Source organism: Bradyrhizobium sp. RP6 (genome assembly GCF_003837805.1).
Taxonomy (GTDB): domain Bacteria; phylum Pseudomonadota; class Alphaproteobacteria; order Rhizobiales; family Xanthobacteraceae; genus Bradyrhizobium.
In genome coordinates this window covers 342,901-453,883 of the sequence record NZ_RQIT01000002.1, presented here as the reverse complement: position 1 = coordinate 453,883, position 110,983 = coordinate 342,901, and the positions used below count along the sequence as shown (strand labels likewise).

At 64.6% G+C, this 110,983-nt stretch carries 109 protein-coding genes and 1 pseudogene (2 of these 110 running past the window's edge); 39 read left to right on the top strand and 71 right to left on the bottom strand.

Annotated features, from left to right (window positions below; all coding sequences use genetic code 11):
* Positions 1–2,632, top strand: partial view of an efflux RND transporter permease subunit gene (locus tag EHH60_RS06955; protein WP_124158717.1) — the 3' portion only. 557 nt of this gene lie to the left of the window's left edge; 2,632 of the gene's 3,189 nt are visible here — the last part of the coding sequence; its start codon lies beyond the left edge, outside the window; the stop codon is at positions 2,630–2,632.
* A gap of 52 nt (positions 2,633–2,684) precedes the next feature.
* Here the strand turns inward: EHH60_RS06955 and EHH60_RS06950 are convergent, their stop codons facing one another.
* The 6 genes from EHH60_RS06950 to EHH60_RS06925 all read right to left on the bottom strand — a co-directional run bounded on the left by EHH60_RS06950 (position 2,685) and on the right by EHH60_RS06925 (position 7,702).
* Entirely contained in the window at positions 2,685–3,176 is a 492-nt protein-coding gene (locus tag EHH60_RS06950) for a hypothetical protein (RefSeq protein ID WP_124158716.1), read from the bottom strand.
* 86 nt (positions 3,177–3,262) lie between these two features.
* Complete coding sequence (locus EHH60_RS06945) at positions 3,263–3,709, bottom strand: MaoC family dehydratase (protein ID WP_124158715.1); 447 nt, start codon at positions 3,707–3,709, stop codon at positions 3,263–3,265.
* A 402-nt stretch (positions 3,710–4,111) separates the two neighbouring features.
* On the bottom strand, positions 4,112–4,534 hold the full coding sequence (locus EHH60_RS06940) for a hypothetical protein (protein ID WP_124158714.1): 423 nt from the start codon (positions 4,532–4,534) through the stop codon (positions 4,112–4,114).
* 12 nt (positions 4,535–4,546) lie between these two features.
* Positions 4,547–4,768, bottom strand: a complete 222-nt coding sequence (locus EHH60_RS06935) for a hypothetical protein (RefSeq protein WP_007592399.1) — start codon at positions 4,766–4,768, stop codon at positions 4,547–4,549.
* 221 nt (positions 4,769–4,989) lie between these two features.
* Positions 4,990–5,808: a lytic murein transglycosylase gene (locus tag EHH60_RS06930; RefSeq protein ID WP_124158713.1), complete on the bottom strand. Its 819-nt coding sequence runs from the start codon at positions 5,806–5,808 to the stop codon at positions 4,990–4,992.
* Positions 5,809–5,848: 40 nt separating this feature from the next.
* A complete protein-coding gene (locus EHH60_RS06925) occupies positions 5,849–7,702 on the bottom strand; it encodes a flavin-containing monooxygenase (RefSeq protein ID WP_124158712.1) in 1,854 nt (617 codons plus the stop codon).
* Between the two features lie 179 nt (positions 7,703–7,881).
* On the opposite strand from EHH60_RS06925, the gene EHH60_RS06920 reads away from it, so the two are divergent.
* The gene (locus EHH60_RS06920) at positions 7,882–9,507 is read left to right on the top strand and encodes a long-chain fatty acid--CoA ligase (RefSeq protein ID WP_124158711.1); all 1,626 of its coding nucleotides are present in this window, start codon (positions 7,882–7,884) and stop codon (positions 9,505–9,507) included.
* Between the two features lie 55 nt (positions 9,508–9,562).
* On the top strand, positions 9,563–10,774 hold the full coding sequence (locus EHH60_RS06915; protein ID WP_124158710.1) for an acyl-CoA dehydrogenase family protein: 1,212 nt from the start codon (positions 9,563–9,565) through the stop codon (positions 10,772–10,774).
* A 21-nt stretch (positions 10,775–10,795) separates the two neighbouring features.
* Here EHH60_RS06915 and EHH60_RS06910 read toward each other — a convergent pair whose 3' ends face one another.
* The 5 genes from EHH60_RS06910 to EHH60_RS06890 all read right to left on the bottom strand — a co-directional run bounded on the left by EHH60_RS06910 (position 10,796) and on the right by EHH60_RS06890 (position 15,978).
* Entirely contained in the window at positions 10,796–11,704 is a 909-nt protein-coding gene (locus tag EHH60_RS06910) for an amino acid ABC transporter substrate-binding protein (RefSeq protein ID WP_124158709.1), read from the bottom strand.
* Between the two features lie 139 nt (positions 11,705–11,843).
* On the bottom strand, positions 11,844–13,277 hold the full coding sequence (locus EHH60_RS06905) for an amidohydrolase family protein (RefSeq protein ID WP_124158708.1): 1,434 nt from the start codon (positions 13,275–13,277) through the stop codon (positions 11,844–11,846).
* 14 nt (positions 13,278–13,291) lie between these two features.
* On the bottom strand, positions 13,292–14,317 hold the full coding sequence (locus EHH60_RS06900) for an ABC transporter substrate-binding protein (RefSeq protein ID WP_124158707.1): 1,026 nt from the start codon (positions 14,315–14,317) through the stop codon (positions 13,292–13,294).
* Between the two features lie 39 nt (positions 14,318–14,356).
* Positions 14,357–15,121: an ABC transporter permease gene (locus tag EHH60_RS06895; protein ID WP_124158706.1), complete on the bottom strand. Its 765-nt coding sequence runs from the start codon at positions 15,119–15,121 to the stop codon at positions 14,357–14,359.
* Entirely contained in the window at positions 15,121–15,978 is an 858-nt protein-coding gene (locus tag EHH60_RS06890) for an ABC transporter ATP-binding protein (protein WP_245454425.1), read from the bottom strand. The genes EHH60_RS06895 and EHH60_RS06890 overlap by 1 nt, the downstream gene beginning before the upstream one ends.
* A 196-nt stretch (positions 15,979–16,174) precedes the next feature.
* On the opposite strand from EHH60_RS06890, the gene EHH60_RS06885 reads away from it, so the two are divergent.
* Complete coding sequence (locus EHH60_RS06885; protein ID WP_124158704.1) at positions 16,175–16,933, top strand: GntR family transcriptional regulator; 759 nt, start codon at positions 16,175–16,177, stop codon at positions 16,931–16,933.
* On the opposite strand, the gene EHH60_RS06880 is transcribed toward EHH60_RS06885, so the two are convergent.
* On the bottom strand, positions 16,930–17,346 hold the full coding sequence (locus tag EHH60_RS06880) for a nuclear transport factor 2-like protein (RefSeq protein ID WP_124158703.1): 417 nt from the start codon (positions 17,344–17,346) through the stop codon (positions 16,930–16,932). The two genes, EHH60_RS06885 and EHH60_RS06880, sit on opposite strands and share 4 nt — an antisense overlap.
* A gap of 148 nt (positions 17,347–17,494) precedes the next feature.
* On the opposite strand from EHH60_RS06880, the gene EHH60_RS06875 reads away from it, so the two are divergent.
* Positions 17,495–18,745, top strand: a complete 1,251-nt coding sequence (locus tag EHH60_RS06875; protein ID WP_124158702.1) for an amidohydrolase family protein — start codon at positions 17,495–17,497, stop codon at positions 18,743–18,745.
* Positions 18,746–19,040: 295 nt separating this feature from the next.
* The gene (locus tag EHH60_RS06870) at positions 19,041–19,361 is read left to right on the top strand and encodes a hypothetical protein (RefSeq protein ID WP_124158701.1); all 321 of its coding nucleotides are present in this window, start codon (positions 19,041–19,043) and stop codon (positions 19,359–19,361) included.
* Here the strand turns inward: EHH60_RS06870 and EHH60_RS06865 are convergent, their stop codons facing one another.
* From EHH60_RS06865 to EHH60_RS06840, 6 genes are all read right to left on the bottom strand, one after another.
* A complete protein-coding gene (locus tag EHH60_RS06865; RefSeq protein WP_124158700.1) occupies positions 19,362–20,285 on the bottom strand; it encodes an NAD(P)-dependent oxidoreductase in 924 nt (307 codons plus the stop codon).
* On the bottom strand, positions 20,285–21,154 hold the full coding sequence (locus EHH60_RS06860; protein ID WP_124158699.1) for a substrate-binding domain-containing protein: 870 nt from the start codon (positions 21,152–21,154) through the stop codon (positions 20,285–20,287). Before EHH60_RS06860 ends, EHH60_RS06865 begins: the two co-directional genes overlap by 1 nt.
* A gap of 21 nt (positions 21,155–21,175) precedes the next feature.
* Positions 21,176–21,859 carry a 4-carboxy-4-hydroxy-2-oxoadipate aldolase/oxaloacetate decarboxylase gene (locus EHH60_RS06855; RefSeq protein ID WP_124158698.1) on the bottom strand — a complete coding sequence of 228 codons (684 nt, stop codon included), beginning with the start codon at positions 21,857–21,859 and terminating at the stop codon, positions 21,176–21,178.
* Complete coding sequence (locus EHH60_RS06850) at positions 21,856–22,569, bottom strand: PIG-L deacetylase family protein (protein ID WP_124158697.1); 714 nt, start codon at positions 22,567–22,569, stop codon at positions 21,856–21,858. The genes EHH60_RS06855 and EHH60_RS06850 overlap by 4 nt, the downstream gene beginning before the upstream one ends.
* A gap of 84 nt (positions 22,570–22,653) precedes the next feature.
* A complete protein-coding gene (locus EHH60_RS06845; RefSeq protein ID WP_124158696.1) occupies positions 22,654–23,538 on the bottom strand; it encodes an amidohydrolase family protein in 885 nt (294 codons plus the stop codon).
* Between the two features lie 31 nt (positions 23,539–23,569).
* Entirely contained in the window at positions 23,570–24,280 is a 711-nt protein-coding gene (locus EHH60_RS06840) for a TetR/AcrR family transcriptional regulator (protein ID WP_124158695.1), read from the bottom strand.
* Positions 24,281–24,406: 126 nt separating this feature from the next.
* On the opposite strand from EHH60_RS06840, the gene EHH60_RS06835 reads away from it, so the two are divergent.
* Together EHH60_RS06835 and EHH60_RS06830 are read left to right on the top strand one after the other, a co-directional pair.
* On the top strand, positions 24,407–25,384 hold the full coding sequence (locus EHH60_RS06835) for a tripartite tricarboxylate transporter substrate binding protein (RefSeq protein ID WP_124158694.1): 978 nt from the start codon (positions 24,407–24,409) through the stop codon (positions 25,382–25,384).
* Positions 25,385–25,693: 309 nt separating this feature from the next.
* Positions 25,694–26,617, top strand: a complete 924-nt coding sequence (locus tag EHH60_RS06830; RefSeq protein WP_124158693.1) for a PepSY domain-containing protein — start codon at positions 25,694–25,696, stop codon at positions 26,615–26,617.
* 8 nt (positions 26,618–26,625) lie between these two features.
* Here the strand turns inward: EHH60_RS06830 and EHH60_RS06825 are convergent, their stop codons facing one another.
* Positions 26,626–27,765, bottom strand: coding sequence for a mechanosensitive ion channel family protein (locus EHH60_RS06825; protein WP_124159065.1), 1,140 nt, complete (start codon positions 27,763–27,765; stop codon positions 26,626–26,628).
* Positions 27,766–27,893: 128 nt separating this feature from the next.
* On the opposite strand from EHH60_RS06825, the gene EHH60_RS06820 reads away from it, so the two are divergent.
* Positions 27,894–29,144: a DUF763 domain-containing protein gene (locus EHH60_RS06820; protein ID WP_124158692.1), complete on the top strand. Its 1,251-nt coding sequence runs from the start codon at positions 27,894–27,896 to the stop codon at positions 29,142–29,144.
* 36 nt (positions 29,145–29,180) lie between these two features.
* Here EHH60_RS06820 and EHH60_RS06815 read toward each other — a convergent pair whose 3' ends face one another.
* The 7 genes from EHH60_RS06815 to EHH60_RS06785 form a co-directional block, all read right to left on the bottom strand.
* Positions 29,181–29,423 (bottom strand): hypothetical protein, encoded by a 243-nt coding sequence (locus tag EHH60_RS06815; RefSeq protein ID WP_036001316.1) that lies wholly within the window; start codon positions 29,421–29,423, stop codon positions 29,181–29,183.
* Positions 29,424–29,469: 46 nt separating this feature from the next.
* Positions 29,470–29,733 carry a hypothetical protein gene (locus tag EHH60_RS06810; protein WP_124158691.1) on the bottom strand — a complete coding sequence of 88 codons (264 nt, stop codon included), beginning with the start codon at positions 29,731–29,733 and terminating at the stop codon, positions 29,470–29,472.
* Between the two features lie 15 nt (positions 29,734–29,748).
* Complete coding sequence (locus tag EHH60_RS06805) at positions 29,749–29,949, bottom strand: hypothetical protein (RefSeq protein WP_124158690.1); 201 nt, start codon at positions 29,947–29,949, stop codon at positions 29,749–29,751.
* Positions 29,950–29,963: 14 nt separating this feature from the next.
* Positions 29,964–30,149 (bottom strand): hypothetical protein, encoded by a 186-nt coding sequence (locus EHH60_RS06800; RefSeq protein WP_124159064.1) that lies wholly within the window; start codon positions 30,147–30,149, stop codon positions 29,964–29,966.
* 142 nt (positions 30,150–30,291) lie between these two features.
* Positions 30,292–31,563 (bottom strand): cytochrome P450, encoded by a 1,272-nt coding sequence (locus EHH60_RS06795; protein WP_245454424.1) that lies wholly within the window; start codon positions 31,561–31,563, stop codon positions 30,292–30,294.
* A gap of 104 nt (positions 31,564–31,667) precedes the next feature.
* Entirely contained in the window at positions 31,668–31,988 is a 321-nt protein-coding gene (locus EHH60_RS06790) for a hypothetical protein (protein ID WP_124158689.1), read from the bottom strand.
* Positions 31,989–32,094: 106 nt separating this feature from the next.
* Positions 32,095–32,868 (bottom strand): ferredoxin--NADP reductase, encoded by a 774-nt coding sequence (locus EHH60_RS06785; RefSeq protein WP_124158688.1) that lies wholly within the window; start codon positions 32,866–32,868, stop codon positions 32,095–32,097.
* Between the two features lie 156 nt (positions 32,869–33,024).
* On the opposite strand from EHH60_RS06785, the gene EHH60_RS06780 reads away from it, so the two are divergent.
* A complete protein-coding gene (locus EHH60_RS06780) occupies positions 33,025–34,221 on the top strand; it encodes an amidohydrolase family protein (protein WP_061877676.1) in 1,197 nt (398 codons plus the stop codon).
* Positions 34,222–34,284: 63 nt separating this feature from the next.
* On the opposite strand, the gene EHH60_RS06775 is transcribed toward EHH60_RS06780, so the two are convergent.
* The 8 genes from EHH60_RS06775 to EHH60_RS06740 form a co-directional block, all read right to left on the bottom strand.
* The gene (locus tag EHH60_RS06775) at positions 34,285–34,752 is read right to left on the bottom strand and encodes a MarR family winged helix-turn-helix transcriptional regulator (RefSeq protein WP_124158687.1); all 468 of its coding nucleotides are present in this window, start codon (positions 34,750–34,752) and stop codon (positions 34,285–34,287) included.
* Between the two features lie 24 nt (positions 34,753–34,776).
* Positions 34,777–35,481 carry an ABC transporter ATP-binding protein gene (locus EHH60_RS06770; protein WP_124158686.1) on the bottom strand — a complete coding sequence of 235 codons (705 nt, stop codon included), beginning with the start codon at positions 35,479–35,481 and terminating at the stop codon, positions 34,777–34,779.
* Positions 35,478–36,269, bottom strand: coding sequence for an ABC transporter ATP-binding protein (locus EHH60_RS06765; protein ID WP_124158685.1), 792 nt, complete (start codon positions 36,267–36,269; stop codon positions 35,478–35,480). The genes EHH60_RS06770 and EHH60_RS06765 overlap by 4 nt, the downstream gene beginning before the upstream one ends.
* Positions 36,266–38,155, bottom strand: coding sequence for an ABC transporter permease (locus EHH60_RS06760; RefSeq protein WP_124158684.1), 1,890 nt, complete (start codon positions 38,153–38,155; stop codon positions 36,266–36,268). The genes EHH60_RS06765 and EHH60_RS06760 overlap by 4 nt, the downstream gene beginning before the upstream one ends.
* A 151-nt stretch (positions 38,156–38,306) precedes the next feature.
* The gene (locus EHH60_RS06755) at positions 38,307–39,509 is read right to left on the bottom strand and encodes an ABC transporter substrate-binding protein (RefSeq protein WP_124158683.1); all 1,203 of its coding nucleotides are present in this window, start codon (positions 39,507–39,509) and stop codon (positions 38,307–38,309) included.
* A gap of 78 nt (positions 39,510–39,587) precedes the next feature.
* Positions 39,588–40,172 (bottom strand): amino acid synthesis family protein, encoded by a 585-nt coding sequence (locus EHH60_RS06750; protein ID WP_024338309.1) that lies wholly within the window; start codon positions 40,170–40,172, stop codon positions 39,588–39,590.
* Between the two features lie 26 nt (positions 40,173–40,198).
* A complete protein-coding gene (locus EHH60_RS06745; RefSeq protein ID WP_124158682.1) occupies positions 40,199–41,095 on the bottom strand; it encodes a UPF0280 family protein in 897 nt (298 codons plus the stop codon).
* The gene (locus tag EHH60_RS06740; protein ID WP_199751359.1) at positions 41,092–42,549 is read right to left on the bottom strand and encodes a 6-hydroxynicotinate reductase; all 1,458 of its coding nucleotides are present in this window, start codon (positions 42,547–42,549) and stop codon (positions 41,092–41,094) included. The genes EHH60_RS06745 and EHH60_RS06740 overlap by 4 nt, the downstream gene beginning before the upstream one ends.
* A 262-nt stretch (positions 42,550–42,811) precedes the next feature.
* Between EHH60_RS06740 and EHH60_RS06735 the strand changes: the two genes are divergently transcribed.
* Together EHH60_RS06735 and EHH60_RS06730 are read left to right on the top strand one after the other, a co-directional pair.
* Positions 42,812–43,294, top strand: coding sequence for a (2Fe-2S)-binding protein (locus EHH60_RS06735; RefSeq protein WP_124158680.1), 483 nt, complete (start codon positions 42,812–42,814; stop codon positions 43,292–43,294).
* Positions 43,294–46,824, top strand: a complete 3,531-nt coding sequence (locus EHH60_RS06730; protein ID WP_124158679.1) for a molybdopterin cofactor-binding domain-containing protein — start codon at positions 43,294–43,296, stop codon at positions 46,822–46,824. The genes EHH60_RS06735 and EHH60_RS06730 overlap by 1 nt, the downstream gene beginning before the upstream one ends.
* A 149-nt stretch (positions 46,825–46,973) precedes the next feature.
* Here EHH60_RS06730 and EHH60_RS06725 read toward each other — a convergent pair whose 3' ends face one another.
* Together EHH60_RS06725 and EHH60_RS37965 are read right to left on the bottom strand one after the other, a co-directional pair.
* The gene (locus EHH60_RS06725; protein ID WP_124158678.1) at positions 46,974–47,939 is read right to left on the bottom strand and encodes a catechol 2,3-dioxygenase; all 966 of its coding nucleotides are present in this window, start codon (positions 47,937–47,939) and stop codon (positions 46,974–46,976) included.
* A 404-nt stretch (positions 47,940–48,343) separates the two neighbouring features.
* Positions 48,344–48,523, bottom strand: a complete 180-nt coding sequence (locus EHH60_RS37965; protein WP_245454423.1) for a hypothetical protein — start codon at positions 48,521–48,523, stop codon at positions 48,344–48,346.
* Here EHH60_RS37965 and EHH60_RS06720 point away from each other — a divergent pair.
* The 3 genes from EHH60_RS06720 to EHH60_RS06710 all read left to right on the top strand — a co-directional run bounded on the left by EHH60_RS06720 (position 48,516) and on the right by EHH60_RS06710 (position 51,423).
* Complete coding sequence (locus EHH60_RS06720; RefSeq protein WP_245454422.1) at positions 48,516–50,108, top strand: ATP-binding protein; 1,593 nt, start codon at positions 48,516–48,518, stop codon at positions 50,106–50,108. The genes EHH60_RS37965 and EHH60_RS06720 overlap by 8 nt on opposite strands.
* Positions 50,109–50,327: 219 nt before the next feature.
* The gene (locus tag EHH60_RS06715) at positions 50,328–50,909 is read left to right on the top strand and encodes a peroxidase-related enzyme (protein ID WP_124158676.1); all 582 of its coding nucleotides are present in this window, start codon (positions 50,328–50,330) and stop codon (positions 50,907–50,909) included.
* 10 nt (positions 50,910–50,919) lie between these two features.
* Positions 50,920–51,423, top strand: coding sequence for an MgtC/SapB family protein (locus EHH60_RS06710; RefSeq protein WP_124158675.1), 504 nt, complete (start codon positions 50,920–50,922; stop codon positions 51,421–51,423).
* Here EHH60_RS06710 and EHH60_RS06705 read toward each other — a convergent pair.
* From EHH60_RS06705 to EHH60_RS06700, 4 genes are all read right to left on the bottom strand, one after another.
* Positions 51,420–53,984, bottom strand: a complete 2,565-nt coding sequence (locus tag EHH60_RS06705) for a cation-translocating P-type ATPase (protein WP_124158674.1) — start codon at positions 53,982–53,984, stop codon at positions 51,420–51,422. The two genes, EHH60_RS06710 and EHH60_RS06705, sit on opposite strands and share 4 nt — an antisense overlap.
* Positions 53,981–54,148, bottom strand: a complete 168-nt coding sequence (locus EHH60_RS37445) for a hypothetical protein (protein ID WP_199751331.1) — start codon at positions 54,146–54,148, stop codon at positions 53,981–53,983. Before EHH60_RS37445 ends, EHH60_RS06705 begins: the two co-directional genes overlap by 4 nt.
* A 149-nt stretch (positions 54,149–54,297) precedes the next feature.
* Positions 54,298–54,441, bottom strand: a complete 144-nt coding sequence (locus EHH60_RS37440; RefSeq protein ID WP_199751330.1) for a hypothetical protein — start codon at positions 54,439–54,441, stop codon at positions 54,298–54,300.
* A 139-nt stretch (positions 54,442–54,580) separates the two neighbouring features.
* Positions 54,581–55,204 carry a ParB-like protein gene (locus EHH60_RS06700; protein ID WP_124158673.1) on the bottom strand — a complete coding sequence of 208 codons (624 nt, stop codon included), beginning with the start codon at positions 55,202–55,204 and terminating at the stop codon, positions 54,581–54,583.
* A 319-nt stretch (positions 55,205–55,523) separates the two neighbouring features.
* Here EHH60_RS06700 and EHH60_RS06695 point away from each other — a divergent pair, with 319 nt between their 5' ends.
* The 6 genes from EHH60_RS06695 (at position 55,524) to EHH60_RS06670 (ending at position 60,311) form a co-directional block, all read left to right on the top strand.
* Positions 55,524–55,865 carry a hypothetical protein gene (locus EHH60_RS06695; protein ID WP_124158672.1) on the top strand — a complete coding sequence of 114 codons (342 nt, stop codon included), beginning with the start codon at positions 55,524–55,526 and terminating at the stop codon, positions 55,863–55,865.
* A gap of 234 nt (positions 55,866–56,099) precedes the next feature.
* Positions 56,100–56,387 (top strand): acyl carrier protein, encoded by a 288-nt coding sequence (locus tag EHH60_RS06690; protein ID WP_007592476.1) that lies wholly within the window; start codon positions 56,100–56,102, stop codon positions 56,385–56,387.
* Positions 56,388–56,397: 10 nt separating this feature from the next.
* Positions 56,398–56,868: a 3-hydroxyacyl-ACP dehydratase FabZ family protein gene (locus EHH60_RS06685; RefSeq protein WP_124158671.1), complete on the top strand. Its 471-nt coding sequence runs from the start codon at positions 56,398–56,400 to the stop codon at positions 56,866–56,868.
* A complete protein-coding gene (locus tag EHH60_RS06680) occupies positions 56,865–58,070 on the top strand; it encodes a beta-ketoacyl-ACP synthase (RefSeq protein WP_124158670.1) in 1,206 nt (401 codons plus the stop codon). Before EHH60_RS06685 ends, EHH60_RS06680 begins: the two co-directional genes overlap by 4 nt.
* A 22-nt stretch (positions 58,071–58,092) precedes the next feature.
* Positions 58,093–59,370: a beta-ketoacyl-ACP synthase gene (locus EHH60_RS06675; RefSeq protein ID WP_124158669.1), complete on the top strand. Its 1,278-nt coding sequence runs from the start codon at positions 58,093–58,095 to the stop codon at positions 59,368–59,370.
* A gap of 8 nt (positions 59,371–59,378) precedes the next feature.
* Entirely contained in the window at positions 59,379–60,311 is a 933-nt protein-coding gene (locus EHH60_RS06670; protein WP_124158668.1) for a lipid A biosynthesis lauroyl acyltransferase, read from the top strand.
* 24 nt (positions 60,312–60,335) lie between these two features.
* Here the strand turns inward: EHH60_RS06670 and EHH60_RS06665 are convergent, their stop codons facing one another.
* The 7 genes from EHH60_RS06665 to EHH60_RS06635 form a co-directional block, all read right to left on the bottom strand.
* Complete coding sequence (locus EHH60_RS06665) at positions 60,336–61,442, bottom strand: polyamine ABC transporter substrate-binding protein (RefSeq protein WP_124158667.1); 1,107 nt, start codon at positions 61,440–61,442, stop codon at positions 60,336–60,338.
* A gap of 7 nt (positions 61,443–61,449) precedes the next feature.
* The gene (locus EHH60_RS06660; RefSeq protein WP_124158666.1) at positions 61,450–62,631 is read right to left on the bottom strand and encodes an aminotransferase; all 1,182 of its coding nucleotides are present in this window, start codon (positions 62,629–62,631) and stop codon (positions 61,450–61,452) included.
* Between the two features lie 7 nt (positions 62,632–62,638).
* On the bottom strand, positions 62,639–62,965 hold the full coding sequence (locus tag EHH60_RS06655; protein WP_162500327.1) for a rhodanese-like domain-containing protein: 327 nt from the start codon (positions 62,963–62,965) through the stop codon (positions 62,639–62,641).
* A gap of 157 nt (positions 62,966–63,122) precedes the next feature.
* Complete coding sequence (locus tag EHH60_RS06650; protein WP_124158664.1) at positions 63,123–65,051, bottom strand: potassium transporter Kup; 1,929 nt, start codon at positions 65,049–65,051, stop codon at positions 63,123–63,125.
* A 140-nt stretch (positions 65,052–65,191) separates the two neighbouring features.
* A complete protein-coding gene (locus EHH60_RS06645) occupies positions 65,192–67,093 on the bottom strand; it encodes a potassium transporter Kup (RefSeq protein ID WP_124158663.1) in 1,902 nt (633 codons plus the stop codon).
* 174 nt (positions 67,094–67,267) lie between these two features.
* The gene (locus EHH60_RS06640) at positions 67,268–68,098 is read right to left on the bottom strand and encodes an OmpA/MotB family protein (RefSeq protein ID WP_124158662.1); all 831 of its coding nucleotides are present in this window, start codon (positions 68,096–68,098) and stop codon (positions 67,268–67,270) included.
* Positions 68,099–68,120: 22 nt separating this feature from the next.
* A complete protein-coding gene (locus EHH60_RS06635) occupies positions 68,121–68,894 on the bottom strand; it encodes a motility protein A (protein WP_018645542.1) in 774 nt (257 codons plus the stop codon).
* A 289-nt stretch (positions 68,895–69,183) separates the two neighbouring features.
* Here EHH60_RS06635 and EHH60_RS06630 point away from each other — a divergent pair, with 289 nt between their 5' ends.
* Positions 69,184–69,477 (top strand): hypothetical protein, encoded by a 294-nt coding sequence (locus tag EHH60_RS06630; protein ID WP_124158661.1) that lies wholly within the window; start codon positions 69,184–69,186, stop codon positions 69,475–69,477.
* 18 nt (positions 69,478–69,495) lie between these two features.
* Here EHH60_RS06630 and EHH60_RS06625 read toward each other — a convergent pair whose 3' ends face one another.
* From EHH60_RS06625 to EHH60_RS06610, 4 genes are all read right to left on the bottom strand, one after another.
* Entirely contained in the window at positions 69,496–70,215 is a 720-nt protein-coding gene (locus EHH60_RS06625; RefSeq protein ID WP_199751329.1) for an RraA family protein, read from the bottom strand.
* A 120-nt stretch (positions 70,216–70,335) separates the two neighbouring features.
* A complete protein-coding gene (locus tag EHH60_RS06620) occupies positions 70,336–71,214 on the bottom strand; it encodes a CDP-alcohol phosphatidyltransferase family protein (protein ID WP_124158659.1) in 879 nt (292 codons plus the stop codon).
* A gap of 84 nt (positions 71,215–71,298) precedes the next feature.
* Positions 71,299–72,003, bottom strand: a complete 705-nt coding sequence (locus tag EHH60_RS06615) for a phosphatidylserine decarboxylase (protein ID WP_283811808.1) — start codon at positions 72,001–72,003, stop codon at positions 71,299–71,301.
* A gap of 71 nt (positions 72,004–72,074) precedes the next feature.
* Positions 72,075–74,030, bottom strand: a complete 1,956-nt coding sequence (locus EHH60_RS06610) for an ABCB family ABC transporter ATP-binding protein/permease (protein ID WP_124158657.1) — start codon at positions 74,028–74,030, stop codon at positions 72,075–72,077.
* 201 nt (positions 74,031–74,231) lie between these two features.
* Here EHH60_RS06610 and EHH60_RS06605 point away from each other — a divergent pair, with 201 nt between their 5' ends.
* On the top strand, positions 74,232–74,837 hold the full coding sequence (locus tag EHH60_RS06605) for an LOG family protein (RefSeq protein ID WP_199751328.1): 606 nt from the start codon (positions 74,232–74,234) through the stop codon (positions 74,835–74,837).
* Between the two features lie 3 nt (positions 74,838–74,840).
* Here EHH60_RS06605 and EHH60_RS06600 read toward each other — a convergent pair whose 3' ends face one another.
* The 4 genes from EHH60_RS06600 to cysS all read right to left on the bottom strand — a co-directional run bounded on the left by EHH60_RS06600 (position 74,841) and on the right by cysS (position 78,929).
* Positions 74,841–75,218 (bottom strand): VOC family protein, encoded by a 378-nt coding sequence (locus tag EHH60_RS06600; protein WP_124158655.1) that lies wholly within the window; start codon positions 75,216–75,218, stop codon positions 74,841–74,843.
* Positions 75,219–75,347: 129 nt separating this feature from the next.
* Complete coding sequence (cimA, locus tag EHH60_RS06595; RefSeq protein ID WP_124158654.1) at positions 75,348–76,946, bottom strand: citramalate synthase; 1,599 nt, start codon at positions 76,944–76,946, stop codon at positions 75,348–75,350.
* Positions 76,943–77,434 (bottom strand): GNAT family N-acetyltransferase, encoded by a 492-nt coding sequence (locus tag EHH60_RS06590; RefSeq protein ID WP_199751327.1) that lies wholly within the window; start codon positions 77,432–77,434, stop codon positions 76,943–76,945. Before EHH60_RS06590 ends, cimA begins: the two co-directional genes overlap by 4 nt.
* A gap of 115 nt (positions 77,435–77,549) precedes the next feature.
* Positions 77,550–78,929, bottom strand: a complete 1,380-nt coding sequence (gene cysS, locus EHH60_RS06585) for a cysteine--tRNA ligase (protein WP_124158652.1) — start codon at positions 78,927–78,929, stop codon at positions 77,550–77,552.
* 290 nt (positions 78,930–79,219) lie between these two features.
* Here cysS and EHH60_RS06580 point away from each other — a divergent pair, with 290 nt between their 5' ends.
* Both EHH60_RS06580 and EHH60_RS06575 read left to right on the top strand, forming a co-directional pair.
* Positions 79,220–79,501 carry a hypothetical protein gene (locus EHH60_RS06580; RefSeq protein ID WP_124158651.1) on the top strand — a complete coding sequence of 94 codons (282 nt, stop codon included), beginning with the start codon at positions 79,220–79,222 and terminating at the stop codon, positions 79,499–79,501.
* Between the two features lie 142 nt (positions 79,502–79,643).
* Complete coding sequence (locus EHH60_RS06575; RefSeq protein WP_124158650.1) at positions 79,644–80,834, top strand: DUF2865 domain-containing protein; 1,191 nt, start codon at positions 79,644–79,646, stop codon at positions 80,832–80,834.
* 219 nt (positions 80,835–81,053) lie between these two features.
* Here EHH60_RS06575 and EHH60_RS06570 read toward each other — a convergent pair whose 3' ends face one another.
* From EHH60_RS06570 to EHH60_RS06560, 3 genes are read right to left on the bottom strand one after another with little or no spacing between them, the layout of a single operon-like run.
* The gene (locus tag EHH60_RS06570; protein ID WP_124158649.1) at positions 81,054–82,811 is read right to left on the bottom strand and encodes an NAD+ synthase; all 1,758 of its coding nucleotides are present in this window, start codon (positions 82,809–82,811) and stop codon (positions 81,054–81,056) included.
* A 22-nt stretch (positions 82,812–82,833) separates the two neighbouring features.
* On the bottom strand, positions 82,834–83,187 hold the full coding sequence (locus EHH60_RS06565; RefSeq protein ID WP_124158648.1) for a diacylglycerol kinase: 354 nt from the start codon (positions 83,185–83,187) through the stop codon (positions 82,834–82,836).
* 4 nt (positions 83,188–83,191) lie between these two features.
* On the bottom strand, positions 83,192–84,580 hold the full coding sequence (locus tag EHH60_RS06560) for a class II 3-deoxy-7-phosphoheptulonate synthase (protein WP_124158647.1): 1,389 nt from the start codon (positions 84,578–84,580) through the stop codon (positions 83,192–83,194).
* A 181-nt stretch (positions 84,581–84,761) separates the two neighbouring features.
* Between EHH60_RS06560 and EHH60_RS06555 the strand changes: the two genes are divergently transcribed.
* Positions 84,762–85,658 (top strand): alpha/beta hydrolase family protein, encoded by an 897-nt coding sequence (locus tag EHH60_RS06555; protein ID WP_124158646.1) that lies wholly within the window; start codon positions 84,762–84,764, stop codon positions 85,656–85,658.
* 7 nt (positions 85,659–85,665) lie between these two features.
* Here EHH60_RS06555 and EHH60_RS06550 read toward each other — a convergent pair whose 3' ends face one another.
* Both EHH60_RS06550 and EHH60_RS06545 read right to left on the bottom strand, forming a co-directional pair.
* A complete protein-coding gene (locus EHH60_RS06550; protein ID WP_124158645.1) occupies positions 85,666–85,929 on the bottom strand; it encodes a hypothetical protein in 264 nt (87 codons plus the stop codon).
* Positions 85,930–86,084: 155 nt separating this feature from the next.
* The gene (locus tag EHH60_RS06545; RefSeq protein WP_124158644.1) at positions 86,085–86,858 is read right to left on the bottom strand and encodes a LuxR C-terminal-related transcriptional regulator; all 774 of its coding nucleotides are present in this window, start codon (positions 86,856–86,858) and stop codon (positions 86,085–86,087) included.
* Positions 86,859–87,245: 387 nt separating this feature from the next.
* Between EHH60_RS06545 and EHH60_RS37960 the strand changes: the two are divergent.
* The 6 genes and pseudogenes from EHH60_RS37960 to EHH60_RS06520 form a co-directional block, all read left to right on the top strand.
* Positions 87,246–87,452 (top strand): annotated as a pseudogene (locus EHH60_RS37960) (acyl-CoA dehydrogenase family protein); the annotation flags it as partial.
* A gap of 83 nt (positions 87,453–87,535) precedes the next feature.
* Positions 87,536–88,474 carry an acyl-CoA dehydrogenase family protein gene (locus EHH60_RS06540; protein WP_245454421.1) on the top strand — a complete coding sequence of 313 codons (939 nt, stop codon included), beginning with the start codon at positions 87,536–87,538 and terminating at the stop codon, positions 88,472–88,474.
* 17 nt (positions 88,475–88,491) lie between these two features.
* Positions 88,492–89,040 (top strand): NAD(P)H-dependent oxidoreductase, encoded by a 549-nt coding sequence (locus EHH60_RS06535; RefSeq protein WP_245454420.1) that lies wholly within the window; start codon positions 88,492–88,494, stop codon positions 89,038–89,040.
* 54 nt (positions 89,041–89,094) lie between these two features.
* Entirely contained in the window at positions 89,095–89,895 is an 801-nt protein-coding gene (locus EHH60_RS06530; protein ID WP_124158643.1) for an alpha/beta fold hydrolase, read from the top strand.
* A 21-nt stretch (positions 89,896–89,916) separates the two neighbouring features.
* Positions 89,917–90,360 (top strand): cupin domain-containing protein, encoded by a 444-nt coding sequence (locus EHH60_RS06525; RefSeq protein ID WP_035701455.1) that lies wholly within the window; start codon positions 89,917–89,919, stop codon positions 90,358–90,360.
* A gap of 41 nt (positions 90,361–90,401) precedes the next feature.
* Positions 90,402–91,679, top strand: a complete 1,278-nt coding sequence (locus EHH60_RS06520; RefSeq protein WP_245454419.1) for an MFS transporter — start codon at positions 90,402–90,404, stop codon at positions 91,677–91,679.
* A gap of 231 nt (positions 91,680–91,910) precedes the next feature.
* Here the strand turns inward: EHH60_RS06520 and EHH60_RS06515 are convergent, their stop codons facing one another.
* Genes EHH60_RS06515 through EHH60_RS06500 form a run of 4 tightly spaced genes read right to left on the bottom strand, consistent with a single transcriptional unit; the run spans position 91,911 to position 93,995 of the window.
* Positions 91,911–92,495, bottom strand: a complete 585-nt coding sequence (locus tag EHH60_RS06515) for a TIGR00645 family protein (RefSeq protein ID WP_124158642.1) — start codon at positions 92,493–92,495, stop codon at positions 91,911–91,913.
* A 32-nt stretch (positions 92,496–92,527) separates the two neighbouring features.
* The gene (locus EHH60_RS06510) at positions 92,528–93,166 is read right to left on the bottom strand and encodes a TerC family protein (RefSeq protein WP_124158641.1); all 639 of its coding nucleotides are present in this window, start codon (positions 93,164–93,166) and stop codon (positions 92,528–92,530) included.
* Positions 93,163–93,525 carry a hypothetical protein gene (locus tag EHH60_RS06505; RefSeq protein ID WP_124158640.1) on the bottom strand — a complete coding sequence of 121 codons (363 nt, stop codon included), beginning with the start codon at positions 93,523–93,525 and terminating at the stop codon, positions 93,163–93,165. The genes EHH60_RS06510 and EHH60_RS06505 overlap by 4 nt, the downstream gene beginning before the upstream one ends.
* The gene (locus tag EHH60_RS06500) at positions 93,522–93,995 is read right to left on the bottom strand and encodes a TerB family tellurite resistance protein (RefSeq protein ID WP_124158639.1); all 474 of its coding nucleotides are present in this window, start codon (positions 93,993–93,995) and stop codon (positions 93,522–93,524) included. Before EHH60_RS06500 ends, EHH60_RS06505 begins: the two co-directional genes overlap by 4 nt.
* A 487-nt stretch (positions 93,996–94,482) precedes the next feature.
* On the opposite strand from EHH60_RS06500, the gene EHH60_RS06495 reads away from it, so the two are divergent.
* Positions 94,483–94,668, top strand: a complete 186-nt coding sequence (locus EHH60_RS06495) for a hypothetical protein (protein WP_124158638.1) — start codon at positions 94,483–94,485, stop codon at positions 94,666–94,668.
* A 327-nt stretch (positions 94,669–94,995) separates the two neighbouring features.
* Positions 94,996–96,135, top strand: a complete 1,140-nt coding sequence (locus EHH60_RS06490) for a hypothetical protein (protein ID WP_124158637.1) — start codon at positions 94,996–94,998, stop codon at positions 96,133–96,135.
* A 160-nt stretch (positions 96,136–96,295) separates the two neighbouring features.
* Here the strand turns inward: EHH60_RS06490 and gor are convergent, their stop codons facing one another.
* The 3 genes from gor to rpiA are packed head-to-tail and all read right to left on the bottom strand — an operon-like array spanning position 96,296 to position 98,993.
* Entirely contained in the window at positions 96,296–97,684 is a 1,389-nt protein-coding gene (gene gor / locus EHH60_RS06485; RefSeq protein WP_124158636.1) for a glutathione-disulfide reductase, read from the bottom strand.
* A gap of 47 nt (positions 97,685–97,731) precedes the next feature.
* Entirely contained in the window at positions 97,732–98,277 is a 546-nt protein-coding gene (locus EHH60_RS06480; RefSeq protein WP_124158635.1) for a DUF2059 domain-containing protein, read from the bottom strand.
* Positions 98,274–98,993: a ribose-5-phosphate isomerase RpiA gene (gene rpiA, locus EHH60_RS06475; RefSeq protein ID WP_124159061.1), complete on the bottom strand. Its 720-nt coding sequence runs from the start codon at positions 98,991–98,993 to the stop codon at positions 98,274–98,276. The genes EHH60_RS06480 and rpiA overlap by 4 nt, the downstream gene beginning before the upstream one ends.
* Before the next feature lie 154 nt (positions 98,994–99,147).
* Between rpiA and EHH60_RS06470 the strand changes: the two genes are divergently transcribed.
* The 5 genes from EHH60_RS06470 to EHH60_RS06450 all read left to right on the top strand — a co-directional run bounded on the left by EHH60_RS06470 (position 99,148) and on the right by EHH60_RS06450 (position 104,038).
* Positions 99,148–99,855, top strand: coding sequence for an HAD family hydrolase (locus EHH60_RS06470; RefSeq protein ID WP_124158634.1), 708 nt, complete (start codon positions 99,148–99,150; stop codon positions 99,853–99,855).
* A gap of 139 nt (positions 99,856–99,994) precedes the next feature.
* Complete coding sequence (locus EHH60_RS06465) at positions 99,995–100,462, top strand: hypothetical protein (RefSeq protein ID WP_199751326.1); 468 nt, start codon at positions 99,995–99,997, stop codon at positions 100,460–100,462.
* Positions 100,463–100,570: 108 nt separating this feature from the next.
* Positions 100,571–101,605, top strand: coding sequence for a GTP 3',8-cyclase MoaA (moaA, locus tag EHH60_RS06460; protein WP_124158632.1), 1,035 nt, complete (start codon positions 100,571–100,573; stop codon positions 101,603–101,605).
* A 169-nt stretch (positions 101,606–101,774) separates the two neighbouring features.
* The gene (locus tag EHH60_RS06455) at positions 101,775–102,356 is read left to right on the top strand and encodes a TRAP transporter small permease subunit (RefSeq protein WP_124158631.1); all 582 of its coding nucleotides are present in this window, start codon (positions 101,775–101,777) and stop codon (positions 102,354–102,356) included.
* Between the two features lie 26 nt (positions 102,357–102,382).
* Entirely contained in the window at positions 102,383–104,038 is a 1,656-nt protein-coding gene (locus EHH60_RS06450) for a TRAP transporter large permease (protein WP_124158630.1), read from the top strand.
* A 26-nt stretch (positions 104,039–104,064) separates the two neighbouring features.
* On the opposite strand, the gene EHH60_RS06445 is transcribed toward EHH60_RS06450, so the two are convergent.
* From EHH60_RS06445 to EHH60_RS06430, 4 genes are all read right to left on the bottom strand, one after another.
* On the bottom strand, positions 104,065–105,441 hold the full coding sequence (locus tag EHH60_RS06445) for a sensor histidine kinase (protein WP_124158629.1): 1,377 nt from the start codon (positions 105,439–105,441) through the stop codon (positions 104,065–104,067).
* 1 nt (position 105,442) lies between these two features.
* Positions 105,443–106,117: a response regulator gene (locus tag EHH60_RS06440; RefSeq protein ID WP_124158628.1), complete on the bottom strand. Its 675-nt coding sequence runs from the start codon at positions 106,115–106,117 to the stop codon at positions 105,443–105,445.
* 203 nt (positions 106,118–106,320) lie between these two features.
* Positions 106,321–109,662 carry a DUF7379 domain-containing protein gene (locus EHH60_RS06435; RefSeq protein ID WP_124158627.1) on the bottom strand — a complete coding sequence of 1,114 codons (3,342 nt, stop codon included), beginning with the start codon at positions 109,660–109,662 and terminating at the stop codon, positions 106,321–106,323.
* Positions 109,663–109,748: 86 nt separating this feature from the next.
* Positions 109,749–110,983, bottom strand: the 3' portion of a protein-coding gene (locus EHH60_RS06430; protein WP_124158626.1) for a hypothetical protein. It continues 112 nt past the right edge of the window; the window shows 1,235 of its 1,347 coding nt (coding positions 113–1,347); its start codon lies off the right edge, out of view; it ends in the stop codon at positions 109,749–109,751.

Here is a 110,983-nt window from a genome sequence, read left to right as displayed (position 1 = left end):
GATGCGGGTCTGGGTCGATCCGCAGAAGGCGGCCGAGCATAGCCTGACCGCGAGCGACATCGTGCGGGCGATCCAGGCGCAGAACGTCGAGGCCGCCGCCGGCGTGGTCGGCTCCTCCCCGAACGTCAGGGGTATCGATCTCCAGCTCTCCGTCAACGCGGAAGGCCGGCTCGCGAACGAGGAGCAATTCGGCGATATCGTGGTCAAGACCGGCGCCCGCGGCGAGGTGGTACGCTTGCGCGACGTCGCGCGCATCGAGCTTGGTGCCTCCGAATACGGCCTGCGCTCGCTGCTCGACAACAAGCAGGCAGTGGCGATCCCGATCTTCCAGGCGCCCGGCTCAAACGCGCTGCAGATTTCCGACAACGTTCGCGCCACCATGGCCGAGATCAAGAAGAACATGCCCGAGGGCGTGTCCTACCAGATCGTCTACGACCCCACCCAGTTCGTGCGCTCCTCGATCGAAGCCGTCATCCACACGCTGCTGGAAGCCATCGCCCTCGTCGTGCTGGTGGTGATCCTGTTCCTGCAGACCTGGCGCGCCTCGATCATCCCGCTCCTCGCCGTGCCGGTGTCGATCGTCGGCACGTTCGCGGTCATGCACGTGTTCGGCTTCTCCATCAACGCGCTCAGCCTGTTCGGCCTCGTGCTCGCGATCGGCATCGTCGTCGACGATGCCATCGTCGTGGTCGAGAACGTCGAGCGCAACATCGAGGGCGGTCTGTCGCCGCGGGATGCAACGTACCAGGCGATGCGCGAGGTGTCGGGTCCGATCATCGCGATCGCCATGGTGCTGATCGCGGTGTTCGTGCCGCTCGCCTTCATCTCCGGCCTCACCGGGCAGTTCTACAAGCAGTTCGCGCTGACGATCGCGATCTCGACCGTGATCTCCGCAATCAACTCGCTGACGCTGTCGCCGGCGTTGTCGGCGCTGCTGCTCAAGGGCCATAACGAGCCGAAGGACAAGCTGACGCTGGTCATGGAAAAGAGCCTCGGCTGGTTCTTCCGCGGCTTCAACAAGGCCTTCACGCGCTCCTCCGAGAACTACAGCGGCAGCGTTGGCAAGGTGATCTCGGGCAAGGCTGCGGTGATGGGCCTCTACGTGGTCCTCGTCGGCATCACTGCCCTGTTGTTCCAGCAGGTGCCGAGCGGCTTCGTGCCGGGACAGGACAAGCAGTACCTCGTCGGCTTCGCTCGCCTGCCCGATGGCGCGACGCTCGACAGGACGGAAGAAGTCATCCGCAAGATGAGCGACATCGCGCTGACCCAGCCCGGCGTCGAGAGCTCGGTGGCTTTCCCTGGCCTGTCGATCTCAGGCTTCACCAACTCGTCCAACGCCGGCATCGTGTTCTCGACGCTGAAGCCGTTCGACGAGCGCAAGGATCCCTCGCTCAGCGGCCCCGCCATCGCGGCCGAGCTGAACAAGAAGTACGCAGGCATCCAGGAAGCCTTCATCGCCATGTTCCCGCCGCCGCCGGTCAACGGCCTCGGCACCATCGGCGGCTTCAAGCTGCAGATCGAGGACCGCGCCGGTCTCGGCTATGACGCCCTGAACGAAGCGACGAACGCATTCATGGCCGCGATGCAGAAGGCGCCGGAGATCGCCGGCGTGTTCTCGAGCTTCCAGGTCAACGTGCCCCAGCTGTTCGCCGACATCGACCGTACCAAGGCGCTCCAGCTCGGCGTGCCCGTGACGGAAGTGTTCAACACGCTCCAGATCTACCTGGGCTCCTACTACGTCAACGACTTCAACAAGTTCGGCCGCACCTATTCCGTCCGGGTTCAGGCCGACGCGCCGTTCCGCGCGCGCGCCGACGACATCAGGCAGTTGAAGGTGCGCTCGTCCTCCGGCGACATGGTGCCGTTGTCTGCGCTGCTCACGATCCGCCAGAGCGCGGGGCCGGAGCGCGCGATCCGCTACAACGGCTTCCTGTCCTCGGACATCAACGCGGCCGCTGCGCCGGGTTTCTCGTCGGGCCAGGCGCAGGAGGTGGCGACGCGAATCGCCGCTGAGGTGCTGCCGCCGGGCTTTGCCTTCGAATGGACCGACCTGACCTACCAGGAGTTCATCGCCGGCAATTCCGGCGTCTGGGTGTTCCCGCTGGCGATCCTCCTGGTGTTCCTGGTGCTGGCCGCGCTCTATGAGAGCCTGACCCTGCCGCTCTCGATCATCATGATCGTGCCGATGGGCCTCCTGGCAGCAATGTTCGGCGTCTGGATCTCCAAGGGCGACAACAACGTCTTCACCCAGATCGGCTTGATCGTGCTGGTCGGCCTCTCCGCCAAGAACGCGATCCTGATCGTCGAATTCGCGCGGGAGCTCGAATTCGCCGGCCGCACGCCGATCCGGGCCGCGATCGAAGCCAGTCGCTTGCGGCTGCGCCCGATCCTGATGACGTCGATGGCATTCATCATGGGCGTGCTGCCGCTGGTGCTCTCGACCGGCGCCGGCTCGGAAATGCGGCGAGCCATGGGCGTTGCCGTGTTCTCCGGCATGATCGGCGTCACCGTGTTCGGCCTGTTCCTGACGCCGGTGTTCTATGTGCTGCTGCGGACCGTCACGGGCATGAAGCCGTTGATCCATCACGGCAGCGACATCAGCGCGGCGCCGGTCCAGGGGCCGGCCGAGTGAACCGCGTCCCGCCGCGGCACGCCCCCCGGCGGGACCAACGAGATCGGATCGATTATTTCCGGTTCTCCTCGCAGAATTTCAGCGCTGCCAGCGCCTCGCCGGCACGCGGGATCTGCATCTCGATGCTGTCGTCATCGTCGTCCTCGAAATCGAGCGTGAGGTGCTTGGCCTTCGCGAGGCGATCCATGATCGATTGGTCGTATGCGAAGATACCGCGCAAGGTGGTCTTGTCCATGACCTCCCATTTGGCCTTCTTCATGATGTCGGCGTCATCGGTGCCGAGGTCGGCCCGGAGGACCTCGCCGAACTTGTCCCATTCCCAACCATCGTAGATCATCACGATCGCCTGCTCGGAATAAGTGATCACGACGACGTAGTCGCGGTTTTCGTCATCCTTGTCCTTGTAGCCGCGGCTCGCATTGCAGTGCGTGTCTTGCGCGCGCCTCTCGATGGTCCAGTCGCCGACTTTGGATTGTTGAGCAAGCGCGGGCCAGGTGCTCAAGAGGCCCGCAAACAATGCAGCGCCGAGACTGAATCGATTCATGCCGGCCTCCAGCGTTGTTCTGGGCCGAGATGACCACCTCTGCCGGTGGCTCGCAAGGAGCCGCCCGCACGGAACGCGCCTGGGCCCTACCCCCGCCACGGCACGATCGCGATCGGAGTAAAGGTATAAACCTCCTCGCCGTTCTGGTTGAACATGGTCCATTTCACCAGCGCGATACCCTGCGGCTTCGATTTGGACGGCGTCAGGCTCATGACCTCGCCGACCAGATGCAGACGGTCGTCGGGGCGCACAGGCATCGTCCAGCGCAGGCCGTCGACACTGGCGCCGATCAGCGGATGCGGACCGAACGGGCGGGTCTGGATTGCGAGGTTCATGGCGATCGCGGCAGTGTGCCATCCTGAGGCGGCGAGCCCCTTGAACAGGGTCGTCTTGGCGGCCTCGTGGTCGAGATGCATCGGCTGCGGATCGAACTCGGCGGTGAAGCGCTTGATATCGGCCTCGGTGACCAGAACTTCGGGCGACTTGAACCGCATTCCGACGATGAGATCGTCGAACCACTCGACCTGCGCCATGATTTTACCTCGCAGTGTGATGCGCCGCTCCGACGAGGCGGCCAAAAAGGCTTGGGCAACAACGGGATATAGCGTGCCCGCAGCGCGTCAACCAGCGCAGGGTTCCACGCGAAACCCCTTTCCCGATGCGACGAAACACGCCTGAAACAGATGGCCGGTTAAATGGTTGTCAAAATAAATACAGGGACGGCCACCATGCAATTCATCCTCGACCTGATCTACGACTATTCCTGCTGCCAGAATCTCGTCGCCCAGCCGCCACGGGAGGACGAGCTATGATCGAGATGATCTCAGCCCTGCTCGCCCTTTGCAGCATCGGCGTCTTCGCGGCGCATGCGCTGGACGCCTACCGCTCCTCACACTCCTGACGGCCCCGCCCTTACCGCCTCGCCATTTCCTACGTTAGAAAGGCCGCCGGTAAAAGTGTTCCGAATGCGTGGCCGGCGGAAACCGGTTGGCGAGCGCCAATGCTCCCTTCTCGTCCGTCTCCAGCGCGATCTTCTGCGCCAGCATCACGTCGCCCGGCACCAGGAAGCCGGACGGGACGAAGCACCACCCCATCGTCGCGCGCCCTTCGCCGTCGATCTCGTGCACATTTGCCGCCGTGCCGTAGTGGATACGATAGGTTCTGCCGGTGTCGCAGCCGACGACGTCGAAATACCGGTGCTGTTCGAACTGCGCTCGCTGCGCCGGCGACAGCCAATCGGCCAGAAGCCGGCGGCCGCGGGCGTCCGGCGTGTTCTCGCCGAAGAAGCGGCGATAGAGTTCACGCAGCGCATGCAGACGCGCACGCGCCGGCGCGCGGAGCCAAACTGCCGCGATCATGGGCAGCTCAGATCAACCGCCGACCAGGCGGGGATAGAACAACGTTTCCTGCGCGGTCGGATCGAACGATCGGATCCGGGTGACTTCGCCGGGCCCGGTTCGAAGAGCGGCGGTGAAGCCGGCTCCGGTCAGCTCCCGAAAGCGCCGTTCGGCTCGCGCCAGCGCTTCGGCATTGCCAGGATCAAACTCGTGGCGCGTATCGCCAGTCTGGTCCATCACGATCTGGGTAGCCATGTTGAGTCTCCTCATGCCCAGCCCTGAACTTGATCAAAGCAAACGTCGTGCCGTCGGTTCCAGTTGGCAACAACTTTCTCGTGTCGGCGCATCACGCCTTGCTGAGCAGCCTAAAGCGAGACGAGATCGACATCGCGCTTTAGGCTATTGTTTAAGCATGATCTTTTCGGAGAACCGCTGCACACTTTTCGCGAATGCGGCCCTTCGGTCCGGATCATGCTCTAGCGCGAAGCCGCCGCGCCCCCGCCCTCGTCGATCTGCCGACCCATCAGCGCGATTGCCTTCTGATAGACGCCGGCGGCATTCCAAGCCTCGATCGCGGCGAAATTCGGTTCGCCGGGCTGGTACCCGGCTCCCGCGCGCCAACCATGGGCTTTGAGGAAATTCGCGGTCGAGTTCAGCGCATTGGCAGCAACTTCGAGGTTGCCGGTGCCGTAGGCCAGAATGTTCTTGGGCATGAACTGGGTCTGGCCGACCTCGCCATGCATGGAGCCGCGAGTTGATCCCGACAGCGTACCCCGATCGATCAGCTTCAAGGCTGCATAGAGCTGGTCGGTGAAGAATTCGGGCCGACGGCAGTCATAAGCAAGGGTCGCGATCGACGACAGCATGTTCTGATTGCCGCGCTGGCTGCCGAAGCCGGTTTCCATGCCCCAGATCGCGATCAAGGGCCCGGGCGGGACGCCATAGCGCTGCTGGATCGAAGCGAACAAGGCAGCGTGCGTCTGCTTGAGCTGCCGTCCCTTGGCAACGATGGTGGTGGCGCCGCGCTTGGCCAGGAACTGGTCGAGCGTCAGCGAAAAGCTGCGCTGGCCGCGGTCGGCCGCGATGGTGGCGCTGGCGTAATTGGTCTGCATCAGCGCCGACAGTGCGGTGGGCCCGATGCCTTTGCCCTGCGCCTCCGCGCTGAATTCGCGCTTCCAGGCCTCGAAACCCGCCGGCGAGCTGCCGCATTGCGCGGCCTCGGCGGAAGATGCCAGGCAACCGAGCAGCGTCATTGCGCTAAAAACTGCTCCCGCAACAGCCCTGCCCCTGATCATACCCTAGCTCTCCTGTCCTGTACCGTTCGGCAGCGCGATCTTACCCGGTGGAGCGTGCCGACTCCATGGCCTGATCATAGGACAATTCGAGGCCTTCCAGATTGCCCTCCTTGCGCCATTTGTCGAGCAGCCGCAGGAATGCCATCGGCCCGCGCCAATATTGGCTGTTTCTTGCCGCGATCGGATCGAACACGCCTTCGTTATTGTAATAGCCCGGCGTGCATTCGGCGAGATAGGTCTGCCGGCCGAGTGCGGCCCTGACGACCTCGTCGACCCAGGCGTTCTCGGCGGAAAGCGTCGGCTCGAGGGTGCGCGCGTTGCGCGCGCGGGCCTCCTTGATGACATAGGCGATGTGCTGCGATTGCTCGTCGATGATGTGCGGAAAATTGGCGCTCTGTCCGGCCTGCACCGTGACGATCAGGAAGCAGTTCGGGAAGCCGCGGCTGTAGAAGCCGTGCAGGGTCTTGACGCCGTCGCGCCACCGCTGGGACAGGCTCATGCCGGCGCGGCCGTAGACCTCGAAGCCCATGCGACGGGCGTAATCGGTGCCGACCTCAAAGCCGCTGGCATAGATCAGGCAGTCGAGCTCATAAGCCTTGCCGTCGACGACGACGGCATTCTCCGTGATGCGCTCAACGCCCTGCCCTTCGGTGTCAACGAGATGCACGTTGGCGCGATTGAAGGTATCAAGATATTCGTCGTGGAAGCACGGTCGCTTGCAGAATGCCTTGTACCAGGGCTTGAGCGCAGCCGCGGTCGTCTCGTCCTCGACCACTGCGTCGACGCGGGCGCGGATCTCCTCCATCTTGCGGTAGTCGGCCTGCTCGATCACCCTCAGCGCCTCGTCCATCGAGGTCACCGGCTGGGGCTGACGACGCGGCGCCAGCAGGATCTCGCCGAGCAGGCCGGTCCAGCCGTCCTGCACCAGATCCTGTTCGAACGGCTCGCCCGAAATCACGGCTGTAAAATTGTCCATGCGTTCGCGCTGCCAACCTGGCTTGAGGCCCTGCGCCCAGGCCTGATCCGTCGGGCGGTCGTCGCGAACGCCGATCGCGGACGGCGTACGCTGGAACACATAGAGTTGCTTCGCCGAACGGCCGAGATGCGGCACACATTGCACGACGGTGGCGCCGGTGCCGATGATGCCGACGCGCTTGTCGGCAAGTCCCGTCAGGCCACCGTCCGCATCGCCGCCGGTGTAGCCGTAATCCCAGCGGCTGGTATGAAAGCTATGGCCCTTGAACGTCTCGATGCCGGGAATGCCCGGCAGCTTCGGACGGCTCAGCGGACCGCCGGCCAGAATGACGAAGCGCGCGCGGATGCGATCGCCGCGATCGGTCTCGACCAGCCAGCGTGCCTCCTGCTCCTGCCATGTCATCCGCGAGATGACGGTCTGAAACAGCGCGCGCTCGTAGAGCCCGAAATGACGGCCGATGCGGCGCGAATGCTCATAGATCTCGGGCGCCCGCGCGTATTTGCGCACCGGCATGTAGCCGGTCTCTTCCAGGAGCGGCAGATAGATGTAGCTCTCGGTATCGCAGGCGGCGCCAGGATAACGATTCCAGTACCAGGTGCCGCCGAAGTCGGCGGCCTTTTCCACGATACGAAAATCCTCGATGCCGGCATCGCGCAACCGCGCACCACACAACAGACCGCCGAAGCCTCCACCGACGATGAGCACTTCGGTCGCTTCGCTGACGGCGGCGCGCGCAAATCCGGAATCCGCCCAGGGGTCGTCGAGATAGCGGCCGAATTCGCCCGTGACTTCGACATACTGCGCCTTGCCCTCGGCGCGCAGACGACGGTCGCGCTCGTCGCGGTAGCGAGCACGGAGCGCGGAAACATCGACCGTAGATGCGCCGGTTGTGCCGGTCTTGTGTCTTTCCGCTGACATTCATCTCCTCCACCGCGAACGCTGCTTCGCCGGCAGCTCACCTCACGTTAGCTCTGAAAAAGTGCCGCATGCAATCATGCTCGCTGCTTTTTGCGTGAACGCCGCGTGGCGTTCCGCTAACCTCGCGCGCAAAATCACAAGCCTGCGCCATGCAATGACGCGGCGATCTGGAGGAGACCATGCAGGGATTGATGATGGACGTGCCGCTTCTGATCAGCGGCCTGATCCAGTATGCAGCCGACTATCACGGCGAAGCGGAGATCGTCGCGCGCGAGATCGAGGGCGACATCCATCGCTACACCTATGCCGACGCCCATCCCCGCATCAAGCGCATGGCACTGGCGCTCAAGAGGCTCGGCATGAATCCCGGCGACCGCGTCGGCACACTGGCCTGGAACACCCATCGCCATTTCGAGATGTTCTACGCGGCGCCGGGCATGGGCTACGTGTTGCATACAGTGAATCCACGGCTGTTTCCCGAACAGCTGGTCTACATCATCAATCATGCCGAAGACCGTCTGCTGTTCATCGACCGCGCCACATTGCCGCTCGTCGAGGCGATCGCGCCGCAGCTCAAGACGATCGAGGCCTATGTCGTGATGTCCTCGCGCGAGCGCATGCCCGAGACGAAGCTTGCGAACGTCCATTGTTACGAAGAGCTTCTGGGACGCGAGAACGAGGCCGGCTTCGCCTGGCCGGAGTTCGACGAGAAGTCCGCCTCGACCATCTGCTACACGTCGGGCACGACAGGCAATCCCAAGGGCGTGATCTACTCGCACCGCGCCGCGATCCTGCAGACCATGACCTGCTGCAGTTTCGACTTCCTGCCGGGCCATGTCGAGGGCGTGCGCGAGGTGATGATGCCGATGGCGCCCCTCTTCCACGGCAATGCCTGGAACATGCCGTTCACAGCTCCCTATACCGGCTCGAAACTGGTGCTGCCAGGCCGCAACTACGAGCCCGACAAGCTCTATGAACTGCTCGAAGGCGAGAAGGTGACGCTCTCGGCGGGCGTGCCGAGCTTCTGGCTGATCCTGCTCGACTGGCTCGGCCGCACCGGCAACAAATTCTCCACGCTGCGCGCAACGCTGTCGTCCGGCTCGGCGCCGCCGCGCGCGATGGTCGAGAGGCTGAAGCGCGAATATGGCATCGACTATATCCAGGCCTGGGGCATGACCGAGGCCTTGGGCTGCTCGATGCCGGGCTTGCGTCCCGGCTCGGAGCACCTCAGCGAGACGGAGAAATTCGATCGACGCCAGGTCTCGGGGCGGGCCTGTTTCGGCACCGCGTTGCGCATCGTCGACGATGCCGGCAACGAGTTGCCGCGCGACGGCAAGACCGTCGGTCATCTGCGCGCCCGGGGCCCCTGGGTCGCCTCGGGCTACATGAAGCTGGAGGAAGGCCTCGATCGCGACGGCTGGCTGATCACCGGCGACATGGCGGTGATCGACCCACAAGGCCACGTCACCCTGACCGATCGCTCCAAGGACGTGATCAAGTCCGGCGGCGAGTGGATCTCCTCGATCCAACTCGAGGACATCGCCTTGTCTCACCCCGACGTGCTGCAAGCTGCCGTCGTCGCGATTGCGCACGAGAAATGGCAGGAGCGCCCCCTGCTGCTCGTCGTCCGCAAGAAGGGCGCGACCGTCGACGGCAAGACACTGCTCGACCACATGCGCCCAAAAATCGCGAGCTGGTGGATGCCGGACGCGGTGGAATTCCTGGATGAATTCCCGATGACCGGCACGGGCAAGGTGCTGAAGTCCGCTCTGCGCGAGAAGTTCAGGGAGTACCGCGCCGCGTGAAGCGACGCATCATCGCGCTGAAGTCCGCCCCGACCTTCGATCCAGGAGACGAAAGATGCTCTACCCGATGTCGCCCAAAGTCGTCGAGCTCAAGCGCAAGCTCGAAAGCTTCATGGACGGGCACATCTATCCGAACGAGGAGCGCTTCTATCGCGAGGCGGAGGAGCTCGGGCCGTGGAAGGTCTATCCCGTCGTCGAGGAGCTGAAGCCGCTGGCGCGCGCCGAGGGGCTCTGGAATCTGTTCCTGCCGGAGTCCAGCCACGGCGCGGGTCTTTCCAATCTCGAATATGCCCCGCTCTGCGAGGTGATGGGGCGCTCGCACCTCGCGCCCGAGGTGTTCAACTGCTCGGCGCCCGACACCGGCAACATGGAGGTGCTGGAGCGCTACGGCACCGAGAAGGACAAGGAGCGTTGGCTGAAGCCACTGCTCGCGGGCGAGATCCGCTCCTGCTTCGCCATGACCGAGCCGGCGGTTGCATCATCCGATGCGACCAACATCGAGAGCTCGATCGTGCGCGACGGCGATAATTACGTCATCAACGGGCGCAAATGGTACACCACCAACGCGACCGACCCGCGCTGCAAGATCTGCATCTTCATGGGCAAGACCGATCCTGACAATCCGGACCGGCACAAGCAGCAATCCATGATCCTGGTGCCGATGGAGACATCAGGAATCGAGGTGAAGCGTCCCCTCCCCGTGTTCGGCTTCTACGGCGTGCCCGACCGCGCCTCCGAAGTGGTGTTCACCAATGTGCGCGTGCCCAAGGAGAACATGCTGCTCGGCGAGGGCCGCGGCTTCGAGATCGCGCAAGGCCGTCTCGGACCCGGCCGCATCCATCATTGCATGCGGCTGATCGGCCTGGCCGAACGCACGCTCGAGAAGATGTGCCGCCGCGTGCGGAGCCGGGTCGCCTTCGGCAAGCCGGTCTCGGAGCAGACGGTGACGCAGGAGCGCATCGCGGAGGCGCGCATCATGATCGAGCAGGCGCGGCTGCTGACGCTGAACGCGGCCCATGCGATGGACACGGTCGGCAACAAGGTGGCGAAGGCAGAGATCGCCATGATCAAGGTTGCCGTGCCCAACATGGCCTGCCAGATCATCGACTGGGCGATCCAGGCACACGGTGGCGGCGGCACCTCGAACGATTTCGGCCTGACGCACGCCTATGCCACCGCGCGCTTGCTGCGTCTTGCCGATGGACCCGATGAGGTCCATCGCAACCAGATCGCGCGGCTCGAGCTGAAGAAATACTCGAACGCGTAAGAAAGGCGCTCTTCCTTCGCCTCAGTTCACCACGTAGACGTCAGGATCGGCGCTCGAGCTCGGCTTCTTGAAGGCGTTGCGCAAGGCCGGAGACATCGGGACGTTGTAATTGAGGCCGTTCGGCGGGGTCGGCGATTGCAGCCACTTCTTGTAGAGCACCTCGATCTCGGGGCTGGCGTAGAGCTCCTCCGTGGCGCGATCGACGAGTGCCTTGAATGGCGCATCCTCCCGCCGCAGCATGATGCCGTAGGGCTCCGGCTTCGAGAACGCCTCCTCGCTGATCATGTAAGCCTGCGGCTCCTTCGACCGCGCGATGGCGACGGCGAGTTGCACGTCGTCGAGCGCGTAGGCCTGGGCGCGGTCGGTCTCCAGCAACAGGAAGGCCTCGGCCTGGTCCTTGGCCGGCATCACATTGATGCCGAGATTGCGCTCGGTGTTGACCTTGGCAAGCTGCGTCAGGTTGACCGATCCCGCAACCGCCGTGACCGCCTTGCCCTTGAGATCGTCGATGGTGTTGATCTTGGCGGCCTTCTTGGCCGCGAACCGCGTCGCGCTCAGGAAGTGCGTGTTGGTGAAGGCGACCTGCTTCTGGCGGTCGGCATTGTTTGTGGTCGCCGAGCAATGCAGATCGAGCGTGCCGTTGACCATCAAGGGGATTCGGTTCGACGAAGTCACGGCGAGCGTGTCGACGGCGATGTCGGGTATGCCGAGCTGCTTCTTCACGGCCTCGACGATCTTGAGGCAGATGTCCATGGCAAAGCCGACCGGCTTCTGGTTGCCGTCCAGATAACTGAACGGGACCGAGGCCTCCTGGTAGCCCAGCGTGATCTTCTTGCTCTCCTTGACCTTCTGGAGCGTGCCCGTGAGGTCCTCGGCGGAGGCTGAGCCCGCAAGACATGCCAGGGACAGAATAAGGGTGGGTAGACGCATCGGCTGCTCCTAGATGGGTCGTCGACCGGGGTCGAGACGAGAGATCGCGGAGGTGATAGCCGACACATGCGGCGTCCGCCAGCCGGGGCAGCGACTACCAGCCATCGCGCTATTCGATACTGCCCGAACGAAAGGCGCTTCACTGACACGTCAGCTGCTGTTCGAACCAGCCCTTCAAGCGCTCCGACAGGGCTGGCCACATCCGCTTGAAGTTCGCGAGCTTGCCCGCGCCGGTCCCATACAGCGCCCGCAACTCCTGCTCGATGGCCGGCAGATCAACGCCGGAACAGACCCCGTCCCTCACGATCGTTCTGCCGGCGACGACGACCTCCTTCACCAGGGACGCATTGCCGCGCGCGAACAGCAGCGCCATAGGGTCGACCGGCATGATCCGGTCGCGGTCGAGCCGGTCGAGATCGATCACGACGTAGTCGGCGGGGCTTCCGGTAAAGAGCTCGCCGCTCCCGGGCGCGCCAGTGGCGCGGCGCCCATTGCGGATGGCCAGCGAAAACATCTCGGCCGGCGTCCACGTCTGCTTGAAGCCGAGGCCGCCATGGGCCATCTGCACCAGCCGCATCTCGCGCAGGATGTCGTCGTCCTCGTCGAGCGCCAGCCCGTCGACACCGACAGCGATGGCGCAGCCGCATTTGTGCGCGGCGGCGATCGGCGCGAGGCCCGAGCGCAGATGCATGTTCGAGCTGAAATTGGTGACGATGCGCGCGCCGGAGGCCGCGATCATCTCCAGCTCGTCCGGGCGGGCGTGGATGCAATGCGCCAGCGTCAGCCGCTCGGAGAGGAAGCCAACGTCGCGCAGCCAGGGCACCATGTCCGGAAAATTCCGATCGGCCCAGGCCCGCTGGTACACGGTCTCCAGCAGATGCATGTGGATCCGGCGGCCGGTCCGCGCCGAACTCTCCGCCACCGCTTCCAGCAGCGGCTTCGAGCACCATTGCACGCCGGCAGGCCCGAGCTGCACGTCCACCATCGGACCGGCGATGGCCGCGGCAATGGCGTCCGTGAGTTCAATATACGTCTTTGGCGGCATCGGCGCGCGGACGAACAGCTCCTCGACGGTCTTGCGATCATCGCCGGAGAGACCCGAGAGCACCGGCTCGGCATCGCCATAGACGATCGGATTCTGGTCGCGCACGGCCATCGCAAAGGCGATGCGGATGCCGACGTCCGACGCAGCCTTCGCGACGGCTTTCGCCTCGTCGACCAGGGGCATCGTCCCGCTCGGACGCGTGTAGTGCACCATCATGGCCGCGCAGCCGGCCCTGGCGGAACGCGCCAACGCAGAGGCCGCGGTCAGATAGGGATCAACTGGCGTGCCCAGCGCGGTGCGCAGGATCCAGCTTTCCAGGGGCATGCCGACCGCGCCGAAGGACGATGCGGTGGCACGGGCGTGGTCATGGGCGTTGACGAAGGCCGGGATGACGAAGGAGCGAGGTCCAGGCCCCGCTCCTTCCGCGATTTCGGTGATGACGCCGCCATCGTGCCGCAGCACGACATTGTCGCTGACACCGACGTCAGGGCCACGAAACAGGCAGCTCGCCGAAATCTCCGTGGCCATGACGCCTTCCAAAATCAGTTGGCAGTATACACCAGCTCCCGCTCAGCGCGCGGCGGCAGGAATTCGCGCGAGAACACCTCTGCGGGCGTCGGCGCACGGGCGAGCTGATAGCCCTCGACCACGATGCCGATGGCGCGCGTCATGCGGTCGTCCTTGATATCGCCGATGCCGATCTCCTTCATCTCCGGCGAGACGATCAGCTTCTCGAAGGAATATTGCAGCCGGCGCTTCTCGACATCGGCGTTGATGAGATTGTCGTAGTTCATCGCCGCCTTCATGCCGGCATTCTGGTCCTTGGCGACCGCGATCGCGCCCTTGTTGATGGCGCGCACCAGGCCCGCGACCGCCTTCGGGGTCGAGGCGATCAGCTTCCGGGAGACCATCACGCCGTTGGAATAGAGATCGAGGCCATATTCGCCGAACGAGAACCATTTGAAGTCCTTGTCCGGATCCTGGCGGTTGAGCACCAGGTTGAAATAGCTGGTGATGTTGAAGACGAGCGCTGCATCGATATCCCCCTTGATCAGCATGGGTTCCTGCAAGTTCGGCGCCATGTTGGAGATCTTGATCTTCTCACCGTCGAGCCCGTTCTTGCGGGTGAACACCGGCAACAGGCGCGTCGTCGGCGTGCCCTGCGCGCCGCCGAGCGTATGGCCTTCGAAATCCTTGATGGTGTTGATGCCGCTGGTCTTCTTGGCGACGATCGCGAACGGCGGCTGGTTCCACATCATGTAGACCATGACGGGCGCCTCCTGCGGCTTGCTCGAGGCGTTCTGGATGATGGCGTTGACGTCGCCGAAGCCGGCGTCATAGGCGCCGGACATCACACGCGTGACGGTGGCGCCGGAGCCCTCGCCCTGGTCGATGATGACGTTGAGGCCCTCCTCCTTGAAGAGGCCGTTGTCCTTGGCATAGAAGAACGCAGCGTCGCTGCCCTGGGTCTTCCAGCCCAGCGTGAACTTGATCGTAGTTTCTTCCGCCATGGCGGCTCCTGCGGACAGCGCCAACCCCACCAGCGCCGCACTTAATTTCCTCAACATCGAGACCTCCTCAGCTTCGTTGCGTGACGGTTCAGGAATTCAGGTTGCGATCACGTCGTTCTTGCGCGTCGCCCAGCCGGTAACCCGCCCCTCGATCAACGAGAATACGACGTAGAGTGCGACGCCGAGCCCGGCGAGCACGAACAGGCCGGCAAAGACCAGCGGCACGTTGAAATTGGAGGACGCGGTCATCATGACGTTGCCGATGCCGCGGTTGGAGGCGACCGTCTCCGACAGCACCGCGCCGACGAAAGCGTATGAGATCGCGACCTTCAGCGAAGCGAAGAAGAAGGGCATGGTCCTGGGCAGGCCGACGTTCCAGAGGATGTCGAGCTTGCTGGCGCCGAGCGCCTTCAGCACGTCCTCGAGCTCGGGCTCGGTGGTCGCAAGGCCCGTGGCGATATTCACGACGATCGGGAAGAAGCAGATCGACAGTGCGGTCAGCACCGCCGGCACCGTGCCGGAGCCGAACCACAGCACGAAGATCGGCACCACCGCGACCTTGGGGATCGAAGAGAAGCCGATCAAAAGCGGATAGCAGGTGTCATAGGCCGTCTTCGATACGCCGATGATCGCGCCGAGCGCGACGCCGAGGACGAAGCCGAACATGGTGGTGGCCAGCGTCTGCACGATGTGCGGCCACAGCACCGGGAAGCGCTGGAACAACGTCAAGAACACCTGCGAGGGTCGGGGCAGCACGAGATCCGACATGCCCGTCATCAGGCAGAACAGCTCCCAGGCGACGAAGAACAACACGATCAGCCCCGCCGACCACGCCTTCTGCCTGACATCGATCCCGAACATCAGCCTGCCTCCTGCTCAGCCGCGCTGCGCGCATCCTCGATGAAGGTCCGCAGCTTCTGGTTCAGCGCGACGAATTCCGGCTCGAACGTCATGGCGACGGTGCGCGGGCGCGCAAACCCGACGCGGCTGTCGTCGAGGATGCGGCCAGGGCGCGCGCTCATCACACAGATGCGGCTGGCAAGGAAGCCAGCCTCGCGTAGATCGTGCGTCACCAGCAGCACCGTCGGCTTGTGCGTCATCCAGAGGTTCTGGAGGATCGCCCACAGCTCTTCGCGGGTGAACTGGTCGAGCGCGCCGAACGGCTCATCCAGCAGCAGCATGCGCGGTTCGTGGATCAGGGCGCGGCAGAGATTGGCGCGCTGGAGCATGCCGCCGGAGAGCTGCCAGGGATAACGGTTGCCGAAGCCGTTGAGGCCGACCTGCTCCAGCAGCGCGTTGGCCTTGTCACGGAATTCGGTTTTGCGCAGCTTCCGAAAATTCGAGCGGAACGGCTCTACGATCTTCAGCGGCAGCATGATGTTCCGCTCGATGGTCATCCACGGCAGCATGGTCGGATTCTGGAAGGCCATGCCGACCCGCATCGCGCGCGCCGCGACTTCGCGGCCACCCACGATGACGACGCCGCTGGTCGGCTGCACGAGGCCGCTGACGAGACGTAGAATGGTCGATTTGCCGCATCCTGACGGGCCGACCAGTGCGACAAACTCGCCGTCGGCGATCTTCAGGGTGGTCTTCGACAGGGCGGGCACGGCGCGGTCGCCGCGCCCGAAGGTCACGGAAGCCTCGGACAGCTCGATGGCCGTGGCGGTGGCGCCTTCGGGAACGGGCTGGCCGTCAAATTGGGCGTTGGGTTGCATGCGCATCACAGCCAAAGTGCATGCAAGCTGGGTGCCAGCCAGCGGTTATCGCAAAATCAATGATTTGCCAAATGCCCCCGGCGAACGGCCGGAGTCGATTTAGGCAATCCGGACATCAAACTGCATGCAATTGGAGCGCCGGATCGCAGCGGGACTGTGCTAAACAGAGGCTCAGACCCATCCCAAGGATTCGCCGATGGCGGCGCGCGCGAGCAGCAAGACTTCTGAATCGTCGGACAAGGTCAGCGTGATCTGCCGCGCACTCAGGCGCGCGATCATCGAGCAGGCGCTGGAGCCCGGCGCAAAACTGCCCGAGGACGCGCTCGGCGAACGCTTCGGCGTCAGCCGCACCATTGCCCGCCATGCGCTGGGCCAGCTCGCCGCAGAGGGCCTGGTCGAGCTCCGCCGCAACCGGATCGCGGTGGTGGCGACGCCGAGCTGGCAGGAGGCGCGCGATGCCTTCGACATCCGCATCGAGCTCGAGCGGCTCGTCGTGCGCCAGCTCGCGGGCAGGCTGACCAGGGCGCAGATCGCCGAGCTGAACGCACATGTCGACGCCGAGGATCGGGCGCGCGGCGGCACGGATGCGGTCTCGATCCGGCTCGCTACCGAATTTCACATCCTGCTCGCCCACATGACGAACAGTCCGATCCTGGTGCGCTATGTCAGCGAGGTCGCCTATCGCTGCTGCCTGACGCTGTCGCTCTACAGCCGGCCGCATTCCAGCGAATGTGCCATCAACGAGCACCGCGCCATCATCTCCGCGCTCGCCAAGGGCGACGAGGCCAAGGTGATGGAGCTGATGCACCATCACCTTGATTCCGTGGCCAACCGCGCGCTGGTGGCCCCGACTCCCCAGCGCGGCCGCGATCTGCTCGATATTCTCGCGCCCTATGCCGACGAGGTGACGAGCGATCGCGTCGTCAAGCTGCCGAAAATCGCGCGGAGGGGCTAAGCCTCGATGCCGCGCTGAACGAGGATCCGCTCGGCGCTGTCGTTCCACACGTCCATCTTTACGATCTGGCCGCCCTTCACCACGAAGCGATCGACATAGCGATTGCCCTCGAATGGCGTGCCGTCCATCCACTCGCCGTAGAGCGTGCCGACGCTGTAGACGACGGTCTCGTCCGCACCGGGGCAGACATCGAACCGATCCATCTTCTTCTTGACCCAGCGATAACGTTTCGCGTTGAAGCCGGTCGGCCCGCGCGGATGATCGAACGCGCGCCCACCGGTAAACGTGATCACCGTGCCCGGCTTCATATAGGCCGCCGCGGCATCGGGATCGGGGATCATCGACGCCGTGAGATAGGCTCCGACGATCTCGGCGTCGGTCATCGGGCGTGCAGCTTCTGCGGGGGCGGACATAGCGGGGTTCTCCAGGTAGGAGATATCTTACGATCGAGGACGCAAAGTGCATGCACATTTTTTGAACAATCGAGCCCACAACTGCACACAATCTGGAGCTGCCTGTTTCTCCAGCTTCCGCTAGGTTGCCAACGCTGAATCCGACACCATGACCACTGAGACCGCCTTCGACCTGATCTTCCGCAACGCGCTGTTGCGCTCATCCGCCGCACCCGTCGATATCGGCGTGAAAGGCGGCCGCATCGCCGCGATCGCGCCAAAGCTGACCTGCGAAGGGGTTTCCTGCGAGGCCGTCGAGGTCGGCGGCCGCCTCGCCCTGCCCGGCTTCGTCGACACCCACATCCATCTCGACAAGGCTTGCCTGCTCGGCCGCTGCAGGCACGATCACGGCAGCGTCTCGGAGGCAATCCGCGCCGTCGCCGGGATGAAGAAGGATTTCACGGTCGAGGACGTCTACGCGCGCGGCGCAAGCGTGCTCGAACGCGCCATCGCGTACGGCACGATGCGGATGCGCACCCATGTCGAGATCGATCCGCGCATCGGCTTGCGCGGCTTCGAGGCGCTCAAGTCGCTGAAGCGCGACTATGCCTGGGCGATCGACCTCGAACTCTGCGTTTTCCCGCAGGAGGGCCTGACCAACGATCCCGGAGCCGAGGAACTGCTGATCCAGGCGTTGCGCAATGGCGGGGAGGCCATCGGCGGCTGTCCCTACATGGACACCGACCCGAATGCGCATCTCGAGCGCATCTTCGATCTCGCGCAGGAATTCGACGTCGACGTCGATCTCCATCTCGATTTCGACCTCGATCCCTCCTGGTGGCATCTCGATCAGGTCTGCCGGCAGGCCGAGCGGCGCAACTATCAGGGACGTGTCGCGATCGGCCATGCGACAAAACTCTCCGCACTGCCGCCGGAACGCATGAAGGTTGCCACCGCGCAACTGGCGAGGGCCGGCGTTGCGGTCACCGTGCTACCCGCGACCGATCTTTATCTGATGGGGCGCGAGGCCACCCACAACGCGCCACGCGGGCTGACGCTCGCCCACAAGCTTGCGGGCGACGGCGTCCTGTGCTCGGTCGCGACCAACAACGTGCTCAATCCTTTCACGCCGTTCGGCGACGCCTCGCTGCTGCGCATGGCAAATCTCTATGCCAATGTCGCACACGCTTCGGTGAGCGATTTCGACACCTGCCTCGATCTCGTGACCGAACTGCCGGCCCGGCTGATGAACCTTGGTGATTACGGCATCAAGATCGGCAATCCCGCCGACCTCATCGTGCTCGATACACGAGACAGCCGCTTCGCTGTCGCCGAGCTACCCGACGTCCTGATGGGCTTCAAGGCCGGCCGAAAGACATTTGCGCGGCAGCGGCCCACCCTGTTCAATCCCAAGAACTGAGAGCGGTTCCGCTCGATATCCCGGACATCGCGTGACGCCGCACGCGGGACGTTCCGCATCCGTCGCGACGCCGGAGGAGCGTTCCGTCCGCTGACAAGGTCGACGCCCTTTCAGCGGTAAGATCGTCGGGAGACCCGTCTGGCCGTGGAGCTACTTCAGTTCGACTTTACCGCGGCTCGAGCCCACCCGAGATCGGTAGAATCCCGGACCGTAGCCAAACGCGTTGCGAGACCGGCGACGCCGGTAATAACTACGATCTGCACTGACCATCTCCGTTCAGTGTGGAAATATCGGCATGTTCAGCGCATTCAGTAGCATCGACTATCATTCCGTCCAGGCCCAGGCGCCCGCAGATACGGCGGTGAAGCGGCTCGACGGCATCGGCCAGGTTCTTTCTGGTCTCGATATCTTGGCGATCCAGACGCAGGACGACGTGAACCGCACGCTCTGGACGCTCGACGCCGCCAGCAAATGCGTTCACGCCGTGCTGGCGGAATTCCGCACGCAGCCGGCTACCGAACAGCTCGTCCGCAAATCGAGAAATCTGATCGACCTGATTGAACGCGCCCGCGATCAGGTCGTGAGCTTTCAGGAAAGCGGCGCGGTCCTGAGCTGACTACTTGGTGCGATTGATCTTCGCGAGGATTCGGTCCGCCTCGGTCCGCCAATCCGCGCTGCGGGCGAACTCTTTCGTGCCCCTGGCGCCGAACAGCCCTTCATCGGCGAGATCAGCCACCCAGGCCTGTCGTTCGGCAGTGCCCTGCGCGGACCATGGCGTCAAACCCGCCTCGCGCACGGTTTCGGCGACCTCACGCACCTCCTCGGCGCGGCGACGGCCGTGCTCGATCACACGCTGGAAGACGTAGGCGCCCTGCTCCTCCCAATCAATGCCGGGAAAGGTTTCCACGAGTGACGCCAGCACCGCATCCTCGACGCCGTAAGCGCGCGCGGTGGTAAAACTTTCGATGACCATGGCCTCGAGGCCCTTGATCATGATGCTCCGGCACATCTTCACGGCCGACGACACGCCGAGCTCATCGCTCGCGACCTTCGCCGCGAAACCGATCGCGTTCAGCAGCGGCTCGAGCTCTCTCGCACCGGGACCGCCGAGCAGCAGCGGCACCTTGATGCGATAAGGCGGCACCGAGGTCATCACCGCGCCCTCGACATAGCGCCCGGCAGCGCCGTCGATCAGCGCAGCCGCACGCTGCTTGGCGGCGGGCGAGGCCGAATTGAAATCGAGGAACCAGGTGCCCTGGTTGATCGCAGCCGCGCACGCCTTTGCGACCGGAACGGCCTGGCTCGCCGTGACCGCCGAGATGATGAAGTCGGATTTCGCGGTCAGCGCGGGATGAGAGGCGACGAGGGTCACGCCGAACTTCGCTGCATGCTCCTTGAGCGAAGCGCTCTGCTCGCCTCCGAGCTTGAGGTCGTAGGCGGCGACCTTGATGTCCTGCTGGCGCAAATCCTCGGCAAGGATCCTGCCGACTTCGCCGTATCCGACCAGTCCGATCTGCCAGCGCCTGGGATCACCTGCCATCAGTTCAGTCCTTCAATCGTCGCGTCGAACAGCTCCTCGACCGCGTAGCGCCGCGGGATCAGCGCCTGCTGGAATGCGTAGTCGACGATCAGCTCGAGCGATCTCCTGTTCGCCTCGATCCCGAACGGAACGAGGTCGGGCGTCGCCGCGGGCCCTGCCCGCTCCTTGCTCCGCTTGAGCAGATCATAGACGCCCGCGACCACGTCGGGTCGCGATTTCGCAAGCTGCTCGGTCACGACCACGAGATGGTTGACCGGCACGACGCCGCGATGGCCATACCATTTGGCGGCTTCGGCGGCGGGATCAGGGAACAGCGGCTTCAGCTTGGGATCATCAGAGGTCTCGCCGAGCACGGCATCGAGCTCGCCGTCAATCAGCATCTGCAGGATCTTGTTGTCCTTCGGCGCGCGCGCGGTTGTGTCGACATATTCGGCCACGTGCGGATCCTCGAAGGTCACCCAGCGGATCCTGTCGAGCTTGACGCCGTAGTCGTTGGCGAGGATGCCCCTGATCCAGGCGCCCGTCGTGGTCGTGAAGGAACGGATACCGACGCGCTTGCCTTCGAGGTTGGACGGACCGAGCGTTCCCTGGGCGGGATTGTACAACGCGTAGGAATGTTGGAAACGGCCCAGCATCGTCGCCGGCAGCAGCACCAGCGGCTTGCCATGCGCTTTCGCCATCAGATAGGTGACGATCGCCATCTCGCAGACGTCGAAGGCCTGCTCGCGCACCATCGGCTTGAACGCCGTGTTGGTCGGTGTGTACTCGATGAAGTCGAGATCGAACAGATCGGCGCGGAGCTCGCCGCTCTTCACGGCCTTGACGTGAGGGTGGCTGCCGAGCACGGCCTTCAGCTTGAGACGATTCATCCGCCCGCTCCGTGACTTGCTTCAGACGTCCTCGAGAGTGTCGACATAGACAAGGCCGGCCTTCGCCAAGGCCTCGCGCATGTTGTACATGTCGAGGCCGAGCTCGCCTGAGGCGAGGCGCTTACGCTTGCCGTCTTCATCCGCGTTGCGCTTCTTCGCCCTTTCGGCCACCTCGGCCGCATAGCGCTTCGGCACCACCACCACGCCATCGTCGTCGGCCACGACGATGTCGCCGGGGTCGACGTTCACACCGGCGCAAACCACGGGGACATTGACCGAGCCGAGCGTCGCCTTCACCGTCCCCTTGGCCGATACCGCGCGCGACCACACTGGAAAGCGCATCTCATGCACCGCTTTGACGTCACGACAGCCGGCGTCGATGATCAGCCCCTGCACACCGCGCGCCTGCAGCGACGTCGCAAGCAACTCGCCGAACATGCCGTCGGTGTTGTCAGTGGTGCAGCCGACGACGAGGACGTCGCCTGTTCTGCATTGCTCGACCGCGACATGGATCATCCAGTTGTCGCCCGGTTGCGCCAGCACCGTAACGGCAGGCCCCGCAATCGCCGCGCCCGGCCAGACGGGACGCAGATATGGCTTCATCAGGCCGATGCGGCCATAGGCCTCGTGTACGGTCGAGACGCCATACGCCGCCATGTTAGCGGGATCGGCCCGCTTGATGTTGCGAACGACGACCGGCTTCATGCGAGCTCCTCCGCCACGGTCGGAAACAGGCGCTGATAGGCCTCGCCATAGGTCATGGGAACGCCAGTGTTGCGGCTGCCCTGGATGCCGCGGTTGAGCGCGACGCGCTCGTAATAGCCCCAGAGATGCTTCTGTGCGGCCAGGATCTGGAACGCCTCGTACTTCTCCTTCCAGACCTCGTCGATCTTCAGGATCGTGTCCGGCTTGTAGTTGCACTGCTCGGGCTGGTGCGGCTCGAACAGGAACACCGGCGGCGCGGAGTATTTGTACTGCGCGCCGGGCTTGTGGCCCATCGCCTGCGCGACCACGCGCGTCTCCTGCGCGAAATGCGCTGCGTTCGGATGGTCGAAATTATAGGGGTCTTCCAGCGCGTGCGTCAGCACGAAGCTCGGATTGAGCTCGCGGTAGATGTCGACCATGCGGTCGAAATGCGCTTCTGTCAGCCTGAGCGGATAATCGCCGCAATCGAAGAACTCGATCTCGGCCCCCAACAGCTTGGCCGCCCGCTCCGCCTCGTCCTTGCGGCCGGCCTTGACCGATTCCAGCGTGGCGCCCTTTTCCTTCCAGGCGAACTGGCTCTCGCCGCGCTCGCCAAAGGACAAGCAGACGATCTTGATCCGATAGCCCTTCTTCGCATGCAGTGCGATGGCACCGCCGGCGCGCCAGACGAAATCGCCGGGATGCGCGGTGACGACGAGACCTGTTTTCATGGGTTGCTCCTTCCGTTCACATGCATTGGCCGGCGCAGCGCCGGCAACGGATTCCCGCACAGCCTGTCGATCGCGAGAACGCCGTCACGCCTCGAACCCGAACAAGCGCGCCGGATTCTGGACAAGGATCTTCTCCTGAAATTCCGGCTCCGGCGCAAACAGCGGGATCAGATCGACGAGGTCGCCGTCATTCGGCATCACCTTGACGTTCGGATGCGGCCAGTCGGTGCCCCAGATGACGCGGTCGGGCGCGGTCTCGACGATCTTTCGCGCGAACGGCACCGCATCCGTGAACGGCGGACCGGCCGAGGAGACCCGTTCCGAGCCGCAGATCTTGACCCAGCACTTCTCGTCGCGCTGCATCAGCTCGATCAAAATCCTGAACGGCAATTGATCGAGCCCGTCAGCAGCCTTCACCCGGCCCATGTGGTCGATGGTGTAGCTCAGCGGCAGCTTTGTCAGCATGTCGGCATATTCCGGCAGGTCGATCTCATCGAAGTGCAGATCGATGTGCCAGCCGAGCGGCGTGACCATCGCGACGATGCGGTCGAAGACACGCTTGTCGGGAACACCGCCGAGATGGCGCACGAAGTTGAAGCGGCAGCCCCGAAAGCCGCCATCGTGCAGCACGCGAAGCCCACATTCGGTGATGGTATCGTCGATATTGGCGACGGCACGGTAGGCGCCGTTGCTCTGCGCGATGGCATCTAGCGCGACAGTGTTGTCGGTGCCGTGCACGCTAGCATTGACGATGACGGCGCGCTCGACGCCGAGCTTGGCGTGCAGGATGCGGAAATCCTCCAGCGGCGCGTCGGGCGGCGTGTAGGAACGATCCGGCGCGTAAGGATATTTCGCAGCAGGCCCGAAGATGTGGCAATGCGCGTCGCAGGACAGCTTCGGCAGCTTGAACTTCGGCGTGCGCGTATTCGGATCGGGCGGCGGAATGGTCGGCGTGTACATCATCGTCATCAGGTGAACCGCCGAAGCGAAACCGCTTGTTTCAAGTCTTGCTGCTGGCGACCGGCCGCCGCCGCGCCGGCGCGACCTGGTCCAACGCCGGCGCCTGCAATGCGGCGACAGTCGCCTGCACCAATTGCTCGATGGCGCCTGCGGCATCGCTGCCGTCGGCCTCGCCGCGCGACAGGCGCGAAACGCGTTCCGGCGTCACCAGCGAATAATAGAGTGCACCCAGCAAGAAATGGCTGCGCCAGACGATATCGGTACGCGGAATATGCGGCAGGCTCTCGTGGATCGCGTCGATGAAGGCGTGGCTGGTGTCGTCGAAGGTCTGTGCGATGATCTTTCGCGCGACCTCGTTGCCTTCCGCCGACATCACCGCGCGCAGCCGCGTGAAGCGCGCGCCCCCGCCGGCAAGGTCGCTGCCCGAAGTGAAGGCCGGCACCACATAGGCGCGCACGATCGCCTCCAGCCGGTCCTGGAGATCGCGCACGCGCCTGGCAGCGGCAAGCAGTTCGGAACGGCGCAGGTTCATCGGCCCGCAATGTCGCCGGTAGATCTCCAGCAGCAGACCGTCCTTGGTCTTGAAATGATATGTCACGCTGCCCGGATTGGCCCCGGCGGCATGCGCGATATCTCGCACCGACACGGCATTGAAGCCGTTGGTGGCGAACAGCTCCTCGGCCGCGGCGAGGATCGCCTCGCGCATGTTCGGCTTGCGTGCCGTTTCCTTGCTGGTGGGCTTGCGTATCATGTGATTTGTACTATCGTACAAAAGATCAGGTCTCGTCAACAAAAACCATGGATCATGGATAGAGAGTCGAGACGGCTTGGAGACCGCCGGCAGGCGCGTGAATGCCCTTAAGGAGTGCAGGGAAATATGCTGGGTTTGAACAAGAAGATCGGCGGTTTGATCCTGGGTGTCGGCCTGCTGCTGACGGGGAGCGCGGCGCGGGCGGAAAATTATCCGAGCAAGCCGGTCCACATCCTGGTGCCCTACGCGGCCGGCGGCGCGGTCGACGTGCTCGCGCGCACGCTGGGCCAGGCGCTGGCCAAGACCTGGGGGCAGCAGCCCGTGATCGACAACCGTCCTGGCGCGGGCGGCATCGTCGCCTCGCAGACGCTGACAAAATCCGCACCCGACGGTTACACTCTGATCCTGGTCGCGAGCGGCCATCCGCTCAACCAGTTCATCTATTCGAGCGTGCCCTACGACACGTTCAAGGATTTCACCGCAATCACCGAGGTCGCCTCGTCCCCGCTCACGATCGTGGTGGCCAAGGACAGCCCTTACAAGACACTCGGCGATCTCCTCGCCGCCGCCAGGAAGGAGCCGGACAAGCTCTCCTACGGCATGTCCGGCAACGGCACCTCGGCGCATCTTGCGGGCGAGCTGCTGAAGTATATGTCCGGCACCAAGATCGTCGCGATCCCCTACAAGGGCGGCGCACCGGCGCTGACGGCTGTGATCGCCGGCGAGATTCCTCTCAGCATCAATCCGCTTGCCGAAGCGATCGGCCAGCTCGAAGGCGGCCCGGTCCGCGCGCTGGCGGTAACCTCCGCCGAACGCTCGAAGGCGCTGCCGGATGTGCCGACCATCGCCGAGGCCGGCGTGCCCGGCTACGACGTCTCGGTCTGGTGGGGCGTTCTTGGGCCGGCAAAAATGCCGCCGGAGATCGTGTCCAAGCTCGAAACCGATCTGAAGGCCGCGCTGCAGGATGCCGGCGTGCTGTCGACGCTCAGCAAGATCGGCGCAGCGCCGGTCGGCTCCTCCGCCAAGGACTTCGATGTCTATATGCATGCCGAGGCGGCCAAATGGGAGCCGGTGCTGAAGGCCGCCAACATCCGCGCGCAGTGAGGCTCTGCCACCCATCCAGATGCATCGCGCGCACCGCCCTGCTTGCATCTTAAGTCATTGCTTCGCCTGCTGCGCCCCCTCGCGCTGACGGCGAAGCAAAGCTTCTGGCAGCGGACAGCAGGCCGGCTTGACCGAGGCAGAACGCGAATGGGTCGCATTCGCTCGATGCTCCACCAGTAGCTGGAGATGTCAGATGACATCCGGCTGGCGTGCGTGCGGTTGCTGTAAATCAACGCAACAACATGGATAAAGCGTCATTTGTCTTCGCCGTGCTGCACGAGCACGATCGCAGGATGAAGGAGATGACGAATGAGCAAGCCCGCAATGCTGACTCTGCATCGCTGGATCACCCTGGTTTTCGCGCTGCCCCTGCTCGTCATCATGGTCACAGGCTTGATCCTGTCGTTCGAGCCCTTGGTGCAAGTCAGTCGCACCGGCGGTCCGGAGATCGAATCTTCTCGCGTCATCGGACTGATGAAGCGGTACGATCCTGATAACAAGGCGCGCGGCCTCTCGTTCGATGCATCGCGTCAGCAGATGACGCTGCAAGGCGCAGGCGTGCCGGTGATCGACCTCGTGACCGGCGAAGCTGCTGTCAGCGGCTCCGCCGTCTCCGATATCTTCCTTTGGGCGCGCGTCACGCACGAGCGGTTGCTCGGCCGGGCCTGGCTGGTGACGACGTCGACCGTTGCCCTGGTCGTCATCATGCTGCTGGGCCTTCTCATGGGACTGCCGCGGCTGCGCAACACGCCTTCCGGATGGCACAAGGGCATCGCATGGTTCGCGCTGCCGCTGATCCTGCTCAGTCCCTTGACGGGCCTGTGCATGGCCTTTGGGTTGACACTGCAGGGCGGAGCCGCTCCGGCGGACGGCGGACGTCCCATTGCCCTGGCGGAGGCGGTTCGCATGGTCGCAGACCAGCACGACCTCTCGCATGTGATCTCGATCGGTACGCGCGGCGGTCGCGTGATGGCGCGACTCAACGAGGGCGGAGAACTGCGCGCTTACGCGGTCAATTCGAGCGGGGTCGCGCCGTTGCCGCGCAACTGGCCGCGGCTGATCCATGAGGGAAACTGGTCGGCCCTGATCGCTTCGCCTCTCAACGCTATCACATCGATCGCCCTTCTGACGCTGCTGTCGACGGGGCTCCTGATCTGGGCCCGGCGGAAGCTGCGCAAGCCGCGCCGGCGCGCGGATCGGCAGGCCCACGCCGCCGCGGTCGGCGCCGGCTGATCGCGGAGTCAATTGCGCGCGCTCGCCCGCGTCCGCTCCGGCGTGACGCATCGAACGAGATCGGCTTGATCGTCGCCCGACGGGATCAGGATCGCGCGTTCGCGCGGCAGCGCTTCCGGCATCTCGTCGCGAATGAAGGCCACGAGCTTCTCCCTGATTTCGCAGCGCAGGTCCCAAGACTGCGGTGCATTCCTGGCGCTGACCAGCGCCCGAAGCTCGATGGTGCGCGCATCGGCATCGATCACCTGCAGATTGACCACCTCGCCGTCCCACAGCTGTGACTGCTTCACCGCCTGCTCCAGCCAGCTCCTGATGCGTGGGACGTCAGCACGATAGTCGACATGGAGCGCGATCACGCCGATGAGGGATGCGGTGTCGCGCGTCCAGTTCTGGAACGGTTTCTCGATGAAATAGGACAGCGGCACCACCATGCGGCGCCAGTCCCACAGTCGGATCACGACATAGGTCGAAGCGATGTCCTCGACCCAGCCCCATTCGTTCTCGATGATCACGGCGTCCTCGATCCGGATCGGCTGGGTGATAGCGATCTGCAAGCCCGCGATCAGGTTGCTCAGCAGCGGCCGGGCGGCAAGACCGACGATGATACCGGCTGCGCCGGCGGAGGCGAACAGGCTGACGCCATACTGCCTCACCGAGTCGAACGTCATCAATGCTGTCGACACCGTGATGACGATAATGATCGTGTCGGTGACGCGCTTGAACACACGCACCTGCGTGACATGCTTGCGTGCGATGAAATTCTCGGTGACGTCGCGAAAGTTCTGGAGATAGCGCGCCGCACTCATGTCGACGATCCGGATCGAGATCCAGCCGATCAGCGCGATGAAGGCCACGACGAACAGCCGTATCAGCGGCGTGCGGATCGCGTCGTCCAGCGGCGCGACCGGCAGCACCAGTGCCACGGCAGCCAGACAAAGAGCGAGTTGGGCCGGTCCCGCGGTCCGATCGATGAACACGCTCAGAATGGGAAAACGGGTTCCGAATGCGCGGCCGAACAGCCATATGGCGACCCGATAGACCAGCAGCGCGAGCAGCATAGCGCCGGCAACAAGGCTCAGGCCAATGAACCATGAAGGTATCCAGCCGAACATCCTGTCGATGTCGGCCATGAGGGTCTGCCAATTCACTGTCGTCCCCGTCATTGCATGCGCACCAGGGCGCTCAACGCCTTCCGGCCGGCTTGGCTCCCCCGTTCAGGGCAAAGCAGCAATCCGCTGATGCAAGCGTCCCCGAATTGCGCTAGCTTCAGCAGCCCATGACTCGACGAACTGGCAGCGCCGATCTCCCTCTTCACACCGGACGGGTTCCGCCGTGGCTGGCGAGTCGCATGTCCTCGCTGGGCGCGATCGTCACTCAAGCGATCGTGCATCATTACGGCCGCGATGCGTTCCTCCAACGGCTGTCGCATCCGTTCTGGTTCCAGTCGTTTGGCGCCGTGATGGGGATGGACTGGCACTCCTCCGGCATCACCACCTCGGTGATCGGCGCACTGAAGCGCGGGCTCGGACCGCTTCAGGACGAGCTCGGAATTTATGTCTGTGGCGGCCGAGGTCAGCATTCGCGCAAGACGCCGGACGAGTTGTTGCAGCTCGCCGACCGCGTCGGCTTCGACGGCGCGAAGCTGACGCGCGCCAGCCGTCTGGTGGCCAAGGTCGACAGCGCCGCGGTCCAGGACGGTTTCGACCTTTACCTGCACGGCTTCTTCGTGACGGCCGACGCCAAATGGACGGTGGTGCAGCAGGGCATGAACGGCGACAAGCGGCAGGCGCGGCGCTATCACTGGCATTCCGAGGCGCTGAAGAGCTTTGTCGATGCACCGCACAGCGCAATCGACGGGCCGCAACAGGGAGAGATCGTCAATCTCACCGATCATCGCGCCGACATCTCTCGAACGGCGCAGCTCGAAATGCTCTCCGGTCTCGGCCCGGATCGCATCGTCTCCGAATTCGAACGGCTCATCGGCACCGGGGCCACGCCGGCACAGGGCACGCTGCCGCATCTGATCATGCCTGCCCATCACGACGTCCGTCCCAAGGACGTGTTCGCGCGCCGCCTGCACGGCACGCTGGCCGCGGCGGCCGAGCGGGGCCCGGTCGATTTCCCGGAGCTGCTGCTCACGCCGGGCGTCGGCGCGCGTACCGTGCGCTCACTCGCGATGGTCGCTGAGGTCGTGCACGGCCCCCCCTATCGCTTCAGGGATCCCGCGCGTTTCTCGCTCGCCCATGGCGGCAAGGACCGGCATCCCTATCCCGTTCCGATCAAGGTTTATGACGAGACCATCCGGGTGCTGAAGGGCGCGATCCAGAACGCCAAGCTCGGACGCGAGGAAGAGATGCATGCGATCAAGCGTCTTGACGAACAAGCGCGGCGGCTGGAGCGGACCGCGCGCGGCCCCTCGGTTGAGGCTTTCATCGCCGGTGAACGTGCGGCCTCACCGGATCTCGATGGCCGTTCGGTGTTCGGCTGGGAGCGTGACCTTGCGCCCACAAAAAAGCGGACCGGCTGAACACCGGTCCGCAAGTTGGCGGGAGGAACGCTCCATTCAGGTCTCGTCGGCCTCCGGCTTCTCATCGAGCCGGTTTGCTGCGTGGTCCTGATATTGTTCGGTCTGGATGGACTTGCCGTCCATGCCACGAATGTCCGAATGCTGTTTCTTGTCGCGGTTGGACAGGACCATGTTGTCGCCGATCATCTCCTTCGGCACGTCGGTCAATGCGCCGGTGCCGTCGCCTTTGCCATGCATGCCCGATCTGAAGTGCGTCTTGCTGCCGTGCCCACCTGGCATCCGTCTCTCCTCTTGCAGTGGTCTCTTGCAGTGGTCTTCCGATGGATTAGTGCTTCTGTTGCGCCGTCGTCGGTTTGGGCGGCTTGTGGCCGCTCTGGCCGGGATCGTTGTGCTTGTTGTGATCGCTTTCCTGGTTGAGACCGCCGCGGCTCACCGGAAACTCGCTGTGACGCGCTTCCGGCCGCGAACGATGAACGGCGGTATCCTGGACGTTGCGGCCAGACGCCTGATCGAGCTCCCTCGCATCGGGAACATCAGGCTTGCGTTCGAGAATGCGCACCTGCTGCTCGTGAGTCTTCTTGCCTTGCATGCTGATCTCCAATCGTCACCTGCCTCCGCCCTTTCCGGCCTCGTCGTGCCTGTGATGGGAATCGTGCTCGCCACCGCCGCCGGACACCCGGCTGTGGCTGCGCTGCGGATCGTCCGCCGGTGGCTTCTTGACCTCTAATGGTGCCTTCGCGTTCTCATGCGAGGCGCCGGGTCCGCCCTGACGAATGCTGTTCGGTGTCTTGGTGGATGTCGACATGGATGTCGTCCTCCTCAGTGATCTTGCTGATAGCCTTGATTGGTCGTGTTCTGCTTGATGTTGCCCTGCTGTCCCTGCTGATCCGGATTCTGTACACGCTCCTGACCGTGCGGCATCTGATCGGCGGACATCTGCTTGCGATCGCCGGTTCCCTTGCGGCTCTGATTGTCCGGTGGAACAGGTGGCATCTTGCTGGCCATGATCTTGTCTCCCGTTACGACGTCGATCTGCGACATGCGCTTAAAGGAACTCCCCTCCGCGTCATGTCCGGATGACAACAGCACGAACGGCACACCGTTCCTGGCCGATCACACCAGCCGAAGATCTTCCGAAAGAGCGTTGTCAGTTCGCCGTGGTGAGGGAACGATCGTCCCTCGCTCCCGTGCGTGCAGTCGTCCCTGTTCCGCGGCCCCCTGCCGTGACGGGAAGCTTCGCGATCGCGCGCAAGCCCGGCCGCTTGCGCCAGCGGATCTCAGTGGCATCGACGGCCAGACTCAATTTCGGCCAACGCACGAACAGCGCCTCCAGCGCGCAGGCCGCCTCGATGCGCGCGAGTTGATGGCCAAGGCAGAAATGGATTCCCGTGCCGAACGAGATATGGCGGTTCGGCTTGCGTTCGAGATCGAGGCGCTCGGGACGATCATGCACCGCCGGATCCATGTTTGCGGCGGCAAGCATCACCATGACGCGGTCGCCCTTCTTCAGGCGCACGCCTTCGACCTCGACGTCGCGGCGCACATAGCGGGGTTTGGAGAATTGCACCGGCGACACGAACCGCAGGAACTCCTCCACCGCAAGCCCGACACGGCTCCAGTCCTGTTCCAGCCGGTCGCGCAAGTCGGGATTCCTGAGAAGCTCATACGCGGAACCGCTGACGAGATGAGTGGTCGTCTCCGAACCCGCGGCGAGCAGCAGGAATACCATCGAAACCATTTCGTCCGGCGTGATCTGACCGCCCTCGCGCTCGACCTGGACCAGTTCGGCGATCAGGCCCTCGCCGCCATGCGCGCGTGCAAGCTGCAACTGCTGTTCGAGGTAGACTCGCATCTTGCGGAACGCAAACAGCAAGCGGAAGAAGCTGACGACATTCGTCAGCGAGGACATCTCGTTGGCCCAGGCGATGAACTTCGGACGATCGGCCGGCGGCAGGCCCAGGAGCTCCGAGATCACCGCGAGCGGCAGGATGCGCGCGTAGCGCTGGACGAGATCGGCCGGGCTTCCCGCTGCGAACAGTTCGTCCGCAAGCGTGTCGGCGATGGCACGGATGCGTGGCTCCATTGCAACGATCGCGCGGCGGCGAAAGGCCTCGTCCACGATGCTGCGCAGCCGCGTGTGATCCGGCTCGTCCATCGTCAGCATGTTGTTGGCAATGGTCCTGACGTATCTCGGCATCCACCAGCGCAGGCCCGCGACGTCGCCGTCCTCCTTGCGCAGCGTGAAGGTCGTGCCATCCTTCAGCACCTGTGCTGTCGCATCATGGGTCGTGGTGATCCAGACATCGCCGACGATGGGGAATCGCGTCGCAACCACAGGGCCGGACATGCGCAAGGTCGCGATCGCCTTGGGCGGATCGCGAAAGAAGGCCTCGCTGGTGAAATCGAGGCGTGCTGTCATGGGATCACCGGGGCGATTGGTACCGTATCACCGAGATGGTGCATGGCGCCGCCGCCGCAAGGAGGCGCGCCTTTTCATCGACCGCAGACGTGGAAGAGATGCGCCTACCCGCCCCCGGGCGAACGCTGGCCAGTCTTGCGTTGTTGGGTGTAGGCGTCCCAATGGCTCCAGCTGCCATTGCTGAGGCTCTGCAGGTCGGTTGCGAGTGGACGGCGTGTGCGCTTGTCGTGATCGGCAATCGCGCGCTCTGATTGCGCGATCTTCCGCTTGAGTTCCGCGACCGCCTTCTGGGTTTGGCCATTCCGCTTCGATGAGGCGATCTCGCCCATCGTGAAGCGCGCGGTCTCCAGGGCCTTCAACTCGGCGCGATTCTTCTTCAACTGAACCCGGTGCCAGGCGATGTTGCTGTCGCTGTCCGCAACCATGTGGGAACTCCGCTGATTCGCTCCCATATAGTATCAAGCGCCGAATCGGCGCCGCAACGGGCCCCAGGCGGCGAAAGTACGGTCTTATTGCGCAGGAATTCCGAGATTACCGCTCGGCAAAGGCCTTTTCGACCACAAACTGGGCCGGCTCGCCGTGATTGCCCTCGACGAAGCCGCGCTCGCCCAGGAGCACGCGGGTGTCCGCGACCAGCGCCGGGCTGCCGCAGATCATGACACGATCCCGGGCTGCTTCCAGCACCGGCAGGCCGATATCGGCGAACAGCTTGCCTGAGGTGATGAGGTCGGTGATACGGCCGCGGTTGCGGAAAGGATCGCGGGTCACGGTCGGATAGTAGATCAGCTGATTGCGGATGTACTCGCCGAGCAGCTCGTCCTTCGGCAGATGCTCGGTGATCATCTCGCCATAGGCGAGCTCCTTCACGTGGCGGCAGCCGTGCAGCAGCACGACCTTCTCGAACCGCTCATACGTCTCGGGATCCTTGATCACGCTCAGGAAAGGCGCGAGGCCCGTGCCGGTGCCGATGAGGTAGAGGTTGCGCCCCTCCTCCAGATTGTCGATCACCAGCGTGCCGGTCGCCTTGCGGCTGACGATGATCTCGTCGCCTTCCTTCAGATGCTGAAGCCGCGAGGTCAGCGGGCCGTCCGGCACCTTGATCGAGAAGAACTCAAGCGTGTCCTCGTAATTGGCGCTGGCGACGCTATAGGCCCGCAGCAGCGGCTTCTCGCCGACCTTGAGCCCGATCATGGTGAATTCGCCGTTGCGGAAACGGAAGGTCGGGCTGCGGGTGGTCTTGAAGGAGAACAGCGTGTCGGTCCAGTGGTGGACGCTCAAAACGCTTTCCTGATTGAAATTGCTCATCTCACCCTTCCGTATCGCTTGCTTGCGGTCTCGAGGCGGTCAGCTATGCGTCGTTAGTACACGATCATTCGTATACTAATGAATAATCCGGCTTGATCCCGCGGTCAAGGCTGCCCAAGATCGGAAGCGTTGCAGTTAGGAATAAGGAGCCCTTCCATGGCGCATGACGCACCCCAGGCCACCGGACCCTCGAAGCTCGTGATCCGAAATATCGGCCTGATCCTGTCCGGCGCCTTGGAAAAGCCGATCCTGGACGGCGACACCATCGTCGCCGAGAACGGCAAGATCACCGCCATCGGCCGCTACAAGGACGTCAATACGGAAGGCGCGACCACCATCGTCGATGCCCAGGGCACCACGGTGGCGCCGGGCCTGATCGACAGCCATGTCCACCCCGTCGCCGGCGACTGGACGCCGCGGCAGAACCAGATCAACTGGATCGACAGCTACCTCCATGGCGGCGTCACCACCATGATCTCCGCGGGCGAGGTGCACATGCCCGGCCGACCCCGCGACGTCGTCGGCCTCAAAGCGATGGCCGTGTTCGCCCAGCGCGCGTTCTGGACCTTGCGCCCCGGCGGCGTGAAGGTTCACGCCGGCGCGCCGGTGATCGAATGCGAGATGGTGGAAGAAGACTTCAAGGAGATGGCTGCCAACGGCGTCAAGTTGCTCGGCGAAGTCGGCCTCGGCGGCGTCAAGGACGGCCCGACCGCGCGCAAGATGGTCGGCTGGGCCCGCAAATACGGCATCCAGAGCACCATCCACACCGGCGGCCCGTCGATCCCCGGCTCCGGCCTGATCGACAAGGACGTGGTGCTGGAAGCCGACACCGACGTCGTCGGCCACATCAATGGCGGTCACACCGCATTGCCCGATGACCAGATCCGCTGCATTTGCGAGGGCTGCAAGCGCGGCCTCGAGCTCGTGCACAACGGCAACGAGCGCTCGGCCTTGTTCACGCTGCGCACCGCGCGCGAGATGGGCGACCTGCACCGCGTCATCCTCGGCACCGACGCGCCTGCCGGCTCCGGCGTGCAGCCGCTCGGCATCTTGCGCATGGTCTCGATGCTGTCCTCGCTCGGCGACCTGCCGGCCGAGATCGCCTTCTGCCTTGCCACCGGCAATACCGCGCGGATGCGGCAGCTCGATTGCGGCCTGATCGAGGTCGGCCGCTCCGCCGACTTCGTCATCATGGACAAGGCGCAGCACTCGCCCGGCAAGAACATCCTGGAGAGCGTCCAGCTCGGCGACCTCCCAGGCATCGGCATGACCATCATCGACGGCATCGTGCGCACCCAGCGCAGCCGCAACACGCCGCCGGCCGGCAAGGTGCCGGAGGTGGTGGCGAAGTAAGCCGGCATGACAGTGCCGTAGGGTGGATTAGCCGAAGGCGTAACCCACCCTACGAGACCGCCTTTACCTCAGCTTATTGAGAAGCGCCATCAGCAGCTCGCGCTCCTTCGGCTCGAGCGGCGCCAGCGTCTCGCGCGTGATCGCCAGCGCATTGGGCGCCAGCTTCTCCGCAAGCTGCTGACCTGCGCGCGTCAGGCTGACCAGGAGCCGCCGCCCGTCATCGGGATCCTGGCTGGTCTCGGTCAGGCCGCGCGCGGTGAGACGATCGATCACGCCCTTGATGGTGGCGACGTCCATCGCCGTGAGCCGCCCGAGCTGGTTCTGCGAGCATGGCCCGGTCTCGGCCAGCTTCGACAATGCGGCCCATTGCGTCGGCGTCAGATTGGTGCCGATGTCGCGGGCGAAGATCGAGCTGTGGCGCTGCCAGACCTGGCGCAGGATGAAACCGACCTGCTCGTCGAGCACGTAAGGCGGCTTGTTGAGCGCCTTGGCCGGTTTGACGCTCTTCTTCGCCGTCACACTTCTCGCCATCCGTTCGCAGCCCTTCCCATTGCCTCACAACGACAGATGCGCGTCGCGGATATCGGGACGCGCGTCGAGTTCGGCCATGGTGCCGCCGAAGCAGATGCGACCGCGCTCGATGATGTAGGCGCGATCCGAAATCAGCCGCGCGAAATGCAGATTCTGCTCGGAGACGACGATGCTGACGCCCTCCTTCTTCATGGTCAGGATGGCATCGACCATCTGCTCCACGATCTTCGGCGACAGGCCCTCCGAAGGCTCGTCGAGCAGCACGAGCGAAGGATTGCCCATCAGCGTGCGCGCGATGGTGAGCATCTGCTGCTCGCCGCCGCTCATGCGGCCGCCGGGACGGTTCTTCATCTCGCCCAGATTGGGAAACAGCGCGAACAGTTTTTCGCGCGTCCAGTGCGGCGCGTTCGGGCGCTTCGGCTGGCGGCCGACCTCGAGGTTTTCCTCGACGGTCAGGTCAGTGAAGATGCGGCGCTCCTCCGGAACGTAGCCGAGGCCATCGCGCACGATCTCGTGCGTCGGCTTCGCCGAGACATCCTTGCCCTCGAACATGATGCGGCCGGAGCGCTGGGCGACGAGGCCCACGATGGAGCGGAACGTGGTCGACTTGCCCGCGCCGTTGCGCCCCAGCAATGCCACCACCTCGCCCTCACCGACTTCGAAGCCGATGTCGAACAGGATATGGGCGGGACCGTAATGGCTGTTGAGGCCTTGCACCGTGAGCTTCATGCCGATGTTCCCTCCCGGTGGCGGGCATCGTAGACGAGGCCCTCGCCGAGATAGACCGCCTGCACCTGAGGATTGCCGCGCACCTCCGCCGGCGAACCTTCGGCGATCAACGTACCGCGATTGAGCACGATGATGCGGTCGGCATGCTCGAACACCACGTCCATGTCGTGCTCGGTGAAGAGCACGCCGATCGATTTCTCCCGCGCGATGCTCGCGGTCAGCCGCATCAGATCGACGCGCTCGCGCGGCGCCATGCCGGCAGTCGGCTCGTCCATCAACAGCAGCTTCGGCTGGTTGGCGAGCGCGACCGCAAGTTCGAGCCGCTTGAGGTCGCCGTAGGCAAGCTCGCCGCAGGGACGATCCGCGTAGCCGCCCATGCCGACCAGCTCGAGCAGGCGGCCGGCCTCGCCTCGATCGAACTTCGGCGCGGAGCCCCAGAGATTGTAGAGCTGCTTCTCATGCGAAATCAGCGCGACCTGGACGTTCTCACGCACGGTCATGGTTGCGAAGGTCGCGGTGATCTGGAACGTGCGCCCGACGCCGAGCCGCCAGACTTCACGTGGCTTCCTGCCCGTGATCTCTTCGCCGAGCAGGCGGACATGGCCGCTATCGGGCTTGTTCTGGCCGTTGAGCATGTCGAAACAGGTGCTCTTGCCGGCGCCGTTCGGGCCGATCAGCGCCAGGATCTCGCCCGCGCGCAGCGAGAACGAGACGCCGCGCACCGCATGGATGCCGCCATAGGATTTGGTCAGGCCTTCGACCGCGAGAAGTGGGGGTATGGCGCTCATTCGGCAGACTCGATCGGCTTGGCAAGCAAGGGAGAGCCCGGCGGCGAAGACTTTCGCCGGCGCTGCGCCAGCATCTCGAGCATGCCGACGATGCCCTTGGGGAAGACGACGACGATCAGCATGATGAAGCCGCCGAGCACGAGCTTCGACAGATCGGTCTGGCTGACCAGCCAGATGTTCAGGGCCTTGTAGACGATGGCCCCGATCACTGCGCCCGACACGGTCTCGACACCGCCGAGCAGCACCATGACCAGCGCGTCGACCGAGAGCGAGATGCCGAGATTGTCGGGGAACACGCTACCCTTGAGATAGGCGAACAGCGCACCGCCGATGCCGGCGGTCGTGCCGGCGATCACGAACGCGGTCCACTGGATGCGCTTGGCATCGATGCCGATCGCCTCGCTGCGCAGCAGCGAGTCGCGCGTGGCGCGCAGCGCGTAGCCGAACGGCGAGAACACCATGGCGCGCAGTGCGATGGTCACCGACGCAGCGACACCGAGCGCCAGCCAGTAGAAATGCGACGGACTGGCCGCCCACTTTTCGGGCCAGATCCCCAGTATGCCGTTATCGCCGCCGGTCACGCTCACCCACTGGAATGCGATCGACCACACGATCTGCGCGAAGGCCAGCGTCAACATCGCGAAATAGACGCCGGAGAGCTGCACCGCGAAGAAGCCGAACACGGCGGCGCCCATGCAGCCGAGCAGCGGGCCGAGCAACAGGCACACGATCATCGGCAGCCCCGCCATCTTGGCGAGAAATGCGACGCCGTAGGCGCCGAGGCCGAAATAGGCGGCATGGCCGAACGAGGCGAGCCCGCCGACCGACATCAGGAAGTGCAGGCTGACGGCGAAGATCACGAAGATCGCGATCTCCGAGCCGACGGTCAGCAGATAATTGCCCGCGAACAGCGGCAGCATCGCTGCGACGAGGAGCGCCGCAAGCGCCGCCAGCCGTTCGTTCGACGTCAGGGGGCGCCAGGGATTGACGGTGAGGCCAGGCGTCCTTCGCGCGGCCGCCTCCGGCTTGCCGAACAGGCCCCAGGGCCGCACGATCAGCACTACCGCCATCACCAGGAAGACGAGAATGATGGATATCTTCGGGAAGATCAGGATGCCGAAGGCATTGAGCTCGGAAACCAGCACGGCGGCGACGAAGGCGCCGACAATACTGCCGAGGCCGCCGATCACGACCACGACGAATACTTCGACGATGGTGCGCAGATCCATGGCGTGATGCACGGCATCGCGCGGGATCTGAAGCGCGCCGCCGAGGGCCGCGAGGAAGACGCCGACCGCGAACACCGACGTGAACAGCCATTTTTGATTGACGCCGAGCGCGGCGACCATGTCGCGGTCCTGCGTCGCCGCGCGCACCAGCACGCCCCATCGCGTGCGCTGGAACAGAAGCCAGAGAATGCCGAGCACGACGGGTCCGAGCACGATCAGAAACAGATCATAACTCGGGATGTTCTGGCCGAAGAAATCGATGGCGCCCCTGAAGCCCGGCGCGCGGCGACCAACGAGATCGTCAGGCCCCCAGATCAGGACCACGAGGTCCTCGACCATCAAGGTCAGGCCGAAGGTCGCGAGCAGCTGGAATAGTTCGGGGGCATGATAGATGCGGCGGAGCAGCACCATCTCGACGATGACGCCGATGACGGCCACTGCGAGCGCCGCCAGCACGATGCCGCCCCAGAATCCGAACGCGCCGGACAGTCGCTCCGTCAGCGTGAAGGCGATGTAGGCGCCGATCATGTAGAAGGCGCCATGCGCGAAATTGACGATCCGGGTCACGCCGAAGATGATCGACAGGCCCGACGCCACCAGGAACAGCGACGCTGCGCTGGCGAGACCGGTCAGAAACTGTACGACATAAAAGGCCATCGGCGGTCCGGGTTGGTTAAGTCTGAGTTCTGGGCTTCATCCTTCGAGACGGCGCTCCGCGCCTCCTCAGGATGAGGTCCGGGACCCTCTTGGTGAGGAGCGCGGCAACGCCGCACGTCTCGAACCACGAGGCCCCGGGTCTCTCTTCGCATCAATCCTTCGGACGCAGCTTCGCGACTTCGGCATCGCTGGGCAGGTAGTCCGCGCCCTTCTTGTAAGACGAGTCCACCATTACGCCCTTGCCGTCCTTCAGCGCGGTCTTGCCGACATAGGCGCCGAGAGTCGACTGATGGTCGATCTTGCGGAAGGTGATCTCGCCGAATGGCGACGGCATCGAGAGCCCTTCCGCCGCGGCAATCAGCTTCTCCGGATCGGTCGAGCCGGCCTTCGCGAGAATGGCGGCTGCCGACTTGATGGTCTGGTAGCCGACGATCGAGCCGAGGCGCGGATAGTCGTTGTACTTGGCCTGGTAGGCCTTGAGGAACGCGTCATGTTCGGGCGTCTTGATCGAGTACCAGGGATAGCCGGTGACGATCCAGCCCTCCGGCGTCTCGTCCTTGAGCGGGTCGAGATATTCCGGCTCGCCGGTCAGGAACGAGACGACCTCGCGTCCCTTGAACAGGCCGCGGGTATTGCCTTCACGCACGAGCTTGACGAGATCCGCGCCGAAGGTGACGTTGAGGATCGCTTCCGGATTTGCCGCGGCAACCGCCTGCACCACCGGGCCTGCGTCGATCTTGCCTTGCGGCGGCCATTGCTCGTCGACCCACTGGATGTCCGGGCGCTTCTCCGACATCAGCTTCTTGAACACCGCGACCGCCGACTGGCCGTATTCGTAGTTCGGCGCGATCGTGGCCCAGCGCTTGGCCGGCAGCTTTGCAGCCGCTTCGACCAGCATCGCCGCCTGCATGTAGTTGGAGGGACGCAGGCGGAAGGTGTATTTGTTGCCCTTGGACCAGGTGATGGCGTCTGTCAGCGGCTCGGCCGCGAGGAAGAACACTTTCTTCTGGTTGGCGAAGTCGCTGACCGCCAGGCCGATGTTCGACAGGAACGTGCCGGCGAGCATCGCAACGCCCTCGCTCGAGACGAGCTCGTTGGCCGCGGTCTGCGCATCGGCCGGCTTGCCACCGTCATCCTTGGAAATAACGACGAGCTTCTTGCCGTTGATGCCGCCTGCCGCATTGATCTCCTCGACCGCAAGCTGCCAGCCCTTGCGATAGGGTTCGGTGAACGCCGGCAGCAGCGAATAGCTGTTGATCTCGCCGATCTTGATGTCCTGCGCCAGGGCCGAATGAGCCATGCCGCCCGCCAGAAGCGCGAAGGCCGCGCCGACGAAGTAACTTCTTGCTCGCATCCCAACCTCCAGTTTGAAATCTACTTCTTGAGCATGATCTTATCGTAAAACCGGTTCCCCACTTTTCCGAATCATGCTCTATCTCAGACCGTCTTCGCCCTTGATCTCCGCGACCGTCAGCCCGCCGACGCGCGGCAGCGGACGGCCGCTGTCGGTGACGGCGACCGCGACCATGATCTCGTTGGCGCGGGGCGCATCGTTGATCTGCACTTCCATGCCGTCGAAGTGACTGCGCACGAAGGCAGCATCCTTGTGCCCGAGCGGAATGTCCAGTGTCGTGCCCGGGCCGCTGCGCTTCTTCGAGGAGGGGATCAGAGCTGCGCCCTTGCCCAGCACTTTGCGCACCGGCGCGCCCATCTTGGGGTGGAGGATCGCGGCGGCATGTTCCAGCTCGCCATTCTCGCCGACGGCAGCCGCCTTGCCGTAGCTCTGCGCCTTGGCGCCATCGATGCCAAGCGCGGCCACCGCACGCTTCGACAAGAGCTCGCCCAATTCCTCGCCGATCGCGATCAAGGGCGACAGATCCTCGACGTATTTTCCAGCAAACGGATTCTCGATCACGGCAATCGCAGCAGCACGCCGCGTCGGCGGCGACACCTGCCGGCCCATCTCCATCTGCGTCTCTTCGACGACGGTGACGATCTTGCGGATGATCGCGCTCATGATTGTGTCCTCAGGTTCTTTCCTGTTCAGGCATGAACCGCGTTCTCCAGCGTAATTGGGCGCGATCGCTGCCGCTCAATATCTTTCGATCCGATGACAAGCATATCACCACAAAGCTGCAACACGGCCCCCTCGATCAGTCCGCGATCGAACAATTGCCGTGCACATTCCGCGCCAGATTCGAGCGCCGCGGCGATCTCATCGTGAGACAGCTCGCCGACGTCGCGGGTGACGAGGCGCGCGCCCAGATCGCTATCGGGCTGAAGCTCGTTCGCAGGCTTGCGGATGATGGCGGGATGCCCGGGCAGATCGACGACATTGGCGATGATCGTCGCCGCCGCATCGGCGTGCGATGCAGTCGCCGCCAGCACTGTCACGGCATCGGCGATGCCGAGCGAAAAGCTGCGGCCGTGGCGCCCGCTGGTCGCGACGCCCCGCACAGGATCATTCGCATCGATCCTCATCGTCCGCATCACGCCGTCGCGGTCGGGCCGATCCATCAGGCCGAGCGAAAAATGCTCGCCCACACCGAGATGCAGCGCGATGTCGCCACCATTGTTGACGTAGGCGCGATCAAGCGTCGCAGCGCGCAGCATTGCGTCGAGAATCTCCTCCGCCACGCTGCCCGCCACCGCCGCCATGGGCGTGATGAAGCAATCGGCGGCATAGGGTGCGACCGCGGCGTGCATCCGACGCGCAACAACGCCCTTCAGCGACGTCCGCTCCGCGGCAGCCGTCCGCAATTCCGTCAGCTCCGCGCAAAGTTCGTCGAGCAATCCGGTGAACCGCAACGCCGCAGCCTCATAGGCCGCACGTACTTCGCCGGACGCCCCCCTCGCCTCGATGATCAAATCAATCGGACCATCCTGCAAATGCAGCCGCCGGCCATGAGACAGCAATGCGATTTGCGGGGGCCTGGTCATGCCCGCGGCCCCGGAATCGGATTCGCCCAGGGCAGCTGGCGGACGTCGTCGCCATTCTGGACCTCGGAGAGCGGTTTCACATAATCCATGTGGCCGCCGAGCGCAGCATAATCGGAGAGCTTCATGGTGAACTCGATCGGCGCCACCAGCGCCGGGGTCGGCACATAACCGAACGCTCCTGACGGCATCTGCGTCACGTCGACCATGTAGGTGATGCCGCCGCCGGGCCAGACATAGACCGGCGCCCCGCCGCTGGTGACGCGCGTCAGCGCGTCCTTCACCGAGCGTGTCAAACGCACGGGATTGTCGGTGACACCCGCGCGTAGCGAGCCGCCCGCTCCCGCCATGAACAACACCGTGCACAACGCGGGCTCGCAGTTTTCCTGGATGCGCTCGACCGAAAACTTCAGGTCAGCCGGCATCTCGGTCTCGACCGGCTTCAAGGCATCGTCGAGCACGTAGTAGGATGAATGCTCACCCGTGGTGGAGACCATCAGCATGGTCAGGCCGGGCTTCGCTTCCTTGGCATCGAACGGCCCGAGGATCGACAAGGGATCGGAGATGTTGGTGCCGCCCCAGCCCGTGCCGGGATCGGCGACCTGGAAATAGCGACCGGGGGTCGAGCGCCGTCCCTTCATCTTGATGCCGGTATCGGCGATGTCGAGCAGCTTGCCCGCCTGGTGCTCGCTGAGCACGCCGGTGATGTGATCGTCGACCACGACGACCTCGTCGACCTTGCCGTGCCACTGCTTGGCGAACATGCCGATCGTCGCCGAGCCGCAGCCGACGCGCATGCGCTCTTCCCTGGCGCCGTTGACGATCGGCGGCTGCCCGGCCTGCACCACCACCGTGGCGCCGCCGTCGATGGTGAGCTCGACCGCCTTGCAATTGGCGAGGTCCATCAGCGTGTCGCAGGTGACGCGGCCCTCCTTCTTGGAGCCGCCGGTGAGATGATGCACGCCGCCGAGCGACAGCATCTGCGAGCCGTATTCGCTGGTGGTGACGTGGCCGACCGCTTCCCCTTGCGCGCGCACGGTCGCAGTTTCCGGCCCGAGATAGCGGTCGGTGTCGATCTTCACCTTAATTCCGCAATAGGAGAAGATGCCCTCGGTGACCACCGTTACCATGTCGACGCCGTCGACCTCAGCTGAGACGATGAACGGGGCCGGCTTGTAGTCGGGATAGGTCGTGCCCGCGCCGATCGCGGTCACGAAGGTCGAAGGCTCATGGACGATCTTGCCGTCCCAGTCCTCGGTGCGGCTGAACGGCACGAGCTTGCCGCCATGCGAGAGCGTGCGCTCCAGGATGACGTGCGGATCGACGCGGACGAGCTTGCCGTCGTGATTGGCGTAGCGGTCGCACGCGCCCGCTGCGCCCGGCTTGATGTAGCACATCACCGGACAAGCATCGCAGCGGATCTTGTCGATGACGGCGCTCGTCGTTTCTGTCACCATGTCGGAGGCGAACACTTCGGTTATCATTCGTATACGAACGATGTTGCGCGCGGTCCCCGGGCGCTGTCAAGCGGCGGTGCAGCGCAAAAGATGCCGCTGCCGCATAAAACCTCATTTGCCTATCCGTTCTGTCCACAAACAAGGCAATCGCGCTGCAGTGCGGCATGCACGGCTTGCACGTTTGTGTACAAACGGTATCGTCGCGACGTAGAGTTTTTGCGATTGCATGGTCTTGGTATTGGTCTCGGGCTTGGGAACGAGGATGACGCAGACACCGATCCGCCTCACCGTGAACGGCAGGATCCACGAAGTCACGGCGGAGCACCAGTCGCCGCTGCTCTATGTGCTGCGCAACGATCTCGCGCTCAACGGCCCGAAATATGGTTGCGGCCTTGGCGAATGCGGCACCTGTACTGTCCTGATCGACGGCGTCGCGGCGCGCTCCTGCGCTATTCCGGTGAGCGGCTGCGCCGGCCGCGACATCGTGACGCTCGAAGGGCTTGGCACCCGCGACAAGCCCGATGTGGTGCAGCAGGCCTTCATCGACGAGCAGGCCGCGCAATGCGGCTATTGCCTCAACGGCATGATCATGACCACCAAGGCGCTGCTCGCGATCAATCCGCGGCCGACTGAACAGGAGGCGATGGCGGCGCTGCGCTACAATCTCTGCCGCTGCGGCACCCATGTCGAGATCCTGCGCGCGGTGATGCGCGCATCCGGCCAGCTCACCGAGGCCGCGGATTGATGGCCTCCCCTGCTTCGAACGGAGCTGAGCGGCCATCGGGTTCGCTCGTCGTCGCCCGCACGGTGGACGAGGTCACATCCGAGACCTTCGTCCGCATCACCGCGGACGGCTCGGTCACGGCCTATAACGGCCATGTCGATCTCGGCACCGGCATCCGCACCGCGCTTGGCCAGATCGTCGCCGAGGAGCTCGACGTCTCCTTTGCGCGCGTCGTGGTCGTGCTCGGCGACACGGCCGTGGTGCCGAACCAGGGCGCGACGATCGCGAGCGAAACCATCCAGATCACGGCCGTGCCTCTGCGCAAGGCTGCAGCGCAAGCGCGGCATTTCCTGATCGCACGCGCGGCCGAGCGGCTGGAACTCCCTGCGGCAGATCTCAGGATCGAAGACGGCCTCGTCCGCGGCCACGACAATCGCAGCGTCAGCTATGGCGAGCTGATCGGCGACGAGACGATTCGTCTCGAGCTTGCCGATGAGGTCCCTGTGAAGCCCGTCGGCGACTACGCAATCGTCGGGCAATCCGTCCCGCGCATCGACCTGCCGGCCAAGGCCACGGGCGCTCTGACTTTCGTCCATGACATCCGCGTGCCGGGCATGCTGCACGGCCGCGTGGTGCGGCCGCCCTATGCCGGCGTCGATGCCGGACCGTTCGTCGGCACCAGCCTGCTCGCGGTCGATGAATCCTCGGCACGCGACATTCCCGGCCTGATCGCGGTGGTGCACATCGGCGATTTCGTCGGCGTTGTCGCCGAGCGCGAGGAGAATGCGATCCGCGCAGCAGAGCAGCTCAAGGTGAGCTGGAAGCCGACGCCCACCTTGACCGACCTTGCCGACGTCGAGACGGCGCTACGTGCCAATCCGTCGACGCCGCGCACGCTGATCGACAAGGGCGAGGTCGACAAGGCGATATCGGGCGCTGCCAAGCCGATGCAGCGCACTTATCTCTGGCCGTATCAGATGCACGCTTCGATCGGCCCATCCTGTGCCGTCGCCGACTACAGTGACGGCAATATCCGCGTCTGGTCGGGCACTCAGAACCCGCACGTGCTACGCAGCGATCTTGCGCTGCTGATCGAACGCCCCGAGAGCGAGATCGAGGTGATCCGGCTGGAAGCCGCGGGCTGTTACGGCCGCAACTGCGCCGACGACGTCACCGCCGACGCGCTGCTGCTGTCACGCGCGGTCGGCCGGCCCGTGCGCGTGCAATTGACACGCGAGCAGGAGCACGCCTGGGAGCCCAAAGGCACCGCGCAGCTCATCGACGTCAATGGCGGGCTCGATGCCGACGGCGGCATTGCCGGTTACGATCTCGCAACGCGTTATCCCTCGAACGCCGCGCCAACTCTGGCGCTGTTGCTGACCGGCCGCATCTCGCCCGATCCGGCCGTGCTTCAGATGGGCGATCGCACCGCGATCCCTCCCTACGACTACGACCACATGCGTGTCGTTGCCCATGACATGCCGCCGATCGTGCGCGCCTCCTGGTTCCGCGGCGTCTCGGCATTGCCGAATACCTTTGCACATGAATCCTATATCGACGAGGCCGCGACCGAGGCCGGCGTCGACCCGATCGAATATCGCCTGCGCTATCTCAAGGACCAGCGCGCGGTCGATCTGGTCAATGCAGTGGCCGAACGCGCAGGGTGGACGCCGCGGCCGGTGCGTGAGGAGAAGGAGGGCGAGGTCGTGCACGGACGCGGCTTTGCCTACGCGCTTTATGTCCACAGCAAGTTTCCCGGCTATGGCGCGGCGTGGTCGGCCTGGGTCGCCGACGTCGCGGTGAACAAGACCACCGGCGATGTCAGCGTGACGCGCGTCGTCGCCGGGCAGGACTCCGGGTTGATGATCAATCCGGACGGCGTGCGCCACCAGATCCACGGCAACGTCATCCAGTCCACCAGCCGCGTGCTGATGGAGGAGGTGTCGTTCGAGCGTGGCGCGGTGGCGGCGCGGGAATGGGGTGCCTATCCGATCATCCCCTTCCCCGACGTCCCCAAGATCGACGTCCTGATGCTGCCGCGTCAGGACCAGCCGCCGCTCGGCGTCGGCGAATCCGCGTCGGTGCCGAGCGCGGCGGCGATCGCCAATGCGATCTTCGATGCCACCGGCGTGCGCTTTCGCGAGCCGCCGTTCACGCCCGAGCGCATCCTGAAGGGGTTGCATGGCGATGCGGCGGTGATGCCGCAGGCGCTGCCCGCGCCCGCGGACCCGCAGCCGTCTGGCGTCTGGGCAAGTCCGTTCGCCAAGCGCGCCGGCATTTTTGCGACCGTTGCAGCCGTCTGCACTGCTGCCATCGGCATTGGCGCTGCGCTTCTTCCTGGCCGAGCGATTGCGCCGATCGCACGCCCCGACGCGTCGGTCTATTCCGCGGCGACCATCGCCCGCGGCGAGCAGCTCGCAGCGCTCGGCAATTGCGCGGAGTGCCATACCAGCCTTGGCGGCGCGCTCAACGCCGGCGGCCGCGCATTGGAGACGCCGTTCGGCACGATCTACGCGACCAACATCACACCCGACGTCGAGACCGGCATCGGCGCCTGGTCCTATCCCGCCTTCGAGCGCGCGATGCGCGACGGATTGCATCGCGACGGACGCCAGCTCTATCCCGCCTTTCCCTACACGCATTTTGCGAAGACCAGCGACGCCGACATGCAGGCGCTCTATGCTTACCTGATGGCGCAGCCTGCGGTGCGCGCGACCGCGCCAGCAAATGCGCTCATATTCCCGTTCAATCTTCGCCCGCTGCTCGCGGGCTGGAACGCGTTGTTCCACCAGGCGCGCGAGTTCAAGCCTGATCCCGCCAAGTCCGAGCTTTGGAATCGCGGCGCCTATCTGGTCGAGAGCCTCGGCCATTGCAGCGCCTGTCATTCGCCGCGCAACGCGCTCGGCGCCGAGCAACGCGAAGCCTATCTCGCCGGCGGCTTTGCCGAGGGCTGGGAGGCGCCGGCGCTGACCTCGCCCTCGCACGCGCCGATCCCGTGGAACGAGGATGAGCTCTACGCCTATTTGCGCACCGGCCATTCGCGTTACCACGGCGTCGCCGCCGGCCCGATGGCGCCGATCGTCCGCGACCTGAAGGCGCTGCCCGACCAGGACATCCGTGCGATGGCGGTCTATCTCAACTCGTTCAATGACGGCGCGACCGACCAACAGGCGCAGGATGCGCTCGCCGCCAGGCTCGAGAACGCGACACGGGTCACCGTCGCGTCCTCTACCGGCGCGCGCCTCTATCAGGGCGCCTGCGCCGTCTGCCACGAGGTCGGCGGCCTGCCGCTGTTCGGCACCAGGCCTTCGCTCGCGCTCAACAGCAACATTCACAGCACGAAGGCGGATAATCTCGTGCAGGTGATCCTGCACGGCATCACCGAACCCGCCTCCAGCGACCTTGGCTACATGCCCGCGTTCAGGAACAGCATGAGCGACGCGCAGGTCGAGGAGCTCGTCACCTTCCTGCGCAGACAGTTCGCGCCGGACAAGCCGGCCTGGGCCGGGGTTCGCGAGACGATCGCACGGGTGCGAAGTTCAGCCCACTGACGTCATTCCGGTGCGCCGCGAACCGGCGAGCTATGATGCGCAATTGCGCATCTGAGAATCCATAACTCCGGCTGGTGGTTATGGATTCCGGCTCCTTCGCTGCGCTCAGGCCCCGGAACGACACTGATTGAAACGTCAGAATTACGTCTCTACCCGTGCTTCACCTCCACCGGGGGCGTGCCGTGGGTGTGGAAGGACTCGATCGTCTTCAATCCCCAGGCCTGGCCCTTCTTGCGCTCCTCCTCGGTCCACACGATCGGCTTCCAATCGGGCGCGAGAATGAGACGCGCGCCGGCATTGGCGACCTCGACGCGGTTGCCGCCGGGCTCGTAGACGTAGAGGAAGAAAGTCTGCTGGATCGCGTGCTTGTGCGGCCCGGTCTCGATATGCACGCCATTCTCCAGGAAGATATCCGCCGCGCGCAGGATCTCCTCGCGACTGTCGAGCGCGTAGGTGACGTGGTGGAAGCGGCCGGGCACGCCGGAATGGTCGAGTGAATAGGCGAAGTCGTAGCTCTTGTTCGACATCGTCAGCCACATCGCCGCTTCGCGGCCGTCATTGAGCACGATCTGTTCGGTGAGGCGGCAGCCGAGGTAATTCTCGAAGAATTCGCGGTTGGCCTTGATGTCGACGGCAAGGCAGTTGAGATGATCGAGCCGGCGGACGTTGACGCCGCGCGCCGGAAAGCGCTGCGCCTGGTTCTTCAGCGCGGGCTTCAGCTCCGGCGGCGCCTGATACCATTCGGTCTCGTAATAGAGCTCGACGATGTGGCCATCGGGATCGCGACAGCGGAAGGTCGGCCCCTGCCCCATGTCGCCGTCGATCCAGCCGATGTCAAAGCCGGATCCTTTCAGCGCGGCGACCCGGCGCTCCAGCGCCTGCTGGCTGCGCGCGCGTAGCGCCATGTGGCCCATGCCTGACGTCCTCGACTCCGTGAGCTTGAGCGAATAGCGCTCGTAATCGTCCCAGCCGCGCAGGTAAACCGAGTCGCCTTGTCGTCCGCTGACGGTCATGCCCATCACATCGACGAAGAATTTCAAACTCTCGTCGGGCTTCGGCGTCAGCAGCTCCATGTGGCCGAGATGGGCGAGATCGAGGATCGGTTCGGGCTGCATGTATTCCTCCAGGAGGTCGCTGCGATCCGGCTCCACCGGACGGCGCGATTGAACGCAGGACACAACGACGCGCCCCCGCACGGCGCCGGTGATTTCATTTGTACTAATGTACAAATGATTAGGTCCCGTCAACAAATCAAGCCGCCACGCCTGCTGCAAATGGCAGCCGGCCACGACCGGCCCACCTTCCAAACGGACGGTAGCCCGCCTGAATGGTAAAATCTTCCTTAAGGTCGGCCCGGTGCATTCGGCCTCGAAAGGCAGCAATTTCCCGGCGATTCCGCCCATGAGTATGCATCAGGAACAAACCTGGCGGCCGAATTGTCGCGGATTTGACGGAGCAGGCACGCCCGGCGTTTAACCCTTTGTCCAGCGACGGCCGCGCATAGTCCGGAGCAAATCCCTTAGCTCTTGCCGGGTTCATTCATCGTGACATCCTTTGGACGCGTGATTTCGGTTCGCGGATCGCTCGCCCGGGTCGGGCTATTGGCGGCAAGCCAAATGCCGATCTCGGAGGTTCGGGCGACCGTCGGCCGTTTCGTCAGCATTCGCTGCGCCAGCTCGGTCATCGTCGCGATGATCACCGAGGTCTCCTGCGAGAATCTGTCGAGCTCCGACGGCTACATCGCCATTGCCTCGGTCGACCTGCTCGGCGAGATCCTCAACGCCGCGGACAAGGCCAAATTCCAGCGCGGTGTCACCAATTATCCGACCATCGGCGATGCCGTCGACCTGATCACCAGCCAGGAGCTGCGCACGATCTACGCACCGACCGGGTCGGATCAGATCAATGTGGGGTTCCTCCAGCAGGACCGCTCCGTCGTCGCCTATGTTGATGTCGAGGAGATGCTGTCCAAGCATTTTGCCGTGCTGGGTTCGACCGGCGTCGGCAAATCGACCGGCGTCTCGCTGCTGCTCAACGAGATCCTGAAGGCGCGGCCGAACCTGCGCATCTTCCTGCTCGACGTGCACAATGAATATGGCCGCTGCTTCGGCGACCGCGCGCTGGTGCTCAACCCGCGAAATCTGAAGCTGCCGTTCTGGCTGTTCAACTTCGAGGAAATCGTCGACGTGCTGTTCGGCGGCCGCGCCGGCGTGCCCGAGGAGCTCGACATCCTCGCCGAGGTGATCCCGCTCGCCAAGGGCGTCTACACTCAGTACCAGAACGCCGACCGCATCGGCCTCAAGCGCATCGACCCCAAGCAGATCGGCTACACGGTCGACACCCCGGTGCCCTATCGCCTGGTCGACCTGTTGTCGCTGATCGACGAGCGCATGGGCAAGCTCGAGAACCGCTCCTCGCGCATCATCTATCACAAGCTGATCTCGCGCATCGAAGCCGTGCGCAACGACCCCCGCTACACCTTCATGTTCGACAACGCCAATGTCGGCGGCGACACCATGGCCGAGGTGATCAGCCATCTGTTCCGCCTGCCGGCCAACGGCAAGCCGATGACGGTGATGCAACTCGCCGGCTTCCCGGCCGAAGTGATCGATTCCGTCGTCTCGGTGCTGTGCCGCATGGCCTTCGACTTCGGCCTGTGGAGCGACGGCGTCTCGCCGTTGCTGTTCGTCTGCGAGGAAGCGCATCGCTATGCCTCCGCCGACCGTAACGTCGGCTTCGGGCCGACCCGCAAGGCGGTGTCGCGCATCGCCAAGGAGGGTCGCAAATACGGCGTCTATCTCGGCCTCATCACCCAGCGCCCGGCCGAGCTTGACGCCACCATCATTTCCCAGTGCAATACGCTGTTCACGATGCGCCTCGCCAATGACCGCGACCAGGCGCTGCTGCGCGCGGCGGTGTCGGACGCGGCCGCGAACCTGCTCTCCTTCGTGCCGTCGCTTGGCACGCGTGAAGTGCTGGCCTTCGGCGAAGGCGTTGCCCTGCCGACGCGCCTGCGTTTCAAGGAGGTGCCGCCGCACCAATTGCCGCGCGGCGAGGCCACCATCAGCAGCGTACCGTCCGTTACCTCCGGCCACGACATGCATTTCGTCAGCGCCGTGCTCGAGCGCTGGCGCGGCGCCACCTCGCAGCGCGACGTGCCGAACGACCCCGTGTTCTCGGCACCGCCGGCGAAGACGATGTCCAGCGTCGAAGCTCCGATGCTGCAACCATCGATGGGCCTCGATCCAGACCGCTTCTCGCTGTTGAAGAAGCCGCTGCGGTAGCACATCTCTCGTGTCCCGGACGCGCCGCAGCGTGCAACGCTGCTGCGCAGAGCCGGGACCCACGCCGCGATCACCACCCTTAGACAAACCTGGCCCCGGCTCAGCGGCGTACCGCCGAAGCGGCGCTGCGCCGCGTCCGGGGCACGAGACCCTGCGACGCCTCTGGAGCGTCCCTTCCGCATAGACTATGGTTTCTGCCCCAAGCCGGAATCCACGCCCATGACAAAAACCGCCGCGCAACGCTTCCCCGCCCCCGCCCTCGACACGCTGCCCGACGACATCCGCACGCGCCTCCTCGCAGTCCAGGAGAAGAGCGGCTTCGTGCCGAACGTGTTCCTCACGTTGGCCTATCGTCCCGACGAGTTCCGCGCCTTCTTCGCCTATCACGACGCACTGATGGAGAAGGACGGCGGCCTGACCAAGGCCGAGCGCGAGATGATCGTGGTGGCGACGTCGGCGGCCAACCAGTGCCAGTATTGCGTGATCGCCCATGGCGCGATCCTGCGCATCCGCGCCAAGAACCCGCTGATCGCCGACCAGGTCGCGGTGAACTACCGCAAGGCCGACATCACGCCGCGGCAGAAAGCGATGCTCGACTTCGCGATGAAGGTCTCGGCCGACGCGCAGCGGATTTCCGAGGACGATTTCGCCGCGCTCCAGCCGCACGGCTTCAGCGACGACGACGTCTGGGATATCGCCGCGATCGCCGCCTTCTTTGCACTGTCGAACCGGCTGGCGAATTTCACCGGCATGCGCCCGAACGAGGAGTTCTACCTGATGGGACGACTGCCGAAGAGGTGACGGGCAAGACATGACCGAGCTGGACTGGCCCGAAATCCTGCTTCGCCTCGGCGCGGCGACGCTCGCCGGCGGCGCGCTCGGCCTCAATCGCGACCTGCATGGCAAGCCGATCGGCCTGAAGACGCTCGGCATCGTAGGGCTCTCAACGGCAACCGTCGTGCTGCTCGCGGTCCAGTTCGCCGAGCCCGGCAGGATGACCGATGCGGCGAGCCGCGTGATCCAGGGCATCCTGACCGGCATCGGCTTCCTCGGTGCCGGCGTCATCGTCCACGAGAGCGACGGCTTTCGCGTGCGGGGCCTCACCAGCGCGGCCTGCACCTTTCTCGCCGCCTGTCTCGGCATTGCCTGCGGCGCCGGACAATGGAAGATCGTCCTGGTCGCGCTGGCTGTCGCCTTCGTGCTGCTCACGATCGGCCGCCGCATCGAGCGCTGGCTGCATCGCGCCCTCGGCGGCAAGGAGGATCCGCACCGGCCGGAGTCCGCGCCACCTACGGCTCCCCGGCATAGCGGCTAGAACCGAAGCCGCTGGCCCCATATCGGCTTCAGCAATTCGAGCACCGTGATCACCAGCAATCCGCCGCCGAGCGGGATCATGAGTTCGTCCAGGTGCACGGGACCGAAACGAAAGAGACTGGACGCCGGCGGCCAGAACAGGGCTGTGGCGAGAACGAGCGCGATCGACAGGAATATCCAGAGCAATGCCGGGTTCGGACGGAAGAAGGCCGACAGGAAGGATGCGCTGAAGGACCGGTTGACCAGGACCAGCGCCACGATACAAACGACGAGCGCAATGAATGCGAGCGCGCGCGCCTCGTCCGCCGGAACGCCTGAACGAAGCGCCACGACGAAGATCACGGCGATCAAACCAAATGCCATGACGCCCTGCAGGACGCTCCAGCCCACCAAGGCCCACGAGAACAGCTCTGCATCGGCGCGCCGCGGCGGGCGCGCCATGACATCGCGCTCCTCGCGCTCGGCTTCGAACACCAGCGAGCAGACGGGATCGATGATGAGTTCCAGAAATGCGATATGGACGGGACCGAGAACCAGAGGCAGCCCGAAGACCAGGGGAAGCAGGGCAAGCCCCGCGATCGGAACGTGGACGGCGAAAATGAAGGCCATCGCCTTGCGCAGATTGTCATAGATCCGGCGTCCAAGGCGGATGGCTGCGACGATGGAGCCGAAATCGTCGTCGAGCAGGACGATCGAGGAGGCCTCGCGAGCGACGTCGGTGCCCCGGCCACCCATCGCGATCCCGATATGGGCGGCCTTCAGGGACGGTGCGTCGTTGACGCCGTCGCCGGTCATCGCAACTATCTCGCCGCTGCGCTTCATCGCCTGAACGATCCGCAGCTTCTGCTCCGGCAGAACCCGCGCGAAGATGTTCACCTTGCTGACGAGCACGTCGAGCTCGCCGTCGTCCGCGAGCTTGATTTGCTCACCGGTCACGACCCCGTTGACGTGGAGCCCCGCCTGCCCGGCGATCGCCATGGCGGTGGCCGGATAGTCGCCCGTGATCATGACGACGCGAATGCCGGCCGAACGGCATTCAGCCACCGCCTCGGGAACGCCCGGACGAAGCGGGTCGGCCAATCCCACCAGACCGACGAACCGAAAGGCGAAGCCTTCCTGGGACGGCGGCAGGTCCTCGCCGTCGAACGTTGCGGCGGCCACGCCCAGCACGCGAAGACCGTCCTTCGCCATCGCCGCGACCGTGTCCCGCATTGCCTCCTGATCCGCTCCATCCAGCTTACAAAGATGCGCGATCGCCTCGGGGGCGCCTTTCGCCGCCGCTAGGAGACCCTGCTGATGCGACGATCGCCAGACCTGGGTCATGGCCAGCAGCTCGGGGCGCAGGCCATAGCTGCGTATCAAGGTCCGAGCGTCCGCAGCCTCGCCCTCCTGCGGGAGACCTGCATGCAAGAATGCGTGTAGGGCCTTCTCCATCGGATCGAACGGTTCTGGCGAGCTTGCCAGAACGCTGCAACGCGCCAGTTCGAGGAACTCTGCTCCCACAGGACCGGGCTGCGCGGACGCAGGGCGCACGCATGCGCCGTCGCGCAACCTCAGCTCCGCAACCGACATCCGGTTCTGCGTCAAGGTGCCGGTCTTGTCGGTACACAGCACCGTCGCCGAGCCGAGCACCTCGATCGCTGCGGCGCGCCGCGTCAGCACGCGCGCCTTGGAGATGCGCCAGGCACCCATGGCCATGAACACCGTCAAGACGACGGCAAACTCCTCGGGAAGCATCGACATGCCGATTGCAATGCCTCCGAGCAACGCTTGCAGCCAATCTCCGCGCAACATTCCGTAAAGCAGGACAGCGGCGAGGCTGATCGCCACGCCGCCGAGGAGGCAAAGCCGTACGAGTCGTGCGGTCTGCTGCTGCAGCCGCGGCGGTTCCGGCTGCAAGCCATGCAGCGACAGTCCGATCTTCCCGATCTCGCTGCGAGGGCCGGTGGCCTCGACCACGGCCAGGCCCTCGCCTCGCACGACGAGTGAACCCGAATATACGAAGGGCTGGTCATCGCCGCCCGGGCGATGATCGGCCAAGGCCGATTCCGCGGCCGGCATCTTGACGGGCTGCTTGCGAACCGGGACCGACTCTCCGGTCAGCAGGGACTCGTCGACCGCCAGATCTTGCGCACTGGTGAGCACTGCATCTGCCGCAACCCGGTCGCCTTCGGAAAGAACGAGGAGATCGCCACGGACGACGTCGCGGCCTGCGATCCGCCGGCGTTCCCCGTCCCTGACCACGAGCGCTCGCGGACTGGTCAGCTCTCGCAATGCTTCCAGCACGCGTTCGGTGCGTGCCTCCTGCACGATGGTGATCACAATGGAGATGGCGCCGAAGGCGAGGAGAAGCAGTGCCTCGCGGAGATCGCCGAGCAGGAGGTAGACCAACCCGCCGCACAGGAGGAGCGCGAGCATCGGCTCGCGCAGCACCTCGAAGACGATGCGCAGCGGAGTACGCCGTTCGGGCCGAGGTAGCTCGTTGTAACCTTCCTGTTGCAGCCTCAGCCGGGCCCCGGCTTCACTCAGACCGGCCGAACTGCCGCGTTCTGCCTCGCTCACGTCTTCCGCCGCAGGCTCCAGAGACTTCCAACGCCCAGAATAGCGGTCACGAGCAGAATCGCAACGAAGGTCTGGATGATCGTGAAGTTCAGGGCATCGCGCGCAACGAACAGCGCGGTGACCGCGCCGGCGATAACGAAGAGAATGCGAAAGATGATGCTCATGGCCATGTCTCTAGTCAGCATGACCTTGAGCCCACGTCGCCCTCGACATCGGGACGCAACGCTGCTTCGGCAATCATGCGGACGGACCATAGCCGCCGGCCGCCGCCGCAAATTTGCGGAAGATCAAGCGTGTCCGCGCCGCCCGGCCGCTAGCGTTTTGTCATCAGCTCGAGCGCCGGGGCAAAACGATCGGCAAATGACAATGTCTTGGCGTGGTGAACTGCGGCAAACGATGCCGAGATCCCTGCTGAGGCGACGGCGAGCAAGGGAATGGCAAGAACCAGACGGCGCATTCCGGCCTCCTGTGTGAGCTCGATAGCCCCAAGAGATGGGGTGGCCCTGTTTCAGGACCGCTTCATGGAGACGGGAAAGTGATTTCGCTCAAGCGACCGTGATGTGGTGCGGTTGGCGGTACCGGACGGCACCACCGCCCTAATCATCGTCCGCCGGACCGCACCAGCCGGGCAGATAGATGGCATTCTTGCTTCTGGCCGCGGCCATCGCCTTCTCGATCGCCCTGTCGAAATCGGACTCCACCACCTTGCGCGAGACCTGTCGGCGCAGGAAATCGGCCCACAGAAATTCGGAGAACGGCGTGGTGTCCTTGGCGAAGCCGCCTATGCGGCGCAATTCGCCGGCAAGGCTGCGAAACGGATCGTCCTTGAGGTCGGCGACCGATTTCGGCAGGTCGCGGAACGATCGCCGCTCTCCCTTGGCGTCGTAAGGATAGACCCAGCGCTTGTTGTCCATGACGCCCCAGAAGGCCTCGCGCTCGACCATCCTGAGGTCGCCGACGATGGTCACCAACACCTCCTTGACGCCTTCATCGTGCAGCGCGCGGCCGAGATGATGATGATCGATCACGTAGTAGCGCGAATCGGGGCCGTAGATGACGGGGATCATGTGCTTGCCGAGCAGATCAGCCTGCTTCTTCTCGTCGTGCTCGCGCCAGCGCTTGCGCTTCTCCTTGACCTCGCGCATGCCCACCGTCATCTGCGTCGGCCGGAGCGACAGGATCGGGACAGGATGCACTCGCGGCTCGCGCGTATTGGTCATGATCGGTAGGTCCTCGAATGGTCCCGGTTCCCGCGACTATGCCATGGGCCTCGCGGCGACAAAATGCGTTCGGAAAGGACGCGGAGATCACAAGTCGATACCGGCGGGACGAAGGGCGAACTCCGTGGCTGTTGCTATCCCTGTCTTTGCGGCGCAACCTGCGTACCACGGCCGCGACGGCCGGTTCCGGGACGGCTCCGCACCGGCCCATGCACAAATAGTGCAAACGCACAAATGCACGCGAGCATTGAGAAGATTTTCTGCAACGCCTTCGTCACGTATGCTATCTAAATCGCTGCTTCGGAGTGATCCCCGCCCCATGAACAACCAGCGGCCCATAAGCTCGGATGACGAGCACCGGGTGCTCCAGTTCAGGCCGCGCACCTCGCCTTCCCCGGCGGTCCAGCGCGGCAGCGGCACCGTACAACCGTTGCGCGTCGCGCCCGAACGGCTGGACCTGTCGCGCTATGAGCAGCCCCGCGCCGAACCCGACAATTTCCGCCAGCGCATGCTTGCCAACATCGCGGCGCTGGCCTTCACCATCGCGCTGACCGCGATCGGGATCTGGCTCGCGGTCAGCATCGCCGACCTGCGCCGGACCCAGGATTGCGTGCTGATGGGCCGCCGCGACTGCGTCAAGATCACGACTCCGCATATTTAGGACCGGTCCGCCCGCTGGCCGCGCGGCGCAAGGGTCCCGGCGGGCATCCCCAGCCTGTTCCTTTGCGATCCCCTTGGCCTGCCCGGCTCCATTGAACTCGGGGCGGCGCTCCGATATACGGGCTTTCGACCCGGCCAGAGGGGGGTTTGAGGGCGTCATTCGGGGCGCGATGCCCACCCACCGTGCCACTCTGGACAATCTGACAAATACCCGCAATATATCAAAGGCTTAGTGATGTCTTCCACATTCGATCAGGTCGCTACGATCATCGCTGAAACCTGCGACATCCCGCGCGACACGATCACGCCGGATAGCCATGCCATCGATGACCTCGGCATCGACAGCCTCGATTTTCTGGACATCGCGTTCGCGATCGACAAGCAGTTCGGCATCAAGCTGCCGCTTGAGAAGTGGACTCAAGAGGTCAACGACGGCAAGGCGACTACCGAGCAGTATTTCGTGCTGAAGAACCTCTGCGCCCGCATCGACGAACTGGTTGCGGCCAAGGGCGCGAGCGCCTAAGGGCGCAGTCATGCAACTCGAATACTTCCACATGATCGACCGCGTCGTCGACCTCAAGGTCGACGAGAAGACGATCGTCGTCGAAGCGCAAGTCCCGAAGGAAAGCACCATCTTCGAGGGGCACTTCCCCGGCTATCCCCTGATGCCCGGCGTGCTCCTGATCGAATCGATGGCGCAGGCCTCGGGCTGGCTTCAGCTCGGCGTGTTCAAGTTCGAGCGCATGCCGATCCTGGCCGCCGTGAAGGAGGCCAAGGTGCGCGGCTCGGTCTTCCCCGGCGATCTCATGAGCATCGAGGCGCGCCTCAGCCATGAAGGCTCCGGCTATGCGATGACCGAGGCCAAGATCAGAGTCGGCGGCAAGCTGCGCGCCAATTCGGCGCTCACCTTCACGCTGATCCCCTTCCCCAATGCGGATATGCGCTCGCACATGGACGCGATCGCCAAGCGCGTCGGATTTCCGCAACAGGCCGTATCGACATGACTGACACTCCCGCTTCGAAGCCTGGCCAGACCGAGGTCTGGATCACCGGCATTGGGTTGGCCACCTCGCTCGGCGAGGGGCTGGACGCCAACTGGGCCGCGCTTCAGGAGAAGCGCATCAATGTCGACGAGAAGGGCTTTGCGCCCTACATCGTGCATCCGCTGATGCCTGTTGCCTTCGATAGCCAGATCCCGAAGAAGGGCGACCAGCGCCAGATGGAAGCCTGGCAGCGCATCGGCACCTATGCCGCCGGTCTTGCGCTCGATTCCGCCGGGATCAAGGGCAACAAGGACATCCTGTCGAAGATCGACATGGTCGTCGCCGCCGGCGGCGGAGAGCGCGATCTCAACGTCGACAGCGGCGTGCTGACGGCTGAAGCCAAGGGCGCCAACGCGCCCGGCTTCCTCAACGAGCGGTTGATGAGCGATCTCAGGCCGACGCTGTTTTTGGCCCAGCTCTCCAACCTGCTCGCCGGCAACATCGCCATCGTGCACGGCCTGGGAGGCACTTCGCGCACTTTCATGGGCGAAGAGGTCGCCGGCGCCGATGCCGCCCGCATTGCGCTTGCGCGCATCGCCTCGGGCGAAAGCGACATCGCGCTGGTCGGCGGCTCGCATAATGGCGAGCGCAAGGACCTGTTGGTCCTCTACGAATTCGGCGACTTCAACCTCAAGGACAAGTTCGCTCCCGTATGGGCGCGCAAGGACCACGCCGGCTTCGCGCTCGGCTCCGCCGGCGCCTTCCTGGTTCTGGAATCCAAGGCGCATGCGGAAGCGCGCGGCGCAAAGCCGTTCGCAAAATTGTCGAGCGTCGTCGCAGACCTCGCCAAGCGCAAGCGGCCCGGCGACATGGCCGCGACACTGGAGAAGCTGTGGGCCAAGCTGCCGAAGCGCGAGGGCAAGGGCGCTATCATCACCGGAGCGACCGGTGCGGAGCCCGCGACCTCGGAAGAGCGCGGCTTCCTCAAGAGCCATGCCGACTTTCCGGTGCGCTCGACCGGCACGGTGTTCGGCCACGCCATGGAGACGCAATTCCCGCTCGGAATTGCGCTCGCGGCGCTGTCGATCTCGCGTGGTGCGCTGTTCCCGCCGAACGATTCGACCGGCACCGAGATTGAAATGCAGGGGGCGCCCACCCAGATTGTGGTGGTGGGAGCTGGACACTGGCGCGGCGAAGGCATGGCGCTGGTCGAGGCAGTTTAGTTAGTTCAAGCGGGGGATCGACATGACTGCAGCACGCGACAAATTCGGGCGCCCCGTCGTCGTCGTCACCGGCATGGGCATCTTGACGTCGCTCGGGGCCGGCAAGACCGACAATTGGGCGAAGCTCGTCGCCGGCGAATCCGGCATCCGCACCATCACGCGCTTTCCGATCGACGGCCTGAAAACCACGATGGCGGGCACGGTCGATTTCGTCAGCGTCGATCCGTTCTCCTCCACCGCCCTGTCCGAACGGATGGCCGAAATCGCGACGCAGGAGGCGCTGGAGCAGGCTGGCATCGGCGCCAAGGCCGATTTCCCGGGTCCCCTTTTCCTTGCCGTTGCGCCGGTCGAGGTCGAATGGCCGCAGCGGCGCGAACTGGGTCGCGCCGTCGGCCAGCTCGACATCAACTACGACGATTTGCTGCGCATTTCCGGCGGCGGCAAATACAGCGCCTACCATCATCGCTTCATGTTCGGCTCGGTCGCCGCATCTCTCGCCGAGACGTTCGGCACCAAGGGTTCGCCGATCTCGCTGTCCACGGCCTGCGCCTCGGGTGCGACCTCGATCCAGCTCGGCGTCGAGGCGATCCGCCGCGGCGAGACTGATGCCGCGCTGTGCGTCGCGACCGACGGCACCGTGAACCCGGAAGCGCTGGTGCGCTTCTCGCTGCTTTCGGCGCTGTCGACCCAGAACGATCCGCCGCAGGCGGCCTCCCGTCCCTTCTCCAAGAACCGCGACGGGTTTGTGATGGCCGAAGGCGCCGGCGCACTGGTGCTCGAAAGCTACGAGGCGGCGACTGCGCGCGGCGCGAAAATCCTCGGCGTGATCGCCGGATGCGGCGAGCTCACCGATTCCTTCCATCGCACCCGCTCCTCGCCCGACGGCAAGCCGATCATCGGCTGCATGAACAAGACGCTGGCAGACGCCGGCATGACGCCGGACCAGATCGACCACATCAACGCGCACGGCACCTCGACACCCGAAAACGACAAGATGGAGTTCAACACGACATCGGCCGTGTTCGGCGATCTCGCGCAGAAGATTCCGGTCACCTCCAACAAGTCGATGGTCGGCCACACCATCTCGGCCGCCGGCGGGGTGGAGGCGATCTTCTCGCTGCTGACGCTCGAGCATCAGCGCATTCCGCCGACGATCAACTACGACAACCCCGATCCCGCGATCCTGTTCAACGTCGTCGGCAACAAGGCGCGCGACGCCCGCGTCACTGCGGTGATGTCGAATTCGTTCGGCTTCGGCGGCCAGAACGCCTCGCTGATCCTGACCCGCGAACCGGCCTGACCGGACGCATGGCGCTGCTTCCTGCGAGCATGAAGGCCCGCGCGCGGGAGGCTGCCAAATCGCTCGGCGGAAGCCTGATCGGCGCAGCGACGGTCGCGATGCTGCGCACCACGCGCCACTTCGATCCGGTCAAGACCTCGGACTTCTTCGCGCGTGCCGTCAAGCTGATCGGGCCGCGGCTGCGCGAGCACCGCATCGGCCGCGCCAATCTCGCCGCCGCCTTCCCCGAGAAATCACGAGAGGAGATCGACCGGATCCTGATGGGCGTCTGGGACAATCTCGGCCGCGTCGGCGCCGAGTTCGCCCATATCGACCAGGTCTGGAATTACGAGCGCGATGCCCCGGAGAAGAGTCGAATCGAGATTTCCCCGCGCAGCATCGAGCTGTTCGACCAGATCCGCGACGACGGCAAGCCGGCGCTGATCTTCGCCGCGCATCTTGCGAACTGGGAATTGCCCGCGCTCGCCGCCGTCGCCCATGGACTGGATACCGCGATTCTCTATCGCCGGCCGAACATCGCCTCGGCCGATCGCATCATCCAGGAGATGCGCCAGGTCAACATGGGCACGCTGATCCCGGCGGGCCGCGACGCGCCGCTGCGGCTCGCGCAGGCGCTGAAGGACGGCAAGCATGTCGCGATGCTGATCGACCAGTATCTGACGGCCGGCGTCGAGGTCACGTTCTTCGGCCGCAAGACCCGCGCCAATCCGATGCTGGCGCGCCTCTTGCGCCAGGTCGAATGCCCGATCCACGGCGTGCGCATCATCCGCCTGCCCGACGGCCGCTTCCGCGGCGAGCTCACCGAAGAGGTCAAGCCGGTGCGCGATGCCGATGGCAGGATCGACATCCAGGCCACGACGCAGGCGATCACCAACGTGGTGGAAAGCTGGGTGCGCGAGCATCCGGAGCAGTGGCTGTGGCTGCATAGAAGGTGGCGGTAGCTCGCCGCCCGACGGGTGCCTTCTCTACCGCCCCGTCTTCACCTTGGTCCAGAGCCGGTTGATGATCCGCTGCGTCGCCGGCTCGCGCGCCGTGATGACGAACAGTTTTGCGAGCGTCGCCTCGTCCGGATAGATGTTCTTGTCGTTCAGGATTTTTGGGTCGACCAGCTTCTGGCTGGCGAGATTGCCGCTCGCGTAGGACAGGAAGTCCGAGTTCTTGGCGGCGACGTCCGGGCGATAGAGGTAGTTGATCAGCTCGTAGGCTTCATTGACGTTCTTGGCGTCGGCGGGGATCGCGAGATTGTCGAAGAACATCTGCGCGCCTTCCTTCGGGATGGCGTAGCCGATCTCGATGCCGCTTTTGGCTTCCGCAGCGCGAGCGCGGGCCTGCATGATGTCGCCGGACCAGCCGACCACGAAGCAGATCTCGCCGGTCGCGAGCGCGCTGAGATATTCGGACGAGTGGAACTTGCGCACGAAGGGACGGACTTTCGCCACGGCATCGGCGGCCTTCTCCAGGTCCGCCTGCTTGGTCGAGTTCGGATCGAGCCCGAGATAGTTCAGCGCCGCCGGAAAGATGTCGTCGGCGGAATCGAGCATGTGCACGCCGCAGTCTTTGAATTTGGCGAGGTTCTCCGGCTTGAAGACGATGTCCCAGCTGTCGATCTTCGCGTCAGCCCCGAGGATCTGCTTCACCTTGGCGATGTTGTAGCCGATGCCCGTCGTGCCCCACATGTAGTTGGCGGCGTAGTCATTGCCGGGATCGTAGGTCGCCAGATGCTTGGTCACCATCGGCCAGGCGTTGGCGAGGTTCGGCAGCTTCGACTTGTCGAGCTTCTGGAAGATGTTGGCCTTGATCTGGCGTTGCAGGAAGTAGGCTGTGGGCACCACGACATCATAGCCGGACTTGCCGGCCATCAGCCGCGTCTCCAGCGTCTCGTTGGCATCGAAGGTGTCGTAGACCACCTTGATGCCGGTCTCCTTGGTGAAGGCAGCCAAGACATCAGGCGCCATGTAGTTGGACCAGTTGTAGAAGTTGACGACGCGCTCCTCGGCCCCGGCGGGAGCGGAGAGCAACGTCAGTGCCGCGGCGATCGCGAAACCAAGCCTGGGGCAGCCGACGTTGATCATCTCGTTTCTACCTCTTGCGCCCGCGCACCGCGTCCGACAGCCGCTCCAGCGCGGTGTCGAGCGTCTCGTCCTTCTTGGCGAAGCAGAAGCGCACCACGGAGGTTACCGGGTCCTGCTCGTAGAAGGCCGAGACCGGGATCGCCGCCACCTTGTAGTCCTTCACGATGCGCCAGCAGAACTCCGTGTCGCTCTCGTTCAGCCCGAGCGGCGACAGGTCGACGGTGAGGAAGTAGGTGCCTTGCGACTTCAGCACAGGGAAGCCGAGGCTCTCCAGCCCCCTGGTCAGGCGGTCCCTGCTCCGCGTCAGATCCCTGCGCATCGACAGGAAATAGTCGTCGGACTTGCCGAGGCCGTAGGCGACGGCGGCCTGCAGGTTCGGTGCAGTGGTGAAGGTCAGGAATTGGTGCACCTTGGCAGCGACACGCAGCAAGGGCGGTGCAGCGCAGACGAAGCCGATCTTCCAGCCGGTCAGCGAGAAGATCTTGCCGGCCGAGCCGACCTTGATCGTGCGCTCGCGCATGCCGGGAATGGTGATGAGCGGGATGTGCTTGTGCTCGTCGAAGGTGACGTGCTCCCAGACCTCGTCGCAGATCGCGATGACGTCGAACTCCTGGCAGTAGCGCGCCAGCAGCTCGAGGTCCTCGCGCGGATACACCACCGCAGACGGATTCAGGGGATTGTTGAACAGCACCGCCTTGGTCTTTGAATTGAACACGCTTTTCAGCATGTCCTCATTCAGCCGCCAGTGCGGCGGCTCCAGACGCACCAGGCGCGGAATGCCGCCGGCCTGGCGGATGATCGGCAAGTACGAGTCATAGACCGGCTGGAAGCAGACAACCTCGTCGCCGGGCTGGACCACCGCGAGGATCGCCGAGGTCAGCGCCTCGGTGCCGCCGGAGGTGACCATCACTTCGCTCATCGGATCGAGCTTGAGGCCGTGCCAGTGGGCGTAATGGGTCGCGATCGCCTGGCGCAGCTCCGGCAAGCCCATCATCGACGGGTACTGGTTGTAGCCGTTCAGCGAGGCCTCGGCCGCGGCGCGCCGGATGTCCTCGGGGCCGGGATCGTCGGGAAAGCCCTGGCCGAGATTGATGGCATTGTTGTCGCGGGCGGCCTGCGACATCGCCTCGAAGATGGTGACGGGAAGGTCGGCGAAGACCTTGTTCAGCGAAGAGCTCTTGGTCGTCATTGCGCGGTTAGCCACCGACCTTGCTGGGAAGCCCCGCCGCCTTCCAGCCCAGCATGCCGCCGGCCAGATGCTTGTCGTAAGGCAGGCCCGCCGCCTGTGCCGCCAGCGAGGCCGTCACCGAACGCTTGCCCGAGCGGCAGGCGAACACGACCTCCTTGCCGGCCGGATCGGGGATCGCCTTGGGATCGAAGGTCGAGAGCGGCACCACGACGCCGTAAGGGTAGGCCTCGGCCTGAACCTCGTTCGGTTCGCGAACGTCGACCAGCAGATAGCGCCCTTCCGCGACACCCTTGGAGACCTCGTCCGGGGTCAGATCCTGTACTTGATTTGCCACATCATCCTCCAACGTCGGCAGCCGCAGCCGGGGCGATCCCGGCGGGCGGCAACCTCGCCTCTCGGGAGATGAAAATCAAGCGCTACAAAGGCTTGAGCCCCATGGCGCAAGTTAAAGCTAAATCGCAGCGACTTGAAGTCCGCTTCGAATCCCGGCCCTAGATCGTCACCTGCGTGCCGACCTCGACCACGCGGCCGGAGGGGATCTGGAAATAGTCGGTGGCGTCGTTGGCGGAGCGGCTGAGCGAGATGAACAACCGGTCCTGCCACCGCGGCATGCCGGAATGGACGGCGGGCTTCAGCGCCCGGCGCGACAGGAAGAACGAGGTCGACATGATGTCGAACTGCCAGCCCAGCTTGCGGGCGATCGCCAGCGCCTTCGGCACGTTGGGCGATTCCATGAAGCCGAACTTCAGCGTCACCTTGGAGAAGGTCGAGCTGATCTGCTCCAGCCTCACGCGGTCCGCCAGATCGATCCGCGGAGTCCGCGCGGTCTCGATGGTGAGAATGACGTTCTTCTCGTGCAGCACCTTGTAGTGCTTCAGACTATGCATCAGCGCGGTGGGCGCGCTCATTGGGTCCGAGGTCAGGAATACAGCGGTGCCCGGCACGCGCTGGGGTGGCCGCTTCTCCAGCATGGCCACGAGGTCGGCGAGCGGAAACTCGAGCTTGCGCGACTTCTCGAACAAGAGCCGGCTGCCACGCCGCCACGTGCACATCAGGATGATCATGAGGGCGCCGAGCGCCAGCGGTACCCAGCCGCCCTCGAACACCTTGAGCAGGTTGGCGGAGAGAAAGGTCAGGTCGAGGAACAGGAACGGCGCAATGAGAGCGGCGGCGGCGAATGGCGACCATCGCCAGACCTTCCAGATCACGACAAAGCCCATCATGGCCGTAACCACCATGGTGCCGGTGACCGAGATGCCATAGGCCGAGGCCAGGGCACTGGAGGAGCGGAACATGAGCACCAGCAGCACCACCGCGACCAGCAGCAACTGGTTGATGCGCGGGATGAAGATCTGGCCGGAATGGGCTTCAGAAGTATGGCGAATTTCGAAGCGCGGCAGCAAGCCGAGCTGGATCGCCTGGCGCGTCAGCGAATAGGCGCCGGTGATGACCGCCTGGCTTGCAATGACGGTCGCCATCGTGGCGAGCACGACCATGCAGCCGCGGATAAGACCTTGCGGGAAGAGCTGAAAGAACGGGCTCACGATCGCGCCGGGGTCGCTGAGGACGAGCGCCCCCTGCCCCAGATAGTTCAGTGCCAGCGAGGGCAGCACGATAGAGAGCCAGGCGAACTGGATCGGCCGCTTGCCGAAATGGCCGAGGTCGGCATAGAGCGCCTCGGCGCCGGTCACGGCCAGGAACACCGCGCCCAGCGTCACGAAGCCGATGATGCCGTGGTGGAACATGAAGGACACGGCATAGAGCGGGTTCAGCGCAAGCAGCACCTGGGGCTGCTGGATGATCGGATGGATCGCCACCGCAGCGAGGACTGCGAACCAGACGCACATGATCGGACCGAAGAAGGCGGCAACGCGAGCGGTGCCGCGGGATTGCACGGCGAACAGAGCGACCAGGATCACCACGGTCAGCGGAACGATGTAAGGCTCGAACTTGAGGGTGACGTCCTTCATGCCTTCGATCGCCGACAGCACCGAGAGTGCCGGAGTGATCACGGCATCGCCGTAGAACAGGGCGCCGGAAATGATGCCGAGCAGGACGATGCTCGCCCCGCCGTTGCCAACCGCCCGCTGGGCCAGCGCCATCAGGGCCAGTGTGCCGCCCTCGCCATTGTTGTCGGCGCGCAGCAGGATCACGACGTATTTGAGCGTCACCACGATGATGAGCGCCCACAGGATCAGGGAGAGTACGCCGAGCACAGCCGCAGGGGTCGGCAGGCCCTCTGCGCCCGAGGCCGCCATCACCGCCTCGCGGAACGCGTAGAGCGGGCTGGTGCCGATATCGCCATAGACGACACCGATACTGCCGAGCGTCAGCGCGCCGAAACCGGCTGTGGTATGGGCCTCGCCATGTCCGCTGGCCGCCGCCGTCTCCGGGGCGGGAACTGCTACGTCACTGGTCATGGAAGAGCCCAATGGCCTCTACAATGCTTCACGGCATAACGGCGGAGGAGCGCGCGGCTTATAGGCTTGCGCTACCGGCATGGCCTAGGCCGATTCCAGACCATAGCCATGCTAATTTTGCATGGGTTGGCCGGTTGCGTTCAAATAGTGACTTGGGTTCCGACTTCAACCACTCGCCCTGTGGGAATCTGGAAATAGTCGGTGGCATCGTTGGCCGACCGGCTCAGGGCGATGAACAAATGGTCCTGCCACAGCGGCATGCCCGATTGTGCGGAGGCTTTCAGCGACCTTCGCGACACGAAGAACGAGGTCGACATGATGTCGAACTGCCAGCCCTGCTTGCGCGCGATTGCGAGCGCCTTGGGGACGTTCGGCTGCTCCATGTAGCCGAAGCGCAAGCGGACCTTGGAGAACTTGTCGCTGATCTTCTCCATCCTGAACCGCTCCGACAGGTCGACCCGAGGCGTCTGCGCTGTCTCGATGGTCAGAATCACGTTGTGCTCGTGCAGCACCTTGTTGTGCTTGAGATTGTGCAGCAGCGCGGTCGGCACGAAAGCCGGATCGCTGGTCAGGAACACCGCAGTGCCCTTGACGATGTGCGGCGGCCGCTTCTCCAGGCTCCGGATCAGATCGTCCAGCGGCACCTCGATCCGGCGGGTCTTTTGGATCAGAATTCCGGAGCCCTTGCGCCAGGTCCAGATCGTCCCCGCCATGACGACGCCGAACAGCAGCGGCACCCAGGCGCCATCGAGGAGCTTGAGCAGGTTGGCGCTGAAGAAGCTCAAATCGACGATGACCAAGGGGACGATCACCGCCGCGGCCGTCGCTGCCCGCCAGTTCCACAACTTCCAGATCACGACGAAGCCCATGATGCCGTCGGCGACCATGGTGGTGGAGACCGCAATGCCGTAGGCCGAGGCCAGATTGCTGGGAGTGTGGAACAACAGCACCAGCAGCATCACGCCGATCAGCAGCAGGCGGTTGACGCGCGGCAGATAGATCTGGCCGGCATGGGATTCGGAGGTGTAGCGCACCTCGAAGCGAGGCAACAGACCGAGCTGCACGGCCTGATGGATCAGCGAATAGGCGCCCGTGATCACCGCCTGGCTCGCGATCACGGTTGCGGCAGTCGCAAGTCCGACCAGCGGCAACACCAGGCTCTCGGGCACCATGCGATAGAAGGAGTGCTCGATCGCGCTGGGATCGGACAGCACCAGCGCACCCTGCCCGAAATAGTTGATCAGGAGCGCCGGCAGCACGAAGAACATCCAGGCCGACTGGATCGGCTTACGGCCGAAATGGCCGAGATCGGCATAAAGCGCCTCACCGCCCGTCACCGCCAGGAACACGGCGCCGAGGGTCACAAGGCCGATTACGCCATGCGACAGCACGAACTGCACTGCGTAATAGGGATTGATGGCCGCCAGCACCGTGGGGTCGTCGGCGATGTGGACGGCCCCCATCACGGCGAGAACGGTGAACCAGACCACCATCACCGGCCCGAAGGCTGAGGCGACCAATGCGGTCCCCTTGCTCTGGACCGCGAACAGCAACACCAGAATGAGGACGGTGAGCGGCACGACATAGTGCTCGAGCGCGGGGGTTGCGAGCTTCAGGCCTTCGACCGCCGATAGCACCGAGATCGCCGGCGTGATCATGGAATCGCCGATGAACATGGAGGCGCCCACCACGCCGAGCGCGAGCAGAACCCAGCTTCGCCGCCCGAGCGCGCGCTGGCCGAGCGCCATCAGCGAGAGCGTGCCGCCCTCCCCGTTGTTGTCGGCGCGCAGCAGCAGCAGGACGTATTTGGCGGTGACGACGATCAGGAGCGCCCACAGAATCAACGAGAGCACGCCGAGCACGATGACCCGCGAGACCGGCTCGCCATGAGCCGCGCCCTTGACGGCCTCGTGGAATGCATAGAGCGGCGAAGTGCCGATATCCCCGAAGACGACGCCGATGCTCCCGAGCGTAAGGGCCCAAAAGCCTGATGTGACCGGCTGCCCGTCCTGAGTCTCGGTCGATGTGATGCTCGCCGTCATGGGGGTGAGAAACGCTTCGTCCCTGAATTCGATCCGGCGCCTTTTGACGCTTCCGGCGCCCCTGTCAATCGGCCCAGCACCATAGCAGTCGCCGGAACAGAAGCTGTGACGTCGCAGCAACGTTCATCGTCAGCGCGACGACATGCCTCAGGTAAAACGGTAACGCAAGGGGGGTTACGGCTTCAGATTCGGCGGCAGCGGTGGATCTTCACGCATCAGGGTGATGGTCACCCGACGGTTGGCCGCAAGCGAGGGATCGTCCGGAAACAGCGGCTGGGTATCCGCCTTGCCCGAGACGGCGAAAACATGCGACGGCGGCAGGCCTTCGCGTTCGAGGATCTGGCGCACGGCGTTGGCGCGGTCGGCCGACAGATCGAAGGCGCCGTAGTCGCTGCGGGTCGGTACGAATCCTGCCGCGGTATGGCCGGCGATGGACACGCGGAGCGGCGTGGCCTTGAGCGGGATCGCGAGCTTCTCGATCAGTCGCCGGGTACGGTCATAGGGCACCTTGGAACCATCGGCGAACATCGAGCGGCCGTCCTGGTCGACGATCTCCAGGTTGAGGCCCTGCTTGGTCTCCTCGAACATGATGTGCTTGGACATCTCGGTCAGTTCCGGCATGTCCTGCAGCGCCTGGCGCAGCGAGGCGGCGGCCAGCGCGAAATTGCGGTCGACCTTGATCTTCGCCCCCGACGTCTTGTCGCGGTCCTCCTGGTCCGGGGTCGGCGTGTTGGAGGCGTCTTCAGGCTGGATGTGATCGACGTTCTTCAGCCGCGGGCGCGTCGGCAGGCCGTCGGACTCGACGATGCCGGAGTAGCGCGCTTCGCTCTGAACGCCGAAGGCGTCGCGCATCGAGCCAGCGACGATCTTCAGCTTGTTGGCGTCCTGCGTCGAGAACGCCACGAGCATGACGAAGAAGCTCATCATCAAGCCCATGAGGTCGGCGAAGGTCACGAACCAGCCGTGACCGCCGCCATGCGCATCGCCGCGTTTCTTCTTGGCCATTTCTCAAATCCGGCGGGCGGGCTTACGCCGGCACCGGTTCGCCCTCGGCGTGACGATGCTTCTCCGGCAGGTAGGCGAGCAGCATTTCGCGCACGAGCGTCGGGCTCTTGGAGTCCCGGATCATCAGGATGCCGTCGATGATCAGGGTGCGGTTGGTCTCCTCGTCGAGCAGCTTGCCGTGCAGCTTGTCGGCGATCGGCAGGCAGAACAGGTTCGCGACCAGCGCGCCGTAAAGCGTTGCGAGCAGCGCGGTCGCCATGAACGGGCCGAGCTTGGAAGGGTCAGTCATGTTGGCGAACATCTGCACCATGCCGATCAGGGTGCCGATCATGCCGAAGGCCGGGGCGCAGTCGCCGATGGCGCGGTAGATCTTGCTGCCCTCGTCGAGGTGCATCAGGAAGTTGTCGCGGTCGCGCTCGAGATTGTCGCGGATGAAGTCGAGGTCGTAACCGTCGGCAACGTAGCGGATGCCCTTGGCGAGGAACGGCTCGTCGGTCTCCACCTTTTCGAGGCCGACCGGGCCCTGCTTGCGCGCGATCTCGGCAATGCGGGCGAGTTCGTCGACGAGGTCGTGCGCCGACAGCCGGCTCATGGTGAAGGCGAACTTGGCGCCGAGCGGAAGGCCGTGCAGGAGCGCCGAGAGCGGAAAGCGGATCATGGTGGCGGAGATCGAGCCGCCGAAGATGATGATCATCGCATGTTCGGAGATGAACATGTGGAGATCGCCGCCCATGAATATCATCGCGGTGATGACGATGATGCCGGCCGTGAGCCCAACGCCCGTCATGATATCCATGGGATACTCCAACGCGTACGCAACAACGGCCGTCCTGGCCGCTGGCGCGGCCCAACCCCGAACCGCATCGGAAACCCTAGAGCGCCGCCCTTAAAGCCGCGTAAAGGTTAAGTTGAGCCGGCGCGCCAGACCGGCGCATCGCGCCGAAATGCAGCCGACTTTGCCGACTGCAGTCAGGAATCTCAACGCTTTGCTAACCATGACTGCGGCCCTGCGCCACATTCGAGACGGGCGACGATGCAGTATCATCCTGTGGGCTGCGGCATGCTCGATCGCGGGAGCCATCGCGATGTTGACGCTGTTCGGTCTTCTCACCGCCCTGCCCGCCGTGCTGGCGCTCCATCTGCTGGAGCCGGAACTCGTCCTGCCGGCCTTCAGCCTCGTGCTCTTTGCCGAGGCCGCCCTCGCGGTGATGGCAGCGCGTTTGATCCAACTCCCGGTCAATGCGGAGGGTATCACGCTATGGGACCTTGCCGGCGGCTTCACCCTGATCGGATGCGCCGCCGCAGTGTTCGCCGAGCCGGATCAAGCGGTCCTGTTTCTGACGGAACAAGGCGACCCACGGCCGGCATCGCGGCCGTAAGGTCTTTCAATCGCGCGCCTAGTGAATCTCCGCCGAGCGCTTCAGCGCGGCCTTGAGCTTCTCCAGCGAGAAGTCGGGGCTGCGGGCGATCTCCAGGATCGGCGTCTCGCGGCGGCCGCAGAGTTCGGCTGCTTCGGGCAGCTTTGCGGCGACGTCGAGCGGGATCACGATGGCACCATGCCGGTCGGCGTGGATCAGATCATCGGACTTCACGGTCATGCCGGCGACGCGCACTTCGCCGCCAAAGCTTTCCGCATGCACCCAGGCGTGCGACGGGCCGATCGAGCCGGCCAGCGCCTGGAAGCCCGGGGCCCATTGCGGGATGTCGCGGATCGAGCCGTCGGTGATGACGCCGAGGCAGCCGAGCGCCTTGTGCACGTTGCTCTGCACCTCGCCCCAGAATGCACCGTAGCCGACATCAGGACCGTCGATGTCCTGGATCACCGAGATGCGCGGGCCATGGCCGGTGCCGACATATTCGTAATAGTCGATGCGACGCTTCGACTGTTCCTCGGCCGGGAGCGACGATTTCAACACCGAGCGGATCGTAACCGTGCGGGCATAGCCGACGATCGGCGGCAGGTCGGGAAACGGACAGACCAGTTGCTTGGTGGTGTAGCCGATCAGTCGCCGCTCGGGGGCCACGATCTCCATCGCATTGCAGATCGTCGGCGTGTCGTAGCGGCCCAGCGCATCGAGGACGGAAGCGGGCAGCGGCCCGGTCGCGGAATTGGTCACGGCGTTCTCTCCCAGATTGGCGGCTGATTGACGCGATGCCGCCGTCACAGGGCGATATAGCCGAGATCGGGCCTCAACCCAACTCGGGGGTCCTCATGACAGATATCCGCGTGTCGCCGTTCAATGCAATCGTCCGGGCCGATCGTCGTCTTGCGGCTCCGACAAATTGGCCAGCGTCGGCGCCGAAGGCGGCGACGTGACCTCTCCACCCGCAGGCGCAGTGACTGCCATCGCGCGTGCCTGGTCGCGATAGGATTTGTAGCCGAGCGGCAAGGCGAGAAGATACAGCACCGTGCCGATCGACAGCACATGCCAGGGATAGGCGATCAGAAGCGCGATGAAGACGATGACAGCGACGAAAGCCGGCAGCACCAGCTCCGGCGGCACGCGCATGCGCTTGGTCTTGCCGGAGAACACCGGCAGGCGCGACACCATGAGGAACGCGATCAGAAGCGTGTAGGCCGCCGTCACCGCCGCAGGGGTGCGGCCGAGATCGAGGAAGGCGATGTAGATCGGCAGCAGCACCGTGATCGCGCCGGCGGGCGCCGGCACGCCGGTGAAGAAATTGGCGGCGAAGGCCGGCTTGTTCGGATCGTCCATGGTGGCGTTGAAGCGCGCGAGCCGCAGGCCGCCGGAGATCGCGAACACCATCGCGGCGATCCAGCCGGCATTACCGAGCTCGTGCAGCTGCCAGAAATACAGCATCAGGCCGGGCGCCACGCCGAAATTGACGAAGTCGGCGAGGCTGTCGAGCTCGGCGCCGAACTTGGACTGGCCCTTGATCATGCGCGCGATACGGCCGTCGATGCCGTCGAGCGCGGCTGCGAACACGATGGCGTAGACGGCGAGCGACATCCGCCCTTCGATTGACAGGCGGATCGAGGTCAGGCCGGCGCAGATCGCCAGCAGCGTGATGACGTTGGGCACCAGCATCCGCACCGGGATCGGCCGGAACCGGCGGCGGCGGACGTCGGGGTCCTTGAAGTCGTAGGGCGTCATGGCTTGTCCTTATCTCAAGCGAGATATAGCAAGCCGGGCCGTCCTCCGCCATTGCGGCGGAACGCCTGCAAGACCGACTATTGGTTAATTGGCGCGGAAGGCGCGGCCCGGGTCGTCGCCGGCCAGGTCGGCCAGGATCGTCTCTCCGGCGATCGCGGTCTGCCCTTCCGACACCAGCGCCTTGGTGCCCACGGGCAAATAGACGTCGAGGCGGGAGCCGAAGCGGATCAGGCCGAAGCGCTCGCCGGCACCGATCGCCTGCCCTTCCTTGACGAAGCAGACGATGCGCTTGGCGACGAGGCCCGCGATCTGGACCACGCCGATCCGCGCCGCCGGCGTCGTGATGACCAGCGAGTTGCGCTCATTGTCCTCGCTCGCCTTGTCGAGTTCGGCGTTGATGAAGAGACCGGGCCGATAGGCGATGCGATCCACCCTGCCCGCCACGGGCGCGCGGTTCACGTGGCAGTTGAACACGCTCATGAACACCGAGATGCGCGGCAGCGGCCGGTCGCCAAGCCCGAGTTCGGCCGGGGGCAGCGCCATGGTGATCATCGAGACGCGGCCGTCGGCCGGTGACACGACCAGCCCCTCACGCACCGGTGTCACGCGGACGGGGTCGCGGAAGAACAGCGCGCACCACACGGTCAGGATCGTGCCGATCCATCCTAGCGGCGACCACAGCCAGAACAGGATCAGGCTTGCCAGCGCAAAGCCGCCGATGAAGGGATAACCCTCCTTGTGGATCGGCGGGATCTGGCGCTGGATCGAATCGAGAATGGACATCGTTATCTGCCGGTCGGGGTTAATGGCACGGGTCGTAGCGCGGGTTGTTTAGGCCAGAGTTGGGACCGGAGACAAGGTCACTCCGCCGCCGCAGGCGTCGTCAGGATGTCATCGACCGGCGGCGGCTCCCGGTTGGGCGCCACACTGGTGTCGGCCATCTTGGCCAGTTTCTCGCGGGCCGCCTCGGCCTCGCGCTGCCTGTTCCACATGCTGGCATAGAGGCCGCCCTGCGCGAGCAGTTTCGCGTGGGTGCCGCACTCGGCGATGCGGCCCTGGTCCAGCACGATGATCTCGTCGGCGCCGACGATGGTCGAAAGCCGGTGCGCGATCACCAGCGAGGTGCGGTTCTTCGCCACGCGGTCGAGCGCGCCTTGAATCTCGTGCTCGGTGTGGGTGTCGAGCGCCGAGGTCGCCTCGTCCAGCACCAGGATCGGCGGCGCTTTCAGCACGGTGCGCGCGATCGCGACGCGCTGCTTCTCGCCGCCCGACAGCTTCAGGCCGCGCTCGCCGACCTGGGTTTCATAACCCTTCGGCGCCATGCGGATGAAATGATCGATCTGCGCCAGCCGCGCCGCCTCCTCGACTTCGGCATCGCTGGCGTCCCAGCGGCCGTAGCGGATGTTGTAGCGGATGGTGTCGTTGAACAGCACGGTGTCCTGCGGCACCATGCCGATGGAGGCGCGCAAGCTCGTCTGCGTGACCTCGCGGATGTCCTGGTCGTCGATCAGGATCCTGCCGCCGGAGACGTCATACAGGCGGAACAGCAGCCGCGAGATGGTCGACTTGCCCGCGCCCGACGGGCCGACGATGGCGACGGTCTTGCCGGCCGGCACCTCGAAGCTGATGCCCTTGAGGATCGGACGCGTCGGCTCATAGGCAAAGCGCACGTCCTCGAAGCGCACGGTGCCGGCGGAGATGACCAGCGGCTTCGCGCCAGGCACATCCTTGATCTCGGCCTCGCGGCCCAGCACGTTGAACATCTTCTCGATGTCGATGATCGCCTGCTTGATCTCGCGATAGACCATGCCCATGAAGTTCAGGGGCTGGTAGAGCTGGATCATCATGGCGTTGACCAGCACGAAATCGCCGACGGTGTTGGTGCCGTTGCGCACGCCGATCGCGCACATCAGCATGGTCGCCGTCAGGCCCAGCGTGAAGATCACGGCCTGGCCGGTGTTGAGCACCGCGAGCGAAGTATAGGTACGGACGCTCGCCTCCTCGTAGCGCTCGACCGATTTGTCGTAGCGCTGCGCCTCGCGCGCCTCGGCGCTGAAATATTTGACGGTCTCGTAGTTGAGCAGCGAGTCGATCGCCTTGGTGTTCGCCTCGGTGTCGGAATCGTTCATCTTGCGGCGGATGCCGATCCGCCACTCGGTCGCGATGTAGGTGTAGTACATGTAGAGCGCGACGGTGATCAGGGTGGCGACCACGTAACGCCAGTCGAACTGCCAGAGCAACACCGCCAGCAGCAGCGAGACCTCGACGATGGTCGGGATCAGCTGCAGGATCACCATGCGCACGATGACCTCGATGCCCTCGCGGCCGCGCTCGAGCACGCGCGTCAGGCCGCCGGTCTTGCGTTCGAGGTGGAAGCGCAGCGACAGCTCGTGCATGTGGACGAAGGTGAGGGTCGCAAGCTTGCGCACCGCGTGCATGGCGACGCGTGCGAAAATACCGTCACGCCATTGCGTCAGCACCGCCATCAGGATGCGCATCGCGCCGTAGCTCGCCGTGAGGAGCAGTGGCGAGGCGATCACCCAGAGGTGCCAGTTGTCGGCCGCGACCGGCGCGGTATTGGCGCCGGTCAGCGCATCCGTCGCCCATTTGAAGCTGAACGGCACGGCCAGCGTGATCAGCTTGGCCGCGAGCAGCAGCACCAGCGACCAGACCACCCGCATCTTCAGATCTGCGCGATCGCCCGGCCAGATATAGGGCCACAGATGCGCCAGCGTGCCCATCAGCGTGGCCCGCTCGGGCGGGCCGCCGGCAGCATTGGGAACGTCGGCGCCGTCGAACGATTGAGGTTGGTCCATCAGAAACCTGAAAGCCCCGCCGGACGCGGGCGTCACTGCGATTTAGGATTTTCGCTTGTCATATAGAGCCTTCCCGCCCTCAGCGCACCCCGCCAGATGGCGAATCTTCGATTGTTTGTCGCTATTTACCGGTAGATTGCCGGGGGTATCGAATCACCTGAAGGACTTGACGCCTGTTCGCTGCAATGCATCATGGCACCAATGAGCACGATCAAAACCGTCTGTGTCTATTGCGGCTCCGGCCCTGGAACCAATCCCAACTTCATCGAAGCGGCGAAAGCCCTCGGCAAGGCGCTGGCGGACAACAAGATCCGCCTCGTCTACGGCGGTGGCTCGCTCGGATTGATGGGAGCAGTCGCAACCTCCGTGCTGGATCACGGCGGCACCGTTACCGGCATCATCCCCGACTTCCTCCGGATGCGCGAGAACGCGCTGACGCGCGTACAGGAGATGGTGGTCACGCCCGACATGCACGAACGCAAGCGGCTGATGTTCGAGCGCTCCGACGCTTTCGTCGCCTTGCCGGGAGGGCTTGGCACGCTCGAGGAGCTGGTCGAGCAGCTGACCTGGCAGCAACTCGGCCGTCACGCCAAGCCGGTGCTGCTCGCCAACATCGACAATTTCTGGGAGCCGCTGTTCTCCCTGGTGGCCCACATGCGCCAGACCGAGTTCATTCGCGCCGGTCTTACCGTCGACATCCTGAAGGCGGACAGGGTCGAGGAGATCGTCCCACGGCTGCGCGCGGCGGCTGCGCAGATTCCAGACAGCCAGCGCGATCTCGCTCCCGAAGTGGCGCGCAAGCTGTAGGCCCTACTCTGCCGGAAACGTCACCGCCTCGATCCGGTTGCCGTCGGGATCGGTGACGAACGCCGCGTAGTAGCGCACGCGGTCGTGCGGCCGGATACCGGGCGCGCCGTCGGAGCCACCGCCGGCGGACAACGCTGCGGCGTGAAACGCATCCACTTCGCTCGTCGTCTTCGCCCGCAGGCAGATGTGCACGCCGCTCTCAGGCGGCACACGCCGCATGCCTTCGCGCAAGTTGATCCAGAACTCCGGATAGGCCTTGCCAAAACCGACCGTCCGCGGCCGTGTGACGAGGCGCGCAAGGCCGAGCGCTGCGAGCGTCGCCTCGTAGAATTTTGCGGCGCGTTCGAGATCGCTGACCTCGATGGAGATGTGGTCGATCATTGGTTCGCTCCCCCTCTCTTCCCCGTCATTGCGAGGAGCGAAGCGACGAAGCAATCCAGACTGTTTCCGCGGAACGACTCTGGATTGCTTCGCTTCGCTCGCAATGACGACTGGTTACACCGCCGTCCCTTAAGCCGGCGCGCCCGATTTCACGAGCTTGTAGATCACCGAATCCATCAACGCCTGGAACGAGGCGTCGATGATGTTCGGGGAGACGCCGACCGTGGTCCAGCGGTCGCCGTTCTCGTCCTCGCTCTCGATCAGGACGCGCGTGACCGCGCCGGTGCCGCCGTTGAGGATACGGACGCGATAGTCGATCAGCGTCAGGCCCTCGATGTACTTCTGGTACTTGCCGAGATCCTTGCGCAGGGCGACGTCGAGCGCGTTGACGGGACCGTTGCCCTCGGCCGCCGAGATCAGGTGCTCGCCGGCGACGTCGACCTTGACCACCGCGAGCGCCACCGTGACGCGTTCCCCCAGCGCGTTGTAGCGTTGCTCGACATTGACGTCGAACTGCTCGACCTCGAAATAATGCGGCACCTTGCCGAGCGTGCGGCGTGCCAGGAGATCGAACGAAGCATTGGCGGACTCGTAGGCGTAGCCCGCCGCCTCGCGCGCCTTCAACTCCTCGATGAGGCGCGTCAGCTTCGGATCGCTCTTCTCGTAAGGGATGCCGGCGCGGTCGAGCTCGGCGATGACGTTGGAGCGGCCGGCCTGGTCGGACACCAGCACCTTGCGGTGATTACCGACCAGCTCCGGCAACACGTGCTCGTAGGTCTGCGGATCCTTCAGCACGGCGGAGGCATGGATGCCGGTCTTGGTGACGAAGGCGCTCTCGCCGACGTAAGGAGCATGCCGGTTCGGCACGCGGTTGAGCATGTCGTCGAGCGTGCGCGAGACCTTGACGAGCGTTGCGAGCTTCTCCGCGGTGACGCCGATCTCGAACGCGTCGGCAAAACCCTTCTTCAATTTCAGCGTCGGGATCAGCGAGCAGAGATTGGCATTGCCGCAGCGCTCGCCGAGACCGTTCAGCGTGCCCTGGATCTGGCGCGCACCGGCCCGCACGGCGGCCAGCGAATTGGCCACCGCCTGCTCGGTGTCGTTGTGGGCATGGATGCCGACGTGGTCGCCGGGAATGTGCTTCGTCACCTCGGTGACGATGACCTCGATCTCATCAGGCATGGTGCCGCCATTGGTGTCGCACAGCACCACCCAGCGCGCACCCGCCTCATAGGCCGCCTGGGCACAGGCCAGCGCGAAGCTCGGATCCTCCTTGTAGCCGTCGAAGAAATGCTCGCAATCGAGCATCACCTCGCGACCGGCGGCCTTCGCGGCGGCGACGCTGTCGCGGATCGAGGCGAGGTTCTCCTCCTTCGTCGTCTCCAGCGCGACGCGCACCTGATAGGCCGAGGCTTTTGCCACGAAGCAGATCGCGTCCGCCTTCGCCTCCAGCAGCCCGGCGACGCCGGGATCGTTGGAGACCGAGCGCCCGGCCCGCCGCGTCATGCCGAACGCAGTGAAACGCGCATGATCGAGCTTCGGCTTGGTCGCGAAGAATTCGCTGTCGAGTGGATTGGCGCCGGGATAGCCGCCCTCGACATAGTCGATGCCGAGGTCATCGAGCATCGCCGCGATGACCTGCTTGTCTTCAAGCGTGAAATCGACGCCGTTGGTCTGTGCCCCGTCGCGCAGCGTGGTGTCGAACAGATAAAGACGCTGCTTGCTCATTGCACCGCTCCGAGCGTCTTCTTCATCGTGGTGTTGGCGAGCCACTCGTCGTTCATGGTGACGCTGTTGCGCTGCTGGGCGGTGTAGCCGCGCTTGGCGAAGAAACCCTGCGCGGTGTCGCTGGCATCGACCGAGAGGCTCTTGGCGCCGCGGCTGCCCGCGAGTTTCTCCAGCGCATCCACCAGCAGGGTCGCAATGCCCTGCCCGACCACCGCCGGATGGACATAGAGCATGCGGATGTGATCGTTGCCGCGCAGCGAGGCGAAGCCGACCGGCGAGCCCTCGAGCGTCGCGATCAGCGTCAGGTCGGCCGCAAGCCGCTTGCCGAAGTCTTCGTCTTCGGCCGCCTCCATCCAGGCTTCCTGCTGAGCCTCGCTATAGTCGTCGCCGGTCAGCTCCTCGATGCTGGCGGCGAAGATCGCGGCGAGCACGGGGACGTCGTCAGGCAGGAAGGGCCGCAGGGCGGGCTTTGGCAAACTCTGTCCCATCGTCTTCACCACATCCCATAGAGCTTGAGCACCAGCGCCACGGCGCCGGCGAGCAGCGCGATCTTCAGCGCAATGTAATAGAGCCAGTGCCGCGGGAAAGGCGTGTCGGGCCGCTTCATCGCGCAACCTCCCAGGTCGTGCCTTCCTTGGAGTCCTTGATTGCAACTCCCATCGCGGCGAGCAGATCGCGGATACGGTCGGATTCCCTGAAATCCTTGCGGCTACGGGCGGCCGTCCGCTCCGCAATCAGGCGCTCGACTTCCGTGGCATCGACGCCGCTCGCCTGCTGCTTGCGCCCTTCCCACTGCGCAGCGCTCTCGGCCAGGAATCCGAGCAGCCGCAACGAGCCCGACAACGCAGCGGCATCGCTACGCAGGCCGTGCAGTGCCGCGATCACCTGTGGCGTGTTGAGGTCATCGAGCATTGGCTCGATCACGGACGCGGCCGGCTTGCCGGGCGCCACATCGGCGGCGACGCGATACCAGTCATCAAGCGTCTTGGCGCTCTCCTCCAGCGACTTCATGGTCCAGTCGATCGGCGAACGATACTGCGTCTTTAGCATGTTCAGCCGAAGCACCTCTCCCGGCCAGTCCGCCAGCAACTCATGGATGGTGATGAAGTTGCCGAGGCTCTTCGACATCTTCTCACCCTCGACCTGTAGGAAGCCGTTGTGCATCCAGGTGTTCGCCATGCGCTCGCGGTGGAAAGCGCAGCAGGTCTGCGCGACCTCGTTCTCGTGGTGCGGAAACACGAGATCGATGCCGCCACCATGGATGTCGAAATGCTCGCCGAGATGCTTCCAGGCCATGGCCGAGCACTCGATGTGCCAGCCTGGGCGGCCGTGCGCGGCGATGCCGGCCGGCGACGGCCATGACGGCTCGCCGGGCTTGGACGGCTTCCACAACACGAAGTCGGTGCTGTCCTTCTTGTAGGGCGCGACATCGACGCGGGCGCCGGCGATCATCTCATCCAGCGATCGGTTGGACAGCGCGCCGTAGCGCGGCAGCACCGAATTGGCCGCGTTCATCGCCTGCGGCGAGAACAGCACATGGTCCTCGGCGACGTAGGCAAAGCCACCGGCGACCAGCCTCTCGATGATCTCGCGCATCTCGCCGATGTGCTCGGTCGCACGCGGCTCGACGGTCGGCCGCAAGCAGCCAAGCGCATCGACGTCGGCATGAAACTGCTTGCCGGTCTGTTCGGTGACCTTGCGAATGGCCTCGTTCAGCGGCAGGCCGGGGAAATCCCGCGCGGCCCGGTCGTTGATCTTGTCGTCGACGTCGGTGATGTTGCGGACATATTTGACATGCGCCTCCCCGTAGAGATGGCGGAGCAGCCGAAACAGCACGTCGAACACGATCACCGGCCGCGCGTTGCCGATATGGGCGAAGTCATAGACGGTGGGTCCGCAGACATACATGCGGACGTTGTTCGCATCGAGCGGCACAAAGGTCCGCTTTTCCCGGCTCAGCGTATCGTAAAGACGCAATTCCATGACAACCCATCCCTCTCGGCCGGGCGTCCAAGGCTCTCAATGCATTTGAGAAAAGACGGCTCCAGCCAGCGAATCGCTAGCTCGTAATCTCGCGGCAAATGGCGCAGATGGCGAGGAGACCGTTCATGGGGCGACATATGGGCCACCACGGGCCCTGACGTCAAGGGCCGCGAAAATGCCGTTTTTGCCTCCGCACGGGGCGCGGTCTGCTCGGAGGGTTCATGATCTCCTAACCATTTGAGCCCATTCTGGAATTTGCGGTTCCCTGATTTTTTTGCTCCGGTATTTTCATGCGATCCCTGCTCGCGCTCATTTTCGGCGCCTCGCTCCTTGCAGCACCTTCCGCGCGCGCCGAGACCCGCGTCTTCATCATCGCCGACAAGTGCCCGGCCAAAGGCGAGACGTGCGGCGCCTCCGCCGCGCGCACCTATTGCCAGTCACGAGATTTTGCAAAGGCATCGAGCTATCGCCGGGTCGATCCCGACGAAATTACCGGCTCCGTCCCCAAAACCGGCACAAACTGCTCCCATGGCCATTGCGACGAATATGTCGCAATCACCTGCCAGCGCTGAATTCGCTCGAAGCTGGCGGACCTTAGGCCCAATCATTGGCCCCTGAAACGACGTGACGATGCCGCAGGAAGCGGCTATTGGAGGGCGCGCTTCGGCCCCCAAAGTCACTTGGAACATCACATTGGGCCGTGACCTCGCTAGAATGGCGGATATGCCTGAATTGTTGTCCCTGCCCCGTGCCCGCTTCCTCCTTGCCTGCACCGTGCTCCTGAGCGCGGCCGTGCTCGCCACCGGCGCTTTCGCGCAGGCCGGACCGCCCGGGCCGCCGCCTCAGCCCGGGCAGAACGGGCTCGGACCGAACCCGATGTGCGTGCGACTGGAAGGCCAGCTCGCTGCGCTCGATCGTGGCGGCGGCGGTGACCCCGCGCGCGAGGAGCAGATCCGCCGCTATCAGGATTCCCAGGCCAAGCAGCAGGCCGAGCTCGACCGCGTCACCATGCAGGCCAAGCGCATGGGCTGCGATTCCTCCGGCTTCTTCTCGCTGTTCAACGGCCAGTCGGCGCAATGCGGCCCGGTCAACACCCAGATCCAGCAGATGCGCGCCAATCTGGACCAGATCACCGGCAGTCTCGAGCGGCTGCGCGGCGGCGGTCCGGGCGGCTCCAGCCCGGAGCGCGACAACCAGCGCCGCTCGGTGCTGATGGCGCTGGCGCAGAACAATTGCGGCCCGCAATACGCCAATGCCGCGCAGTCACAAGGCGGCGGCAACTTCCTCACCAATCTGTTCGGCGGCGGCAACAACCCGAACAATCCGCAGGCCATGCCGCCCTCCGATCTCGGCCCGCAATCCGGCACCTTCCGCACCGTCTGCGTGCGCACCTGCGACGGCGCCTATTTCCCGATCTCCTTTGCCACCGTGCCGGCGCGCTTCCCTGACGATGAGAGGACCTGCAAGGCGCTGTGCCCGGCTGCCGAAGCCGTGCTCTACACCCATCGCAATCCCGGTGAGGACATGAACTCGGCGGTCTCCATCGGCGGCCAGCCCTACACCGCGCTGCCGACCGCCTTCAAATTCCGTAGCGAGTTCAACCCGTCCTGTTCTTGCAAGGCGGCGGGCCAGACCTGGGCGGATGCGCTGAAATCGGCCGACGACAAGGCCGCGGCCGAGCAGCAGGGCGACATCATCGTCACCGAAGAGAGCGCCAGGAAGATGCAGCAGCAGCGGCTCAACAAGGGCACGCCTGCGAACGCGAAAAAGGGCGCAGCTCCCGCGCCGACGACGGCGAATGCGCCGGCTGCGGCACCGCCGGCGGACACCGGCACGGCGACGGGCTCCGAGAACAAGCCGATCCGTTCAGTGGGCCCCACCTTCCTGCCGCAGCAGCAGAAGTAAGGTTTCCCTTCCCTTCGCCCCTTGTGGGAGAAGGTGGCGCGAAGCGCCGGATGAGGGGTTCTGTCCGGGCGCACATGTCCGCATGAGAGTACGCGGATAGACCCCCTCACCCAAGCGAGTCCGTTTCGACGGCGGTGCTGCCCTCTCCCGCAAGTGGCGAGGGCACAATCATGCACACCACGCTCGCGGCAGCGATGGCCAAACAGCACACTGCTCCGCTTACCCCTCGAACGCGTCGATCGATGCCCGGCTGCCGCGTGACACCAGTGTCACGTCCGGCGCTGGCACCCCCTCCCCTTTGTCGCGAAAGCGGTTGGTGATGGGATAGCGGCGGTCGCGACCGAAATTCCTGGCTGTCACCTTCACGCCGGGCGCGGCCTGGCGGCGCTTGTATTCGGCGACGTTGAGCAGATGATCGATGCGGGTGACGATCTCGCGGTCGAAGCCGGCGGCTATGATCTGCTCCAGCGGCTGCTCGCGCTCGACCAGGCGCTCCAGGATGGCGTCGAGCACGTCATAGGGCGGCAGCGAATCCTGGTCGGTCTGGTTCTCGCGCAGCTCCGCGGTCGGCGGCCGTGCGATGATGTCGGGCGGAATGATCTCACCGGCCGGGCCGAGCGCGCCTTCCGGCTTCCAGCCGTTGCGCAAGCTTGCCAGGCGAAACACCTGCGTCTTGTAAATGTCCTTGATCGGGTTGAAGCCGCCATTCATGTCGCCATAGAGCGTGGCATAGCCGACCGACATTTCCGACTTGTTGCCTGTGGTCACGACCATCAGGCCGGTCTTGTTGGAGATCGCCATCAGCAGCGTGCCGCGCGTGCGCGCCTGGAGATTTTCCTCGGTGATATCGGGCGGCAGATTCTTGAAGATGCCGGACAGGATGGTCTCGAAGCCGTTCACGGCCTCCGCGATCGGCAGCACCTCGTAGCGGATGCCGAGATGGCCGGCGAGCTCGCCGGCGTCGGCGATCGAATGTGACGCGGTGTAGCGATAAGGCAGCATCACGCCATGCACCTGGTCGGCACCGAGCGCGTCGACTGCGATGGCCGCGCACAGGGCGGAATCGATACCGCCGGAAATCCCGAGCAGCACGCCGGGAAAGCCGTTCTTGACGACGTAGTCGCGCAGGCCCAGCACGCAGGCAGCGTAGTCGGCCTTGTCGCCCTCGGGCAGTTCGGCGATCGGGCCCATGCAGCGCCAGTCGTCGCCGTTGCGGGTGAAGCGCAGCGTGACGATGCTCTCCTCGAACGCCGGCAATTGGGCCGCCAGCGACAAGTCGCCATTGAGCGCGAAGGAGGCGCCGTCGAACACCAGCTCGTCCTGGCCGCAAACCTGATTCAGATAGACCAGCGGCAGCCCGCTCTCGGTCACGCGCGCCACCGCAACCGACAGGCGCACGTCGTTCTTGTCGCGGGCGTAAGGCGAGCCGTTCGGCACGAGGATGATCTCGGCGCCGGTCTCGGCGAGCGTCTCGACCACGTTCTCGTAGTCCTCGGATTCTTCCAGCCAGATGTCCTCGCAGATCGGCACGCCGATGCGCACCCCGCGCACGGTGACCGGACCGGCGGCAGGTCCGCGCGAAAACAGCCGCTTCTCGTCGAACACGCCGTAATTCGGCAGGTTGCACTTGAACCGCAAGCTCGCGATGCGGCCGCCGTCGAGCAGCGCGCAGGCATTGTAGAGCCTGCCCTCCTCGACCCAGGGCGTGCCGACCAGCATCGCAGGCCCGCCATCGGCGGTCTCGCGCGCGATCTTTTCGATAGCCGCGCGGCAGGCGGCCTGGAAGGCCGGCTTCTGCACCAGATCCTCCGGCGGATAGCCGGCGATGAACAATTCCGGAAACAGCACGAGATCGGCGCCGTCAGCGGCAGCTCGCGCACGCGCCGCACGCACCTTCGCCGCGTTGCCTTCGACGTCGCCCATGGTCGGATTGAGCTGGGCGAGCGTGACCGCGAATGTGTCGAGACGTTCGGTCATGGCCGCTTTGTCCGATCCGTAGCTAGAGGAACCCCAATCGCTCGATGACGGCAATGATCCAGAACGCGCCCGTCATCAGCAGCGCAACGCCGACCGCGGCCGAGCCCATGTCCTTGACGCGGCCGATCTGCTTGTCGTGATCCATGGTCAGCCGGTCGGCGAGCTTTTCGATCGCGGTGTTGAGCAGCTCGACCGTCAGCACGAACGCGACAGAGCACACCAATTCGACCGCGCGCATCGCGGTCGCGCCGATGAACCAGGCAAGCGGCACCGACAGTAGGAGCGCAAAGATCTCCTCGCGGACGGCCTGCTCCGATTTGAACGCAAAGGCCAGACCGTTACGGGAATTGATCGTGGCCTTCCAGATCCGCAGCAAGGTTTCAGAGCCCCGCCGCGGCCGGAATCGGCTGGGCCTTGCCGGCGCGCTCCTGCTTGAGGAGCTCCGCGACAAGGAAAGCCATGTCGATGGATTGCTCGGCATTGAGACGGGGATCGCAGACCGTGTGGTAGCGGTCGTTGAGATCCTCGTCCGTGATCGCGCGGGCGCCGCCAAGACATTCGGTGACGTTCTGGCCGGTCATCTCCAGATGCACGCCGCCGGCATGGGTGCCTTCGGCGGCATGGATCGCGAAGAACGATTTCACCTCGGACAGGATGCGGTCGAAGGGGCGCGTCTTGTAGCCTGACGTCGAGGTGATCGTGTTGCCGTGCATGGGATCGCACGACCAGACCACCACCCGGCCCTCGCGCTTCACGGCGCGGATCATGTTCGGCAGGTGCTCGCCGATCTTGTCCGAGCCGAAGCGGCCGATCAGCGTCAGCCGGCCCGGCTCGTTGTCGGGATTGAGCACGTCGATCAGCTTCAGGAGCTCGTCCGGCTTGAGCGACGGGCCGCATTTGAGCCCGATCGGGTTCTTGATGCCGCGGAAATATTCGACATGGCCGTGATCGAGCTGGCGGGTGCGGTCGCCGATCCAGATCATGTGGCCGGAGGTCGCGTACCAGTCGCCGGTCGTGGAATCGACGCGGGTCATGGCCTGCTCGTAGCCGAGCAGCAGCGCCTCGTGACTGGTGTAGAAATCGGTGGCCCGCAGTTCGGGATGGCTCTCGAGATCGAGGCCGCAGGCGCGCATGAAGTTGAGCGCATCCGAGATGCGGTCGGCCAGTTCCTTGTAGCGGCGGGACTGCGGTGAGTCCTTGAGGAAGCCGAGCATCCATTGATGCACGCTGCCGAGATTGGCAAAGCCGCCGGTGGCGAAGGCGCGGAGCAGGTTCAGCGTCGCCGCCGACTGGCGATAGGCCATCAGCTGACGCTGCGGATCCGGCACGCGCGCTTCCTTGGTGAAGGCGATGTCGTTGACGATGTCGCCGCGATAGCTCGGCAGCTCGACGCCGTTCACCTTTTCGGTCGGCGATGACCGTGGCTTGGCGAACTGGCCGGCGATGCGGCCGACCTTCACCACCGGCACCGCGCCGGCATAGGTTAGCACGACCGCCATCTGCAGCAGGACGCGGAAGAAGTCGCGGATGTTGTTGGCGCCGTGCTCGGCAAAACTCTCGGCACAATCGCCGCCCTGGAGCAGGAAAGCCTCGCCCGCTGCAACCCGCGCCAGCGCCTTTTTCAGATTGCGCGCCTCGCCTGCGAACACCAGCGGCGGAAAGGTCGCAAGCTGCGCCTCGACGTCGGCCAAAGCCTTGGCGTCGGGATAGTCGGGCACCTGTAGCACCGGCTTGCTGCGCCAGGACTCGGGCGTCCACCGCTCGGACATCGCAATCTCTCCGTGAAGCAAAAAGCACAACCTGATCTAGGGGTTGCGAGGGCCGCCTTATACACAGGCTGGCTTCCGACCGCCAGTTGTAAATCCATTTCGCAGCGCAAACCCTTGCGGGAAAAGCTGAACTCGAATTTGCTCGGAGCAGGCAAAGAAACTGGCAGGATACTGACCGCCCATGGATGCGGCACTGGACGACGTTTTCATCGACGAGATCAGCTTCCCCGCGACCGACGGCTATGCGCTGACCGGCACCCTGTTCCTGCCGCGCGGCGCCAAGCGCCATGCCGTCCTGATCAATTCGGCGACCGCCGTGCCGCGCAAGATCTATCGGGGCTTTGCCTCCTACCTCGCCCGTCGCGGCTGCGCGGTGCTGACCTACGACTATCGCGGCATCGGCGACTCCCGGCTGCCGGCGATGGTCGGCTACAATCGGCCCAGATCGCTGGTCGGCTTCAAGGCCTCGATGTCCGACTGGGCCGAACTCGACGTCACCGCCGCGGTGAGCTGGATGCGTGAACGCTATAGCACCCTGCCGCTTGCCTATGTCGGACATTCCTTCGGCGGCCAGGCGCTCGGACTGATTGCGAACAACAGCGAGATCTCGCGCGCCGCGTTCGTGGCCTCGCAGGCTGCGACGTGGCGGTTGATGACCTCGCCGGAAAAGTACCGCGTCTTCGCGTTCATGAACCTCGTTGGCGTACCGCTCACGCACGCGCTCGGCTATGCTCCGGGCTGGGCCGGCGTCGGCGAGGATTTGCCCAAGGGCGTCTTCCTGCAATGGGCCGAATGGGTCTCGAGCCCGCGCTATCTGTTCGATTCAAGACTGCCGGCGCTGGAGAATTTCGCCAGGTTCAGGGGCGAGCTGCGCGCGCTGTGCTTCTCCGACGATCCCTGGGCCACGCGCCCCGCGGTCGAGCTGCTCGCGAGCGGTTTCTCCGCCATCGAGCCGGAGGTGCTCACGATCAAGCCGTCCGACGTCGGCGCCAAGGCGATCGGCCATTTCGGCTTCTTCCGCCCCGAGCACCGCGACACGCTGTGGCGCGGCGTGGCGGAATGGATTCAGGGCGAATGAGGCTGCGTCATCGGATGATCGTCGTCAGAGACGAGTAGCGCCGGTTCGCCTTGGCGTCACCCGGCGCGAATTGCGCGAAGGCGTCGCTGACGCGCACCGCCGGCGGCGTGTCGCTCGCGAACCGAAATTCCTTCGGCCGCGGCGCGTAGAAGCTGGCGCGATAATAGGCGTCGTCGAAGCGCGTCTCGCCGACCCCGAACAATGCGTCGCAGACGAACAGGAGCGCGTAGACTCCCGCGACCGCTGCGATGATCTCCCTGAGAATTGACATGCCGATGCCCTGCCCTGTTGCGGGCAGGATGCAGACCGGTTCCAAAATCGAAGTTTAAGGCTGCGCGGTTCTTGTCCGCTGGGTTTGCCGCCGCTGAACGGATTGCAGACGATTTTAGCGATCCGGAGGCCTAACGCCCGCTGCAGGCGGCGTCTTTACTGCTGCGCGCTCAGAAGGCAGGCCGCAAGTTCGGTCCGGTTGTGCACGCCGAACCGGCGGCACAAATTGGCGACGTGCTCCTTCACGGTCTGGTCGGATATCCCCATTTCGCGGGCAATCTCCTTGTTGGTCTGGCCGCGGCAAACCCTGATGGCGACATCAGCCGAGCGCGGCGGCAGCGATGCCGACAGCGTCCCGGCCGCCCCGGGATGACAGCTCGGGCTACGGTGGGTTTCAATCTCGCCCGCATTCAACATGTTGGTCAGCGCCAGCGAGCCGGCGCGGCATAGCATCTCCATGCGCAGTCGTGCGCGCGGCGTATAGGGTGCGCCCGTCTGCGTCGTCGCAGTGAAGAGCACGCCGATGATCTTCTGGCCACACCACAGTGGCCCGCCCATATTGTAGGCGAAGCCCCATTCGTGCAGCATCTCGAACGTCGGGCTATGTCGCCAATGCTGCGGGCCGATCACGGTTTCGCCGTCGACCGCGCAGCCGCGGGTCATGATGCAGTCGAGCACCGGGTCGTGCTTCCAGAAGCCGGCCTTGTAATTGTCGAGCAGGCCGTCGGCGACGTAGCGGCTGTAGACCAGGGCGGGCTCGAGCCCGTCGAGCAGGTAGAGGCCGACAGTCGGCGAGCCCGTGAGTTCGGTGATTGCTGAGCAACAGGCCACGCCAAGCGCACGCACCGAACGGCTCTCGGCGATCGACATCAAACGATCCGCCAGCCGGCCTTCGTGCAGACCGTCCAACTGCTCCTGCTTGGCCCTCACCGCCACTCCTCGCGCGACGTGCGCCCATTAGGATTTGTTATAGGCTTAAAATTTCTTCTTCGCCTGTTCTCCGGTCAAGCGAAAAGAAGCGGCAGAGCCGTGCTTCTCCGGCTCAGCTTTGCGGCACAGCAGCAACGGCGATCCCCCCATGATGGGGGATTGCCGGTCTGCCCACTTCATCCCTAGCATTCGGCCATCGTGAACCGCGTGACGACATCACGTGGTTCCGACGGGGTCACGTCGCCATCGCGAACTGCCTGCTCACCCGCGCGCCAACAGCCTTGGCACGCGACGGCGGAGCTTTGCCGACGGACGCCGTCCCCGCCGATCCCGATCCTCCCCGTCGATCGTACGGCGGAGCAACAGCTTGACGTGGAGATACCGACCATGAGCCTTTCCATGCAACGCGCCGCCAGGCCCTCCACGACGCCATCAGTGGCCGAGTTCCACGCGCGCCTTGAGGCCGTGCTGCCGTTGGTGGAGTCCCGCGCGGCCGAGGCCGAGGCACAGGGCTATCTCACCGACGACGTCGTTGCCGCGCTTCGCAAAGCCGGCATCTACACGATGCTGTTTCCCCGCGAGGTCGGTGGCGCCGAACTTCTGCCCTACGACGCGATGACCGTGATCGAGCGCCTTGCCTACATGCGTCCGCCGGATGGTGTGCGATCGGCAACAATATGGAAGGCACGACGCTCGCCATCTACGTCGAGGACGAGGGCATCAAGAAGGTCTTCGCAAAAGGCGCCGACATCACCATCGCCGGCAACGGCGTCCCGCGGGGCTTCGCCCGTCCGGTCGATGGCGGCTACATGATCCGCGGCAACTGGGCCTATGGCAGCGGCATCCAGCACGCCGAATGGGTCCATTCCGGCTGCTTCGTCACCGACGCCTCCGGCAAGGACATGGTGTTCGGTCCCAACGGACAGCCCAAGATCGTCGTCACCCACCATCCGCGGGCGACCATCAAGCTGATGGGCAATTGGGACGTGCTCGGCCTGCGCGCCACCGGAAGCTTCGACTACACGCTCAGCGAGGGCGACGAGCTGTTCGTGCCTGCACACATGACCTACGATTTCGACATCGGCGCGCCGCGTCGCGGCGGCGTGCAGGGCGCGCTGGGGCTCGCGGGCTATAGCGCCTGGGCGCACTCGAGTTGGGCGGTCGGCGTAGGCCGCCGCATGCTCGACGAACTCGTGAAGGTCATCATCCCGCGCCAGGATCCCTTCGGCAAGTCGTGCGAGAGCGCCAGCTTCAAGTTCCAGTTCGCGCAGGCCGAGGCTCGTTTTCGCGCGGCACGTGCGCTGGTGCACGAAACCTGGAAGGAGGTCTCCGAGACCTGCGCCGGCGGCGAAAGTCCCTCGCTGGCGCAAATGACAATGATCAAGCTGTCGCTGCGGCACATCCACGACGTCCTGTCCGACGTCTCGACCTTCGCGCACCGGGCAGCCCGAGGTGCCTCGCTGCACAACACACCGATGCAGCGCTTCTATCGCGACATCCACTCAGGCACCCAGCACATCCTGATGGCCGACCAGATCGTCGAGGAATGCGGCCGTGCACTGCTCGGCCTTCCCGGGCCCGGCGCGCAATGGACGGTGTTCGGGGTGACTGGCTGAGCGCGCAGGAGGTCAGCGTGAACAGACCCCGCATCGTTGGCTTCTGCGGCAGCAGCTGGCGCCCCGCAAAGTCGCGCGTGCTTGTTGAAGCCGTTGCGGCCGATCTCCTGGCACAACACGCGCTCAAGAGCGACATCCTCGACCTCGTCGATGCCGGCCTGGGCATCGCCGCGTTTACCCGCAACGGGCTCGACGAGCGCGCGCGCGACCTCGTCGAGGCGATCGAGCATGCCGATGGCCTGGTGATCGGTTGCCCGGTGTTCCAGGGCTCGTATCCCGGCCTGTTCAAGCATGTCTTTGACCTGATGAAGCCCGGCGTGCTGCGCAATCGCCCGGTGCTGCTGACGGCGGTCGGCGGCGGACTGCGCCACTCGCTGGTGGTCGAGCATCAGCTCCGTCCGTTGTTCGGGTTCTTCGAGGCCTGCACGGTGTCGACCGCGATTTATGCGAGCAGCGACGAACTGGCGCCGGGCGCCCCCTTGGCGCCGATGATTGCCGCTCGCCTTGCCAACGCCGTGGAGCAGTTCGCAGCGCTTGTCGGCAACCGCCGGGTCAAGGCCGCATGACTCCTATTCCGCTGCGGTGCCCAGACAGGCTGCCTTCAACCGGAGACAACCATCATGCTTGAGACCGTGAAACCCTCGCCCGACCTCCCCGGCTTTGCTCGCGCGGAATACGACATCAACGGCGTGCGCACCGTCGTTCAAACCATCGGAAGTGGCCCCCCGCTGGTGTTCCTGCACGGGACCGGAACGTTTACCGGATTTGAGATGGCGCGCGACTGGGCGAAGCGGCACACCGTCATCGTTCCCTATCAGGCCGGTTTCGGCGACTCCGGCGATGCGGTCTGGATCGATACGATCGAGGATCATGTCCTCCAGACCACGGACTTGCTCGACAAGCTGGGACTGGCGACGTTCGATCTTGCCGGATTTTCGCTCGGCGGATGGCTCGCCGCCGAGTTCGCCATCCGCCAGCCGCATCGCGTCCGCAAGCTGGTGCTGGTCGCGCCCGCCGGCCTCGTGGTTGCGAGCGCGCCGGCCCCCGGCCTGTTCGAGATCGCGCCACAGGATTTGCCGGCCTATCTCGCGCACGATCCGTCAAACGCGCTCCGTTACTTTCCCAAGGCGCCAGATGCTGCGTTCGACGCCCGCCTCGGGCGCGAAGTGACGGGCTTCGCCAAGCTGATCCGCAGCGATCCGCAGGGCAATCCAAAGCTCGCGCACTGGCTGCACCGGATCACGATGCCGACGCTGGTCTTGTGGGGCGCCGCGGATCGCCTGCGCCCAACGGCGCAGGCCGAGGCCTGGAAGGCCGGGCTGCCCCACGCGCGCGTGACGCTGGTGCCGGACACGGGACATCTGGTGTTCGAGGAAACGCCCTCCGCCGCGCATCACGTCACCGATTTTCTAGCCGAATAGCTCAGACAGAAGGACACCACCATGATCGAGATGCCTCCGGGCGTAACCCCCGCCAAAGACGGCTTTGGCAACATCGTCTGGAACATTCTGGGCCAGACCTACACGCTGAAGCAGCACTCCGAGGCGTCGATGGCTTGGCATGCCGTTTTCCCCGACGGCACCTTCGTGCCGCCGCACGTTCATCCGACCCAGGACGAATTCGTCTACGTATTGAGCGGCCGTTACGATCTCTGGCTTGACGGGAAGGACTTGGTGGCGACCGCCGGGGACCTCGTGCGCATGCCCAAAGGCATTCCCCACGGCATCTTCAACAAGTCCGGCGAAACCGCGACCAGCCTGTTCTGGGTCGCGCCGACGCGATCGCTCAAGGAGCTGTTCGAGCGCATCCACAACCTGCCCGATCCGCAGGAAGTCGTTCGGCGTGCCGCCGAGCACGAGGTCAATTTCCTGCCGCCCCCGGCCTGATGCTCGTCTCCCGCCGAAAGTTCAAACCGCGAGGATCGATCATGACGATCTCCTGGACCACCATTTCCGAGAGCGACCGCCTACGGATTGCCGTCTGGCAAAAGTGCATGCTGGCACTCGCCATCTTCTGCGAGATATTCCTCGCGGCCGACTGGTACGCCTTCGCGGCCGTGCTGCCTTTCGTCTCCGAGAGCCTGAAACTCAATCCCGCCGAGGCCGGTCTGGCGCAGGGTATCTTCGCATTGACTTATGGCATCGGGATGATGGTGTGGTCACCGGTGAGCCGCTCGATGACGGCGCGCAACATGCTGCTGATCGGACTTGCCGGCACCGGTCTCGGGATGATGCTTCAGGTGTTCGTCCAGACCTACACCCAGCTTGTGCTGCTGCGGCTCCTGATCGGCTTCTTCGATGCCGCCATTTTCATCGGCAACATGAAGCTGATCTTCGGCTGGTTTCCGCAGAGCCGGCGCGGGTCGGTGGTCGGGGTCATCCTTGCGGCCTACAGCCTCGCCATCACCCTGGATTTCGCACTCGGCATTCCCCTGACCATTGCGACCGGATGGCGGACCTTCTTCGCAGTACTGGCGGTCGGCACCCTGATCGTCGCTGCGATTGACGCGCTCGTCGTTCGCAATAGCCCGAGCGAGATTGGTATCGTCGACTTCACCTGGGGGAACGAGACGCCTCAGAAGCACCTGCCGCTTGGCGAAATCTTCCGCTCGAAATGGATCGCAGTTGGTGGCTTCGGCATCGTGGCCTGCACCTTCGCAATCGCCGGCACCGCGACCTGGGTGGTGCCCGCCTTTATCGCCGTGCAGCACATGCCGCCGGAAGCCGGCGCCGTGATCGGCACCGTGATGGGGCTCTCGCAGGTCCTTTTCCTGGTGATCGGCGGCTACATGTCCGACCGGCTCGGCAAGCCGTTCATGATCAAGCTCACCGCGGGGCTCGCCTTCCTGACCGCCCTGATGTTCCTCTGGAGCGTCGTTACGCCGATGCCGTTCGGTGTACTGGTGCTGTTCGCGGCCCTCAGCGGCGTCGCGCTGCTCGGCGGCGGCGCGATCTTCGCGCTGCTCAGCGAAAAATACTCCGACGCGCTCGCACCGGCGGCGATCGGCTATGCGGAGGTGTTCGGCATCTTGTCGGCTTTCGTGGCGCCCTGGATGATGGTAGCCATCGTCAACGCCTCTTCCGGCGCGTTCACCGAGGCTTTCGTCGCCTTCGCGGTGGTCGAGTTGATCATCGTCGGCCTTGTGCTGATCCTCGCCCGCGAAGACCTCAAGCAGGGTGCGGTCGTCGGCAGCCCAGCGGAATGAATACGCTCTCCACAGAGCGGAGGCGACGGCATCCCGCGAGATCTGCGGAAAGAAACCATGAACGGACGCCGGCCACCTCACCTCAGACGGCTGGATGGTCGTTCAAAGCAAACATCACCTGCGCATCGGCGGCTTGTGATTCCTCGAGACCGGCTACAAGACGACGTTCGGCGAGGCTCCGCCGATATGGTGGCGGGGCCGCCGCCTCAAGGCGCGGCCCCATTCGCAGGCTCAGCCGTGGCCGGACTCCTTGCGATGGCCGCTCTCGCTGAGGCGGTCGACCCAGGCGATGCCGATCGCCGAGATGATGAAGGTCATGTGGATCAGGACCTGCCACATCACGCCGCTCTCGGTGAAATTGCTGCGGTTGGTGCCGAGATTACCGGCCTCGATGAAGGTCCTGAGCAGCGAGATCGAGGAAATGCCGATGATCGCCATCGCGAGCTTGATCTTGAGCACGCTGGCGTTGACGTGACTGAGCCATTCCGGCTCGTCCGGATGCCCGCTCAGGTTCAGGCGGGAGACGAAGGTCTCGTAGCCGCCGACGATCACCATCACCAGCAGATTCGAGATCATCACGACGTCGATCAGCCCGAGCACGACCAACATGATCTGCTGCTCGCTGGCATCGAACGAGTGCACGACCAGGTGCCAGAGCTCCTTCAGGAACAACAGCACATAGACGGCCTGCGCGACGATGAGGCCGATATAGAGCGGCAATTGCAGCCAGCGCGAGCCGAAGATCAGTTTCGGAAACAGGCCGATCGGCGGCCTTGGCGCCGCCAGCGCCGAAGGTGCCTTGGGTTCAGACGTCATGGATCGCTCCGGATTGCAGACAGGAATGCGCTTCAGAGACTCGCGATGACAGGCGCGAGCTCGAGCGAGCCCCGATAGATCATCTCGAAGGCGACGTAAATGATGATGGCGAGGCCGACATAGGCGACCCAGCGCTGCTTCTGGAGCACGCGGCCGAGCAGATCGGCGGCGACACCCATCATCGCGACTGACAGCAACAGGCCGAAGGCGAGGATGTAGGGATGCTCGCGCGCGGCGCCCGCCACCGCGAGGACGTTGTCGAGGGACATCGAGACGTCGGCCGCGACGATCTGCGCCGCCGCCTGGCCGAAGGTCTTTCGCTGCACCGGCGCAGCATCCGCGCCGCCGCCGTGGCTGAACGCGAGCTGCTCCGAATGCGTCGCCTGCTCGCGCAGCTCGCGCCACATCTTCCAGCACACCCAGAGCAGCAGCACGCCGCCGGCGAGCAGCAGGCCGATGACCTGCAGGAGCTGGGTCGCGACGCCGGCGAAGGCGATGCGCAGCGCAGTGGCCGCGGCGATGCCGACGATGATGGCGCGGCGCCGCTGTCCGGCCGGCAGGCCCGCCGCGGCGAGGCCGATGACGACGGCGTTGTCGCCGGCGAGCACGAGATCGATCAGGACGACTTGAAACAGCGCGGTCAGCGCCTCGGCGGTGATGAATTCAGTCATGTTTGATCATTCTTCGATGTCGACGGATCGAGCCAGTGCGGCTTGCGGCGTTCGATCCAGTCGAAGACCTTGGATCGGGAGGAGCGCAGCGCAGGTACGTCCTCGGCGAGCAGCGCGAGGCCGAGCGGCAGCATCCAGACGCCGAGCAGCGGCAGGAAGGACAGCACACCGCCGGCGACCAGCAGCGTGCCCGAGGGGATCCTGACCCAGCGGCTGGACGGCCTGAGCAGATAGGTGAAGGTATCGCCCATGCGCGGCGGCAGGCGGTCGACGAGCTTGGCCATGCGCGGATCTCCACCGGCGACCTCGCCGGTGGTGCCCTCGGCTTCCATGGTGCGCTGGTCCAAAACTGTGCTCATGCTTGCTCCTTCAGGGCGGCCTGCAGCTCGGCGCCCGCTGCATTCGGCACGATGGGCTTCGCGCGCGGCAGCACCAGCGTCAGCAGACGCAACAACTTGATCGCCTGGACTTCGTGGGGATGTACGTCCTCATCTGCGGCAGCAACGCGCTCCGACAGCTCCATCAGATGAGACGAGAGCGGCAGATTCGAAACCGGCCGCAGCGTGTCGATCACGACGTTGGCAAAATCCGGCTCCTCGAGCCGTTCGGCGAGTTCATCGAACATCGCAGAGAGCCGTTCGTCCGAAATGTGCGGCGCCAGCCTGCGATCCCTGATGAAACGGATCACCTCGTCACGCTCGACCGGAGAAACACGCCGGTCGGCAACCGCAACCAGCGCGCCCACAATCACCAGCGCGACCGCGGCCTGCTCGTTCAGGCTGGACGGCTCCGTGATCTCGATCGGATTAGAGGTTTTGGCGTCAGACATCGTAGCTCCCTTAACTTGCGAAATGGCCGCACGGAGCTGCGATCGGACGAAGAGTCGGAGAGAACGAACAAAGGCCCGACGATCGGCCGATCCATCGCATTCGCGCGGGACAGGTCATCCGACATCACGAGGTTTGCCGACATCGTCGGCGTCCTCGCCAGAGGGGCCCGGATTCTTGTTCTGGTTAGAGATAAAGGTGGCTCTGTCGGAATCAAGGCAGCATGCGTGCGACCAGCCGCCGCATCGGTTCCATTGTGACGAACCGCGTCCCGGATGCGCTGCAGCGCTCTTCGCGTTGCGGGCGCAGAGTCGGGACCGGAAGGAAATGCGCTCCGCCTATCGTGGAACGGCAGACGACATCGCAACCGTGTCATGATGAATCGGTACATTGCCCCTCTCGGGAACGAGCGTCTGCGCCGTCATAGCGCCCGCGCAAGCTTCGGCAGCGAGAATGTCGTCCTTGAATCCGATGAGCGCGGAGAAGCGCATGAATCGCACCACATTCTGCACCGGCTGCGGCCATGCGCTTGTCCCGATGCTGACACCCAAAGGCCGCGCGGAACCGAGCTGCCTCTGGTGCGAAGGCATCGATGTCCGCGCGCTGGACATGGCGAAGTGGGCGGATAGCCCGTTCGGCAAGCCCGAGCGGACCGTCCGCCACCCGTTCGAATGAACGGCTTCAGACGCTGAGCCGCCGGCATTTGCCTGTCGTCGCGACCTGCAGGGCTGCCGACAAATTGGACAAGACACGTCGCTCCACTCAACTCGCGGGCTGGGCGAAAAGGTCGGGCCCGTTGGCGAACCCGCCGTCTAACCTCAGGTGCAATCAAGCTTTTCCTTCGCGCCGCGTGCGGGCGGCGAGCCTGCCCGCGCAGCACGCGCCGACTGGCCCAGAATTCGCAAGACAGCAGCAGGCCCCATTCCCTGCCCGCCCACGATAGAGAGCGGCAAGTTGCGTGCGCCCGGCTCCGGAATGGACGGCCCCAGATCGGAGAATGCCATGAACGTGCATGCTGCCGGAGATCTCAAAATCACTGGCCTCACCCATCCGAACGGCGCGCGATTGCGCCTCAACGACCGCAATTTCGTGGCGATCGATCGCGACCGGGATGCGAAGTTCGAGGCAACGTACCGGCCGCAGGCCCTCTACAACCGCGCCAATGAAGGCTTTCACGCCAACAACGAGAGCTTCCTGCTGCACGAGGTCGCGACCAATCTGCCGATCTACCGGCCCGACACCGGGCCCACCGATTTCCATCTTCATCTTCCGCCGGGCGGCTTTCAGCTCGTGCTGGTCACCTCGGGCGCGTTCACCTTCGACTATGACGGCCGCTGGTACAATGTCGGCCCGGGCGCGGTGATGTTGCAAAGCGCGATCGTGCATCGCCAGCTGTTCTACACCTGGTCGGGTCTGTCGACCGAAGAGAATTTGAAGACGCCGCAGACGGTGGTGCCCGATCCGATCTCGATGGGCTATTCCGGCAAATTCCTCGAAGCCTTCATCACCGATCCCACCACCTTTCCGAATCCGACCATTGTCGGTCCGGATCAGATCAACGAGGACGAAACGCCGCGCGTGGCCTGGAGCCATCCGCTGCATGACCGGCCGGCCGATGCCGGCTTCTGGCTTCAGGATCCCCTGGCGCTCGACGCACTGTTTAAGCCGCTCACCGACGGTTCTGTCAGATCGGCGATGCCGGTTTACCTGCGCGATATCGGCATCGAAATTCCGAGCGGGCATCTCGTCACGGGCCACATCATCGCGACCGACCCGCGTGGCCACGCACTCTTGCCGAAGAGCACGTCTGCCGCGGGGGACGCGACCTGTTTTGCGAAGGGCGAGGTCGTGATCTATCGCGTCATTCGCGGCACGGCCGAGTTCAAGAGAAGGACCGGCGAGAGCTTCGAGCTGTCAGCCGGCGACGTGGTGACGGCGGGCAGGGATTCCATCAGCCTCACGGCTGTCGGCGAAAACACCCAGGTGCTGCGGCTCGGCCTGCTCAAGGGCATGAACGAGCTGCGCAGCTGGACGCCGACGCAGCGCGACGAGATCGACGGCCTCGCCGGTCAGATCATCACGCACAAGGATGTCCGTCCCCTGCGCACCGAAGGCAAGCCGGTCGGGTATCTGTACGGGTAGGCGCGCATCTCGTTGCGGCCATCCTTCGAGACGCCCGCCTGCGGCGGGCCCTCAGAATGAGGTCGTGTATTGCGGCGAAATCTCAGACCCTCATGGTGAGGACCCGCCACAGCGGGCGTCTCGAACCGTGCAGGCCCGGGCTCGTCCGACAACCTCTCCCCTACTCCGCCGCCTGCCGCACATGGCGTGCGGTCGGCGTGCGCATCGTGACGAGCTCTTCGGCCGCGGTCGGATGCAGCGCGATGGTCGCATCGAAATCGGCCTTGGTCGCCTTCATCTTCACCGCGATCGCGACAGCTTGCGTAATCTCGGCGGCGGCATCGCCGACGATGTGGCAGCCGAGCACGCGGTCGGATGAGCCGTCGACCACGAGCTTCATCAGCACGCGGGTGTCGCGGCCCGACATCGTCGCCTTGATGGGGCGGAACGTCGTCTTGTAGATGTCGACGTGGCTGAATTGCGCGCGCGCCTCGGTCTCCGTCAGACCAACCGTGCCGACCTCCGGCTGCGAGAACACGGCGGTCGGGATGTTGGCGTGATCGACCGTGACCTCGCGCTTGCCGAACACGGTGTCGGCAAAAGCATGGCCCTCGCGGATCGCCACCGGCGTCAGGTTGAAGCGGTGGGTGACGTCGCCGATCGCATAGATGCTGTCGACCGAGCTCCTGGAGAAATGATCGACCGCGATGCCGCCATTGCTCGGGTTGATGGCGACGCCGGCTTTCTCCAGCCCGAGATTGGCAACGTTGGGATGGCGGCCGATGGCGAACATCACCTGGTCGGAGCCAATGCTCGATCCGTTCGACAGATGGGTGGTGAAGCTCTCGCCGTGGCGATCGACCCTGGTCACCGTGCAGCCGGTGAGAATGGTGATGCCCTGCTTCTCCATCTCGCTGCGCACATGCGTGCGCACGTCCTCGTCGAAGCCGCGCAAGATATTGTCGCCGCGATAGATCACGGTGACGTCGGAGCCGAAGCCGGCGAAGATGCCGGCAAATTCCAGCGCGATGTAACCGCCGCCCTGGATCACGATCCGCTTCGGCAGTCTCGCAAGGTGGAACGCCTCGTTGGAGGAGATCACGTGCTCGATGCCGGGAATCGCGGCGCCGTGGTTGGGAGCCCCGCCGGTGGCGATCAGGATGTACCTTGCGGTGATCCTCTTGTCGTTCTCGAGCAGGCGGACGGTGTGCTTGTCTTCGATCACCGCGCGGCTCTTGACGATCTGCGCGCCCGACTTCTCGACATTCGTCGTGTAGGCCGCCTCCAGCCGCGCGATCTCCTTGTCCTTGTTGGCGATCAGTGTGGGCCAGTCGAAGCTGGCCGGAGGAACGGTCCAGCCGAAACCCGCGGCGTCCTCGAGGTCCTGACGAAAATGCGAGCCGATCACGAACAGCTTCTTCGGCACACAGCCGCGGATCACGCAGGTGCCGCCCATGCGGTACTCTTCCGCGATCATCACGCGGGCGCCGTGTCCGGCCGCGATGCGGGCGGCGCGCACGCCGCCCGAACCACCACCGATGACGAAGAGGTCGACGTCGAATTCAGCCATGGTCCACTCCGCCACCCCTTCAACAATCTCTGATCAAATAGGATCGATCAGATCTCCTTGCCACGCTTGCGCATCTCGGCACGGAAGGCGCCCATCACGGTCTCGGAGAAGTTCTGGGCCCAGGAGTTCATGAAGGCCATGCTGAGACCGATGGCGCGCGGCTCGGCCTCGATCAGCTTCTTGCCGAGCGGCGACCTGTAGAAGGTGACGAGATCCTTCAGCTCCTGTTCGGTGAATTCGCTGGCATAAATCTGGGCCATGCCTTCGCCGATCTCGTTCTGGCGGCCGTTGAGCTGCTGGGCCACGATCGAGGCGACCTCGTTGAGATCCTTCTGGTAGTTGAGGTTCTGCTGGATCAGCGCAATCTTGGTCTTCTCGACGACGCCGGGCACGGCACCGGCATACATCGCAGTGGCGTTCTTGATCTGCAGGATCTCCCTGGCCGCCGCGATCGCGGCTGGCGATGCCTTCGGCTGGGCCGGTGCGGCGGCAGCCTTGGGCTGGGCGGGCTGCTGGGCGACGGCCGGGGCGGCCGAGACGGCCAGTCCCACAGCGAGAGTCGCGGCCGGCAAGAATTTCAACACGTTCTTCATTCCTGGTCTCCTTTCGGCTTCCGCCGTTCAATCACGCGAATTCCTTCGCCGCCCGCCAGAACGGCCGAGCTGGCCAAGCCGATGAACAAACCATGCTCGACCACCCCGGGGATGGCGCTCAACGCCTTGGCGAGACCGGGGGGATTCACAATACGTCCGAGCTGGGCATCGACGATCCAGTGGCCACCATCGGTGACGAAAACGTGGCCGCCTTTGTCCTTGCGGACCGCCATTTGCCCGGAAACGCCGCATTCGGCAAATGCCTTTTCGATCGCCCGGCGCGTCGCACCAAGCCCGAACGGGATGACCTCGACCGGCAGCGGAAACTTGCCGAGCGTCGGCACCCACTTGGTGTCGTCGGCAATCACGATCATGCGATCCGAGGCGGCCGCCACGATCTTCTCGCGCAGCAGCGCGCCGCCGCCGCCCTTGATCAGATTGAGCTCGGGATCGATCTCGTCGGCACCGTCCACGGTGATGTCGAGACGGTCGATCTCATCGAGTGTCGTCAGCGGGACGCCGCAACGTTCCGCATCAGCGCGCGTGGCTTCGGACGTCGGCACGCCGACCACCTTGAGCCCGGCGGCGACGCGCTCGCCGAGCAGCTCCACGAAATGCTTGGCTGTCGAGCCGGTGCCGAGCCCGAGCTGCATGCCGTCGCGCACCTCCTCGAGGGCGCGCGCAGCAGCCTGCCGCTTCAACTGGTCCATGTTCACGTGTGCGCCCGCCCTGAATTCGGAGGATGAGCCGCCGATCGCGGCCGCTTTCGGCGGCCTATGTAGCCTCGTTTCTCTCGCGGGAACAGGCCTATAAGGTGATCTTATGGGCCCGCCCCTTGCGCGGATACGACCGGACCGGTAGCGCTGGGTGATGACCTCCTTCAAAGGGACTGGCCCTCACACCATCGTCTTCGATCTCGACGGCACGCTCGTGGATACCGCGCCCGACCTGATCACCGCCCTCAACTACGTGCTTGACCGCGAAGGTCTGCCGCCCGTGCCCATGGCCTCGGCCCGCAACATGATCGGCGCCGGCGCCCGCAAGCTGATCGAGCGGGGGCTGGAGGCCGAAGGCCGCACCGTCACACCCGCGGACATGGACCGGATGACCGCGGATTTCATCGCCTATTACGCCGACCATATCGCGGTCGAATCCCGCCCCTTCGAGGGGCTCGAGGCCGCACTCGACCAGTTTTCGGCGCGAGGCCATCGCCTCGCGGTCTGCACCAACAAGCTGGAATGGCTGTCGAAGCGGCTGCTGGACCAGCTCGACCTCAGCCGCCGATTCGCAGCGATCTGCGGGGCGGACACTTTTGGCGTCCAGAAGCCAGATCCGACCATTTTCCGCGAGACCGTTGCGCGCGCCGGTGGAGACGTGAAGGCCAGCATCATGGTCGGCGACGCCGGAACCGACGTTGGGGTCGCCCGGCGGGCTGGGGTACCTGTCATCGGGGTCAGCTTCGGCTACACCGACGTGCCGATCGCCGAGTTGAAGCCAGACCGACTGATCCATCACATGCGTGACCTGCCGGCGGCCGCCATCAGCCTGATGACGGCGTCATCCGCCACAACCAGCTGATAGGACTATATTATTTCGCAAACATCCCTGCGTTAACCATCTATTGTCTATGCGCCGCGCGCCAATTGCCTGCCCCAAACGACACTTCTAAGGTCGCCCCGGGGATGTGGCGGTTTGTCGCAATAGAAGTGGATGGTTCATGCGTCGTGTCATCGCGATTGCGTTAGCAGGAGCGAGCCTGGGTGGCTGCTCCTCGATGTCTTGGGACATGTTCAAATCGGCGCCGACCGTCCAGGTCAGGCTCGAATCCAATCCCCCCGGTGCTGATGCCACGACCTCACTCGGTCAGGGCTGCAAGACCCCTTGCTCGGTCTCGGTTCCCGCGCCCGATGCGCCCTTCACGGTCGCTTTCGCCCTGCCCAAGTACCAGCCGGCGAGCGTGCCGGTGAATGTGGCCAGGAATCCCGGCGATTTCACCACCCCCGCCTCCGTCACCACCGATCCGAATCCGGTGTTTGCGGAACTCCAGCCGGCGGTGCCGCCGAAACCGGTCCGCAAGCCGCACCGGCCGAAGACACCCAAATCTGCCGCGCCCGCCGCAGCGCCGGCCGATGCTGCACCCGCAGCGGCCTCGCCGTTCCCCGATCCGAATGCAGGCAAGCGCTGATCTGCATCTACCACCCGATTGTCCTAGCCGCGTCCGATGCTTAGATTGCTTTTACGGCACCGCTGAAGCAAAGGTGCGCCCGTCGCCGCAAGTGACAAGGCATTTGGTATGAACGGACTTTCTGCGAGCCCCCGTGCCGCGCTCTCGGGCGCGATGACCGATCCGTTCGGGCGGACCATCAGCTATCTGCGTGTCTCGGTCACCGACCGCTGCGATCTGCGCTGCTTCTACTGCATGTCGGAAGACATGACGTTCCTGCCCAAGGCCGACCTCCTGACGCTGGAGGAACTTGACCGGCTCTGCACGGCCTTCATCGCCAAGGGCGTGAAGAAGCTGCGGCTCACCGGCGGCGAGCCCCTGGTCCGCCGCAACGTGATGACGCTGGTGCGCTCGCTGTCGCGGCATCTTTCGACCGGCGCATTGAACGAGCTGACGCTGACCACCAACGGCACCCAGCTTGCAAAACACGCGCGCGAGCTCGCCGATTGCGGCGTCCGCCGCATCAACGTCTCCCTCGACACGCTCGACCCCGGGAAGTTTCGCGAGATCACCCGCTGGGGCGAGATCGACAAGGTTCTCGAGGGTATCGAGGCCGCGCGCGCCGCAGGGCTTGCGGTGAAGATCAACGCCGTCGCCCTGAAGAACCTCAACGAGGACGAGCTGCCCGAACTGATCCGCTGGGCCCACGGCAAGGGCATGGGCCTGACGCTGATCGAGGTCATGCCGATGGGCGAGATCGGATCGGGACGGATCGACCAGTATCTGCCCCTGTCGCTGGTGCGCGCCCGCCTCACCCAGCAATTCACGCTGACGGATCTGCCAGAGAGCACCGGCGGTCCGGCCCGCTATGTCAGCGTCGCCGAAACCGGCGGCAAGCTCGGCTTCATCACGCCGATGACCCACAATTTCTGCGAATCCTGCAACCGGGTGCGCGTCACCTGCACGGGGACGCTGCACACATGCCTCGGCCACGAGGACGCCTCCGACTTGCGCAAACCTCTGCGTGCATCTTCCGACGACCTGCTGCTTGCGGATGCGATCGACCGCGCCATCGGCCTGAAGCCCAAGGGGCACGATTTCATCATCGATCGGCGCCACGACCGGCCCAGCGTCAGCAGGCACATGAGCGTCACCGGCGGCTAACACCGTCGGAATACGACCTTATTCCCCTTAACTATCAACAAACTTCCGATTGACTGGCGGCACGCCCGCTGGTTTGGTGCGGCTGCCTCATGCCTGCGCGGCGAGACAAGCCACGCGCCAACTCGGCGCAGTCAAGACGGCCGGGGCACAATCGGGGGAGGACCTATCGTTGCAAGCGCTCCTTAAGTTGAGCAGCAGGATCGACGCGTTCACGCGCTGGGCCGGCAAGCGCGTGGCTTGGCTGATCGTGCTCGCCGTGATCATCTCGGCAGTCAACGCGATCATCCGCAAGTCGTTCGACACGTCGTCGAATTCATGGCTTGAGCTGCAATGGGTGCTCTTCAGCATCGTCTTCCTGCTCTGCTCGCCCTGGACGCTGCTCGACAACGAGCACATCCGCATCGATATCGTGAACAACGCGCTGCCGAAGAAGGCACGCAACGTGATCGACGTGGTCGGTCACCTGTTCTTCCTCATTCCGATCTGCATCGTGATGATCATCACCGGAGTGCCGTTCTTCCAGCGCTCCTTCCACATCAACGAGCAATCCGGCAACGCCGGTGGCCTGCCGCAATGGCCCGCCAAGTCCCTGATCATGATCGGGTTCGCCTTCCTGCTCGTGCAAGGTATCTCCGAGCTGATCAAGCGGATTGCGGTGATGCGCGGATTGATGCCGGACCCGCATGAATCCCAGGTGTCGGCGCTGGAGGCCGAAGTCGAGCATCTCGTCGAAGCGATCGAGAAGAAGTAGCGGTTGGCGACGGTTTAGGGGAAATCATGACCGCATTCATCATCGCCAATATGGCGCCCATCATGTTCGTGTCGCTGGTCGTCGTGCTGCTGCTCGGCTATCCCGCGGCATTCTCGCTCGGCGCCGTCGGCCTGTTCTTCGCCGTGATCGGCGTCGAGCTCGGCCAATTCCATCCCGACTTTCTCCAGGCCCTGCCGGAGCGGGTCTACGGCGTGATGAACAACGACACGCTGCTCGCCATCCCGTTCTTCACCTTCATGGGACTGGTGCTGGAGCGCTCGGGCATGGCCGAGGACCTGCTCGACACGATCGGCCAATTGTTCGGTACCATCCGCGGCGGCCTTGCCTATGCCGTGATCTTCGTCGGCGCGCTGCTCGCCGCGACGACGGGCGTGGTCGCCGCCTCCGTGATCTCGATGGGTCTGATCTCGCTGCCGATCATGCTGCGCTACGGCTACGACCGCCGCGTGGCATCCGGCGTCATCGCCGCGTCCGGCACGCTCGCCCAGATCATTCCGCCCTCGCTCGTCCTGATCGTGATGGCCGACCAGCTCGGCAAGTCCGTCGGCGACATGTACGAGGGCGCCTTCATTCCTGGCCTCGTGCTAGCCGGCCTCTATGCCGGTTACGCCTTCCTTGTGAGCATGATTTACCCGAAAGCCGCGCCGGGCCTGCCGAAGGAGGCGATCGGCTTCCGCGAGGACGATGGCGGCCGCGGCCTCGTTTCGCTCGGCATGCTGTTCCTCGCAAGCTGCGTGTTCGGATGGTTCATGATGCGCAATTCGAGCGTGCATGGCGCCGACTACGTCGTGCTCAGCATGTTCTACGGCATCATCTTCGCCTTCGTCGTCGCCGTGCTGAACTGGGTCATCGACAAGCTCACCGGCTTCCGTTTCCTGTCCAAGATGGCGCAGCAGACCACCTTCGTCATGGTGCCGCCGCTGTTCCTGATCTTCCTGGTGCTGGGCACGATCTTCATCGGTATCGCGACGCCGACCGAAGGCGGCGCGATGGGGGCCGCCGGTGCCCTCCTCCTCGGCGCCGCGAAGCGCCGGCTGAGCTGGGACCTGATCCGGCAGGCCACGGAATCGACCGCCAAGCTGTCTGCTTTCGTCGTGTTCATCCTGGTCGGCGCCCGCATCTTTTCGCTCACCTTCTACGGCGTCAACGGCCATGTCTGGGTCGAGCACCTGCTCACCTCCCTGCCCGGCGGCCAGGTCGGCTTCCTGATCTTCGTCAACGCGCTCGTGTTCGTGTTGGCCTTCTTCCTCGACTTCTTCGAGCTGGCCTTCATCGTGATCCCGCTGCTCGGACCTGCCGCCGAGCACCTCGGCATCGATCTGATCTGGTTCGGCGTCATTCTCGGCGTCAACATGCAGACCTCGTTCATGCATCCGCCGTTCGGCTTCGCGCTGTTCTATCTCCGATCGGTCGCGCCGAAGGAGCGATACACCGATCGCGTCACCGGCAAGAGGATGGACCCCGTCACCACCGGCCAGATCTATTGGGGTGCGGTCCCATTCGTCATCATCCAGATCATCATGGTTGGCCTCGTGATCGCATTCCCTGCGATGGTGATGCACTACAAGGGCGTCCAGACGAACATCGATCCCTCTACGATCAAGATCGAGGTGCCGCAGATCGACCTGCCGCCGCTCGATCTCGGCCCGCCGCAGAAATAGCAAAGGATGGCGCGACTGTTGCCCTCTTACCCTCCCCCTCCTCGGGAGGGTGAAGAGGCCACCTCGTTCGCCGGCCGAAACCGCAGCGTGAACTCCGCGCCGCCGCCGGGCAGGTTTGCCACCGCAACCGTGGCCGCGTGATCGTCCGCCACCGCGCGCACGATCGAGAGCCCCAGGCCTGCGCCGTCGCTGCGCCTGCGGTCGGCGCGCCAGAAGCGCTGGAAGATCAGCTCGCGCTCGGCTTCCGCGATGCCCGGACCGCAATCGCGCACGCGCACCGAACCGTCTTCGCGAACCTCGACGTCAACCGAGGTGTCCTTCGCCGTGAACTTGATGGCGTTTTCGGCAAGGTTGAAGATGGCGCGCTGGATCATCTCGGAATTGCCCTGGATCAATACCGGCGCGTCGGTGCCCTTCAGCGCAATGTCCTTGTGCTGGGCGATTGCGAAGGGCGCGATCGAACCGACCACCTCGGCGCAGACGGCGCGCAGATCCGCGGTCTCGCCGGGATCGCGCACCAACGTGTCGAGCTCGGCGATCTCCAGGAGCTGCGCGACGAGCCGACTCATGGCCTCGACGTCGGCATGCAGCGCCTGCCGTGCTGCACCGTCGCCGAGCGTCTCGATCCGCGTGCGCAGGATCGCAAGCGGCGTGCGCAATTGATGCGCGGCATCCGCCGTGAATTGCCGCTGCAGCCTAAAGCCCTCCTCCAGGCGGTCGAGCGCCTGGTTGACGGCGGTGACGAGCGGCATGATCTCGCGCGGAATCTGCGCCGTCGGCAGGCGGATGTCGATGCGCGCCGGGCCGATATTGCTCGCCTCCTCCGAGGCCTTCCACAGCGGCGCAATCGCGCGGCGGAAGATGATGATGTCGGTGGCAAGCAGCACCAGGAGGATTGGAATGGTGATCCACCCCACCCGCCGGAAGAAGTTCGAGACGATGTCGTCGGTGATGACGTCGCGGTGCGCGAGGTCCTCGGCGACCTGGATGCGCACCGTCTTGCCGGCAATATGCCGCGTGACGCCCGCACCGGAGATGGTTTCCGGGAAGCGTGGTTGCGCCACAGCGGCCGGGCGGCGGTGGGAGGAGAACAGCAGCCGGCCGTCGGCATCGCGAATGTCGAACTGGTAGCGGCCGTAGGCGTCCGAATAAAGCCCCTTCAGGCTGTCGGGCAGGTTGAAGCTCAACGTGCCGTCCGGCTGCGCGACGATGTGCTCGGCCAGTACCTGGGCCTGCGCGCGCATGGCATCGCGATGCAGCTGCTCGATCTCGGAATTGAGCAGCCAGAACAGCACCAGCGGCAGGAAGATCGCGACCACCGCGACCGCGACGATGTGCAGGAACACGATGCGCGAGATCAGCGATTTGAACGTGAGCGATCTGGCATGCCCCGCCGCGGGCACGCTATTTCTCCTCGGTCATGAGATAGCCGACGCCGCGGATGGTGTGGATCACCACCCTGGCGCCGTGTTCAGCCAGCTGCTTGCGCAGCCGCGAGACATAGACTTCTACCGCGTTGGAGGCGACTTCGCCTTCGAGCCCAAAGATGTGGTCCTCGACGTTCTTCTTCGGCACCACACGCCCCTGCCGGCGCAGCAGGATCTCGAGCACCGAGCTTTCGCGCGCGGAGATGATCCGCGGCTGGTCGTCGATGAAGATCTGGCGGCTCTCGGTGTCATAGACGAGGTTGGCGAGACTGAGCGAGCGGCCGAGCAGCTGGCCGGGCCGGCGCAGGATGGCCTCCAGCCGCGCCACCAGCTCCTCCATCGCAAACGGCTTTGCGAGATAGTCGTCGGCGCCGCTGCGCAGGCCGGTGACGCGGTCCTGCAAGCCGCCGCGGGCTGTCAGCACCAGGACCGGCAACGGCTCCATCTGCCGGCGCAGCTCGCGCAGCACCGACAGACCGTCGTCGTCGGGCAGGCCGAGGTCGAGGATCATCGCGGCATAGTTGACGCTGCTCACCGCCTCGCGCGCCTCGGCCGCGCTGCCGACGATGTCGCTCTCATAGCCGGCCGCGGCCAGCCCGGCAGCAACGAGCCGAGACAGCTCGGCATTGTCCTCGACGATCAGAAGGCGCATCGATATTCCGGTGTCACCGCACGGCTCGCGCCGAAATCTTCGCCGCTCTTTTCCAGCATTCCGGACGGCTGGGCCAGCGAAAAAATGCGCGGTGAGCCGATCGCCTCGATGTCAGGCTCGTGTAAGCCGATCGGACCCGTCCTCACGCGGCCCAGAACGGCGGGCCGGCATCCGGCCGCTGGACCGAATACTCCCTGCTCGATCTAAGCGTCGCCTTCGACACGCGCAAACGGATTGCCGTACACGGAATAGGCCAGCCAGGTCAGTTCCTTCCGGCTTTTGGCTGCCTCGCGAGCGGTTCGGACGGCATCCACCAGCACGTTTCCGTCCTTGAGCGAGCGATAGAACGCCTCGGCAAAACTGTAGGCGAGCTTGTCGTCCACCGACCAAAGCGCTCCGACCAACGCGCCCGCGCCGAGTTCGGAATACGGCCGCAGAAACGCATCGACAAAGCCGGCGACACCTCCACCGAGACCGCGCCCCGAGCGCCCGGTCTGACAGGCATTGATGAAAATGGTTGGTCTCGGTCCGCTTTGCGCGAAGCGGGCAAAAGCCTTGACCTGATCCGCCGATAGCGAATCCTGCGCAAAGCCGCCGTCCACCTTGGATCCGGCCATCAACAGGTCGGCCGTCATGACCGCCCGCTGCGCCGCCTCGCCATGGCAGGCAAAGTGCAGAACGTCGCAGTCTTTGGCATTCTGCTGGAGGAAGCCCGTCACCGAGATGCTGTCGGCCGGGACCTCGCGGGGATTGCCGAACAGCTTGGCCAGCATCTCGCGTTCGGCATCGGCGCCTTCGAGCCGCAGGGCGGGATCGAGATAGGCCGGGATCACGTAGTTGACGCGATCGCTGCGCATCGCAAGGTTCGGACCGGGCCATGGCGTGCTGTGCAGCCAGCGGACCAGCCCCCATTCGGCGAGGAATCCCTTGCCGGCCTGTCCGGACTTCCGATCATTGATGTAAAGCAGCTCCCAGGGAATGAACGGCTCCTCCGAGATGACCTGGATCGCACGGATCGCCTCGCGATGGGTCCACAACGCCTCGCGGATCTTGTCCGGCAACAACTCGTTCGCCATGACAATTCCGTTTGCCTGGAGGCGCCCGAGAAACTGGTCATACAACCGGTTGGTCGCGAGCCAGGAAGTCTCGATGCCCTTGAAGATCTCCGCAACGTAGACGTCGCGCGAGAACCCCCCGGGAAGGGTGCGCGATTCCGAAACTGCGATATTGGGGTCGACGCAGGCGAGATCGAAGCGCAGCGTCACCTTGCCGCTATCTACGATCTCGTAGATCCTCAGCACCGCCGGTTCATTCGGACGTGCCGCCATGGCCAGCCCGGCCTGGCTCCGGCGCAAGGTCTTGCTTTCTGCATCGACGAATACGGGAGCCAGGGTGAAGGACGCCAGAATGCGCGGGCCCTGCCGCGCTTCGACAAGGATGTCGGCTGCGCCCTCGGCAACGCCTTCCACGACGAACCGCAGCGCCTCCGCCCGTCGTTCCCGCGGCGTGTCGATCTCTGCACTGGATTCGCCGAGGACCCGGCAGTTTTTGCGCGCGATGACTTCAACAACGATGGCGCGGGACGGGTCGATATTGACCGGGGTCCCCGAGGCGCTGGACGTTTGCGTTTCCGCAGCCTGGATCCTCTCGCGCGAAACCGTGACGAACAGCGGGACCGGCTTCCTGGGCGGCGGATGAGACTCGATCTCTGCCGCAAAATAGCAGGCGGCGGTTCTTGCATCAGGAGAAGGTGCCAAGGGCGGCGTCTCTTCTGCGACAGACGCCTGGCTCGGCACAGGCGATGCAGCCGCAGGAGCAGCACGTGTTGGCGTTCGTCGCAGCGTAGTTGTGTCCGACATCGAGTCGGCTTCGAGGCTCTCCAGATGGGGCGAGGGCAGAACGGCTCCCAGCGAGTGTTCGTCGCGAAACGCCGCTCTCCGCGTCGCCCGGCGCGATACTGTCCGCGCCAGGCCAAATTGCTCGCCGAGGCGAGCTGCGCCAACTCCCAGCCATTCACTCAACTTCAGCGGAACGACATCCGTCGCAAAGTAAGTGGTGTGAAAGACGTCGTCCGTGTTGCCGAAAGCAAAGGTCGCGTCTGCCGCGAGGCGCGAGCCGCGGGTCCCGAACGAGGTCATCGACGAGGTATCCACCACCAGGTCGTTGTCGAGCCGGAACAGGCGATTTGTCACGCGGTCGGCAATGAACTCGGCGAACTCCCTCGTCACCCCCTTGCTGGGTTCGATCTGCGCGACGAAATTCGAAGTGATCGCATAATAGGTCGCGAGCTTGTCGAGAGGACCGGCCGCCTCGTTCAACTCCCTGACGAGGTCACTCGTGGGCCGCATCGCGGCAAGTCCGGGCACCCGTTGCTCGTCGATGGCGACTTCCGAAAACGCCTGGACGAAGCGGCCGACAGTCTTGATCCCCTGCGCCACGACGGAGCTCAACGCAGCCCCTCCCGCCAGGTATGAAACCGCACGGACGCCGGCCATGATCCCGTTGGTGTAGAGATCGATCATCGCCGCCCAGTTCTCGGGCTCGGCAAGATGCGTCCCGGCGTTCGTGCAGCCGACGAAGATGGCCCTGCCCAGCCGGATGTCCGGTCGCTGCTCCGCAAGCCGATTTTCCACCATGCGATAGACAAGCCCGCCGCGGCTGTGGACGACCGCGTCGATCGACGACCCTTCCGGGACTCCCAGCGCCTGCAACGCCGCGACAAGAGCGGCTGCATTTTGGCCGGGCGTTGCGGTCAGGGTCTTGTGGTCGAAGCCGAGCACGGCGTCGTAGTGCTGGTTGGCTCTCGAAAGAAATGCCTGGCCGCTCTCGGAACCGGCAAGCTGCGCGAAGCCACCCGCGGTCGACGAGAACGTGCCGTGCACCATGAGCAGGATCTTGAGCGGGTGATCCTGCGGCAAGCGGGGCCGCTCGGATTGCGACGGGATCCATGCTGCCGGATCGAGCCCGGTCATCATCACGATCCCCTCCTCCCGGTCTCCCTCGATATAGTCGGTCGCCGCATCGACGGCCGTTCTGGCGACGAACTTCAGCACATAGGCGCGGACCGGATCGATCAGCTTGTCGGAGACCCAGTCGAGAACCGGGCCGCGCTTGCCGCGTGCCGTGGCGATTCCGCGGGCGCCGCCCGTTTCGGTCGTCAGCGGGAACACCAGAACCTGTCGACCGCCGCGTTGCGGCGATGGACGGGCAACCTGCTGCGGGTAGCTCCAAGCATAGACGCCGCCCGCCCCTTCGATCAGCACCATCGCCCGTTCGGACGGGCCGACCTCGACCTCGATCTGCGTCGGCGTCTGCGCGTCCCGTCGCAGAGCGCGCATACCAGGGCGCGTTGGCGCCATTTCAACCTCGGCCGCGATCGTGAAGTCGGACGCCGACAGCGCCCTCTTGAGATGATCGGTGCCCCTCATCTGGCTGGTGGAGGCTCGGCGCAATCCCCGACGGGCAGCGCCGTCCCCAACCACCCTGACTTCGACATCGTCGGGACTCTGAACCACGATCCCGCTTGCAACCTCAATGACAGCCATGTCCTTCCCCCTGTGCAGATGCGTTCTTCATGACGTCCTTCACATGCAGCGGGGCGCACGACGCGCGCCCCTCCGACAGCGCGAGGTCACGGCTTGACAGTCGACTGCGACGCAGGCGCCGCCCAACCGAGCAGGCTGCCATCGAGCGCCGACGACTTCCGGATCAGCTTGTTGGATTCGATGTAGGCTTCCGCCGTCGAGGGCACGAGGTATCCGATCACGAAGCCGAGAATTCCGAACGACGCGACGATGCCGGCGTACCATGACAGCGGGATGATCGGCATTTCCAGACCAAAGGCTCTGGTCACCAATACGAAGCTGACGAGAAGGCTGAACATCAGCGACGCCATGACCACCGCATGGGTCGCACCATCCCTCAGTCTCGCCTCGTGATAATCCAGTCGATCCGCCCTGAGCCGCACGTCGAGAAGAATGCTCAGGACCAGCGTGTTGAACAGGAAGATCAGGGAGAACAGCGAACTCGCCGCGAACGGATGATTCCTCGCCAGCCAGCCTTCAGCGATCGGAATCGTGCTGTAAGTCATCCACAGGATGAAGTTGCCGGCCAGATAGGAGCACGCCCCGAAGACCACGTAAGAGCTCCAGGGCAACGCGTAGAGCGAGGGGCGCGCGAAGTTCGTCGAGGCCTTCGGATAGATTGCAAAGAAGATCGAGATCGTCAGCGCTACGGCGTGCGCGAGGGACGAGAGGCCTCCGGCCAGAGAACCAACCGCAAACTTCTTCGGCAGATCGAGGAAGAACAGCGGCGCGACAGAGACAGCGAAGTCGAGGGCGAAGATCGTCACCAGGGGCGCAAACGGCAATGGCTGGGGCAGAACGGTCTGATACCCGAAGCTGGATATCAGCTCCGTCCGGGAATCGCGCCTGTCGACGACCGACAAGGTCGCCTCGGCCAGGCGACGCTGGTATGCGACCCGCAGATCCTCACACTCTTCCGCAATAAAATCGGAGATCTCGAGCACCAGCTCCCGCGCGTCGACATCCGACACCATGATGTCTTCCGTCAGCAGGAGGGCCCGCGCCGAGCGCCGCAGCATTCGCCGATACTGCCTCTCCAGCTCGTCAAACGCGGCTTTCCGCGCGCGGAAGAACTTCGCGAAGCGCGGGTTGCCGCGCAGCTCGACGAAACTGGTGTGAAGGGAAGCAACCTGCATGATCATGGCCGTCGCACCGACGGCAAGCACTTCGTCATCCTGATTGAGCGCCTTCTCGATCAGCCTCGCGGGAACGCCATATCCCTCGAGCTCGCGCTGCAACTCCGGCTTGGCCCGCTCCGTCACCCGGATGGGCGAACGCGCGA

What these genes read in the sequence shown, in the direction of transcription:
- EHH60_RS06680 (WP_124158670.1), top strand. Translation starts at nt 56,865, where the DNA reads ATGACTGACACTCCCGCTTCGAAGCCTGGCCAGACCGAGGTCTGGATC.
- EHH60_RS06505 (WP_124158640.1), bottom strand. Translation starts at nt 93,525, where the DNA reads ATGAGCACAGTTTTGGACCAGCGCACCATGGAAGCCGAGGGCACCACC.
- EHH60_RS06860 (WP_124158699.1), bottom strand. Translation starts at nt 21,154, where the DNA reads ATGAATCGTCTCAAGCTGAAGGCCGTGCTCGGCAGCCACCCTCACGTC.
- EHH60_RS06590 (WP_199751327.1), bottom strand. Translation starts at nt 77,434, where the DNA reads ATGGGACAGAGTTTGCCAAAGCCCGCCCTGCGGCCCTTCCTGCCTGAC.
- EHH60_RS06805 (WP_124158690.1), bottom strand. Translation starts at nt 29,949, where the DNA reads ATGTCGACATCCACCAAGACACCGAACAGCATTCGTCAGGGCGGACCC.
- EHH60_RS06600 (WP_124158655.1), bottom strand. Translation starts at nt 75,218, where the DNA reads ATGATCGACCACATCTCCATCGAGGTCAGCGATCTCGAACGCGCCGCA.
- EHH60_RS06900 (WP_124158707.1), bottom strand. Translation starts at nt 14,317, where the DNA reads ATGTTGAGGAAATTAAGTGCGGCGCTGGTGGGGTTGGCGCTGTCCGCA.
- EHH60_RS06865 (WP_124158700.1), bottom strand. Translation starts at nt 20,285, where the DNA reads ATGGCAGGTGATCCCAGGCGCTGGCAGATCGGACTGGTCGGATACGGC.
- EHH60_RS06490 (WP_124158637.1), top strand. Translation starts at nt 94,996, where the DNA reads ATGAACGTGCATGCTGCCGGAGATCTCAAAATCACTGGCCTCACCCAT.
- EHH60_RS06515 (WP_124158642.1), bottom strand. Translation starts at nt 92,495, where the DNA reads ATGACGTCTGAACCCAAGGCACCTTCGGCGCTGGCGGCGCCAAGGCCG.
- EHH60_RS06740 (WP_199751359.1), bottom strand. Translation starts at nt 42,549, where the DNA reads ATGGTGACAGAAACGACGAGCGCCGTCATCGACAAGATCCGCTGCGAT.
- EHH60_RS06935 (WP_007592399.1), bottom strand. Translation starts at nt 4,768, where the DNA reads ATGGCTACCCAGATCGTGATGGACCAGACTGGCGATACGCGCCACGAG.
- EHH60_RS06750 (WP_024338309.1), bottom strand. Translation starts at nt 40,172, where the DNA reads ATGAGCGCGATCATCCGCAAGATCGTCACCGTCGTCGAAGAGACGCAG.
- EHH60_RS06665 (WP_124158667.1), bottom strand. Translation starts at nt 61,442, where the DNA reads ATGATCAACGTCGGCTGCCCCAGGCTTGGTTTCGCGATCGCCGCGGCA.
- EHH60_RS06785 (WP_124158688.1), bottom strand. Translation starts at nt 32,868, where the DNA reads ATGAGCAATTTCAATCAGGAAAGCGTTTTGAGCGTCCACCACTGGACC.
- EHH60_RS06790 (WP_124158689.1), bottom strand. Translation starts at nt 31,988, where the DNA reads ATGGTTGCGGACAGCGACAGCAACATCGCCTGGCACCGGGTTCAGTTG.
- EHH60_RS06890 (WP_245454425.1), bottom strand. Translation starts at nt 15,978, where the DNA reads ATGCAACCCAACGCCCAATTTGACGGCCAGCCCGTTCCCGAAGGCGCC.
- EHH60_RS06830 (WP_124158693.1), top strand. Translation starts at nt 25,694, where the DNA reads ATGAGCAAGCCCGCAATGCTGACTCTGCATCGCTGGATCACCCTGGTT.
- EHH60_RS06940 (WP_124158714.1), bottom strand. Translation starts at nt 4,534, where the DNA reads ATGATCGCGGCAGTTTGGCTCCGCGCGCCGGCGCGTGCGCGTCTGCAT.
- EHH60_RS06690 (WP_007592476.1), top strand. Translation starts at nt 56,100, where the DNA reads ATGTCTTCCACATTCGATCAGGTCGCTACGATCATCGCTGAAACCTGC.
- EHH60_RS06850 (WP_124158697.1), bottom strand. Translation starts at nt 22,569, where the DNA reads ATGAAAACAGGTCTCGTCGTCACCGCGCATCCCGGCGATTTCGTCTGG.
- cysS (WP_124158652.1), bottom strand. Translation starts at nt 78,929, where the DNA reads ATGGAATTGCGTCTTTACGATACGCTGAGCCGGGAAAAGCGGACCTTT.
- EHH60_RS06440 (WP_124158628.1), bottom strand. Translation starts at nt 106,117, where the DNA reads ATGCGCCTTCTGATCGTCGAGGACAATGCCGAGCTGTCTCGGCTCGTT.
- EHH60_RS06435 (WP_124158627.1), bottom strand. Translation starts at nt 109,662, where the DNA reads ATGGCTGTCATTGAGGTTGCAAGCGGGATCGTGGTTCAGAGTCCCGAC.
- EHH60_RS06915 (WP_124158710.1), top strand. Translation starts at nt 9,563, where the DNA reads ATGCTCTACCCGATGTCGCCCAAAGTCGTCGAGCTCAAGCGCAAGCTC.
- EHH60_RS06480 (WP_124158635.1), bottom strand. Translation starts at nt 98,277, where the DNA reads ATGAAGAACGTGTTGAAATTCTTGCCGGCCGCGACTCTCGCTGTGGGA.
- EHH60_RS06450 (WP_124158630.1), top strand. Translation starts at nt 102,383, where the DNA reads ATGACCGCATTCATCATCGCCAATATGGCGCCCATCATGTTCGTGTCG.
- EHH60_RS06550 (WP_124158645.1), bottom strand. Translation starts at nt 85,929, where the DNA reads ATGTCAATTCTCAGGGAGATCATCGCAGCGGTCGCGGGAGTCTACGCG.
- EHH60_RS06810 (WP_124158691.1), bottom strand. Translation starts at nt 29,733, where the DNA reads ATGCAAGGCAAGAAGACTCACGAGCAGCAGGTGCGCATTCTCGAACGC.
- EHH60_RS06710 (WP_124158675.1), top strand. Translation starts at nt 50,920, where the DNA reads ATGACCGAGCTGGACTGGCCCGAAATCCTGCTTCGCCTCGGCGCGGCG.
- EHH60_RS06820 (WP_124158692.1), top strand. Translation starts at nt 27,894, where the DNA reads ATGACTCGACGAACTGGCAGCGCCGATCTCCCTCTTCACACCGGACGG.
- EHH60_RS06675 (WP_124158669.1), top strand. Translation starts at nt 58,093, where the DNA reads ATGACTGCAGCACGCGACAAATTCGGGCGCCCCGTCGTCGTCGTCACC.
- EHH60_RS06530 (WP_124158643.1), top strand. Translation starts at nt 89,095, where the DNA reads ATGCTTGAGACCGTGAAACCCTCGCCCGACCTCCCCGGCTTTGCTCGC.
- EHH60_RS06795 (WP_245454424.1), bottom strand. Translation starts at nt 31,563, where the DNA reads ATGACAGCACGCCTCGATTTCACCAGCGAGGCCTTCTTTCGCGATCCG.
- EHH60_RS06765 (WP_124158685.1), bottom strand. Translation starts at nt 36,269, where the DNA reads ATGAGCGCCATACCCCCACTTCTCGCGGTCGAAGGCCTGACCAAATCC.
- EHH60_RS06755 (WP_124158683.1), bottom strand. Translation starts at nt 39,509, where the DNA reads ATGCGAGCAAGAAGTTACTTCGTCGGCGCGGCCTTCGCGCTTCTGGCG.
- EHH60_RS06835 (WP_124158694.1), top strand. Translation starts at nt 24,407, where the DNA reads ATGCTGGGTTTGAACAAGAAGATCGGCGGTTTGATCCTGGGTGTCGGC.
- EHH60_RS06880 (WP_124158703.1), bottom strand. Translation starts at nt 17,346, where the DNA reads ATGTCCGCCCCCGCAGAAGCTGCACGCCCGATGACCGACGCCGAGATC.
- EHH60_RS06920 (WP_124158711.1), top strand. Translation starts at nt 7,882, where the DNA reads ATGCAGGGATTGATGATGGACGTGCCGCTTCTGATCAGCGGCCTGATC.
- EHH60_RS06910 (WP_124158709.1), bottom strand. Translation starts at nt 11,704, where the DNA reads ATGCGTCTACCCACCCTTATTCTGTCCCTGGCATGTCTTGCGGGCTCA.
- EHH60_RS06770 (WP_124158686.1), bottom strand. Translation starts at nt 35,481, where the DNA reads ATGAAGCTCACGGTGCAAGGCCTCAACAGCCATTACGGTCCCGCCCAT.
- EHH60_RS06745 (WP_124158682.1), bottom strand. Translation starts at nt 41,095, where the DNA reads ATGACCAGGCCCCCGCAAATCGCATTGCTGTCTCATGGCCGGCGGCTG.
- EHH60_RS06950 (WP_124158716.1), bottom strand. Translation starts at nt 3,176, where the DNA reads ATGAATCGATTCAGTCTCGGCGCTGCATTGTTTGCGGGCCTCTTGAGC.
- EHH60_RS06635 (WP_018645542.1), bottom strand. Translation starts at nt 68,894, where the DNA reads ATGGATATCATGACGGGCGTTGGGCTCACGGCCGGCATCATCGTCATC.
- EHH60_RS06715 (WP_124158676.1), top strand. Translation starts at nt 50,328, where the DNA reads ATGACAAAAACCGCCGCGCAACGCTTCCCCGCCCCCGCCCTCGACACG.
- EHH60_RS06610 (WP_124158657.1), bottom strand. Translation starts at nt 74,030, where the DNA reads ATGGACCAACCTCAATCGTTCGACGGCGCCGACGTTCCCAATGCTGCC.
- EHH60_RS06620 (WP_124158659.1), bottom strand. Translation starts at nt 71,214, where the DNA reads ATGACGCCCTACGACTTCAAGGACCCCGACGTCCGCCGCCGCCGGTTC.
- EHH60_RS06580 (WP_124158651.1), top strand. Translation starts at nt 79,220, where the DNA reads ATGCGATCCCTGCTCGCGCTCATTTTCGGCGCCTCGCTCCTTGCAGCA.
- EHH60_RS06540 (WP_245454421.1), top strand. Translation starts at nt 87,536, where the DNA reads ATGGAAGGCACGACGCTCGCCATCTACGTCGAGGACGAGGGCATCAAG.
- EHH60_RS06570 (WP_124158649.1), bottom strand. Translation starts at nt 82,811, where the DNA reads ATGACCGAACGTCTCGACACATTCGCGGTCACGCTCGCCCAGCTCAAT.
- EHH60_RS06525 (WP_035701455.1), top strand. Translation starts at nt 89,917, where the DNA reads ATGATCGAGATGCCTCCGGGCGTAACCCCCGCCAAAGACGGCTTTGGC.
- moaA (WP_124158632.1), top strand. Translation starts at nt 100,571, where the DNA reads ATGAACGGACTTTCTGCGAGCCCCCGTGCCGCGCTCTCGGGCGCGATG.
- EHH60_RS06845 (WP_124158696.1), bottom strand. Translation starts at nt 23,538, where the DNA reads ATGACGATGATGTACACGCCGACCATTCCGCCGCCCGATCCGAATACG.
- EHH60_RS06815 (WP_036001316.1), bottom strand. Translation starts at nt 29,423, where the DNA reads ATGCCAGGTGGGCACGGCAGCAAGACGCACTTCAGATCGGGCATGCAT.
- EHH60_RS06725 (WP_124158678.1), bottom strand. Translation starts at nt 47,939, where the DNA reads ATGCAGCCCGAACCGATCCTCGATCTCGCCCATCTCGGCCACATGGAG.
- EHH60_RS06685 (WP_124158671.1), top strand. Translation starts at nt 56,398, where the DNA reads ATGCAACTCGAATACTTCCACATGATCGACCGCGTCGTCGACCTCAAG.
- EHH60_RS06495 (WP_124158638.1), top strand. Translation starts at nt 94,483, where the DNA reads ATGAATCGCACCACATTCTGCACCGGCTGCGGCCATGCGCTTGTCCCG.
- EHH60_RS06930 (WP_124158713.1), bottom strand. Translation starts at nt 5,808, where the DNA reads ATGATCAGGGGCAGGGCTGTTGCGGGAGCAGTTTTTAGCGCAATGACG.
- cimA (WP_124158654.1), bottom strand. Translation starts at nt 76,946, where the DNA reads ATGAGCAAGCAGCGTCTTTATCTGTTCGACACCACGCTGCGCGACGGG.
- EHH60_RS37445 (WP_199751331.1), bottom strand. Translation starts at nt 54,148, where the DNA reads ATGAGCATCATCTTTCGCATTCTCTTCGTTATCGCCGGCGCGGTCACC.
- EHH60_RS06885 (WP_124158704.1), top strand. Translation starts at nt 16,175, where the DNA reads ATGGCGGCGCGCGCGAGCAGCAAGACTTCTGAATCGTCGGACAAGGTC.
- EHH60_RS06730 (WP_124158679.1), top strand. Translation starts at nt 43,294, where the DNA reads ATGGCCTCCCCTGCTTCGAACGGAGCTGAGCGGCCATCGGGTTCGCTC.
- EHH60_RS06695 (WP_124158672.1), top strand. Translation starts at nt 55,524, where the DNA reads ATGAACAACCAGCGGCCCATAAGCTCGGATGACGAGCACCGGGTGCTC.
- EHH60_RS06780 (WP_061877676.1), top strand. Translation starts at nt 33,025, where the DNA reads ATGGCGCATGACGCACCCCAGGCCACCGGACCCTCGAAGCTCGTGATC.
- EHH60_RS06630 (WP_124158661.1), top strand. Translation starts at nt 69,184, where the DNA reads ATGTTGACGCTGTTCGGTCTTCTCACCGCCCTGCCCGCCGTGCTGGCG.
- EHH60_RS06650 (WP_124158664.1), bottom strand. Translation starts at nt 65,051, where the DNA reads ATGACCAGTGACGTAGCAGTTCCCGCCCCGGAGACGGCGGCGGCCAGC.
- EHH60_RS06670 (WP_124158668.1), top strand. Translation starts at nt 59,379, where the DNA reads ATGGCGCTGCTTCCTGCGAGCATGAAGGCCCGCGCGCGGGAGGCTGCC.
- EHH60_RS06720 (WP_245454422.1), top strand. Translation starts at nt 48,516, where the DNA reads ATGATCACCGAGGTCTCCTGCGAGAATCTGTCGAGCTCCGACGGCTAC.
- EHH60_RS06660 (WP_124158666.1), bottom strand. Translation starts at nt 62,631, where the DNA reads ATGACGACCAAGAGCTCTTCGCTGAACAAGGTCTTCGCCGACCTTCCC.
- EHH60_RS06605 (WP_199751328.1), top strand. Translation starts at nt 74,232, where the DNA reads ATGAGCACGATCAAAACCGTCTGTGTCTATTGCGGCTCCGGCCCTGGA.
- EHH60_RS06840 (WP_124158695.1), bottom strand. Translation starts at nt 24,280, where the DNA reads ATGATACGCAAGCCCACCAGCAAGGAAACGGCACGCAAGCCGAACATG.
- gor (WP_124158636.1), bottom strand. Translation starts at nt 97,684, where the DNA reads ATGGCTGAATTCGACGTCGACCTCTTCGTCATCGGTGGTGGTTCGGGC.
- EHH60_RS06925 (WP_124158712.1), bottom strand. Translation starts at nt 7,702, where the DNA reads ATGTCAGCGGAAAGACACAAGACCGGCACAACCGGCGCATCTACGGTC.
- EHH60_RS37440 (WP_199751330.1), bottom strand. Translation starts at nt 54,441, where the DNA reads ATGCGCCGTCTGGTTCTTGCCATTCCCTTGCTCGCCGTCGCCTCAGCA.
- EHH60_RS06555 (WP_124158646.1), top strand. Translation starts at nt 84,762, where the DNA reads ATGGATGCGGCACTGGACGACGTTTTCATCGACGAGATCAGCTTCCCC.
- EHH60_RS06465 (WP_199751326.1), top strand. Translation starts at nt 99,995, where the DNA reads ATGCGTCGTGTCATCGCGATTGCGTTAGCAGGAGCGAGCCTGGGTGGC.
- EHH60_RS06895 (WP_124158706.1), bottom strand. Translation starts at nt 15,121, where the DNA reads ATGTTCGGGATCGATGTCAGGCAGAAGGCGTGGTCGGCGGGGCTGATC.
- EHH60_RS06875 (WP_124158702.1), top strand. Translation starts at nt 17,495, where the DNA reads ATGACCACTGAGACCGCCTTCGACCTGATCTTCCGCAACGCGCTGTTG.
- EHH60_RS06500 (WP_124158639.1), bottom strand. Translation starts at nt 93,995, where the DNA reads ATGTCTGACGCCAAAACCTCTAATCCGATCGAGATCACGGAGCCGTCC.
- EHH60_RS06510 (WP_124158641.1), bottom strand. Translation starts at nt 93,166, where the DNA reads ATGACTGAATTCATCACCGCCGAGGCGCTGACCGCGCTGTTTCAAGTC.
- EHH60_RS06645 (WP_124158663.1), bottom strand. Translation starts at nt 67,093, where the DNA reads ATGACGGCGAGCATCACATCGACCGAGACTCAGGACGGGCAGCCGGTC.
- EHH60_RS06575 (WP_124158650.1), top strand. Translation starts at nt 79,644, where the DNA reads ATGGCGGATATGCCTGAATTGTTGTCCCTGCCCCGTGCCCGCTTCCTC.
- EHH60_RS06870 (WP_124158701.1), top strand. Translation starts at nt 19,041, where the DNA reads ATGTTCAGCGCATTCAGTAGCATCGACTATCATTCCGTCCAGGCCCAG.
- EHH60_RS06700 (WP_124158673.1), bottom strand. Translation starts at nt 55,204, where the DNA reads ATGACCAATACGCGCGAGCCGCGAGTGCATCCTGTCCCGATCCTGTCG.
- EHH60_RS06800 (WP_124159064.1), bottom strand. Translation starts at nt 30,149, where the DNA reads ATGGCCAGCAAGATGCCACCTGTTCCACCGGACAATCAGAGCCGCAAG.
- EHH60_RS06775 (WP_124158687.1), bottom strand. Translation starts at nt 34,752, where the DNA reads ATGGCGAGAAGTGTGACGGCGAAGAAGAGCGTCAAACCGGCCAAGGCG.
- EHH60_RS06520 (WP_245454419.1), top strand. Translation starts at nt 90,402, where the DNA reads ATGACGATCTCCTGGACCACCATTTCCGAGAGCGACCGCCTACGGATT.
- EHH60_RS06560 (WP_124158647.1), bottom strand. Translation starts at nt 84,580, where the DNA reads ATGTCCGAGCGGTGGACGCCCGAGTCCTGGCGCAGCAAGCCGGTGCTA.
- EHH60_RS06470 (WP_124158634.1), top strand. Translation starts at nt 99,148, where the DNA reads ATGACCTCCTTCAAAGGGACTGGCCCTCACACCATCGTCTTCGATCTC.
- EHH60_RS06760 (WP_124158684.1), bottom strand. Translation starts at nt 38,155, where the DNA reads ATGGCCTTTTATGTCGTACAGTTTCTGACCGGTCTCGCCAGCGCAGCG.
- EHH60_RS06735 (WP_124158680.1), top strand. Translation starts at nt 42,812, where the DNA reads ATGACGCAGACACCGATCCGCCTCACCGTGAACGGCAGGATCCACGAA.
- EHH60_RS06855 (WP_124158698.1), bottom strand. Translation starts at nt 21,859, where the DNA reads ATGAAGCCGGTCGTCGTTCGCAACATCAAGCGGGCCGATCCCGCTAAC.
- EHH60_RS06640 (WP_124158662.1), bottom strand. Translation starts at nt 68,098, where the DNA reads ATGGCCAAGAAGAAACGCGGCGATGCGCATGGCGGCGGTCACGGCTGG.
- EHH60_RS06945 (WP_124158715.1), bottom strand. Translation starts at nt 3,709, where the DNA reads ATGGCGCAGGTCGAGTGGTTCGACGATCTCATCGTCGGAATGCGGTTC.
- EHH60_RS06905 (WP_124158708.1), bottom strand. Translation starts at nt 13,277, where the DNA reads ATGGCCACGGAGATTTCGGCGAGCTGCCTGTTTCGTGGCCCTGACGTC.